Origin of the sequence: Patiriisocius marinus, from assembly GCF_008974325.1 — a bacterium.
In the GTDB taxonomy this organism is placed as follows: Bacteria; Bacteroidota; Bacteroidia; order Flavobacteriales; family Flavobacteriaceae; genus Patiriisocius; species Patiriisocius marinus.
In genome coordinates this window covers 576,717-692,059 of record NZ_BKCG01000001.1, presented here as the reverse complement: position 1 = coordinate 692,059, position 115,343 = coordinate 576,717, and the positions used below count along the sequence as shown (strand labels likewise).

Here is a 115,343-nt window from a genome sequence, read left to right as displayed (position 1 = left end):
TATATAGATTTTCGTTTGTAATTTCTGGAACGGCATAATTACCTGCATCATTACTATTTTCAATGGGGTCTAAAACACATAGAATAGTAGTTTTGCCTTTAATAAGTAAGGTCTTTTTTTCTTCGGAAATTTTAATGATCCATCGGTATTTTTCAAGCGGAATATCTAATTCGTATAAGGCCATAGCCATCTCATCTTGCTCACTAACGAAGTCCATTATGTCGTCACGGGTTTCAAGAGATGGTATTTCAGAAACATCTTCAAATGTAAATTCCCATTCAACAGGAACATTAAATCGATAAGAATATATTTCGGTAGCTGTAGTTTCTTTTCTAGTTGTTAAGGCTGTATTCCAATCAATAGTAACCTTAGGGTATATTGTTTTCATTTCTTCAGATAACGCAAGAGGTCCGGGAGAATGCCCTGTTGGGTATGAAACATAATAAGGTTTCGCAAGGTAATGCGGCACATAGTTTCCGCCAAAAACATTAAAATATGGCGATGCAATTAGTTGAGGTGAAACGGTGTTTGTAAATGCTTGCTTTAACAGTTGAGCGAGTTCGGTATTTTCGCCCAATCCACAAGAGTGAAAAATGATATTCGTGTGTTCGTCAACTCCATGTGTTACTATAGGAATGCTTTTTGAATTTAGCGCAGTATCTAAATTGTGCACAGTAATCCGGTTTCCGTCTTTACTTACTTTTAAAGAGATTCCGGCCCATGGATTACTGTGGCTAATAATGTGAATATTCTTGTAAGTTTTGGTTGACATATTTAAATAGGCGATAATTTCATCTAATGAATAAAGCTCTTCTACAACAGGAATTTGTTGGTTTTTAAAATATCTAGTTGCATTTGTATAATATGTATTTTCATCTTCATCGAAACCTGCGATAAAGGCAATACTATTTGTTTTTACATTGGATTCTAGCATAGTATCATTTGAGTTATATGCTACTTCTTCACCGTGTGGAACCTCGTATAAAGAAGCTTTTTCACAGGCTAAAAATGTGGTGAAAACAATAAGGAGTACGGTGAAAAATTTCATAGTATATCGGTTTTAAAAGTTGTGATAAATTGTTCTTATAGTTCTTCATAAAGTTGGCCAGACGCGCCATAGCTGTCGTCATTCCATATAAAACTATCCTCTTGTGTTGCTGCTTTTACAGTATTAGCTTCAACCATAATTTGCGAAGTGATTATTTGATTTTCTTTTCCAAATGCTTGTGATGGGAATAAGTAAACAAGCTGAGAAGGTTCGTCATTGCAATCCTCATTTGTGAGCATTGGTAATGAGATGAAATCTCCTTTCGTAGTTTCTAAAATGTAATTAGAAATGGTGTAGGTACAGTATTCAATATATTTTACGTCTACTTTAATAACACGTTGTACGCCATTTAAAACAGGGTTTTCAAGCGTACTTATTACTACTTCATTGATGTTTTCTCCACTTACTAATGGAAAGAAAGAAAGATTTTCTTCTGCATCATTTGTAGTTTTTAGTAGTGCTTTTATACTAACATCTTCGTTTTCACTAAGAGCGTTCTCAAGAGCAAGAATGTATTTATTGCTAGGTTCAAAATCTTGAGAAAAGCTTAATTGAGCTGTGAAGATTACTGCGATAATTAAAAGTATATTTTTCATAACTAAGGGTGTTTAAGGTTATTGATACCTCAAAGTTACGGGAGCACTTCGTTTAAATTTTGATCGCTTTAGTATTCGTTGTAGATGGTTTAGTATTCGTTATTGAATAAGGGTTTCTTCATTTCAAACAAATAAAAAAACCTTCCAGATCATAAAGACCTAGAAGGTTTACAATAATAACTCTTCAGGAATTTAACAACTACACCCTATGCTTTCATCAACTGCATAGGCAGTGAATTGGTTAGAAGTAGGGGCTTTTTTTACTACTAACTTTTGAAACTCTTTTAAAATTTCAGCATTGTGAATCCAGTTTGTTCCATCAAACGTTTGGACATTGAGTACTGCTCCATTTTCACCAAATTTTACGCGGAGTTCCATAAACTGGCTCATATACTTTTCAGCTAATTTACCGTAGTTTGCTTTAAACCACATATTCAATTTTCTAGCTTCGGCTTTAGGTAGTTCACCTGCATTAAATGTAAGTGTATACGTTTTTTTAGCGATTGATTTTCCTTTTACCTCTGCTGCAGCACCTACGGCACTATTGTTCACATTTGCTGGCATTGGTAAAGGTTGTTTTACGGTTTTCATTGTACCGTCTGGGTTTACTATTTTCTCATCAACGGCTACAAATGACGTATATTTTGTGGCAAGATTATACGCTAAACCTAGGTACGTTACTTCATCTTTTACATCCTCTCTAAAGTTGGTATTATAATCATCTAATCGGGCTATTTTTTTACGAGCCCATAAATATCGAAGCGCACTATTATCTGCACTAAGTGTTCCTTCGGAAACATCAAATTTTTGTTTTACTTTTTTTCGGCCTTGATATCCTGTTATGATGATGTCACCTTTTGCTTCGCCTTTATACTTTCCGAAGATAACCACAGGGCGTGCTGCAAATACATCTGGGATTGATTTAGGTTCCACATCGTAGGTTTCAAATCCTTTTGTTTTAAACGAAACTTGCGTCATTAATGGTGTTGCGATATAGTCCTTGAAATCTGCCGCTACATTGAACGCTTCTTCTTTTGTGGTTGCAATAAAGGATTGAGAGTTTGAAACTTTTGCCATCCCTTTGATTAAAAATCTATTTACAGAACTTCCAATCCCAAAGGTGAATACATTTGCTTGATCTAGATTTTGTTCAATTTTTTTGAAAGCTTCTTTTTCTACGTTTACATACCCATCAGTAATAACTACCATAGATCGTGCACTACCTTCGTTAGCTCTAGGCAATTTATACGCTACGTTTAATGCACTTAATAATTCAGTTCCGCCGCCACCTTGACCATTGCTTAAAAAACTAATGGCATTTTCAATGTTTTGTTCAGTTGCTTGTACAGGAATTTCGCTATATACTGTTGAGCTTGATGCGAAAAGTTGCACGTTAAAGGTGTCTTCATAATTAAGGTTACATAATAAATTACGCATTAAATCTTTGCTTACCTCAAGAGGGTAGCCGTTCATGGAGCCAGATACATCGACGATAAATAAGTATTCTCTAGGTGTGATCTGGTCGTGAGTTATTTTTTTAGGCGGCTCCATCATATAAGCGAAAAACTTTTCGTTATCGTGTTCGTACAGTAAAAGTCCGCTAGAAATAGCATCACCTCGCAAGTTATAATCAAGAATAAAATCGCGATTTGCTGGGTTGACATTACTTTTTGATAAGAAAATTTCAGCAGAATTTTTAGCAGGATACGTCACATTTACTTTGTGACTTTTACTTGAAACATTCTGAATTGTTATTCCGGCATTTATGCGTACTTGAACGTCATATTTAAAAGTATCTGCAATTCCTTTTCCTGTATAAGGTTGTGCGAAAGTGGTTTCCGTTTTAGAAGATTCGCCTGTAAACCGAGGGCCTACAACTCCAGGGGCAACAAATTGATATGAGCCATTTGTAGGTGTGAGCATTTCGGTATAATACATATCGATGGTAATTTGATCGCCAGGCATTACATTTCCTAATTTCATCTGGAAAACGTTAGGACGAGACTGGTCTAATTTAGCAGCACGTTTTCCTTCTTTTACTGCTTTTTGATATACTTGCTCTGCTTTTTGTTTTTCAAATATTTGTGCATTTACAACGCGTTCTCCAATTTTCATTTTCATATCGTGCACTGCAGCTTCAAGCGACATTGGGAAGACGTATTTTGCTTCGATGGCTGTTGTCCCTTCGTTATGGTACACTTGCGTTAGTTTAACATGGGCGATGGTTCCTGTAATGTGAACATCGGTTTTAGTTTCTAGCAGTGGAACATTTGCGTTTTCTGCTGAAATTTCTAAATACGGACTAGCAGTTTTTTGTGTTGTTTCTGAAACTTGCTGTCCGAAAGAGAGCACGGATATTAGAAGCGCGAAAGTGAAAAAAAGTGATTTCATACTATTTGGTTTAAGAGTTATTGTTTATTTCTTGAACCAAAAGTATGAGGGTAGTGGCGTTAAATTTATGCTACTTTAGTATTCGTAGTTGATGGTTTATTATTCGTTCTCTAATGGTGTTTACGAAGGCTTTTTTATAGCGTTTCTACTATTTTTAACTAAAAATGAGGCTGTTTTACCAAAGTAAGAAAGCCTCATTTTATATATACTTGGTGTGTGTTTAAACAATAACTCTTTTTAGTGCAGCGTAGATTCCTTTTTCTGCAGCGTCAAATTGACCATCTGCAGTAAGTAAGTTTTTTACTTCTTCAATAAGTTGTTTTTTCTCATCTGCGGTATAGCCTAAACGGGCTATTGCATCTTGAATTTTAGTGATGCTTTGATTGTCATTATCCTTTTCAAATTCGCGGTGTAATTTAGCAGAGGTTGCTGCATCAATTTTCTCACTAATTATTTCTCGTTCCTCATACGATTCTTGAAAATCTGCATTTGCAACGTAAATAAAGATGTAACCTTCAAGGACTTCTCTTGTCCATTCATTTGATGTATTCATGAGCTTTTTTTTTATCTAGTTAAAGGTAGTGATTTTTTAAAAATAATTAGCTTTTCTTGTTATTCTGAAACGTGAAAAATCTCATAAGCTATTATGATTTCTAATTAACGCTTAAGTAATTGGATAATTTTAAATATTAGACTACTTAGTTAAGTATTTGAAAATTAACTGTTAATAAGACAACAAATACTTACAAATAATTGCAAACGAAAGTAAGTAGTTAACAACCGAATGTAGCTTTTATCTCTCTATATGTTTGCAGTGTCGAAACGAAATAAGATTACAATAAGCTATTTTATTAGACAATACGATCTGCGGGATGAGCCCAAGGACATTTATCAAACTGTTATTAGATCTCATAAGAAACTTGAGATAGACATTAAAATTATTTATTATGAACGCACTTAGAAACAAAGTACAGTTAATTGGAAGATTAGGACAAGAACCAGAAATTAAAACGTTTGCAGATGGCAACAAAATTGCAAATTTCAGTATGGCTACAGATGATAGTTATAAAGACAAAAACGGTCAAAAAGTAGAGCGTGCTTACTGGCACAATATCCTAGTGCGAGGTGGTCTTGTTAACGTAGTTGAAAACTATGTAAAGAAAGGGCAGGAGATAGCCATTGAAGGTAAATTAACCAATCGCTCTTGGGATGATAAAGACGGCAATAAGCATTATGTAACTGAAGTGTATTGCACAGAGTTATTGATGTTGGGGAAGAGTTAGATTGAGTATATAAATCTAGATTATAAATAAAAAAAGCCACTATTTCTAGTGGCTTTTTTATTACTCTCCATTAACTAACTAAAATTATTTATCGCTTAATTATGTTTGTAAGTTGATAGAAAAAACGTTCTATCAATCTCAAATCTTCAGTGATGATTTCGGCAACACCTTTCATTTCTTGTTTTTCAAACTTTTAGATTTGTGTATTCTATTTATTAATCATAATCTTATGGACCTCAATACTTTTTCCATTATTGATAATTTCCATAAAATAAAGCCCTGTTTTTAAGTACTCTAATCTATAAGTGTTGACTAGACTAGCATCTACGTTTGCCTTCCTGAAAACAACCTTTCCAGAGAAATCTTTGATACTAATAGTTACCGTATTGTAGGTTTCATTAATCTTGGCTTTTTTAACTGAGATGTTTCCTGCAGATGGATTAGGAAATATCAAGAAACTATTAGGCACATCATTTACAAAATCAGTTTTATCTTCCTCTTGATTTCTAAAATAACCAATATTACCATAATCTTTAAAACGAGCGGTAAATATATTGTCATAATTTGCGGGTGATCCATACTCATAAATCGGTGATGGGTTTGATGGATTCCCTGGGTTTAATATTGTGTTATCACTATAATTACCAGTTATAAAATAATGGTTAAGTGGACCTAATGCTATAGCTTTAGGTTGTAAGTGTTCAACTTTTTTATTCCATACTCTTCCTTGCGGTGAAACCTTAGAAATTTCCGAATATCCGGACTTTACCCCAATTGAGAAGAGGTCTCCTGTTTCTTGATTTATAACCATGTCTTTTACATAAGAATCGTTTTCAAAAATGTTATCTATAAGTGTTCTTTGTCCAAAACCACTTATATTAGATTCGGAAAAAGGGATTTCGCATAATCTACCAGTGGCAGTAGTAATATAGATTTTATCAGAGCTATTTCTATATTCATTATATGGATATTTAGTATTGTATTGAATATATGCATTATGAGTCATGTCTAATGAATTTCCATTATCCTTTAAGGTTACTATAATCGATTTCCCATACGTATAGTTTGCCAATTGCCCATTTGGAAAAACTCTATTGCCCTTAGAGTAGCCTGTCAAGAATATCCTATCGGTATCTTCTGCATAAACTGCGTCATAAAAATTTATTGATGATTTACCCGAATTACCATTATGTGTGAATGTTTGGTGTGTAATATAATCGTGTAACGTATTGGCGCCAATGCCAGTAGCACCAAATTTTATGACTACGCCCGTCGGCCTATCGCTATTAGCGTTCACAGAGAAATCGGAATTATAAAAATTTGAATAATACGTTCCCGCAATAACAATATTCCCATTATTTGTATTCAATGATATTGCAGGTTTTTCCAAACGTGTTTCATAGGCAGATCCATTTATAAATGTGCCATCATCATTGTATTGCAAATAGAATCCTTTACTGGTAATCACATGTAACTTATTGTTATAGTATTTAATTAGGCCACCATCTTTAAGATGATGAAATTGGCTACTAATAGGTGTTATCCAAACAAGATTGCCAAAATAATCATGTTTCATAATGTAACCTTGTTCTCCGGAAACAAAATTACTGTCTTCGTAAGATCTATCCCCAACTGCAATATTACCTAATGTATATACATTTCCTTCTTCATCAGTGGCAACATCCTCAGAATATCTCCCCGTGTTAACAAAACTATCCCCTCCATACGTTCTTGGCCAAATAGATACTGGCTGTTCAATTTGTGTTGTTACGCAACTTTCATACATATTATTTCCAGTGTCGATACAATTTAAAGCTACACTAGCACAATTTTCAATACTTTCGGCAAGCGTGTCATCTAAAATTTCAAAATTGAAATAATATGTTTGAGATGCTCCAGAGACCAGTGAAATATTGTTTATTGACACAATATCTGTATTAACATTATACAATACATTAAAACTATTAGAGTTGAAAGTGTTCTCATCTAAGATTGTTGTATCTATATGATCGCTTACATCAAATGTAAAAGGACAGGTTGTTTCTGGCTCATTATTGGTTACCATAATGGAATAAATAATCGTATCTCCTGGTTCATATACATTGTTTCCTATTCCAATAGTAGGACTTACTACATTTTTATTAATCTCAATATCTGGACATGCCGCTTCTTCGCAACAAATCTCTACAATTATATCAAAACTTACAGTATCATAACAGCCGGCATTATTTAACCTTACATAAATGGTTTGCTGGTCTTGATCACTATTTTCATAGTTTCCTGGATTTGAAATTTCATTTACACCGTTATCAGCATCTGCTTGACTTACATAATAGGTAATTGTTCCGGCTTGACCGTTTAAAATAGCTGTTTCAACTGATGTCAAATCAAATAGTGCAAAACCATCATTAGGAGCTGCGTCACAAACGGTAATATCATCTGGAGTTTGTGCTACAGGAGTACTTGCTGTTGTTACTACTACGGTATCTGTATAAGTGCAACCATTTATGGTAACTGTTAATTGATAAGTACCAGCTACACTTGTTGAATATGTATTATTTGTTGCACCACTTATATTATTGAAATTTCCTGCATTGTTTTGCAAAGCCCATTGATAACTAGCTCCACTTATTGCTGAAATACCTAATTGAGTATTTTGACCATTACAAATTGTTACGTCATCATTTAAATCAATATCACTATTAAAAGAACCATTTTCAATTAAAACTGCTGCATCATAACTCTGATCAAGATAATCTGCAATTGCAAGAGTTATAGTATAACTTCTATTAGGTATTACCATAGCTTCAGCTGTTAATTCTATGGTCTGACCATCAAAAATTGTAGGAGATAAACCAGGAGAAACTGTATTAAATGGATTTGGACCTGGATTAAAAGGAGGATTCCAGTTATAATGAGAAAAAAATTGCGCATTAACAGCATTACAGTTGCCAGGACTATTGGCATTATTTACTTGAAAAATATTTGGGTGGACTGTTGTTACTTGCACAGGAGTATTAGTACCTGGTAATACAGCCATATTAACTGGTTCTACATTTGAGTCCTCATTATCTTCTAAAATAAATACGAATACATCTGCAATGTTACATTCATAATATTGGTTATATTCTTCTGATAAAAATATATAATCAAATGAAATATGATTAGTCTCAGGAGTTATATCAAACTTAATTGTAGTACCATTATGATAACCAGAGTTAAATTCTCCAAATTCAGTAATAAATGGATCGAAATAATTGTCCCAAGCACCAGATGCAGGTCCTCCATCAGAGAATTCGTTTCCAATTGGATTTAAGTTTGATCCATCTGCATTTTCAATAAAACCTGTTGATAAAATCATACCAGAGTTAAAAGGTATATATTGATTATTGGAATTTGTGAAACTACCTAGACTTTGTTGTGTTAGACCATTTGTTACACTAGACGAATACGTATCGTAATCAAACGTAATACCGCAGCTGTTTTCAAATAATTCACCAACTAAAATAGGAGCGGCAATTAGTGAATTTTCTAAAGGAAAAGTATTAAAGCCATTAACAATTTTACTAGTGTTGTTTTTTATACTAATATTATTTTGTGATTTATATGTATTTCTTAAGGATGATTTTATACCTGATATTTCTCTATCGGTCAATTTTTCTAAATCATAATCTTTCAAATTATTATCAATATATTCATTGAGTAACGTGTTATATTGTTGCGCACTATTATCTATTTGTGCTTGGCTATAAAAAATAGCACAAAAAAGTAGCATTAATAGGAGAGTGAGTTTTTGTTTCATATCATTAAATTTTAAAGATTAGTTCTTTAAATCTAGAGTAATAATAGATAACACAAAATAGCAACTGTGTGGATGTGTTTATGTTTTGTATAAGTGTGGGCAACTAATTTGATTTTGAATATTTATTTAATTCACAAAAAAGCCGTGGTTTTCACCACGGCTATATAATCTCCCTTTTTCTTTTTTTTTAGATATTTTACTAATTAATTATAACTTTTTTAGTCATAACTCCCTCATTAGATTCTATTTTTAATAGATAGATCCCTTTTGGTAAACCATTTTTATTAATTGTAAATGAGTTTGTGTTTTCTAAAGAATCACTTACAATAGTATTTCCACTAAAATCATAAAGACTATAATTAATGGTTTTTAAATCCTTATCAATTTTCACCTTAAACGCTCCTTGAGAAGGGTTAGGTGCTAGTGATACATTAAAGGAATTACCAAACTCACTTTTATTGGTGCTTGTATTATTTGTCGATGGAGCAAGCGTATTAGAACAACCTTCAATATAAGCTTCAAAAGTAGAGTTTTCTAAAGCTTCGAAACCTGGATTTAATATTACAGCAGTACCAGCATCATATTCTGCATGTGCAGTGTTGAATATTTTATTTGTTGCAGTAATAGTAACAGATGCATCTTGAATATCTGTTTGATTTGAAGTTACGTTAGCGGTAATATCTAAATCTGAAATGCAATTATCTTCATAAATAATTGTTACAGAATAGACGCTATTTCCCGAATATCCACAACTGTCAAACCATGAATAATTGAAATAATAAGTTTCTGTTTCTGGAACTGAATTTTGAAAGTTCATTGTCGCAATTCTTGTTTCATTGGACGATAAAATACTATTATTATAGTTGAGTGAGACAAAACCATTATTACTGCTAACGTAAGCTATATCACAATTAGCATAACAATTATTCCAAAGAGAATGATAATATACTGCAGCATATACTGTCACCAAACTATTGACTGGCGCGGTAATTGTTTGATTTTCAGGACTAATATTTAAATAATTTACCTGTTGTCTCGTGTTTTCCTGTGAATGCCCAGAATATCCATACAATAATAGAGATACCCCAGTTGCAATAATTAGTAGTTTTTTCATATTATTTAGATTTAAGATTATTAATTTCTTGAAATAATACGTTTAACTTTTTATCTTGTTCAATAGTGTATAATGTTAATTCTTCTATTTTTTGAAGCAACAATTTATTCATTTCACCAACATCAATTCCTTCAGTTGCTACAGTAGCGGCACTTGGAATATCTTTTAAATGTCCGTGTGTATTTATATGTTGTTCAACTTCATTTAAAGTAGGTAAATTATAGTTTTCTTCAAAAACAAAATCTGCCCATCCAGTATAAACTCTCACTGCTGTAGCTCTAATACGCCCATCAACAGATAATCTATAGTTACCAGTATTGTCATTAAAAAGATCAGTTCCAATACCTACGTTAGCATCTGTAAAAATGTTTCCTTCAATCATTGCGCTACCTTCTTTTACAACTAGTTTATGTCCCTCTGTCTCAAGGTAGCTTGCAAAATCACCTATAACAATTCTAGAATCTCGTTTTGGTAAATGAATGTATGAACTATTTACATCACCATGAACTTTAAAAATTTCGTTTCCATTTGAATCATTTGTTCCTAAGTAGGTAACTGTATTGTCTGTGTTTAGTGAACTTCTTAATTTGCCGTTAAGACCGTATACAGTATAGCCTGAATAGCTTGCTCCAGATGTATTATTAGACCCAAAATTAAATAGTCGAGTTCCATTTTTTTGATTAATCATTTTACCCATTTTCAAAAAATTTCCATCATAGATAGTTGGAGTGTTAATTTCAAGTAGTGTACTAGGGCCAGTAAGTCCAATACCTACGTTGTCTTGTGTATATACTTGTGTGCCGTTGCTAGAAGTTGACCATTGAGCAGACACGCTGTAAATGCTTAATAATGCGATTGATAATAGAATTGATTTTTTCATAATAGTATGTTTTAAGTTGGTTTATGATTTAAATGGAGTATTAATCAATTAGTAGCGTACTACTTATTTCAATCTTAAAACTAGTTTTTAAACAACTACTATAAAATAGGTTTTGAGTAGGTGTACGTGTTTATTGTGTAACTGTAATCAATCAATTTGGGAATGATTTTACGATATAAATAAAACTGCATTGTATAGAATACTACTAAGAGTTTATTGCATAAAAAATGCGCTTAGCTCCTAAATAGAAACTAAGCGCAAATACAATATTAAAATTTTTTAACTAGTACATAGTTAGAGTATAATTATACATTTTAGTTAAAAAATGTTGTAAAATCAATTCCCGAATAATCAGAATAAAGACATGTGGTTGAGTTACTTGAAAATGTTCTTACAGGTCTTGCAAGTATTATGTTATTACGCATCATACCCATTGAAGGGGCTAGATAATCAATGTTTTCAAATACAACAATGTCTACTCTTTCACGAGTAAGTTTTATTCCAGAACTAAAGTTGTCATTGTCTAGAGGGTGGCCAGTTGTATATATGATATTTTTAGTAAAAACTAAATTATATGGTATATATATTTCGATACAATTATTATTAAGTATGTAATCTAAATAATCTAAGGTTTGTTGTTGAGATGTTGAATCAGAATCACTTCCTCCTATAGGAAGTCTAGGCCTACCTTGTTGGCCTTCTGGGTGACCTACCCCTGAAATACTAGCTAATAAAGTATTCTCAAATGTATTTCTAAAACCTATACCTAGAAAACTAGAATCATTAAGAAGGCTATTTAAACTTACTGTTTTATTTCCGTTAATTTTACTGTTAAAATAACTTTCGAATTCTGTGTTTTTCAGAAGTACTTCAGCAACAGTATAAGACGCCCATTGAAGACTGTTTTCTAAAATTTCAGCATCAATTGTTCTGTTTTGATTTGTTATTGAGTTTTGTAAGTCTGCTATATTGTTATCAGGTGTATCAATTGTTTCTTGTTCGCAAGAAAATAAAGAGAAGACCATCATAATGATGCAGGGGTAGATTAATTTTTTCATACTTATTTGGTGTAAATTAGATTTAGTTAAGTTTTGAAGTTGAAAAATACACAAAATCGTTTCAATAAAAATCACTTTTGTATAAATGCATTGTTTAAATGTATAATTGTAAACTTTCATTTAGTAGGTGTTTTTTGGTTTAACCTCTAAACATAAAAGTAAAAAGTAATTATTTGAAAATTCGTTTTAGTAAACTATCTTTCTTTCGACTAGAGACTGGAATTTTTACACCATTAGTGGTAATCAATGTTCCGTTTGAAGTGTATTTTTCTATATAATCTTTATTAACTACAAAAGAGTTGTGACATCTTACAAATTTAACCTCTGTAAAAAGATCCTCTAGCTTTTTCAAAGTTTTGGATACTACTATTTTTTCTTTATCCTTTAAATACACGTGTGTATAATTACCATCTGCTTTACAGTAAACAATATCATCTTCTAGTATAGAATAAAGTGTATTCGCTGTTTTTAGAACAATTTTCTTTTTTTCTAAACCTTTAAATTGAATATATGAGGCCTCTATAAGTTCTTGTAATTGATTTTGTTTAGAGTCAACCTTAAGCGTTTTTTTAATAGCAGTTATAAAATCCTCATCATCAATAGGTTTTAAAACATAATCTAATGCACCAACTTTTATAGCTTTGATAGCTAAATGATCAAATCCAGTGATGAATATTAATTGGAACCCTGTGTGTGCAATTTTTGATAAAATGTCAAATCCAGTACCACCAGTTATATCAATATCTAAAAGCAGTAGATCTGGCTTAAGGGAGTCAATAATTTTTACACCATTTTCTACTGAAGAAGCTTCACCAATTACAATTACATCATCACTAAAGTAACGCTCTAGTTTCTCTCGTATCTGTATTCGTAAATATTCTTCATCATCTATTATTATAACTCTTTTCATATGTAATTATGTATTTGTTTTAAATGGAATGAGAAAAGAAATTCTCACACCAGATATTAATGGGTTCTCCTCTTTTTTTGATACTATAGAAACCTTTGAACGGGTAGTTTTTTCTATGAAATCTGAAATTAAACCAACCGAAACAGATTTGTGAATTGCACTTTCTTTATTTTGAAGTCCAACGCCATTGTCTTCAATAACACACTGAAGGTATTTATTTTTTTCTGAAATTGAGATATTAATTTTACCTAAATATTTGACTCCCTTAAAACCATGTAATATGGAATTTTCAATAAAAGGTTGCAATAGCATAGGAGGTATTGAATAACCAATATCCTGATTTAATTTTTTCAATGAAATGGTGTAATCAAATTTTTCTGGAAACCGAAGTAATTGTAGTTCTAAAAATTGCTCAATGGAGTCAATTTCATCTTCAAGAGGCACATAGTTTTCTAAAGAATTTTCTAAAACTAAACGCAATAGCTTAGAAAATTTAATAAGATAAGTTGCTGCACGTTCTGTATTAGTTGACATCACATTATGAATGGATGATAGGGTATTGAAAATAAAATGTGGACTCATTTGAGTTCTCAATAATCGCTGTTGTAAGTATAGCGCTTTCTTTTCTTGGCGATATTTCCGCAGAAAATAATACAATACCCCAACAATAAAAATAAGTAAGGAAGCGATAATTACAACAATAAGCCTTGACTCTAACTTGATCGATTTAATTTCAGCAGCTTGTTGTTGTGCTAAAATCTCTTCTTTCTTTTCTGTTTCAATATTTAGCGCTAGGAGTTCTTGATTGTATTTTTTTGTATATGATTTATCTTGATAACTAAAAATCGAATCAAGAAGCTTATTAACTTTTCTTTCGTTGGTTTTAGTTAATGACTCTAGTAATAGTTGATATTTTAAAATATTCCGTTGTGTTGTTACCCTAACTTTATCAAATCCAATACCGTAGACAGAATCTATATATTTTTGTGCTAAGTTATAGCTTCCTGTTTCGATATAAATCTCTGCAATGTTTGAATAAGCGATGGCTGTAGAAATATTTTTCTCTTCGGTCTTAATCTTACTGATTCTTATATTGTCCAACGTTTTTTGATTAAATAGCAAAGACTTATCAAATTGATTGTCATAAAAAGTGTAGACTGCGTAATCACCATAAAGTTGCCTTTTAGAGTCGTAGTCTAATTCAGATTCATATGAGATTAGCGTATCTAATATGGCATATGCTTTTTGTTTTTCATTTTGATAATAAAATATTTCAGCTCTAGAAATAAGGCTAGGAGCAATTATTTGTCTATCATTTAACCTTTCTAATAATGAAATTATTTTATTATTATGTTCAAGCGCTAAAGCATAGTTGTATTCGTTTAAAGCAATATTTTGACGAAAAAAGTTAGCGATTGAAACTAACTCGTAATCATCTTCAGATACTCTGTTTTCAAATTCCTCAGCAACTTGTAAGCAATCTCCATATCTCAATAGAGATGATAACTGATAATAAGTATTATAAAAATGATTTATCTCTTTATTATTAGTAATGCTATCAATTGATTGAATACCCTTAAAGTTATAATATACTGAGCTATCACTTTGAGCAGCTGATTGAAAATACTCTCCTAATGCAAAATAGTTTTCTGTTAATAGTGAGTCTCTTTGTGAAAATGAGTTTTTCAAAAGAAGTTTTTCAGCGTTTTTCAGATAATGATATGAAGAGTCACCAACTGCAGCTGTTGCCTTTTCCTGTAACTTTGATATACTATCAGCATTAACAAATTCTGTTTTTTTTGAAGTGCAGCTACATATAAAAACTATTATAAAAATGAGATAGGGGAAAGTTTTTAACATATTCAAATTTACAGATTAAAGAGAGAAATATACATTGATATTAAGTTGCACCCCTTCTATTTATAAAACAAGACTGAAATTTAATGGAATAACCAGTAAAAAGTAGGTTTGCGCCGCAATTCAAAATACGTAAAAAGGCTAGATAGCTATTTAGTTTTTTTCAATATCATCTAGTTTGATTTTGAAAATTCAGTCAAAGCACTAAAGCGAATTAGGCTATTATATTTAACTTTACAGCAATGCAAACTCAACAATCTTCCACCATTTTACCGTTATTAAAAAAACATTTTGGGTACGATTCTTTTCGTCCTAATCAGTTGGAAATCATAGACAACGTACTTGCTGGGAACGATACCTTGGCAATAATGCCAACAGGCGGAGGTAAATCATTGTGTTTTCAGTTACCATCTCTAGCTCTTGAAGGAACAACAATTGTAGTTTCTCCATTGATTGCATTAATGAAAGATCAAGTAGATGCCCTAAAATCTAACGGAATTGCAGCAGCATACTATAACAGTAGCCAGCCACAGGAAGAGCAAAATGACATTTTAGAACTTCTTATTACAGGGCAACTTAAATTAATTTATGTAGCTCCTGAAAGTATTTGGGGTATCACTAATTACTTTAGTAAACTACAAATCAACCTAATAGCAATTGATGAGGCTCATTGTATTTCGTCTTGGGGTCACGATTTTAGACCTGCTTATACACAACTCCGTAGGTTAAAAGATGAATTTCCCGGAACGCCAATAATTGCATTAACTGCAACCGCAGATAGGGCAACCCAAGATGATATTACTAAGCAGCTTGGAATTTCACAAGCACAACGGTTTATATCATCATTTGACAGACCTAACATTTATTTAGATGTTAGACCTGGACAACAACGAATACAACAGATCTTTAAATTTTTAGGAAGTAGAGGTTTGCAAAGCGGAATCATTTATTGTTTAAGCCGAAAGGGAACAGAAAATTTAGCATCAAAACTTAAGGCGAAAGGATACGATGCTGCGGCTTATCACGCCGGTCTTTCAGCCGATGTTAGAAATCAAATACAAGAAGATTTTATTAACGATCGCACCCCTATAATTGTTGCTACCATCGCTTTTGGTATGGGAATAGACAAGAGTAACGTTCGTTGGGTGATACATTATAATATGCCTAAAAATATTGAAGGCTATTATCAAGAAATTGGTCGTGGAGGTCGTGATGGATTAAAATCGCACGCCTTAATGTTTTATAGTTTTGCTGATGTAGTAATGCTTCGGAAATTTGCCGAAGGTGCAGATACTGCTGTTGTGCAATTAGCTAAGTTAGAGCGAATGCAACAATTTGCCGAAGCACTAAGTTGCAGAAGAAAAGCATTGCTTAACTATTTTGGGGAATACCAACCAGAAGATTGTGGCAACTGCGATATCTGTAAAAACCCGCCAACATATTTTGACGGTACACTTCTCGCTCAAAAAATATGTTCAGCAGTTGTTCGATTAAAACAACAAGAAGCTATAGGGATGGTCATTGATGTATTACGCGGATCTCAAAACGCTCAAGTTTTTGACAAAGGATACCAACATGTTAAAACATTTGGAGCTGCTAAGGATATTTCTTGGAAAGACCTTCAGCAATATGTAATACAATTACTTAATCAAGGAGTACTTGAAATTTGGTTTCATCAAAATGGTCGATTAGTTTTAACCCCCTTAGCAAAACAAATACTTTTTGAAGGCACCAATATTAGGCTCGCATCATTACAAAAAGAACAACTTGAAGCTACAACAGTAAGAAAGATTAAAAGAGAAAGTACGGCTCAAGGGTTATTCGAAAAACTTAAAGCCCTCCGTTCAAAGCTTGCAGCAGAAATGGGCGTACCGGCGTATGTTATATTTAGTGATGCTTCACTAACAGCAATGGAAAATGAAAAACCTGTTACACTTGAGCAATTTGCTACTATTAGTGGAGTAGGTCAAGCTAAATTAGATAAACACGGTGAAGTTTTTACAAAACTTATTGCAAAGCATTTAGACAAAGATGCCACAAAAGTAACAACGCATGAACGCAGTTTTAATTTATTTGAGTCAGGTTTGACTGTTTCTGAAATTGCTACTAAAAGAGGAATAACAAATAATACAGTACACAGTCATTTCTTGAAAATCCATGAAATGGGTGTGGACATAGATTTAAAACAGTTTATTTCAGACGAAGAAATTAAATTAATTAAGGGTGCTAAGAATAAATTAGATAACCCTGAAAGTATTAAAACGTACTTCACATATTTTAATGGTGAGATGCCTTATTGGAAAATAAAATACGGTCTTTACTTATAGACTTAAAAAAGATAAGCCGCCACATTTACATGTGACGGCCTCATTTTCATAGCAATTTTGAAAATCTATCTCTCAATAATCTAATTTAATTAAAACAAATAGTAATCTGAAAAATAATGTAAACCTCTATATTTACATTTCAAAGATACTACTCATATTTGTCTCACATACACCACATGAGAAAATTATGAGAGATGTTTAACCTAATAAAAAGCTTTGTAAGTAGGATGATTGTTCGTTATAACTTGTCACTTAACCTTTCTTTAATCCTCATTTTCTTTGTGTTATCATTTAATACAATTGCACAAGAAAATGTTGAGGATAATCAAGAAAAATATTTAGATTCTTTAAGAGAAATAGTTGTTTCATCAACAATTACAGGTCCTAAAAAAATTGATGCACTACTTGGATTAGGGTATGCGACCATAGGAGAAGAGGACGGAAGAGCATTAAATTATATAAATGAAGCACTAAATTTAAGTAAAAAACAAAATGATAGCTTTAATATTATTAGATCTTATAATAGGTTAGCACGGCTAGAAATTTATTATGAAGATGATAATAGAGCGATAGCTTATGCAGATAGCGCTCTAAGTTATTCAAATAAAAATAAGCTTAAACATTTTGCTGGAATTGGCTTTAGTTATCGTCTAAAAGGAATATCATACGGGTATTTGCAACGGAATGATTTGTCACTTGAAAGTTTTCTAAAGGCAAATAGCTTTTTGTTAAAAGAAGAACAAGGGCCAGAAATAAAATCATATCTCGCAGAAAACTATACAGATTTAGCGTCCATTTATCAATCTATAGAGAATGAACAAACGGCTTTAGTTTGTATTAATAAGGCACTTCAGCTAGCTAAGGATATTGATTCTTATTGGGAAATAGGAGAAGCATATGATTTCTTATCTAGTTTTTATTTTGAAGAAAAATCCTATGACCTTTCTAGAAAATATATTGATAGCGCCAAAGTTGCCTATGAAAAAGTAGATAATATAGATGGAATACATAGTCTTCAAAAAACAAATGCTGCGATTCATTTAAAAGAAAAAAATTTCGATAAAGCAATAGCGCTATATAAACAAAATTTAGATGTAGATCGGTTAGATTCTTTGGCGTATATATTAACTGACGATTATATCTTTTTGAGTAAAGCGTATATGGAGCAGGAAAAAATTGAAATGTCTAAAGTTTATTTAGATAGTGCAAGCTTTCAAGCTGAAATTTCAGAGAATCCAGTTAATTTGTTTGATGTTGCGAGTCAAAAAGCTAAAATATTTATCAAAGAAGGCAATTCTCGAAATGCTATAAGTATCTTAAAAAAGGTGCTTTCAGATCCTAATATTAATGATTATAAAGAATCTCAAAAAGAACTATATAAGCAATTATATGAAGTGCTTGAGCAAAACAATAATACTATTGATGCTTATACATACTTAAAAAAGCATTCTCATTTAAATGATAGTCTTCAAGATGTGATTAAACAAAACAAATTTAATGTACTTCAATCTGAATTTAATTATAATGAACTTTCTTCTAAACTAGAAGCACGAGATGCCCAACTTAAAGTTTCAGAAACAGAACAACAAAGAGCACAAGAACGCACCTATTTTTCAGTAGGATTATTACTCCTTTTAGTTGCTTTCTTTATCTATACATTATTTAGACAAAAGAAGCTTGAAAAAATTAAAAGAGAAGGGCTAATTGCAAAACAAGAGGTATTAGCTGTAAAACAGCAAGCTCTAGATAATGAAGTGAAGTTTAAAAATAAGCAGATTACAGATTTTGCTATTCATATTTCAGAAAAAAATGACCTTTTAGAAAATATTAAAAAGAAGTTGAAAAACGTAAAAGCTATTAATGAAACTCATAAAGGTATCGTAAATGAAACAATACATTACATAAATAGTGATATCGAGCACAATAAAGAAAAGATTCAATTGTATCAACAAGTAGATGCAACTAACGATTCTTTTAGAGCTAAATTAGATGAGCTTTATACTAATTTAAATGACAAGGAGAAAAAAGTAGCTACAATGCTGCGATTGGGCCAAACCTCTAAGCAGATTGCTTTACAGTTAGGTATTAGCGCTGCAAGTGTAGATAATTATAGATATAATCTTAGAAAGAAAATGGAGATACCTAAAGGAAACTCTTTAAAAGATTTCATAAAAAATTTATAATCAAAAAGGCCGCACATCTATATGTAGATATGCGGCTTTTCTTTAACTTAAAACTTGTTTATTTAACGATTAGAACATTATCTGTGCTCGTTTTATTCAATGGGCAAAAATAGATATAGGTTCCTGGAGTTAATGTTGTAGATTTTGTTTTCTCAACAGTTCCTTCTTTTACTACATTAGTAACATATGCCGTTTTAATGTGGTTTTCTGGTTTAGAAATATCTTTACCTTGTGGCACAAGTACAAACCCAACATCAGTTCCAGCATTGTTGTTTGATATTTCAAAAACATACTCACCTGGCGATACTGTAATTTGTTTTTGGGTGAATTCACCTTTAGTTTGCTCTAGCCTTACAGTTTTAAAATTTGTCATTGATTTACTTTGTGCAAATGAACTGACAGTTGTTGCTACTACTAATGCGATAATTGCGAATACGTTTTTCATTGATTTCATAATTTGATTTTTAAAATTTAATATTTATAGTTGTTATTTATTATTTAATAGGTCACAAGATCTATTCTGCATCACAGTAGTAATCGTGTAAACTTTTGTTTTCACAGTGTGTCATTTTATTAAATGTGTTCACCATTTTTTTCTTTCCATTTCTAAAAATTTCAATTAAATTGAATAAGGACTTTTGTTCATGTATCATAGTATTGTTTTTAATTGATTATAACCAAGAAAGATTAGAGCCTACAGCTTCTAATTTTCCATTAATTGTATTGCTTCTTGTAAAAGTGAATAATGCATTTGTGTCACCTGTATCTTGTAGTTCTGTAGATAATTCTGGTAATTCTTGTGAAAGAGTATTTACGAACCCATCAACAGTTTCATTTCTGTTTGCCGCTTTTCTAAGAATTCTTAAATAATCGGCTTTTTTGATGTTTAATGAAGCCTCGTCTGTGCTATTAAATAGTTCGTCATCCTCATCTTCAGCTTGACGAATCGCATTATTAAATCTGAAATTTTCAGTTGCAATTATTTCGTCATTAAATTTCATATACGATTTACTAATTATGCTAGATTCACTTTCCATTGATATAAAAATAGGATCTAATAATTGTAAATAGTCTTGCGCATTAACGGGATTACTTTGGGATATAATTCCCAAAATGGCAGTGATAAGTATTGTTTTTAAAGTTTTCATAAGTACTATATTTATGCTGAACAGCTGTAAAGCTGATTGCTGTTATTTTATAGTACAAAGATGCGAATGAAAAGAGGGTAGAATAATAGTGATATTTCCCAACTACATGTCAAAAGTTCCCTTTGCAACTGTTTTTGTGTTTTTGTGTGCCATTAGTTGACTTTTAAACACTGCTGGAGATACTCCTGTTTGCTTTTTAAATAATCTACTTAAGTGTGAAGGGTCATCAAAGCCTAAATCAAATGCAATTTCTTTAGCACTCAAGTTAGAATATGTTAGCATTCGTTTAGCTTCAAGTACAATGCGGTCATGAATAATTTGCAATGGGCTTTTCTTATATTTCGAAAAATTGTTTGCAAGTGTTTTTGGAGATTTATATAATTTGTCTGCATAGAAAGCGACGTTTCGTGCTTCTCTAAAATGAGTTTCTACCATAAAGTTAAAATCTCTTAATAGGTCAATACTTCCTTCTTGTGGTAGTGATACTTTTACTTCATTCTTGAGAATTCGCGTAGTTTTAATGATGAAGCGGGCTAATAACATTCGTAGCATTTCGGCTTGAATAGTATCAGTTGTATTTATTTCTTCAATAAATGTTTCATGAAGCAAAGCATAACGATGTTGTTCTTTAGAATTTAACGGAATAATAGGAGTTGTATCATTACCAAAAAACAACAATCCTAAGCAACTAACTTCTTTATCGTGATCTTTAACGCAATAGAACTCTCTATTAAATTGATAAACAATACCATCTTCCCCCTCAATATTAGTAATGCTGTGCATAGGTGTAAATGCAGCTATGCTGTGCGGTGGAATTGTAACAGGCTCTAAATCTACATTTAAATGTATGGCAGTATCCTTAGCCCAAACAAACGAATAAAGCTCGGGTAATTTAGTTTCAGCATCTTCAAATATTGAAAGATCACCTATTTGAAGTGCGGCATTTGTTGTAAATTCTTTAAAAACTTGAACCATGATATGGTAGTCTGTTTTTTAAATAAAAAATTACAAGATGAAGTGTTAACCATTAAAATATATTTTTTGAGCTGCTTTATAAGTATTGGAATGCGCTTCAATAATTATGTCAATTTTAGGAGAATACCCACCGCCCATACTAACCTGAACAGGAATGCTATGTTTTTTACACGTTTCAAAAACAAATAGATCTCTTTCCATACAGCCTTCTATGCTGCAACCAAGTCTACCTAGTTTGTCTCCTTCTAAAATATCGACACCACTTAAATAAAAAATGAAATCTGGTTGCACTTTAGTAAGCAATTTAGGCAATGTACTTTTTAGAATTTCGAGATATTCTACATCTGATGTTTTATCATCTAACCCAATATCTAAGTCACTTCGTTCTTTTTTGAAGGGATAGTTTTTTGCTCCATGCATAGAGAAAGTAAACACGCGTTCTTCATTTTCAAAAATAGAAGCTGTCCCATTTCCTTGATGGACATCAAGATCTACAATTAATATTTTAGTAGCCTGCTTTGTATCTAAAAGATGCATTGCAGCTACAGCTTGATCATTTAATAAACAAAACGCTTCACCGTGACTAGAATAAGCGTGGTGCGTTCCCCCAGCAATATTCATTGCAATGCCATTTTGCAATGCAAACTCACAACCTTTTATTGTACCGTCAATAATATAATGTGCTCGTTCTACTAATTCATTCCGAAGTGGAAATCCCATTTTCCGAATTTCTTTTCTATCTAATGAAACTTCAAGTAAGCTATTGTAATAGATTTCATCGTGAATCCTTAATATAGTTTTAGCCGAAACTTTAGAGGGTTCAAAAAAGTTAGTTTTAGTACATATTCCGTCTTTCAAAAGTTTTTGAGGAAGCAAATCGTATTTAGCCATTGGGAACCTGTGTCCCTCAGGTAATTGATATTTGTATATAGGATGATAAGCTATTTTAAGCATCCTATTTCTCTAGTTTTAATTGAATTCGTTTTCTAGCAATATCAACTTCAAGCACCTTTACCGTAATTTGTTGTTGTAATTGTACGTACTCATTAACATCTTTCACAAAGGTATCAGACAAGTTAGAAACGTGAATTAAACCACTCTCTTTTACGCCAATATCTACAAAGCATCCAAAGGCAGTTATATTATTTACAATACCTGGTAATAGCATTCCAGATTTTAAATCTTCAATAGTTTTAATACTCTGGTTAAAGCTAAACACCTTTGCTTTTTCACGAATATCAAGCCCAGGTTTTTGAAGTTCAGCAATAATATCGACTAAAGTAGGCATCCCAACTTCGCTAGTGCAATAGTTATTAAGCGGTACATTTTTTAAGGCTTTAATATTTCCGAGTAACTCCGAAATTTTAATTCCTTGATCTTTTGCCATTTGTTTAACAAGCGCATATCGCTCCGGATGAACAGAAGAATTGTCTAAAGGATTTTTTCCATTTCTAATCTTTAAAAAGCCAGCACCTTGCTCAAAAGCTTTTGCTCCCAATCGTGGTACTTTTTTAATATCGTTTCTAGAAGTAAAGGCGCCATTTTCGTCACGATAGGTTACAATGTTTTCAGCAAGTTTTGGCCCAATACCCGATACATAACTTAACAATGGCACACTAGCGGTGTTGATATTTACTCCCACAGCATTTACACAATTTTCAACGACACGATCAAGCGAATTTTTTAATTGTGATTGATCCACATCGTGTTGATATTGACCAACGCCAATAGATTTTGCGTCAATTTTCACTAATTCGGCAAGTGGATCTGCAAGACGGCGACCTATGGAAACAGCTCCTCTAACAGTTACATCGTGATTAGGAAATTCCTCTCTAGCAATTTTACTTGCAGAATAAATTGAAGCACCGGCTTCGCTTACAATAAAAATAGCAATGTCGTTTTTAAAAGGTATTTTTTTAATAAAAGCTTCAGTTTCCCTAGAGGCAGTTCCATTTCCTATGGCAATCGCTTCAATATTGTGTTTTTCGGTGAGGGCACTTATTTTGTTTATAGCTCCTGTTAAGTCACTTTTAGGAGGGTGTGGGAATATCGTATCATTATGCAATAAAGCGCCTTGTTTGTCAAGACAAACCACCTTGCAACCTGTTCTAAAACCTGGGTCAATAGCAAGAATTCGCTTTTCACCCAGAGGTGATCCTAATAATAATTGTTTTAAGTTTTTAGCAAAAATTGTAATGGCAGTTTCATCAGCTTTCTTCTTTGCTGCAACAAGTGTTTCGTTTGATAAAGCTGGGAATAGCAGTCGTTTATAAGCATCGGAAATCGCTAATTCAATTTGCTCTGCACAATCACCTTTAGAGCGTATGAGTTTAGAAGCTATTCGTTCTAAAGTGCGCTCATTGTCAATTTCAATTTTAATTCTAATAAATCCTTCATTTTCGGCTCTTAAAATTGCTAGTAATCTATGCGACGGGCAGCGATGTAATGACTCATCCCAAGAAAAGTAGTCTCTAAATTTTTGAGCTTTTTCATCGTCCTTTTTGGCTTTGACTACTTTAGTGCTAATCACTGCAAAACGGTCTAGCTGTTTTCTAATGAGTGTTCTAATATCAGTGCGCTCATTTACCCACTCTGCAATAATATGTCTTGCACCTTCTAGAGCACTTTCCTGGGTTGGCACTTCTTTATTAGTATATCTGTGCGCTACGCTTTCAATGTCACGTTCATTTTGCGACATGATAATTTTAGCCAATGGTTCTAAACCATTTTTACGAGCAGTTTCGGCTTTGGTTTTTCGTTTCTTTTTAAAAGGTAAATAAAGATCTTCAAGGTCTGTTAAGTTTGTGGTACGTTCAATTTTAGCCGAAATATCACTTGTTAATTCCCCTTGTTCTTTTATAGCTTTTATGATGCTTTTTTTACGCTTTTCAAGTGTTTCAAATTGTTCTTTTAATGCGACAATTTGTTCTATTTGAACTTCATCAAGGTTTCCTGTTCGTTCTTTTCTATAACGTGCTATAAATGGAATAGTACAGTCTTCTGCCAACAAAGCTAGTGTGTTTTTTACACTTGTTTCTGGAAGATTTGCTTGTTTTAGTATGAAGTTGAGCATAGCAGAAAAAAGAAGTCCTCTCAAGTATATTAAACCAGAGAGGACTTCATATTATTTTTAATTAATTGATAGTCTCGCCATTAGCAACGCCTTCGACATCAGGGTTTACAAAAACCAATTTTCCATCAGGAGTTTCAGTCATTAAAATCATTCCTTCACTGTTAACACCTCTCAATGCACGAGGTGCAAGGTTGACTAAAACGGTTACTTGTTTTCCTATAATTTCTTCAGGAGTAAAACTCTCAGCGATACCAGATACAATAGTTCTAACATCAATACCTGTATCCACTTTTAAAACTAAAAGCTTTTTTGCTTTTGGCATTTTCTCCGCTTCAATGATAGTTCCAACACGCATATCTAGTTTTGTGAAATCGTCAAAAGTACTTGTCTCTTTTTGAGGTGTTACTACTTTATTTGCAATCTCGTTTGCTACTTTACTTGCTGCTAGTTTGTCCAATTGTGCTTGTATTTGAGTGTCTTCAATTTTACTAAAAAGAAGTTCGCTTTTGTTAGTTGTGTGCCCTTCAGAAATTAATACATTTTTAGTTGAAACATCATGCCATTTTATACTACTCTCAACATGAAGTATGTTTTTAAGTTTAGTTGATGTAAAAGGTAAAAATGGTTCGCTTAAAACAGCAAGTGCCGTTGCAATTTGTAAGGCAACAAACATTACAGTTTTTGTTCGTTCTTCATCTGTTTTAATACTTTTCCAAGGCTCTTCGTCTGCTAGGTATTTATTCCCCAATCTAGCGACATTCATTAACTCTTGTTGTGCTTCTCTAAAACGGTAACGTTCTAAGCTGCTTTCAATAACTGCAGGATAAGCTTTTAATTCGGTTAAAGTTTGTTGATCAATTTCCGAAAATGCTGCTGGTGATGGTACTACGCCATCATAATATTTATGTGTTAGCACAGTAACTCGGTTTATAAAGTTTCCGAAGATTGCTACTAACTCATTATTGTTTCGGGCTTGAAAATCTGCCCAAGTAAAATCGTTATCTTTTGTTTCGGGAGCATTAGCTGTTAAAGCGTAACGTAAAACATCTTGCTGATTTGGAAAATCTTCAAGGTATTCGTGTAACCAAACAGCCCAGTTTTTAGAAGTTGATATTTTGCTTCCTTCAAGGTTTAAAAACTCATTTGCAGGAACGTTGTCAGGCATAATATACGTGCCGTCTGCCTTCAACATACTTGGGAAAATAATACAGTGAAATACAATATTATCTTTCCCTATAAAATGCAGTAATTTAGTATCGTCAGACTTCCAGTAAGGTTCCCAATCTTTCCCTTCTCTTTCTGCCCATTCCTTTGTTGCTGATATGTACCCAATAGGGGCATCGAACCAAACATACAGTACTTTCCCTTCTGCGCCTTCCACAGGAACAGGAATACCCCAATCTAAATCGCGAGTTACAGCACGAGGACGAAGACCGTCATCAATCCAAGATTTACATTGACCGTACACATTGTTTTTCCAATCCTTTGCGTGACCTTTTAAAATCCATTCTTTTAAAAATGGTTCGTATTGATCTAGTGGTAGAAACCAGTGTTTTGTTTCTTTTAGAGTAGGGATAGCACCTGTAATGGCACTTTTTGGGTTTATTAAATCGGTTGCATTGTGGCTTGTTCCGCAGTTTTCACATTGATCGCCGTAGCTTTCTTCATTTCCACATTTCGGACAAGTACCAATTACAAAACGGTCTGCTAAAAACTGATCTGCTTCAGCATCATATAATTGCTCTGTTACTTCTTCAATAAACTTACCGTCATTGTATAATTTTTTAAAAAAATCACTAGCGGTATCATGGTGTATTTTAGCTGAAGTACGAGAATAGTTATCAAACGTAATCCCGAAATCTTCAAACGATTTTTTAATAATCGCGTGATATTTATCTACAACTTGTTGCGGAGTAACACCTTCTTTTTTTGCTTTTATGGTAATTGGCACTCCGTGCTCATCACTACCACAAACAAATGCTACATCTTTTCCTTGCAGGCGTTGAAAACGTGCATAAATATCTGCAGGAACATATACACCGGCTAAATGTCCAATATGGACAGGTCCGTTTGTGTAAGGTAATGCTGCGGTAATGGTATATCTTTTTGGATCTTGAGTCATGGTGATGTGTGCTTGAATAAAGCTGCAAAAATAACGATTTTATCTTCGGAAATGTAATAGAATAAAGACCGCTATCGCTGAAAAATTTAAACATCATTCAATGGACTCTTTGAATAAATAAAGAGGGATAAAAATTTAATAAAAAGAAACATTTCAATCATTAAAATTTCCGAAGAAATTACCAATGCTATTTAATTAATATTGACTTGCTATAAAACTGTCCTCCTGTGTGTATGCGATAAATGTATTGTCCATAGGCTAAGTTTTGGTTAGCTTTTAATTTTACATCAACCACGTGGGTTCCTGGATAAAATATCTCGTTGCTTAATGTGGCAATTTCTTTTCCTAAAATATTGTACAATTTAATGTCAACACGGGCACTGTTAGTCATTGTTATTTCAATGAAAGTGCTATTGTTGCGATATGTGGGTATATGAAAAAGGGTAGATATGTTATTGAAATCCTGTGTTCCTAGCGCTTCGCAGTTGAAACCTAAGTCTAGATTATCATATGTTTCATTTAGTAAAATGGTGTTTACAACGGAAGGGTCCAAGCAAAACCAATCTGTCAAAACTGTTGAGTACACATCTCTAAAGTCTGTTGATGGAACAAGGTTGTCATTATTATCCCAAGCGCTACTATTGATATTAGGATGGTCGCCTACAAAACCGCTTCCATTTAAACCAGCGCCAAAAAGCATGGTAGGTGAAGCTGCTCCGTGATCTGTTCCATTAGATCCATTTTCGTAGGGTCTTCTCCCAAATTCGGAAATAGTCATCGAGAGTACTTTATCATCGTAACCAGCAGTTGCTAAATCTGTATAGAAATTTTTAATTGATAGGGCAAGATCAGCGAGTAAGGTTTCGTGATTTTCAACTTGGTTTGCGTGTGTATCAAATGTTTCTAATGATACCATATATACTTTAGTACCTAGTCCTCCTTTAATCATTCTAGCGATAATCGCTAATTGGTCGGAAAGAGGTTGAGTTGTATAAGGTGCATTATTGGTAGATGCCATATAAGCATCATTAATTACACCAGCATAAGTAAATGTTGTATTAGCTGTAGCTCTCATAAAAAGCAGTTTATCTCCATAGACACAATCTGGAATGTTTATGACATCGTGCAAAGACCCATTTTCAGCTACGTTGGCTAATTGATTAGGATTTGCAACTGAAAAAGCGTAGTTGTTATCCGTTCCTTCAAAAATTAAATTTCCAATACTTCCTATTTGTATTGCTGGAGGCACAGCGGGTGGATTTATTAAATAATCTGGATATAAATCTTCAAAATAACGACCCCACCATCCTGTAGGTTCAAAACTATCAGCTTGTGTTGAAGCCCATATTTCCGAAGATCTAAAATGTGATAGATTTTGTTCTGGATAACCTACACCATGGATTATTTTCATACTACCTTCTCCCCAAACGGATTCTAAAGGATTCATGTAATTAGGAATTCCAAAATCGTCATTGAGCATTAACAAGTCACTTTGTTGGTGTTTAATAGTAGGGCGAAGGTTTGCATAAGTATCATAATTATAGACAGGTACAATAGTATTCAAACCATCGTTTCCACCTTTAAGTCTAATAATAACAAGAATATTATCATTTTCGGCTTGAGACAATGCTACTGATAAAGGGGAAGGTGCCGTTGCGCTAACATTACTCCCTCCAAGGACCATACTTCCGGCTCCTGCTAAACCTAATGCTTGTATAAACGAGCGCCTATTCCAAGTAGCGTGCTCTTGATCGTGTGCTGTTTTATTAGTAGAGTCAGTTTTTTTATTTGATGAGTGTTCAGTACACATAAGGCAATTTATTTAAGTTGGAATTCAGGCATACGCATCATATGGATGAGTAACAAATAGACTTGGTAAGGAGCAGAGTCCCAATTCAAATTCCAGAGTCCATCATCATAGTAGTTTTGTGGTACTTCCCATTTTAAAACAGATGTTGCAATATCATAATCTGTCGTTGTAAAAAGTTCTTTCGCATTGAAAAAATCTACAATTGCCGTAGTGATTACAAATGGATCGTTACTATCACTAGAAAGATCTCTTGCGATGTCAATAAATGAAGCTTCTAAACCTTGATCATATAAATAGTTGTGTAGAAATTCCATCATTTGCCAGCGACCTGTTAGTGTAGAGGAGTTGATCCAAGTTTCGTCACGTTGCCATCCACTTACATCTGGTGGATCATACAGTTCTTGACCAATTAATCCTGCATAATAATTTATGGCTCCCATCATGGTATCATCATAAAAAAAGTTACTTTCATTGAGATAGGTAAAAACCACATCAAAAGGACTTTTAATGATTACGCCAATTGCTCTATCGTCAAAAAAATGTTCGCTTTTAAAGAGCTGTTTAAACATTGGAGCCATCTCAAAGTTATTGTCAATTAACGTTTGAGCAAGTACATTTATAACATCTTCTTGGATTAAAGTGTCTACTTCATTACTTACAAAATAGCGGTATAGCTTGCCACAAATATGTTGTGCAATTTCAGTTTCTTTTTGTTCAAATAAATGATCAATTAATCCATCATAAGTGAAGCTATCTGTAATGCCAAAAACTGTTTTAGGACCATCGTCAAAGGTGCTAGCATCAAAAGTGATTTCAGCACCGGGTGATGTCCAATGGTTATAACCTGTTAATGCTCGTGATGTTTCAGTAATATCTTGTTGAGTATAACCATTATTTTCTCCTAATGTGAATAGTTCAAATAGCTCGCGAGCATAATTTTCGTTAGGATTTCCACTAGTATTTTCAAAACCATTTAAGTATAATAGCATAGTAGAATTGATTCCCACAGCACGAACAAACTCTTTATAATTTCCTAATGCAAATTGTTGCATTAAATTGTAATATTTGTATTGATAAGGCGCGTAAAAATAGACTTCAAGTTCTGTTACAAAATGATTCATCCAGAACATTGTGAGCCTCGACCTTAAACCTTGATTTATGGTATCATTAGATGTTTGTAAAAGCCATTCTTGAATATAAGTTTGATTCTCTGTGTCAAAATCTGTAAAATCATTAACGGTATATTCAGCCCAAAAGGGTGGAGGAGTTACAGGTAAAGCCGCTGCATTATTCACTAAATTTTCAATAAAATCTAGTGGTGTTTCTGTAAGTACAGCGTCAATATCTGTTTGATTTGCTCCATAAGCTAGCCTTCTATATACGTGTTTTATTCGCTGTGTAGACCAAGGTGTTTCACTACTAGGGATATAAGGAGCGAGTGTTGCGGTATTACAAGGAGGACTAGTAATGGTTGCCATAATAAAGATGTGTTTTATTCAATGATTGCCTAAAAGTTAGCTATTTTTAGCTACGAAAAGCTATTGAAATAGAACTCAAATTATTCATAATTAGTACTTTAAAAATACAAAATTCTTGATTAAACCACCATTTTTAGAAAAAGGAGCGCTCGTAGCCATTGTAGCAACAGCAAGAAAAATCACTAAAGAAGAATTAATGCCAGCAATCAATTTGCTTGAAAGTTGGGGTTTAAAACATATTTTAGGTGATAGTATTGGTGTTGAAGAGCATCAATTTGCAGGTAGCGATGCGTTGCGAGCTAAAGATTTTCAGCAGCAATTAGACAACTCAAATGTAAATGCTATTTGGTGTGCTAGAGGTGGTTACGGGACTGTTAGAATGATTGATTTAGTAGATTTCTCAAATTTTAAAAATAATCCAAAATGGATTATTGGTTATAGTGATGTTACCGTTTTGCACACACACATTAACGCTTTAGGGTTTGCCACAATACATGGGCAAATGTGTTTGGAAATTGAAAAACGCACTGAGGAATCTAGAGCTACTTTAAAGGAACTTCTCTTCGGAAATTTTAAAGAAATAACAATTGCTAGTACTTCTAAACACAATCGCGAAGGGAAAGTAAATGGCAAGTTAATAGGGGGTAATTTATCTGTGCTTATGTCTATTTTGGGGAGCATTTCCGAAGTAGAATTAAAAGGTGCTATTCTATTTATTGAAGACCTTGATGAAATGTTATATCACATTGATCGAATGCTTCAAACATTGAAAAGAGCGGGTTATTTAAAAAATATTTCTGGATTAATTGTAGGGGGAATGAGTAGTATGCGAGATAATGCAATTCCTTTTGGTGAAACTGCAATTGAGATAATAGCTACTTCTGTAGCGGAATATGAGTATCCAGTTTGCTTTAATTTTCCTGCAGGGCACATCGAGGATAATCGTGCATTAGTTATGGGTGCTGAAATTGATTTTGAAGTGCATAACACTAGCGCAACCATCAAATACAAACAATAAATAATTGTGTACTATGGCAGACCATAATGAACTAGGAAAAGAAGGTGAAGAGATTGCTTGTGCGCATTTAATTAGCGAAGGGTATAAAATACTAGAGCGAAATTTCCGATTTCAAAAAGCTGAGATAGACATTATAGCTTCTTATAAAAAGGAAATAATAATTGTTGAGGTTAAAACAAGAAACAGTGACTTTTTTGGAAATCCTCAAGAATTTATTACTCCTAAAAAAATCAAATTACTTGTAAAAGCGGCTAATGAATATGTGGTATCAAATAGCATTTCATTTGAAGCTCGCTTTGATGTTATTGCAGTATTAAAGAACAAAAAAGAACAAAAAGTAACTCATTTCAAGAATGCATTTTATCACTTTTAATAAATACAAAAAGGGCTTGTAAATTATCTTACAAGCCCTTTTTGTATTGTTTTTAAAATGTTATTACTCAATAGCATCAATTATTATAAATAACTCTTCAAGTGTTTCTGGTTTTACTTTTATCTTTTTCTCTCCATCTAAAAAGAAATATGTAGGAGTTCCGCTAACGTCGTAAAGATTACCAATTTGGTTTTCCCATCTGCCTAATCCTAAAACATTAATAAACTCTGGAAATAACTTCGCTTTAGGTGCCCATTCTTGTTCAAAATCTTCAAGACCAACAGCGATAACTTTTAGTTTTCCTTCATCTAAAGTTTTTATCTTATTGTGTAAAATTGGGATTTCCTTTAAACAATGTGAACATAAACTACTCCAGAAAACGACAATGTAATTTTCATAACCTTCTAGTTGATGAAGCGTGTTGATAGTCTCCACGTCACCATCATATTCTGGCCATCCAAAGTTTGGTGCTTTTGCTCCTATTGAAAGGCTCATATATAATTTCAATCTGTTCGAAAGTTCTGTTTTATTGTTTGCGTCAGCAAGAGGAATTAAATGTTTTCCCGCTAAATAATTAGCTTCTGCTACTTCTTCTTGGGCTACAAGAAAGTTGTAAACGTTTTCAAGAAGGTTCATTTGGTAGCCTGCGCTTGCTGTTTTTACGCTTTTAGCAATGTCGTCAATGTTTTCTTCTCTAGACACCGTTAAATTCTCTTGATTTACAAAATTGAAAATGTATTTTAATGATTGTTCTAAAGGTATAGCTGAGTTTTGAATCATTGTATTTGAAAAATCTAAATTTTTCAAATATGCTTTTTTAGCATTTGAATTATAAGTGCTTTTATTTTCAAATTGTTCAGTAACATAAGGTTGTGTGTTGTTTATAAAAAGTTCAGCGAAAGTTCCTTTTGAAGTCTCTTGTACATCTTCAAACCACTTTTTCTTACGTTTTAGAACCTTTTTCATATCTTTCGAATTAACTTCAGTTCCTGTCATTAAACCAGCAATTTCGTTCTCAAAAGTGTTAAGCTGCTTTCGATACTCTGACCATAGTTTATTTTCGTCAGAGTTTACATATGTAATAACTTTATCGCTTGAAAAATTGAATTCGATATTTTCTTTTCCATTATATAAAAAGTCGAAAAAGTGTTGGTCTTGAGGAAGGTTGTACACTAAACGGTACATTCCTGGAGTGACTTCAGCACTTAAAGGAAGTTCAAGTATCCCTTCTGCATTCATGTTAGAATCTGTTACGTAGAAAACATTGTCTGGAGCAATACGGTATAGAATTGCAAATTGATATCCGTTTTCAACGGCAAAATTTCCTTTTAATGTGTGTTGTCCAAAAAGTGTGATTGGAAGTAATAATAGAAAAAGTAATTTTTTCATCATTTAGTGTTTTTTTAAAGATACAAATATAGAATACAACTCTTATGCCGAAAATTTTTCGAGCACTTCAAGTGCAGTTCGGACATCATAAATTTTCTCCATTGTTAATAATAATCGTAAACCATTTCTGGTTTTCTTCTCTTTCATTTTTAAATATGGAGTATGCGTTTGTACAAATTTAAGCACTCTTGTAAAAGTATCCGTTTGATAAAAATCGCTTTGTTGATCGCTTATAAAGTAGCCAATAAAACGGCCTTGTTTCATTACTACTCGCTCAAGCCCAATATTTATGGCAATCCATTTTATACGAACGCTGTTAAATAAGTCGTCCACTTCCTCTGGTAATTCGCCAAAGCGGTCTTCTAATTCTTTCTGAAATTTTAATAATTCAGCCTCATCTTTAATCTCATTTAACTTGGTGTAAAGATTTAATCTTTCGGTTATATTATTTACATAATCGTCTGGAAACAATAATGAAAAGTCTGTATCAATAACAACCTCTTTTACAAATACGCGCTCTTTTTTATCTCCGTCAACATCATCATAAAGATCTTTAAATTCCTTTTCTTTTAATTCGTCAATGGCTTCAGCGAGTATTTTTTGGTAAGTTTCAAAACCTATTTCATTAATGAAACCACTTTGTTCACCACCTAATAAATCTCCTGCACCACGAATTTCAAGATCCTTCATGGCAATATTAATACCGCTTCCCAAATCACTAAACTGCTCAAGTGCTGTTATACGTTTACGGGCATCATCAGTCATTACAGAATAGGGTGGAGTTATAAAATAACAGAAGGCTTTTTTATTGCTTCGACCTACACGACCACGCATTTGATGGAGATCACTTAATCCAAAATTATTTGCGTTATTTATGAATATTGTATTCGCATTACTAACATCTAATCCACTTTCAATAATGGTTGTAGCAACAAGTACATCAAACTCATTATTCATAAAAGCGAGCATTAATGATTCTAGCTTTTTACCATCCATTTGTCCGTGACCAATACCAATTTTAGCGTCTGGTACTAATCGCTGAATTAATCCAGCTACTTCCTTTATGTTTTCAATGCGGTTGTGTACAAAGAAGGTTTGCCCTCCTCGTGAAATCTCGTATCTAATTGCATCGCGAATTACTTCTTCGCCAAAACGAATTACGTGTGTTTCTACAGGATGTCTATTAGGCGGTGGCGTTGTAATAACACTTAAGTCACGGGCAGCCATTAATGAAAATTGTAGTGTCCTTGGTATAGGAGTTGCTGTTAGTGTAAGTGTGTCCACATTCTCCTTAATAGTTTTTAGTTTGTCTTTTACAGCAACACCAAATTTTTGTTCTTCATCAATAATTAATAAGCCTAAATCTTTAAATTCTACAGCTTTACTTACTAATTGGTGTGTGCCTATTACAACATCAACTTTCCCATCTTTTAAACCATCTAAAACGGTGCGACGTTCCTTGGCAGTTCTAAATCTATTAAGATAATCTACCGTTACAGGCATATCAGAAAGTCGTTCACTAAATGTTTTAAAATGCTGAAATGCTAATATGGTTGTTGGTACTAAAATAGCCACTTGTTTACCATTATCTACTGCTTTAAATGCAGCACGTACAGCGACTTCAGTTTTCCCAAAACCTACATCTCCACAAACTAGACGATCCATAGGTCGCTCACTCTCCATATCTGCCTTTACATCTGCAGTTGCAGTTGATTGGTCAGGGGTGTCTTCAAACATAAAACTAGATTCTAGCTCGTGTTGTAGATAACTATCTGGATCGTATTGAAACCCTTTTTGAGTTCTTCGTTTTGCGTATAATTCGATTAAATTAAAAGCGATATGTTTAACACGCGCCTTTGTTTTTTGTTTTAGTTTTTTCCAAGCGGCACTTCCTAATTTGTAAATTTTAGGGGCAGAACCATCTTTTCCATTAAACTTTGAAATTTTATGAAGCGAATGTATGCTAAGATATAAGATATCTCGTTCGCCATAAACTAACTTAATGGCTTCCTGCATTTTTCCTTCCACTTCAATTTTCTGAAGTCCACCAAACTTCCCAATTCCGTGATCAATATGTGTTACATAATCGCCCACTTCGAGGTTGGTAAGTTCCTTTAAAGTGATGGCTTGTTTTTTTGCATAGCCATTTTTTAAACTGAACTTATGATAACGTTCAAAAACTTGATGGTCTGTATAGCAAACGTTTCGGTTTTCATAATCAATAAACCCTTGGTATAAAGGGAATACAATCATTTCCACTTGATCTACATGACCTTTAGCATCAGCAAAAATATCTTTAAAACGTTTTGCTTGCTGGTCGCTACTGCAAAAAATATAATTGGTATAACCGTCCTTTGTATTTTGATTTAAATTTTCAATTAATAAATTGAACTGTTTGTTAAACGAAGGTTGAGGCTTTGTGTTAAACTCAATTAAGGAAGAATTTATATTTGTTGCAGTTCCTGCTAGTGTTATCGTTTTAAATTCTTTTAACTGTTTTTGTAATAATCTTGAAGTGCAAAACAGTTGGCTAGGGGCACCCATTTTTACTTCACCTTCAGCTTTGTTAAAAGCTTCCGTAGCTTTTTCAAACAGTTTGTCTAATGCACTATTTAAAAGCTCTTGGTTTTTTAAACAGATGACTGTTTTATTAGATACATATTTTAAAAAACTCTCTCTGTTTTCATCAAGCATTTTATTCTCCACATTGGGAATAACAGAGATTTTTTTTAATTGTTCTAAAGACAATTGTGTTTCTACATCGAAGGTGCGAATACTGTCTACGTCATCGCCAAAAAACTCGATACGATAAGGCTCATCATTACTGAATGAAAATACATCAAGTATTCCACCTCGCACTGAGAATTCGCCAGGTTCAGTTACGAAATCTGTGCGTTTAAACTTATATTCAAATAGAATTTCGTTTACAAAATCAATCGATACGTGTTCTCCTACCGAAATTTTAAGGGTGTTTTTCTCGAGCTCTTTTTTTGTCACTACTTTCTCAAATAACGCTTCGGGATAGGTGACAATTAAAGAAGGTTTTTTACGAGAATTTATTCGATTTAAAACTTCGCTTCTTAGTAATACATTTGCGTTATCTGTCTCTTCAATTTGGTAGGGTCTTCGGTAGCTTCCCGGGTAAAAAAGCACATTGTCATCACCTAATAAATTTTCTAAATCATTGAGATGATAAGCAGCTTCTTCCTTGTCATTAAGTATTAATAGGAAGGGCATTTCCGAAGTCTTAAAAGTTTCAGCAATTACAAGCGAAACAGCACTTCCAAGAAGTCCAGATACGGTGTAATTATCCCTGCCATCTTGAGATAGCTGAGATTTTAAATTTTTCAAAGCAGCTGACTTTGAAAATAATGATCTAACGAGGGTTTTGCTCATCGGACTGCAAATATAAGTTGTTTAATAAGCTTGAATGAAAGAATTAATCAATTTTAGTAATATGATAACATTTCTGAAACAATTATGATTGATTTACAATTAGTAATTGATGAATATTTCCGAAAGAAGAAATTTTATCATTTTGATAACGCAAGAACTTTTTTTGAATTTTTAACTTGTATTATTAATTATTAAATACCCTTTTAATTGGGCAGTAGATATGAAAATAAAACACTACGATGTATTTGTAATAGGAACTGGAACTGCTGGTAAAACAGTAGCGAAAGATTGTGCTGCTGCAGGATTAAATGTAGCTATTGCTGATAATAGAGAATACGGAGGTACTTGTCCTAACAGAGGCTGTGATCCTAAAAAAGTGCTTGTGGGAGCTACCGAAGTTGTTCAAATGGCTAGTAATTTAAAGGGAAAAGGGATTACTTCTGTTCCTGAAATAAGTTGGAAAGATCTTCAACATTTTAAAGAAAATTTTACAGTTGCAATTCCTGCTGCTACAGAAAAGGAATTAGACAAATTGGGGATAGTTATGTACCATCAATCGCCCAAGTTTATTGACGAAAAAACGCTTTCAGTAGAGGGTAAAACTGTCACTGCAGATAAAATTGTCATTGCTACGGGAATGAAGCCATTAGAATTAAAAATAGCTGGTAGAGAACATTTGTTGAAAAGTGAAGATTTTCTTCATCAACCAGAACTTCAGGATGAAATTGTATTTATAGGTGGAGGATATATAGGGATGGAGTTTGCTCATATTGCTGCTCGATGTGGAAGTAAAGTGACAATTGTTGAAAGAGGAAGTAGGCCGTTAAAACCTTTTGAAAAAGATATTGTGGAACACCTTACTGAAGTTTCAAAAGACTTGGGAATTACTTTTATTTTTAATGCTGATGTAACCGAAGTCGAGTTACTTAGAACAAACTACCGAGTTTTATATAAGAAAAACGGAAAAATTGAATCTGTAAAAGCAAAGGCGGTGTTTAATACAACGGGCCGTATTCCTGCAATAGCGGAATTAGAATTAGAAAAAGGGAATGTAGCTTTTGAAAAGGAGGGCGTTTCAGTAAATAGATACTTGCAAAATACAACGAACCCTAATATATATGCTTGCGGAGATGTATCGGCAAGTGGTACTTTACCATTAACGCCAGTTTCGTCCTACGAGTCTAAGTTAGTTGCTAAAAATATTATTAAGGGTAACGAGGAGAAATTAGACTGTCCTCCAATACCTTCAGTAGTGTTTACTATTCCTCAATTAGCAGCTATTGGGTTAACAGAGAAAGAGGCTAGACAACAGGATTATTCAATTAAAGTTGAATATAAAAGTGTTCCCAATTGGTTTAATGCGAAACGTTTAAATGAAGACGTATATGCCTATAAAACGATTGTAGATACAGATAGAAATTTGATTCTTGGGGCACATATAATAGGAGGTAATGCTGGTGAGATGGTCAATCTATTTGTTCTTGCCATGTGCGGAAAACTAACCACTGATCAGCTTAAAGAAATGGTATTTGCTTATCCTACTTGGAGTAAAGATATTAAAGGAATGGTGTAGTTTTTACTTCATTTACTTTTTGAAATACTCTATACATTTTTTGGCAGGATTTGTTTCGTGATTTTTAAAAGCGTGAAACATACTACTTGCTATTAAAACGCCTGCTGCTATATATGCCGAAATTTTAATGGTTTCATAAGTACCAGCATTTGCAGCAGCAATTGCTATTAAAGCCCAAGCACCAACTAATGCAAATTCGCGCATATTGCGTGTCCAGGTTATTATTAGATTTACAATTGTAGCAACACCAATCATAATAATCGTCCATATTTTTGGTGAAAGACCAAAACCATCCCAACCTATTTTTGTTAGATAGAGCGTAACATTTGCTATGCTAGCAACGGTTAACCAACCGCTGTAAATAACGAAAGGCCACCATAGAAATACAATGACAGAAATAGGTTCATCTTTTAATTCCATATCGTTTTTAATCACAATTTGGATTAAACAAAACAGCATAAAGAAGATTACAAATGTAGAAGCTAATATAGCATCACTAACAAATAAGTAGCACCAAGCGCTATTAGCAATACAACTTAATATAAACCACCATCCTGTTCGTTCTACAAAGGCATCATCTCTAACTTTCACAAACAAACTTCGTGATTGATAGATTACAAATCCAAAAAGCAATAGATAAATCAATCCCCAAATTGAAAATGCATAAGCTGCGGGAGTAAATAAAGTACTATATCTTCCGCTCATCATTGCTTGTGTAGTATCATTAAAAACTCCTGCTGCAGAAGCATAGTTAAAGTAGATAGAAATAGCAAAAAAGACAATGTTGAGTATTTGGAGAAGTTTTTTCATAATTTATAACTTAATTAGTTTTGTTACATATATCCTAAGTAAATAGCTTTCTTTATTAATCCCGCCGCATTATTGACCTTAAGTTTTAAAAAGATGTTTTTTTTATGTGTTTCGACGGTGTGTTTGCTTAAAAATAATTTTGTAGCAATTTCATCTGTGGTTAATTCATTTGCAATTAAAACTACAATTTCTTTTTCACGTTTAGTTAATATAGTTTTATTGAATTCGAAATCGGTTTCATTTTCAGGATTTACTTTTTTAAAATACTTTTCATTTTTTAGCACAATATTTTTTATGGCAATCAATAGTTCGTCATACCCTGTTTCTTTTAGTAAATATCCATCTATATTATTGAACGATTGAATTCTATCAAACATACTAACAGCTAAAATTTTTACTTGAGGATAAATTTCTTTAGCTTTTTTAATAAATTCAATTCCGTTCATTTCGGGCATGGAGATATCAGTAATTATTAAATCGGGAATATGTTTTGATAAAAGATTTAACGCAGAAACTCCATTATTAGCTGTGCCTATAATCTCTATATCTTCTTCTTTAGAAAGAATAGCGATGAGACCATCTAAAAACATTTTATGATCATCTACAATTAGAAGTGTTATTTTATTCATTAGTAATTTTATTCTTTTTGACTGGAATTTCAACTAATATCGTAGTCCCTACATTGATCACTGAGTCAACTTTAATAGCGCCATTAATTACTTTTATTCGTTCTTCAATGTTTTTTATTCCTATTCCTAATTTTGCTTTATTTATATCAAAACCAATACCGTCATCTTCGATTAATATTATTAATATATCATCGTGACTTGTAAACGAAAGACTAACGTGATTTGCTTTTGCGTGTTTAGAAATATTAGCAAATGCTTCTTGCAAAATTCTATATAAATTATGTTTTGTATTTGTGTCAATATCTTTTAGGCAGTCTTGAGGGAATATAGCTATTTCGACTTCAAATTGTTTAGGATTCTCATATTGTTTCTGTAGTTCGTTTAATAATACCTCAAAACTTTTTCCTTTGTAGTTGTTTGAACTAAGGTTATGGGAAATTAATCTTAGTTCTTTGAAAGTGTTTTTTAAATTATTACCTAATGTTGTTATTTTTTCATTTTGTAATGTATCATTAATGTGAGACAAACCTAAGTTTACACTAGCTATTTGCCCTCCAATACCATCGTGTAATTCCTTTGCAATACGATTTCTCTCTTTGTCTTGACCATCGATAAGCGCTTTAATTTCAACTAATTCTTGCTCTTTTTGAAGTTTTTCTTTTTCTTTTAGATGAATTTCCTTTTCTTGATTTCTAATTTTTAGTTGTGTTTTAGCTCTATGGCGATAAAATAGAAATAATAAAGCTAATGGAAATATTAGCATTAAACCGCTTATAATTAACCACTTTTGTTTAGTTTTTTCTATTTCTTGTTCTTTCTCTAGTACGAGTATTTGTGAGTTTATTTCTGTTACTTCATATTTTGTTCTTATCTCATCAAACTCCTTTGCTTTTTCTACTTCGGTTAATTCTTTATTTAATTTTATGTATTTGGTTTGATAGTCATATGCTTTTTTAAAATCTCCAGAATGTTCATACGTGCCGGCTAATAGCCAATAGGCATTACGTAAATAATGTTTAGAGATACTTGACCCATACTCGTTTACTGCTTTGTCATAATAATAAAAAGCATTTGTGTAATATTTAGGGTTGTTTTCAATATCTATTTTAAATTCATAATACCTTCCTAAATAAAAATTAGAATAATACAAAGCTTCTTTATTACCAACTTCTTGTGCTAAGTTATTGCCTTGTGTTAAGTTTTTTAAAGCCTCAGGTAGATTTTCTAAATCTAGATAGTAGTTCCCTAAGTTGTTTTTTATTTGTGCTTCTAAATACTTGTTGTTACTAAGTTCTGCGTGTTCAATAGCCTTTTTGTAATAATAGATAACACTGTCATTGTTTTTATGGGAAAATGAATATCCTTTAGAATTGTAAATTTTTGAATAAAAGTAGGAACTGTTGAGTTGTTTGTTAAGTTCTAAAGCTTTGTTTAAGAAGTAGATTGATTTTTTAGTGTCGCCTCTGTAATGATATAGGTTATACCTGCTTAAGTATGCACTAATTTTATTTGAAATATTAGTTGATTTTTCTGCATACTCAAGTGCTTTTTCATTTAGAATTAATGCTTCGGGTATTTGTTCATTTATCACTTCTAAATTTGATAACTGATCATATATTTTAGATTTTATTGAATTGTTATTATTTAGATGTGCTAATGCTTTATTTGCATAGGTTTTTGATTCGTTAAAATTTCGGAGTAAAAAATGAATATTGCTAAGGTTTAACTCAGCTATTACATTTTGGTAGTTTTCTTGGTTTGCAAGTGAGTCTGTTTTTTGAGCAAGTTGAAGCGACTTGTCTAAGTTTGAATACTTGTTTTTTTCGAAAGCATCTATTAAGCTATCGATCTCTTTCTTATTTTGAGATAGGCCTATTGTACCTACAAAAAGTAAGAGAAGTAACAAGATGAGTTTATAATGTCCCATATTCATAAATATGCTCTTTAAAAATACCATAAATATGGTATTTTTAAAATTATTGAATTAACCTAATTTTACCTCTATGAAAACAAGATATCCCTCGCTTGCTAAAGTACTGTTTTTAGCAATTATTGTAAGTAGTTCATTTAAAACTTATGGACAAGATGTTACTGAATTAAGTGATTGCCCCACAAATGCAATATCAGGAAATATACATGTACATTTAAGTGACTGTGTGGATGGAGTAGTTATAAAGGGTAATACCGGAGCTACTACATATGTCTCAGGTTATATTAAAAACACGAACTCTATTAAAATATTACCTGGTGAAAGTAGCACTAGAATTTTGTATGCAAGTCATGTACATCAATCTGGAGATGCAGCTTATAGACATAGGTCTAAAGGTACAGATATGGGGGGTAATGGTGATACGGATGATAAAACTGAAGCTAGAGAGTATGATTATAATTCTATAGTGATGTATCCTAACCCTACTAGAGAACATATTAACTTTTCTACTTTTAAAAATGATATTATTGGATATCAAATTGTAAGTGCTCAAGGTGTAGTGCTTTATGATGGACAGTTTAGGAGTAATGCAACTACGTATAGCATTTCTGTTTCGGACTTAAGTCCAGGTTATTATGTAGTAAATATTATGCTAAAAACAGGAGAAACCCTAACTAAGTTATTGGTAAAAGAATAAATATACCATGTTTATGGTATGTATTAAGGAGATAATCATTTAAACCTTTGTACTGTCAAAAATTAATCACATTAAACAATCTTTTTAAACCTCATATTATGAAAAAATTAATCCCAATAGTATCTATACTAATTTCAACAATCTGTTTTTCTCAAGTAGTTGAGCATGATGATGTTTTAGTAGGAAAAGACAGCCCTGCATACGGAGTAAAAATTAAAGTTGATTATACTAACACAGGTGGTTGGGCAAGAGGTTATCATATTGCAAATAATAATAACACTGAGAACTTTATTAGTTTTGCTGCGGTGGGAGCTATTTCAGGCGGGACTTCAAGTTTTTCTCGAGGTTATATTGGTAGGGCTTATAATGATACTTTTATGTCTTTTTTACCAAACGGTAATGTTGGTATTGGTACAAATGCTCCTAGTGCTGGATTATCTGTAATGAATGATGATGGTATTAATGTTAGGTCCAAAACTAATGCTAGTGGAGTAGGAACAATTAAAATGGTAGATGGTTTTGTTAATAGTACTTCTAGAGATGATATGTATTTTGGTGCTCTAGGAGGATTCTTGTTCAAAATGGACGAGGGAGGTAATGGAATATCTGACAACCAAGGTTTTACAGTGTATAACAAAGATAATGTAAGTGTTTTTCGTATAGTAGGGCATCACGGTAACTCAAATTATGGTAATGTTGGTATTGGAACAACAAACCCAACAGAGTTGTTAACCGTTAACGGCAAAATTTTATGTGAAGAGGTGGAGGTGATTCAAGATGTAGCTCCAGATTACGTTTTTCAAAAATATTATACAGGGTCGTCTGTTTTAAAAGAGGACTACACTATGCCAACACTTGAAGAGGTGGAAGCATTTACAAAAGCAAATCATCACTTACCTGAAGTACCTAGTGCAGCAGCGCAAAAAGTAGATGGAATGCAATTAAAAGAAATGACTAACTTACTTCTTCAAAAAGTGGAAGAGCTTACATTATATACTATTGAGCAAGAAAAACGTATTAATACGTTAGAAGCAAAACTTGCTGAGAAAGAGTAATACTTTTATTCTACATATTACTTAAGGCTGGTTAATATTAATTAGTCAGCCTTTTTTCATTAACTACATTTTATAGTGCTTTTTAAGCTTTGGCAATTTAGCCAAGGACAAGGGCTTCTTATGCCTAATATTTAAGCTATAAACCTCTCAAAATTACATATTATGAAGGCTCAAAAATATTTATTATCGTTCGTTTTTACGTTCACTATTTTCTTCTTCTCCGCAGCTCAGTCTATTGATATAGATGGTTGTGGGACAGATTATTTACATATTAAGGAATATGAAAACAATGCTGTGTATAAAAGATCTTTTGACAAATTAAATGTGGATGCTTTTAATTTTCTGAAAGATAACAAATCTACCAATCGAATATCAGCTACTCCATCTAAGTTAACTGTTATTATTCACGATTTAATTACTCCAGGTCAAGATCCTGTACAGAATTACTTACCTGTAACTTCAATGGATGATTATAGTGATATTATTATTAATTTAAATCAACATTTTTCAAGCACAAATATTGAGTTTTGTTTAGCGAAAAAAGATGCTTTAAATGAAACAATAGCAATTGAAGATACTAGATATGAAACTGATATAGTTCTGTTTGATATGGATATTGAAGTACATCAAACTGGAATTATTGATGAGACTGAAAGTCAAGTAGAAACATCTAGTACTAGAAAATACTTTCCAGTTGAAAACTATATAAATATTTATGTGGTAACACAAATAAAAGGACCTGTAGCGGGTTTTTCTACTTTACCGGGAAGTGTAAATAATCCTTATGATGGTATTTTTATTGAAAGAAATCAAATGTACGGTAGTAGTAAAACACTAGTTCATGAAATGGGTCATTACCTTGGTCTTTTACATACGTTTGGATTATGTGATTATAACGCAGAAGATGATTGCTTTTGTGAGAACACAGATGACAATGATTATTTCTATGGAGATATGATTCCTGATACACCTGCTCATTTGCCTGCAACAGGAATAACTGGAGCTTTTTGTAATCAAACGGAACTATTAAATTCTTTATGTTCTGGTGAAGACGATTCTCAAATTGAAAATATCACTCGTAATTATATGAATTATTATAATGGTTCGTGTCGCGATTTATTTACTCCAGATCAAATTTCAAGAATGCAATGGGTTATTGATCCTTTTGAAGGCCCAAGAAAAGAGCTTCTCAATACAAACTCTTGTGTTACGTGTGACGACATAAATGATTGTGAAATTTCAATAATTGCTGTTGATAATAGTGCTATTGAAATTGAAGGATTTAATTCTATTCAAATCAACGATTTAGATGCAGTTTCATTTTTAATAAATACTGACTGTAATACAACTGATAGTAATTATAATTGGGAATTAATTAATCTAGAGTCAAGTACAATTATTTCTTCTAGTTCAAATACGATATTCACAATACCTAATAATGTTACAATTGGAAATTACAATTTACAGCTTACTTTAAATTCAAACGCACCTGAAGAATGTTTACGTATTGTAAATTATAATTTTCAAATCACAACAGTTAGTGCAACTAGTTGTAAAACAATAATAGATAACCACGGATGGACAATAAATGGAAATAGTACAACGCCAGAGTATGTAGAGATTATTCCTGCAGATACTTTTAATCACGATTACATTATTGAAAATATCCCTGTGGGATTAGATATTCTAAGAGTTGGTCCAGATATTAGTAACGTAGATGATTTAGGTTCAAACGAAACAACTTATGTGAGTTATACATTTAAACCTACTGAAGCAAGTGCAAGGTATAGGGTTTATTTCGCTGGAATGACAGAACAAACGCAGTCTTTTACTTACAGGGAACCAAATGAACTTTTTTCAGACTACTACCCTGCAACTTTTGGGTGGTTTTGTTCATATGATTTTAACAATCCTTTGGTTTCAGATACAGAACCTAATACTGTTTTGAATGAAATAAGTATTGGTGATGGTAGTGTTGGTACTAGCAGTTTAAATGAGGAGTCTATTTATACATACAATGATTTAGTAGTTAACAATACAGATGCTGAATATCAAAATCAGCACGAAATATTAAACACGCAAACAATAGATTTAACACCTTATGATATTACTAGGTCTTGGGAGTTTATAGATATTGATTTTAGTGAATTTATTAATAGTTCAACGTCTACTATTGATGACAGTTTAGATAGTACAGAAATTACGATTACTTTTTTTGCACGTTCAGGTGCGGGTCACATTTCTCAAATTAGCAATAATTCTGTAGGCTTTTTTGCAATAGATTGTTTAGGTGCAGGGTTGCCACAACATGTTACTGTTGAACAAAATGACATTTATATGGCTTGTTCTATTGGAGAAAGTAGTTGTTTTAGTACGACGGCACAAGAGTATCCATTTACTGGAATAGACACGGATAATAATTTAGCAAACGTAGAATTATCTTCTGTTGATTACCCTGAGTTTAATAGTCCCCCTCTTAATCCTATATCAAACCCAACTAATACTGATTTGACTGAACTTTCAAGTTGTATTACTAATTTTGATGAGGACACTCAAACGTATAACAATAATATAACACAAACGTATAATTATGTGCTGACGCTTAATACGATGCATCAAACTATTAGTGAAGCTTTTCAAGTTTCTCCAGGGTATTATTATGACGACCCTGTACTGCCTCCAACAGCATGCGATGATCAAAATTTTGTAGGTGGAGATGTTATAGAAGACAAATACTTTTTAGCCTGTTCAGATGACGAAACAACATACAGTTTAGCATTAACAAGCCCTTGTTTTCCTGAGCCCCATTCTGGTTATTCATATAGGTGGAATGTTAGTTTTACGGATGGTCCACAGTATTATGGGGAAAAATGGGAGGATTTTAAACCAAACCAATACCTAAATAGTACCTATTGCTCAATTAAGGTAACAAGAGAAGTAAGATATCAGGATGATTTATGTTACTCAGAATGGATTCCCGGAGAGTCGTTTATTTTTTACAATAAAAATAATTATCGTTCTAATGTGTCTTTAGATATAGAGCCGTCTGAAGTGTGTTATACTCAAGAAACGGCGATAGCTAAAGTTGTAACAAATATTTTTAGACCTAGCTGTTATTATGATTTAAGTGAAGAAGATCAAGTTATATATCAAGCATTATTAGATGAGGAAGATTTAGATGAAAGTGGTGAAATTAATTATTCTGCGATCATATCAGGTAACGGAGTCTTTTTTACACTAGCAACTCATACGGTAGAATATACAGATGGGTATAATGAAGACCAATTTGATTTCAGCTTCAACATTCCTAATGTAGAACCAGACGGAACGCCCTTATTTCCAGGAAATTATTCTGTTTTTATAAGAGCAAACTCAACTTTTAATGACTGTCTTGATAGTAGTGTGGCAACTCCCGGTAATATTTTCGATATTAGTTTAGATAGTCACCTTTTTAAAATAAGAGCTATTCCGGTGGCAGGAGGAATAACTAATACTACAGCTGCTTGTAATGTGTTTTCAGTATCAGACAATGGGGATTATAGTTACTCAGGACTAGGAGGTAGTATATATCAATGGCAATTTGATACTAACAGTAGTTTTAGTTCTCCAACAATAATAGTAGGAGAAACAAGTGCAGATTTAAATAGTACAAATACTTTTTTAACTGGGCTTACTGAAATTGATTTTGTAGGCGGTGCAGAAATATGGATTCGTAGGGTTTCATTAGATATTCCAGATGGTGGTTTAAATGATATTTGCCCTGAGTTAAATCAAGTTGCTTTTACTTCTCCAGTACAATTGTTGTGGACTGAGATAGCACCAGTTTTGTTTTCAGAATTTGATTCCATTTGTCTTGGAGACACGACATTTGAATTGCCAACTACCGATGCTAATGGTAATACTGGTACTTGGAATACAAATCCAAATATAACTGATTTAGGAGTACATAATTATTATTTTAATCCTACAAATGAATGTTTAGAAACTACGTTAGTTCAAATTGAAACTATTGATTGCTGTTTAGATTGTGAAGAAACTACAGCTGCAATTACAATAGAACCAAGTGGTGATGAATGTGGAGTTTTTATTATTAATCATAATTATGCTACAGGGTGTTATATTATAAGTGCTAACTACGTAAATATTAGTACAAATCCTGTTCAAGTTTCTCCAGCAGTAACAAGTGCAATTGATGAGAGTCAGACCATAATTCAAATTGATGAGAATGGAACATTTAATATAAATGTCACGTTACAATTTATTGACGATGATGGTATTAAAGGAAAGTGTAGAGAGTCTAAAACCATAACAGTAGATGTAAGTTGTTTTAGTACTGTTTGTGAAGATTGTGACGAAGCTTCAGACAGTATTACTTTCAATAAAACAGCTTGTGATGAATACACAATATTTTGCCCACAAGAAATAATTGATTGCTACGCAGTGTATTATTCTTATTATAATTCAGTCGGTATTTTTGTAGAAGAAATACTACTTGTTGATGAAGAAACAATCACAACGTATCCTGATGGTTTTGTAAGTAATAATGCATTTTTCTATCTTGTAAATAACGAAACTGGTGAAACTTGTGAGTCTACTATTTATAATATAAATATTGATTGTAGTAATCCTTGTGATGATCTATTGCCAGACCCTTTCTTAGAAGCTCCTGTTGATAATATTAGTGCTGCAACTGCAGAACCAAATTATATTGATTATGTGAACATCACTGCCACTAATAAAATATTAAGCGGAGCAACATCCACATATAAAGCAAGTGAATCAATCCACTTATTACCAGGGTTTCATGCGCAAAATGGTTCAATTTTTCATGCATATATAGAAGCGTGTATTAGTCCAAGTCCGTCTAGAGATTCAAATGCTGAAATTTCAGAAGAAGAAATTATACTTAATGGAGGTTTAGAAAGCGAACTTAGTGTTTATCCTAACCCAGCTAAAGATGTTGTAAATATTACTCATCCTAAACTAGATATTGTGTCATACCAATTGTATAACGCACAAGGTAGGCTCATTAAAACTAGCGCGAATATTAACTCTAACAATCATTCATTTAATTCGGGAGTGTTATCTAGAGGCCTATACTTTTTAAGGGTTACTCTAGAAGAAGGAGCAGTAGTACATAAGAAAATCATATTTGAATAATCATTCAGACAAAGGCACTTTGGTAATCAAGGTGCCTTTAATAAAACGTACTTTCATGAAAAATAAAATAGTTACAATACTCCTATGTTTCTTTTCTACTACAATATTTGCCCAACTAGAAAACTCAAATTGGTACTTTGGGAACGGTGCAGGATTAAACTTTAATGGTGCAACATCAGTTCTAAATAATGGACAAACAAACCTAGATTTTCATCACTCTGCCGTAGCAAGTGATGCCAGTGGGAATTTATTGTTTTATAGTGATGGAGTTTCCGTATGGAATGAGAATTCCTATTTTACTAATGGTGACAATACTTTAACTGGTGGCGGTAAAACAATTGTTATCGTCCCTTTTCCAGATAACACAGACAAATATTATCTTTTTACTAGTAAATTGAATGCATATCTAGTTATAGATTATCAATATTCAATTGTTAATGTTACAACTAATACGGTCGAGATTCTAAACCAACAATTAAATCTTTTTGAGTCTGTAAACGATTTTAATGACCCTGATTTTGATAATATTGTTAGAACTAGGGCTTATAGAGATCATATGACAGTAGCAAAACATGCAGATGAAGAGTCCTATTGGTTACTAATTAATCCATTTGACAAATTTTTTGCATTAAAAATAGATTCAAGTGGAATATCAGACCCAATTATTAGTGAAGCTGAAGGGCATTATAGTGAACAACAGTATTTAGAATTAGTAGATACTGGAGGTTCAGGAATGAGTATTTCTCAAGACATGAGTAAAATTGCCTATTTTACCAACTATTCATATCCAGGAAGTGGTTATCATTCTGAAATTCATTTGTATGACTTTAATACCACTACTGGAGCTATTAGTTATACAAATGCAATTAAAGACTCTGATTATAGTGGCTTCTTTTTTGGGTATGGTTTTTCAGTAGCATTTTCTCCTAATGGAGACTATTTATACGCAAACTCAAATGCAATAAGTACTACCTCAGATAAGTTGTTTCAATTTGATTTAAATAACATTTTAAATGCTCCCTTTGTAACGAATCTTTCAGGTTCTGATGGCTTAGGATATAAGCATTATACATTGCGATTAGCAATTGATGGCAAAATCTATTTACCAAATTCTTTAAATAGTACAACCTTAAATGTAATAAATAACCCAAATAATTTTGGGGCAGCAGCGGGTTTTGTTGAAAGCCAAATTAATCTTGGACACAATAAAAACACTAAGCTTTTACCACAGTTAATTCCATTTCAAACGCAAGCGCTAGGGTGTCAAGAAAATGTTCCTATTAGTCAAGACGTACAACAAGGACAAACAGATAGTCAACAAGCATCAAGCACTATTATAGCTACAAATTCTATTCATAATAATGCTGTAGCTGCATATAATGCTGGTTTAAAGATAACTTTAAGTCCTGACTTCCATGCTGAAGCTGGATCTAGTTTTAGGGCTTTTATAGAAGATTGTTCTGCAGGGAGGTTTCATCCAAATAAGGCAACTCCCTCTAAAAATGAATTATCAATACTTAACGAAAAGGAACAAATTGTCGCTTTTCCCAACCCAACAAACGGTCTAATAAAAATAAAAAGCAACCGAAATGTTCACTCATGGAACTTATCAAATCATGATGGAAGAACTGTATCTGAAAGCAATTCAAATTCCATAATTCAAAATGAGTTTAGTTTAAATCTCGAAACATTAAAAGAAGGTATTTACTATCTAAAAATTATGTTAGTAAACGGGAATGTGGTTCTAAAAAAGTTAGTTAGAAAGTAGTTAGTTAAATTAGGTTGAAAGGGGGTGATCTTTAATAGTTGGGGAACTATTAATTTCGCACTCCCTTTATTGATGATAATAATTTAGCCGAAATATTAAGTATCGAAAAGAGTTCTATTTTACTAACTAACAGCAATCACTTCGTCATCTACAAGAACAAAAACTTCATCTTCTTTTGTTGGTTCTAAAATGTATTTTCCTGTAAAATTTCCGAAGGCAGGAAAGATCATTTGATTTTTAGTTTTGAAGAAACAAGCAAGTCGCATCACTTGTCTTCCAATTCCACGCATTTTTACTCCTGGATGAATATGACCGCAAAAGTTAAATAATGTGTCGTGTTCCGTTGGGTGATGTGTAAAATAGAAATTATTGATTTTAAGTTCTTCTAATACTTTCACATCGATATCTTCAAATAAATACTGTGGTATAATATCGTGGTTACCGCTAATTAATATCACATTAGACTTAATATATTCTACCCATTTTGTGAAATCCTCCCATTCACTGTTAAGGACACTATGAAACAAATCGCCTAAAAAGCAAACTGTTTTTGGTTGAAAATAATTTACAACTTCAGTGAGTTTTTCGAGATTTTCATATGCCGCAATTAAAGGTATTGCAGCGCCGTGTTTTCTAAAGTGTGTGACTTTTCCTAAATGTACATCTGCTATTAAAAGCATAGACTGATTCTTCCAGAAAATTGCTCCAGAAGCGTGTAGGATAAAATCTTGTTTTCTTATTTGTATTAAATGTGTCAAGACATCAAAGATACATGAGCTATTTAGTTAATAGCAATGTCATTTTTTTAATTCGGTCTTTTAACTTTTCTGAAGATAGTTTTTCTCTCAATCTATCTGTAATAATTGGAAAGCTAAACGGCGTGGCTTTGTCACATTGTTTCCAAATAATATTTTGTGTAGCGATTCTTTCTAAAGCAGTGCGTAAACGACCTTCTTCCATTTCGTGTTCAAAAGTTTCTCTAAAAGCTTGTATGTAAAGAAGGTTATTATTTTCGTAATCTCTAAAAACATCAAATAATAGTTGAGAGTTACTCTGTAGATGTTTTGTTTTAATTTGTTTACTAGGATAGCCCGTAAATACCATACCGCTAATTACAGCAATATCTCTAAATTTTCTTCGAGCAAGCTCAGTACTGTTTAAGCTTTTTTGAAGGTCGTCAAATAAATAGTCAGTGCTAAATAGGTTGTTGTCAAGCACTTCCTGTACATCTAATGGTTGATCGCTCAATAGTTCAAACCCATAATCATTGTACGCAAGTGAAAAAGTGATAGGCAGTAGTAAACTAATTCTATATGCAAGTAGTCCACTCATCGCCATATGTACAAATCTTCCTTCAAATGGATAAAAAACAGTATGATACCCTTCACGAGTTTTAAATGTTTCAATCAAAAATTCATTTTCTCCAGGGACAATACTTTCTAATTCCTGACGGTCAAAAATTCCGCTAAGTGCTTTTAGTTCTGGCGTGTTTCGTTTATGATCCGCCTCACTTTGTAATTCGCGTCTTAATATTTCAGACATTTGAGATGAGAGCGCCATTCGACCACCCATAAAACTAACGATATTCCTAGTTCTTTTTGTACTTCGTCTAACTTGTGCAATCATATTTCTAACACGTACTAATTCTAATGTTCTACCTGCAAAAACAAACACATCTCCAGGTTTCATTTTTCCTATAAAAAACTCTTCAATGGTTCCTATAAAACCACCGCTCACATATTTTACTTGTACCATCGCGTCACTTACAATAGTCCCAATTGAAAGCCGATGCATCATTGCGGTTTGTCTACTTTCAACTTTATAGATTCCATTTTCATCAATAATTACCCGTTTGTACTCATCATAAGCTTGTAAACTTTGACTTCCCATTGTAATGAAATTGAGACACCATAGCCATTCTTCGTCAGTGATGCCCTGAAAACAGAAAGTGTTTTTAATTTCAGGGAATATTTCTGAAGGAATAAAACCATCACTCACCGCAAGTGTAACAAGGTATTGAATGAGCACGTCATAACTCATTAAATATGGAATGCGGTCTTCCATTACATCTTCTTTCACAGCTCTTTTTAGGGCTGATGCCTCTATTAATTCCATCGCATGAGTAGGTAGAAAATGTATAACAGAAGCTTCACCTGGACGGTGATTACTTCGTCCTGCACGTTGAAGAAATTTAGCGATTCCTTTTGGCCCTCCTATTTGGATAATAGTTTCAACTGGTGCAAAATCGACTCCTAAATCTAGACTTGAAGTTGCGACTACTGCTTTCAGACTTTCATTTCTAATTGCCTGTTCTACCCAAAGGCGTGTTTCTTTATTGATACTTCCATGGTGCATTGCAATTTCGCCAGCAAACTCAGGATATTTTTCAAGTATTTTCTGAAACCAAATTTCGCACTGACTTCGAGTATTTGTAAAAATCAATGTTGTTTTACTAGCCTTAATAATTGGAATAACTTGGTCGAGCACATGTAGTCCAATATGTCCTCTCCAAGGAAAGGTTTCCATCTTTTTAGGGATGATAGATTTGACTACTATTTTCTTATTAAGATTTGCCTTTATTAAAACCGAATGCTCTTTTATAGATTGGTTCATTCCTAAAAGAACATCTTGCGCCTGTTCTAAGTTACCTATCGTTGCAGAAATACCCCAAATTCGGAGTTGAGGTGATACCGTTTTTAATCTTGAAAGTGCAAGCTCCATTTGTACACCACGCTTGCTCCCAAGTAGCTCGTGCCATTCATCTACAACAACTGCAGTAAGTGTTTTAAACATTTTCTCATACCCTTTGCTCGCAAGTAAAAGCATTAAACTTTCTGGCGTAGTAATTAGCAAATCTGGCATACTTCTTTTTTGCTTCGCTCGTACACTTTGAGGGGTGTCTCCTGTTCTAATTCCTACAGTTAAACCAGTGCCTAATTCATCAGCAAAACGTTGGGCAGATTGTTGTATTTCGACCGATAAGGCTCTTAATGGAGTAATCCAAATGGCTTTTATTCCTTTAGTGTGTTTCTCTTTATAATTAGGGTTGTCTTTTATGTATTGCAATACAATAGGAACCCAAAGAGCATAAGTTTTCCCGCTCCCAGTTGGTGCGTTTAACAATCCGTGCTTACCATCTAAAAAAGCTTTCCAAGTTTTTTTCTGAAATGGGAATGGTTTCCAGTTTTTTTCTTGAAACCAATTTGAAGCTATTTTTATGAGTTCGGTTTGTTTCATTTGGGGATGAGTGCTTTTAAATCGTCTAAGGTGTTCGCTTCTTCCATTGGTTTATCTTTTCGCCACCTTAAAATTCTTGGAAACCTTGTAGCAATTCCGCTTTTATGTCTGCTGCTTTCTGCAATTCCTTCAAAAGCAATTTCAAACACATGATGTGGTGTAACACTTCTAACTGGGCCAAAACGCTCTAAAGTGTTTCTCTTTATCCAAGCATCAACTTGTCTAAATTCGGCATCTGTTAATCCTGAATATGCTTTTGCAAATGTGACTAATTTGCCTTCATTCCATAGGCCGAAAGTGTAATCAGTATATAAGTTTGCACGTCTACCATGACCACGCATAGCATAGGTTAAAACAGCATCAATAGTAAACGGGTCTGTTTTCCATTTCCACCAATCGCCTTTTTTTCTTCCCACTAAATAAGGGGAGTCTTTACGTTTTAGCATTAACCCTTCACTTCGTTTTTCTCTAGATAGTTCGCGTTCATTAGCGGCATCGTCCCAGTTGTTAAAACGCATTGTCTCGCTAAGATAGAGGCCAATTTCTTCACTGTTTATATTTCCAATTAATGTATCGAGAATTTTTCTTCTTTCTGAAAAAGGTTTTTGACGAATATCCTCTCCTTCCCATTCAAGAAGATCATAAGCATTTAATATCACTGGTGTTTTTTCCAATAATGCTTTTGAAATATTCTTTCTACCAATTCTAGTTTGAAGGTCATTAAAATTTCCGATTTGGTTATTTCCGAAAGGTAAAATCTCTCCGTCAAGTACTGTTCCATTGGGTATATTAGTAAGGAATTTCTGAAATTCGGGATATTTGTCTGTTACGAGTTCTTCTCCTCGAGACCAAACAAAAACTTCATCATTTCTAATAATGACTTGACTTCTAATTCCATCCCATTTATGCTCAAAACTCCATTCGTTAATGTTGCCTAAATCTTCTTGAAAATTATTTTCTACTGCATAAGCTAAATAAAATGGGTATGGTTTACTCAGGTAATCCTCTTCATTAGTTTCAAGAATTAGTTTTTGATATGTTGTTGTTTCAGGTGTCCAATTTCCCATTAACTTATACGCTAATATATCCTCATCAATTTCAGTGGCTCTAGATAAAGCTCGGGTCATTAATTTTTGACTTACACCTATTCTAAATCCTCCGGTAATAATTTTATTAAACACAAAACGCTCAAAATAGTTAAGGTTGAGCCAGGTACTTTGTAAGTATTCTTTTTTTTGCTTTTCTTCAAGCGTTTTAAGCTTTATGATCTCTTCAATATATTCTGTGAGTGACTTATCTACAGATGTCTCACAGGAAGTTTCTGAAAGTGAATTTTTAGTGGGTAATATGAGTGCTATGGTTTCGGCTAAATCTCCAACAATATGGTAACTTTCTTCAAAAAGCCATAAGGGTACGTTGCTAATTTCGGTAGCCCAATGCCTTAGAAGGGTTGTGTTTACTGGACGTTTTGGGCGGCGGTGTGAGAGTATGGCTATTGTCCATAGCTTATCGTCTTCATTTGCTTGATTAAAATAAGCGGTGAGTGCAGCTACTTTTTCATTTGTTTTATTAGTGCTATCTAGTTTTTTTATGAGTGTTGCAAATGCTTTCATTCGGCTACCTCTCCTTCTTTTTTAGCTGATTCTCCGCTTTCTTCCTCGTATTGTGTTTTTTCGGTTCTAGCATCAAGTCCCATTTCCTCTCTTAAATATTTTGAGAAAATTTCGGTATAACCGTGAGTAGCAATAACTTTTTCGGCACCAGTTTCTTTTACTGTTTTTAGTAATCCGTCCCAATCTGCGTGATCACTCAGTACAAATCCTTTGTCTATTGCGCGACGTCTTCTTGCGCCTCTAAAAGTCATCCATCCACTAGCATTAGCTGTAACGTAAGGTACCATTTTTCTAATCCAAGTACCGCCATGTGCGCTAGGTGGCGCAATAACGATATTGCCTAAAAGTTCTTTTTTTGTAGTATCTCGAGTAATTCTGGTTGTTTCGTGAAAATTATAATTTTCCCGCAGGACGTTAGTCATATTTTCAATAGCACCGTGCGTATAAATTTTACCAATACTTGTGTCCAGATGTTTTAAGATTCGTTGTGCTTTACCTAAACTATACCCAAAAATTATAGAAGTTTTGTTTTCGGTTTTATTAGTTGCCCACCAGTTATTGATGTCTGTAAAGACTTCAGCTTGTGGCGTCCATTTAAAGGCGGGTAACCCAAAAGTGCATTCCGTTATAAAGGTATTGCATTTAACGAGTTCAAATGGCTCTGCTATGCCGTCGTTTTCGGTTTTAAAGTCTCCTGTAAATACCCAAACTTCACCTTTGTATTCAACTCTTACTTGGCTAGATGCCACAATGTGTCCTGCTGGATGCAAGCTAAATGTTACACTATTTATTGTGAAAGTTTCTCCCCAGTCTTTTCCAGTTACATTAATTTCACCTAATCGATGTTTTATTATAGGTACATTTTTGGTGTGTGTGATATAGTTTTTATGTCCCCATCGACTATGATCTGCGTGACCATGAGTAATGATACATTTATCCACTGGTTTCCAAGCATCAATATAAACTTCTGCTTGACTGCAGTAGATACCGTTGTCATTAAATATAAGTAGTGGTGTTTCTTGCATAAACTATTTCGTATCGTATTATTTAATTAAAAAAGACCTATAATTTCGCGGTGTTTTTCTGAAATGTTCTTTAAAATTACCTAATAAACCCCTTAGTTATTTAGTAATTAAGAAAAGTTTAATGGTTTTAATATTTCCGAAGTAGTAATTAATTAGGTTGTTTTAAGCAGAATTATTTTTGTATAAATAATGATAAAAGATTCTTTCTCTTTGCGCTGAAATATTTTGTGCTTGTTTTATATTTGCAGGATAAAATTTATACTATGTCATTTACAGATTTATTTGAGAGTGGAGAACACAAACGTAACTTAGGCCATTTTGCATCGATTGCAAATATTGCTTCAGTTGATGGGGCACTTAATGCTGAAGAGGAAAAATTACTTCGTCGTTTTGCTAGAAAACTTGATATTGATGAGTCTGAGTATGAAGAGGTATTGAAAAATCCTAACAAATACCCAATCAACCCACCCAACGATGCAGATCGCCGTTTAGAGCGTATGCATGATTTATTTGAGATGATTTTTGCAGATCATGAAATTGATGAGCAAGAGCGTCATTTAATTGAAAAATACGCTACAGGTTTAGGGTATACTGATAAGCTTGCTGCAGAATTAATTAAGCGCTCAATAGAGATTTATCAAGGTGGACTTGATATTGAGGATTACCGTTACCTACTTAACAAAAAGTAATAGTAATTACAGCTTTTCAAGCAACTTAAATAGTTCCTTTTGAGTGTATGGTTTCTTTAAGAAAGCAGATGCTCCGGCAGCTAATGCTTCTTCTTGTTCTTCGATCATTGCCATTCCCGTTGCAACAATTATTGGAATTTCAGAAATTTTAGGATTAGGGTGATTACGAATATATTCAATCAACTCTAGTCCAGAGATATCTTTAATTTTTCGCTTTAGAATGATGGCACTGTATTGTTTTTTCTCTAAGAGATCTTTAGTTTGAGCACCATCAGCTGCTATTTCAAGGTAGCAACTACTATCGTCAGATAGAAATTGTTTCATTAAAAGCATTTGACTTATTTGATCATCTTCAACGGCAAGTATTCGTTTGCTCAATAAAAGCCCAGATCCTTTTGCTACAGTTTTTTTCTTTGAAGCTTTTTCTCTGGTTTTAAAAGGAATTTCAACGCAAAACTCACTTCCTTCGTTTAGTTCGCTTTTTACGCTTACTTCTCCACCCATTAATTGTGCAAGGTCTTGAACTATTTTCAATCCTAATCCTTGTCCTAAGGGTTTTATTTTTTCTACTTCTAATTGAACGTATGAGTCGAAGAGTTTATCTAGATTTTTACTAGATATGCCTTTTCCTGTATCTTTAATTATAAAGTTTAATAATGCAGTAGACTCTCCTGGGGTTTTGTTAACTACTTTAACAACAATGGTTCCTTCTTCGGTATTATGGTAAGCGTTATGTAATAGATTATATAAAATTTGGTTTAGTCTTGTCGGGTCTCCAAAAAGCTTAGCAGGCACCTTTTTACCAATTTCATAACTTAGTTCAATATTTGAATCTTTTTGTTTAATCTGGAAGTGCTTAACAATATTGACTACAATATTGTTAAGGTTAAAAGGAATATTTTTTATAGTTAAAATTCCAGTTTCAATATTAGAGATATCTAAAAGATCATCCATTAAAACTTTTATGTGTGTTCCAGTTTTAGTGATTACATTAACAGTTTCTTTTTGCTGAAATGTTAAGTTTGTTTTAGATAAAACCTCTGTAAATCCTAATAGACTATTAAGAGGGTTTCTAATTTCGTGGTTTAAATGCGCTAGAAAACTATTTTTAAAATCTTCTTTAGCAAACAATAACTCTCTCTCAAAAGCTAGTTTGTTTTTAGCTATAGAAGCTTCATTTTTTTCTTGAACTAGTGGGTGCGAGTCTTGGTAGTGCTGGGTGAAATCAATAATTGTTATAAAGATTTCAGTATCTATTTTTTTAACTTCAATGTCAATTATTTTCTCTTCTTTACCAATTTCAACATTAACACAAGGATAGCTAATTGCCTTTTCTAAGTTTTCAAGTTCTGGGGTTATGGTATAGAAAAATGGATGTAAATCTACAATAGAAGTGCCGTTATCAACTACAAATAAACTATTGTCACTTTCAAGAATTGTTCCTTCAGTATCAATTTGTAATACTTGTATTTTGTTCTTTAAAAAGTTAGATTTTATATTGCTTAAACTCATTATTCTATAATTTTTTTAGTGAGTTTAACAAAAGCATTATCAACATTTTCTCCCGTTAATGCACTAGTAAATAGGCAATCTTCAAATTCCTTTGTGCTAAAATATTCTTTAGAAACTGTTGTGCCAAATTGATCTGCCTTGTTGCCAAGTACTACAACAGGTACGTTAGCATATTCTTCTTTTAAATAATGAAGCTGATCTTTAAGATTAGCATAAGTTTCTGGTCTAGTTAAATCAAAAACGTAAATAAAACCGTGCGATCCTAATAGGTACGATTTTCTTGCTTTGTCAATAGAAGTGTTCCCTTCAATATCCCAAATTACTAATGTAATTTCATTGTTATCTATTGTAACAGATTTTTTCTTTACATGAACTCCTACTGTAACTAGGTAGTCTTCACTAAACTGTGAATCAACAAATTGGCGTATTAAACTTGTTTTTCCAACACCGAAATGTCCGAGAATTACAATTTTTTTTGGGTGTGACATTGTTTTTTAAATTTAAAAATATAAATATACTCTTAAAATAGAATTCTGTATTTAATTATTCAATACAATTGAATAATTTCTCAAAAGGCCATTTTACTCGTATAGCTTATTTTAATGATGGTTTATGGTACTAAAAGTGGTTTTATAGTCGCTTTATCTCAAAAACCTTTACATTAGTTAGATTGCCAACTTTTGAAAAGGGATTCTAAAATACTATCTACCTCAGATCTTGATAATGTATTAATTTTTGATGATAATTTTTCTGATACCTTGAAAAGGCTATTTTCTAAATCGCTTTCAAAAGCTCTAGTATAACTTCCTGAAATTACAACGGCAATATAGTATGTGTGAAAATTTTGAATATGAATACTATAGAGTTCATATTCTATAGATTCTAAATTTTGAGCTCCGCCTTCAAATGCATCTTCTACAAAACTTTTAATGGCAGTAAGCATTCCGCTTACCATATCCTTATCAACTTTACTACTTAAACTATAGTTTCCTAATAAAATTCCAGACCCTTTTTGAATAGCGAAAACTTCATTGATTTTAGGAGCATCTAGTTCGCTCAACATAATTTCACTTTCTTTAACACCCGAAAATTTAGATTTCATTTTTCGTTTGAAAGATGCCATTGAAAAGGTATTATTCACTTTTTGATTGATGGATTCAGAAAGTTTTGCAATTTCATTTGCAATATATCTTTTAATCATTTTACCCAAAATAGGGTACAACGCTTCAACAACTTCGTCTTTACTAAATTGAATCTGTGTTTTAAGTGTTTGTGTGATAACGGGTCCCAAAGAAGCGGGAATTTGAGTCACAAACTCTTTAAGACGAGCCTCAATTATAGGGTTTATTTTTTCAGAAAGTTTTGCTTGTGTTTCAATAGTAGAAGCTATCTCCTCAAGTTTTTCGTTCACAGCACTTGCAACTTCCCTGTCATCAACTAACAGGAGATCTCTAAGGAGTTGTAGTTTTTCCTCTTCTTGTTGCAGCATATTTAGATTTTCAATAAACTAATTAAATTGAGCCGAAATTTTAAGCACCTATTTTTTCGCCAAGTGAAATGAGCATTTTGCTTAATTCCTTTTTGTCTACTTTTTGTTTTGTAAGTGTTTCTGTTTTTTCGTTCATTGAGTCTTCTAGATCAGTAATACGAATATTTACATCTGTACTTAATGAATCAATAGCTTGCATAAGTTCGCCTCTTATTTCTTCGATATACGTTTCGAGAGCGGCCTTTTGCTTATCAATAACCTTTTTTAAATCTTCAAACTCGGAACCATACTGTTGTATGTTTTCACCAAAGATGAGGTTTTTGATTGCTTCAATCTTTGAACTTGAATCTTGTATCGATTCTTGGTCTTGTGTGTTAGTCTTTTTACTCATAGAGATTTTTATTCAATAGGATAAACTTAATAAAATTAGCTGTAATTGAGGCTATTAAAAATGTAATTATGCGTTTTTCATAAAATGTTCAGCTTTTTCTACCATATTTTTACTTCCACAGTAAAAAGGAACTCTTTGATGAAGTTCTGTAGGGGTTATATCTAAAATTCGCATATGACCATCGCTAGCCAAACCTCCAGCTTGCTCTGCTAAGTAAGCCATAGGGTTACATTCATATAATAATCGCAACTTCCCTTTAGGGTCTTTGCTTGTATTTGGATACATGTAAATACCACCTTTAATCATATTTCTATGAAAGTCTGACACAAGTGAACCAATATACCTAGATGTATAAGGGCGATCACCTTCTTCTTGTTGGCAATATTTAATATAGTCTTTCACTCCTTGTGGGAAATGAACATAATTACCTTCATTTACAGAATATATATTTCCATCTAATGGAAATTGCATATTTGGGTGAGATAAATAATAAGTACCAATTGCAGGGTTCAATGTAAATCCATTAACACCATGACCAGTGGAATAAACAATCATAGTAGATGTTCCGTAAACAATATATCCAGCTGCAACTTGTTTGTTTCCTGGTTGAAGAAAATCTTCTAAAGTAACCGGAGTTCCTTCTGGTGTAATACGGCGATAGATAGAAAATATAGTACCTACCGAAACGTTAACATCGATATTACTAGAGCCATCAAGGGGATCCATTAGCACAACATATTTATTGTCGTTTTTTTTGTTTCTTCCTATGATGGTAATAAAATCATCTTCTTCCTCACTAGCTATACCACAAACAATTTCACGATTTGTCAATGTTTTTATAAAAACATCGTTTGCATATACGTCTAGTTTCTGTTGGTCCTCACCTTGAATATTGGTGTCACCAGCGGCTCCCAGAATATCAACTAACCCAGCCTTATTGACCTCATGATTAACAACTTTAGCTGCTAATCTTATTGAATTTATTAAACGTGAAAGTTCGCCAGAAGAGTATTTAAACTCAGTTTGGTTTTCAATAATAAATTCTCCTAGTGTTTGATTTTTGTTTGCCATTATGGTTGGTTGTCGTGAATTTATAGCAAATATCGCTATTTTTAAGAAATTGAACCGATATTTGCTACTCAAAACCACTTTTAATGAAATTAAATATACGTAAAGCATCAGTTCAAGATATGCCTGCAGTTCTTGATTTAATCAAAGAGCTTGCCATTTTTGAAAAGGAACCTAACGCTGTTGCTATCACCACAGACGATTTGATTGCAAATGGTTTTGGAAATAATCCATTGTTCTATTGCTATATTGCGATTTTGGATGACGAGATTGTTGGTATGGCAATTTGTTATTTCAGATTTTCAACTTGGAAAGGTAAAACGGTTCATTTAGAAGATTTAATTGTAAAGGAAAATAAACGTGGTTTAGGTGTAGGTAAGGCTTTGTATACACAGGTTATGAAATTTGCAAACGATCACGGTGTAAAAAGAGTGGAATGGGTAGTTTTAGATTGGAATAAGCCAGCCGTTAATTTTTATGAAAGCACCGGAGCCAATTTATTAAAAGATTGGTATTTAGTACAAATGGATGAAGAAGGATTGTCAAACTTTTTAGAAAAAGAATAGTGAAAATTTTCAAATTTGGAGGAGCTTCAGTTAAAGACGCTGAAGGAGTTAAGAATGTAGCAACAGTCATCACTAAATGTGATGAAAAAGATCTTGTTATCGTTATTTCAGCAATGGGTAAAATGACAAACGCACTTGAAAAGGTGGTTGATTCATATTTTAAATCGCCAGATGCTCTAGAATTAGCAATTAATGAAGTTTTACAATTTCATATAAATATATCTATTGATATTTTTAAAAATAAACAGCATTTAATTTTTAGTGATATCAAAGAAATATTAGATGGATTACGCGGTTTTTTAAAAACTAATAAATCGACTAATCATGCCTTTGTTTATGATCAAGTAGTGGGATATGGCGAAATGCTTTCAACGTTAATAGTTTCAACATTTTTAAATGAGCAACATATTTCAAATACACTATTAGATGTAAGAGAGTGTATTGTAACTGATGATTCATTTAGAGATGCAAATGTAGATTGGCAGGCTTCACAAATTAAAATTCTGACTGCAGTATCTAAGACTGGAATTACCATTACTCAAGGATTTTTAGGTACTGAAGCTAAAAATAATTTTACAACTACTTTAGGTAGGGAAGGGAGTGATTATACTGCAGCAATTTTTGCATATTGTTTAAATGCAGATAGTGTTACTATTTGGAAAGATGTTCCTGGAGTTTTAAATGCAGATCCTCGATACTTTAGCACAACAACATTACTAAATCACATTTCGTATAGAGAAGCTATTGAATTAGCATTTTATGGGGCTTCAGTTATTCACCCTAAAACATTGCAACCACTGCAAAGAAAAGAAATTCCACTATTTGTAAAATCATTTTATGAGCCAGAAAATGCTGGAACTTGTGTGGGAAAAGGAACGACACTCGATCCTGCAGTTTCTTGTTTTATTTTGAAACGAAATCAAGTACTTATTTCATTATCATCATTAGATTTTAGTTTTATGATGGAAGACCGTATTGGCGATGTTTTCAAATGGTTACATTTCTATAAAATGAAAGTAGAATTGATACAGAATAGTGCTATTAGTTTTTCGGTAGTTGTAGATAATAAGTATGCTAACTTAGAGCCATTATTGTCTAAACTTCGTTCTAAATTTAAAGTAAGCTGGAACGAAAATGTAACACTTTACACTGTAAGACATTCAGAACCAAAGGAAATTAAACAATTAGAAAAAAATAAAATTGTACTACTTAAACAAGAAAGTAGAGAAACAGTGCAATTAGTAATTAAAGACTAGGCTCAAAGGTTTTTTGGTATCTTTGTTTTTAAGCTTGATTAAACAACCGCTAACTTAATGGGATTAGTAAATACTAAAGAATTTGCAAAAGCAATCAAAGTCGATAAACTTGGGTTTATTGGAACTGGTATAAGCATGGCATTGATGCGAATCCTTAAAATTACTACTCTCAATAAAGTGTATGATAGTAATAAGCATCTTTCTGAAGAAATATTTATTGAAAAATTACTTAAGGATTTTGATGTAAAATTTGAAATACCGGAGGAAGATTTAAGAAGAATTCCTAAAAAAGGAGCATTTATTACTATTTCAAATCATCCACTTGGTGGTATTGACGGTATTATTTTATTGAAGTTGTTATTGCAACATCGATCAGATTATAAAATAATTGCTAATTTTTTACTCCATCGTATTGAGCCTTTGAAGGAATATATAATGCCAGTAAATCCTTTTGAAACACGAAAGGAAATAAAATCTAGCGTTTTAGGGATTAAACAAGCTCTTTTTCATTTAAAAGAAGAACATCCATTAGGTATTTTTCCAGCCGGAGAGGTTTCTACTGCTCGAGATGAGAATAATAAAATTGTAGATAAAGAATGGGAGCCAAGTGCGATAAAAATTATTAAGAAAGCAAATGTACCAGTACTTCCCATTTATTTTCATGCAAGAAATAGCAAGACATTTTACAGCTTAGCTTCAATGAGCGATTTACTTCGCACAGCTAAGTTACCTTCAGAGTTACTAACGCAAGGGGAACGAACAATAAAAATAAGAATTGGAAACCCTATAAGTGTTGCTAATCAATCTGAGTATGAATCAATCGAAGATTTTTCAGCATTTTTAAGAAAGAAAACTTATATGCTCTCAAATCCGTTTGAGAAAAAGAAATTACTTGAAAATATTCCTTCAAAATTAAAAATTCCTAAAGCACCTAAAAAGATTGCTGGAGAAATTTCTAAAGTTACAATTGAGAAAGAAGTTGATAAGTTGCGCTCTGACGAAAAAAGACTTTTAGAAAGTAAAAATTACGAGGTATTTCTAGCTACGGCGGCTTCAATGCCCAATATATTGCAGGAAATAGGTCGTTTACGTGAAATTACTTTTAGAGAAATTGGCGAAGGAACCAACAAGGCGATTGATCTAGATAGATTTGATTCTTATTATCATCATATGTTTTTATGGGATAATCAAGCTAAAAAAATAGCCGGTGCCTATAGAATGGGATTAGGGGCTAAAATATTTAAACAGTTTGGTATTGATGGGTTTTACCTTCAAGATCTGTTTAGGTTTGAACCCGAATTATATGATATGATGAGTAAGTCTATTGAAATGGGACGTGCCTTTATCATCAAGGAATATCAACAAAAGCCAATGCCACTATTTTTACTTTGGAAAGGTATTGTACACACGACATTACGCTATCCAGAACACCGTTTTCTTATTGGTGGAGTAAGTATCAGTAATAAGTTTTCTGAGTTCTCTAAATCATTAATGATTGAATTTATGAAGTCAAATTACTACGACCCATATATTGCTCAATATATCAACCCTAAAAAAGAATATAAAGTTAAATTAAAAGATGCAGATAAAGACTTTGTATTTGATGCAAGTGCTGCAGATCTTAATAAATTTGATAAAATTATAGACGAGGTTGAACCAGGAAGTTTACGGATGCCTGTACTTATCAAAAAGTACATAAAGCAAAACGCAAAAGTTGTAGCATTTAATGTTGATCCATTATTTAATAATGCAATAGACGGATTGATGTACATTCGTATTGCAGATTTGCCAGAAAGTACGGTAAAACCTGTTATGGAAGAATTTCAAGCAGAGTTAGAAAAAAACTATGCTAATGGTTCTAATAAATCTCCAACAAAGTAATAATTCTATCTGTATTCAGGATTCTCAAAATTCCATCTAGATCCATCATCCCAGTCTCCTCTAGAGTTTCCATATGCTGGATAACCACCTTGGTCTTTTAGCATTTTAGATAGATGAAGTAGATTATACGTCATAAACGTCGTATTTCTATTTGTAAAGTCATTTTGTTTTGCACCACTTTCTTCGTCATTATAACTTGGTCCAGGACCAGCTTCACCAATCCATCCGCAATCTGCTTGCGGAGGAATACTGTAGCCTATATGTTGCATTGCATAAAGTGTTCCCATAGCCACATGCTTAATTCCATCTTCATTACCTGTAATTATGCAACCGCCTACTTTTCCATAAAAATAGTACTGTCCTTTTTCATTTCTGTTACCACTTTCTCCGTAAAGTCTTTCAATAAGTTTTGTAGCTACAGACGATTTTTCACCTAACCATATAGGAGTTCCAATAACTAAAATATCTGCATCTTCTACTTTCTTAAATATTTCTGGCCATTCATCAGTCTCAACACCATGTTCTTTCATGTCGTGATAGACACCGTAAGCCACATCGTGATTTACTAAACGCAAGTATTCAACAGTAACACCCTCATCACGCATAATGTTTATAGAAACATCCATGAGTGATTTGGTATGACTCATTTGTGGCGACTTCTTGAGAGTACAATTAATATATAATGCTTTAAGGTTGCTGAAATCTGGTTTTGCCTGGGACATAGTCTAGAGTTTAATTTTATAATAAGCTTAAAGATAGGTCACTAAGGTAAAGTTGTCTCATAACAAAATCTTAAGGTTTTATAGCAAAGCTGAAATTTTACGATATAAATCCCTTTGAAGCACACTGTATGTACAATGGAAGACTTTTGTTAAACTATTATTAAAGACTTAGTTATTAATTAACATCTATCTAGGATTGTCTTTTGAAAACGAATTTTTTTTATAGAAAAACCCGCATTGCTATTTAAAAACAATGCGGGTTTTAATTTTCAAAATGGCTTGATTACTACAAATGAATTAATACTAATGCGATAATTGCAGGAATTGCCTGAACATAAAGAATTTTTTTACTAACTGTTAAAGCACCATAAACACCTGCGATAATTACACAACTAAGAAAAAATACAGAGATGTATAAACGCCAAATGTCATTATCAATAAAAAATGTCCATATTAATCCTGCTGCTAAAAATCCATTATATAAACCTTGGTTTGCAGCCATAGATTTAGTTGGTTTAAAAAGGTCTTTAGGAAAGTTTTTAAAGATTTTTCTTCCTAAAGTTTCCCAAGCGAACATTTCAAAATAAAGAAAATAGAGGTGAAGGAATGCGATACATCCTATTAATATTTTAACGATAATTTCCATAATAAGAGGTTGGTTTAGTTATAATTGTGTTACCCACATTTAGCTTCCGTAGTTTCAAAAAACTCTTGAAATAAACCTTTTAGCTTATTTAGTTTTTCAATATTGATACGGTAGTATTGACTTTTGCCTTCAAATTTACTTTTAAGCAATCCCGCTTTTTTAATTATTTGTAAATGTTGCGATGTAGTAGGTTGAGAAAGTTTAATAGTTTCTGAAATATCCTTACATAAACAACCATCGCAATCACCAACATAATTTAAAATTGAAATACGTGCAGGATGTGAAAGCACCTTTGCCATATCTGCTAATTGATTCACACTCATTGTGTGAAGATGTCTTTTTGAAACGCCCATTGTTTTTAGTGTTAATGGATTAACGTAATTATCTATATTGCAATATCACGATAATAAATAACTTTAACTCAAAATTTCTTGAATTTTTCTTTAAATAAAGGTTAATTATTTTTTTCGAAAACTTTATCAATTGGTTCCCATAATTCAATTTTGTTACCATCATTATCCATAATGTAACCAAATTTCCCATATTCAAATTCCTGAATTTCTCCAATAATAGTAACACCTTCTTCTTTCAATAGTTTAAGAAGCCCTACTAGGTTTTCAACTCTGTAATTAAACATAAAAGGCTTGTCTGATGGTTTGTAATAATCAGTTTCCCGAGGCATTGGGCTCCATTGTGTTGAACATTTGTTGCCATTTTCATCTTTCCACCAGAAGGTACATCCCCAATCGTCTGTGTCAAAACCTAGGTGTTTTTTATACCAATCCTTTGTTGCTTTTGGGTCTGTGGTTTTAAAAAACAAACCGCCTATTCCTGTAACTCTTTTCATAAAATATGTTTTAGTATAAAGATTAAATTCAATCTTTATGATGCGAATTCTGCAATAATCTTATCAACAATAACTTGTGCTAATTTTTGTTTGCTCTCAACAGTCCATCCTGCCACATGCGGACTCAGGATTACATTATCCATTTCAAGTAGCTCTTTAAATTCTTGTGGCATTTCCGAAGAAAAAAGTGACTCAAAACTTAACTTTTCATACTCAAGTACATCAAGACCTGCGCCTACTATTTTTGTCGATTTTAATGCTTTTACTAAATCTTTAGTGACTACACTTTTGCCTCTAGCAGTATTTAAAAGCCAAAATGGTTTTGCAAATCCATCAATAAAATGAGTGTCTATCATCTTGTTTGTAAGTGGAGTCCACGGGGTGTGTAAGCTAACAACATCAACGTCATTTTTAAACTGGTCTAAGGATACTTGTTCTGCATTTTCATCGCCTACATTTTCTTTAATATCATAACAAAGTACTGTGCAGTCAAAACCTCTAAGTTTTTTCGCGAACGCTTTACCCATGTTTCCGTAACCTATAATACCAATGGTTTTACCATCTACTTCAATACCTCGATTATCCTCTCTTAACCAATTTCCAGCTTTCACTTGTCGATCTGCTTTGTTTAGGTTGTTGAATAGTGAAAGTAGCATCCCTAAAGTGTGTTCTCCCACGGCATTTCTATTTCCTTCAGGAGATGAAATTAAGCTAATTCCTTTTTTAGCAGCGTACGCTTCATCAATACTTTCTAGTCCTGCTCCTACTCGAGCTATAAATTTTAGATTTGTAGCCTTATCCATAAAAGCTTTATCAATATTAAATCTGCTTCTTATAACAATGCCTTGATAATGTTCAATTACTTGCTCAATAGCTTCACGAGACGACGTGTAATCTTCTGCATTTTCAAAACCAGCTTCTGCTAATTGTTTTAATAATAATGGATGGTTTTGATCTAGGTGAAGTATTTTCATAAGTGTAATTGATAAAAAGTTTTGAAACTTAATAACTAGTTTGGTTGTATTTCTGAAAGTATCTTAATATTTAATTGTTCGTATAAATATAATAAAACAAAAACCTTGGGTTTAGAAAAGACCATAATAAAACACATGTGAACAGCCATTGTTAAACTAACATTTCAGTTTGTATTTAAATACGTGGATATTCTGTTTGTGTTTTTTCGTGTCTGATATCGCCTGTGTGTTTCGTATTTAATTGTTCAAATAATAACACGTGTACCTCTTCATCACCATGACTTTTTGGGCAATGTTCAACTCCTTTTGGCACAACTATTAATTCGCCCGTTTTTACAATTTCTACACGATCTCTAAAATGCATTTCAAGGGTTCCCTTTTGTATAAAAAACAATTCATCTTCATTATCGTGTTTGTGCCAGACAAATTCGCCTTGAATTTTAGCAAGAATTACCTGCATATTATCTACGGTTGCAATTTGATGTGGATGCCATTGTTTGCTGAATTTAGCAAACTTTTCTTTAACATTAATCGGTTTCATAATTGTAGGTATTATAGCTAATGAGTAGTTTTAGCTTAAGCAAACAAGTTACGAATTTCATCAGGTACTTGGGTAGCACGAACGGTTTTTGCGTCTAACAAGCACCAGAGTGTAGAAGCTTCAACAAGAACTTTATTATCACTTAGGCGTACAATTTTATAATTTCGAGTGCTTTTTACACCTTCTATAGATTCTACCCACGTATGTACTTCGAGTGTTTCTCCTTTAAATGCAGATGCTCTATAGTTGATATTGTGGTTAAGTACATACCAAACATAGTTTTCTCTTATCTCTTCTGAAGCATATTTATCCCAATGTCCCTGTGCTACATCGAGGCACCATTGTAGGTATACCAAGTTGTTTACGTGATTATAATCATCAATGTGTTCTGAAGTTACTTCAATTGTTTGGGAGAAATTATTATTGGACATTTTATACTTATTTTTAGAATATAAAATTACCTAATAAATGTTGATTTTTGGGATTCAAAAAACATAAACAAATATGTTATTATATTAATTTATTCGTTCCCTTTCTCACAATTAACTTAGACGATGTTTCCAACAGGCAGCGAATTTTTGATACTTTATAGCGCTTATTTCGCTATACTAGTGTTTTTAATTTACGGACTTTTATCTTCTAAAAACAAAGCTTTTTACAAATGGAATATGCTTTTATATATTGTGTATTTAATCATAATGATTAACGTGTTTTCGGATTCAGAAAATTTCAGATATGGAAATTCTCTTGGAGTTTTGTTTTATGGTGGTTTGTTAGTGGTTTCACACGCTGCATTAATAGTTTTAATTAAACTCTATCAACTATTTACTAAAAAAAGTTAATTGTGTATTTTTTGTTTTAGCATCTAATTAATAAAGCGCTTCAATTTTAAATATTGGATTAGTTTCCTCTAGTTTTGCAAAAAAGTAGTTTTCTAAATGCAGAATTTAAAAACCCATTACCATCCTGATATAGACACTTTAGAAAACAAGTCGGTTTTCACGAGGTTGTCCACCAGAAGCATAGCAATACAAGGCAACGCAATTTTGTTGCTTTATACAGAGCGTTATGAAGATTACAGCCTTCCTGGCGGTGGCTTAGATGAGGGTGAAGATTTAATTGAAGGAATGATACGTGAGCTTAATGAAGAAACTGGTGCTGAAGATATAAAGAATATTAAGCCATTTGGAATTTATGAAGAATACAGGCCTTGGTATAAATCAAATTTTGATATTCAGCATATGATATCTTATTGCTATACCTGTGAGGTGAATAAAGAATTAGGTGAATCAAATCTTGAGCATTACGAAACCAATAATGGTATGAAAGCTAAATGGGTTAATATTCATGAAGCTATAGAACATAATAAATTGACGATGGCAACTAGTGAAAAAATGGGAATGTCAATAGAACGAGAAACATTTCTACTATCACTAATTGCTGAACGTATTCTCTAAACTATGAAAGCTGTTTACGATAAATGGACAATGTGTGATGAGTGCAAAGGACGCGGCAAAAGGAGTCGAAGAATTCGTAAAAAAGCCCGACTTCAATATTTAAGAGAACTTGATCAATTTGAAAAATCTAATGGTGAAAGCAATGAACCTATTCGACCTAAAGGGCATCAATATCCGTGTACTAATTGTTCAGGTTCTGGCTTGGTTTCAACGTCTAATTTTCCAATTCCTGACAAAGAAAATTACCCACATGTTGCTATTATAGGTGGCGGAATTGGTGGTATTGCTCTTGCAGTTGCGTGTTTGCATCGTGGAATACCATTTACACTTTATGAACGTGATACTACCTTTGATGCTCGCTCTCAAGGATACGGACTAACCTTGCAACAAGCAAGTAAGGCAATTGATGGTTTCGGTATTTTTTCATTGAAAGAAGGTGTAGTTTCAACACGACATATAGTTCATACTACTGAAGGAAAAGTAATTGGCGAATGGGGAATGAGAAAGTGGATGGCATCTGATGCTGAAAAATCACCTAAAAACACAAATGTGCACATTGCTCGACAATCCCTTAGATTGGCTTTATTAGAGCAGCTAGGAGGAATTGAAAAAGTACAGTGGGGACATCAACTATTAAGTTATAAGAAATCTGAAAACGGTAAAATTAGCTTAGATTTTGAAGTAAATGGCGAGCTAATGATAGAAAAAGCAGATCTTGTAGTTGGAGCAGATGGAATTAGAAGTACACTACGAAAATTGGTCATTGGCGAAAATATAAGCCCTTTACATTACTTAGGGTGTATGGTAATTTTAGGGATTTGCCCTTTAGCTGATATTGATGATAATGATGATTCTCTGTTAGATTCGGCTACAGTATTTCAAACAGCAAATGGTCATGAGCGAATTTATATGATGCCTTTTACAAATGATGCTATTATGTGGCAACTTAGCTTTCCTTTTTCTGAAGATGAAGCGATTTCTTTAAATAAAAAAGGAGTTAAATCAATTAAGGAGGAAGCAACTCAAAGAACTCAATGGCATAGTCCTATTCCACAAATAATAGCAGCAACTTTAGAAAGTCAAATTTCGGGATACCCCGTTTATGATCGTGAAATTTTAACACCAGCTTTATTACAAAACGAAGAGCAAATAACACTAATAGGTGATGCGGCCCACCCTATGAGCCCTTTTAAAGGTCAGGGAGCAAACCAAGCGTTATTAGATGCATTAGCCTTGGCTCGCGGCATTACAAGCGGATGCAAGCCTTCATCTCAATGGAGAGAAGTTGGTATTAGAAAATATGTGTTAAACGATTTTGAAGCTGAAATGTTAAAGCGAAGTACGCCCAAGGTAAAGGATTCAGCTGCTGCCGCAAGGTTTCTGCATTCTGAAGCTGTACTCTTTGAAGCAGATGAGCCTAGAGGGCGCTGTTTAAAAAGTAGGGATTTGTAGCTTATTTACCGAAGCCAATATCAGTTTTTCTAGGATTTACCGTAGCTTTCAGTTCTAAATATTTTTCTTCAAATTCTATTTTTGATATAGCTCCTATTGATTTTAACCATTTAAAATTTGATAATTGACTTTGGTAGTCAAGATTCTCATCAATAATTAAATAGTTTTCTTTTAAATATTCATTTCTTTTAGATATTAAACTATTAATAAAATTTTCAGGTATTTCTTTATTAGGGATATTTTTATGAATGTATAGGTAATTGTTGTCTGTAAGTTTTATTTTCCAAAAGTCGTCTCTATTGAACCAATAAAAGGCAAGGATTATCGTAGCAATAACGGCCCAAAATAAAGACACAGACTGATCATCTCCTCCATTATTAATTTTACTAATAAAAAGGGCTATTGCAACTATATAAACTAACACAGAGAAAAACAATGTATTGTTATTCGATATTTTGTGACTTACTTTTTCTCCTTCTATGTTTTCAAAGGGAATATCTATTTCATTACTATTTCCGAACTTAGAGTGGTTGTAAAAAAGTTTATTTTCACTTAATCGATAATCACGTTTTGTAAAGTTTTTAGTTTGCCTTAATTCTTCCATACTATTAAAAAGGTTATTTAGCTTAGAACTAAAGCAATAGTTATATTCCAAGTATTAATTTAGCAATATATAGATAAATTAAAATACCGAAAATATCATTACTTGTAGTAATAAAGGGGCCTGTTGCTATAGCTGGATCAATACCTCGTTTGTGTAAAAATAAAGGAATAAATGTTCCAATGATTCCTGCCACAATTATAACAACAAATAATGAAACCGATATTGAAAGACCATAATCAATAGTTCCTTTCCAACCCCAAATAAAGAAAAATAATACTGTGGCAAGTGCTGCACCGTTAAGTGCTGCAAGCAACATTTCTTTAATTAATCTGTTTCCAATACTTCCTTTAACATCATCATTAGCGAGACCTTGCACGATAATAGCGCTAGATTGCACACCAACATTTCCTGCCATTGCTGCGATAAGCGGTGTGAATAATAATAGTATTGCGTGGTTGTTTAAAACCTCTTCAAAACCACCCATAATTGCTGCTGCACCCACACCTCCTAAAAGGCCTAAAAATAACCATGGGAGTCTTGCACGAGTAAGGGCAATTATACTATCATCTGCCTCTACATCCTGCGAAATACCAGCGGCCATTTGGTAATCTTTTTCCGCTTCTTCTTTAATGAAATCTACTATATCATCAATAGTAATGCGTCCCACTAGAACGCCGTTTTCGTCCACCACAGGAATAGCTTCTAAATCATATTTTTGCATGATTCTAGCGACTTCTTCATTATCTGTATGTACTGTAACGTAGTCAACTTTTGGAATAAATATTTCGCTAATTTTCGTTTTTTCACTAGCTGTAAGTAGATCTTTTAATGAAAGTCTACCTGTAAGTTTTCCTTCTCTGTTAGTTACATAAATAGAATGAACGCGGGTAACATTTTCTGCTTGTCTGCGCATTTCTCTAACACATCCTGCAACTGTCCAAGTTTCTTTTACTTGTACTAATTCCTTTGCCATTAAGGCTCCAGCTGTATCTTCGTCATAATTTAACAGTTCAACAATATCTGCAGCGTGCTCTTCATCAATAATTTTATCAATTACCTCTTTCTGAGTTTTGTCATCTAATTCAGCAATTATATCTGCAGCATCATCGGTGTCTAGTTCTTCTAATTCCTGTGCAATTTCAGTAGGAGTTAGATTTTCAAGAATACGTTCTCTTAAATCCTCATCAAGCTCCATTAGAGCTTCAGAAGTAATTTTACTTTTAAGTAGCTTAATTAAGTAGGTTGCTTCATCACTGTTAAGTTCTTCCAGTAATTCTGCTACATCAGCAAAGTGATATTCTTTTAAAAGCTCACGAAGTGCATGCCCATCTTTATTAGCGATAAGCTGCTCAATTGTGGCTATAAAATCAGTCGTTAGTTGAAACTGCATCTGCTTCCAATTTTGTGGTGAGTGCGATAAACTGTGCTACTGATAGCTGTTCTGGTCGCTGGCCAAATATAACATCTTCTTTAAGTTTATCCGAAATATCAAACGTTTTTAAACTGTTACGCAATGTTTTTCTTCGCTGCTGAAATGCAGTTTTCACAACTTTGTATAAAAATGGCTCTGAACAAGTAAGTTCAAGCGAGGGTTTTCTAGTAAGTCTCAACACTCCGCTATCCACTTTAGGTGGCGGGTTAAATACAGTGGGAGGAACGGTAAAAAGATATTCAGCATCATAAAATGCCTGTGTTAAAACTGACATAATACCATACGTTTTAGAACCGTGATCTGCACAAATGCGCATAGCCACTTCCTTTTGAAACATTCCAGTAAATTCTGGAACTTGCTCTTTATTTTCTAAAGTTTTAAAAACAATTTGAGTAGAAATATTATAAGGGAAATTACCCGTTACAGCATATTGTTCTGTGCCAAAATAATCCTGCATATCCTCTCTTAGAAAATCTGCTTCTAATATTTGTAAATTTTCGTTTGGGTAGTGGTTTTCTAAGTAAATAATAGATTCTTTGTCAAGATCCATTGCTACTAGATTGATGTCCTTTTCAACAAGATATTTTGTTAGAACTCCAGTTCCTGGACCTATTTCTAATACATTTTTATAACCTTTATGTGTTAGTGTTTCAGCAATGTTTTTAGCTACAGTTTCGTCTGTCAAAAAATGTTGACCTAAATGCTTTTTTGCTCTAACTTCGTTTGAGTCACGAGAAAAATTAGAACTGTATTTCTTCTTTTTATTTTTAGCCATTTGAGGTCTTTATTGACGATTGCTGTAAATGTAAAATATTGTTTATTGTGAGATTATTGCTCACAGATAATTTCAAGTTCAGTTCTAAAGGCAACAAACTTTCCTTCAAATTGTTTGCCTTGTGATCTTAACTTAGGAGCATCTTCCTCATAGTATTTTTCTAAGGTCTCTTTGCTGTCTGTGTGGTATTGAACGGAATAGGTTGTACCTCCCATTTCTTCTTCAATTTGTACTTTAGTCATTAACGCTTTAGAAAATTTTCGAGTGTCTAACATAGCAGGAATATGAGTGTTTTTCATCCACTCTAACCAATTGTCGTGTGCACTGTTTTCTATATTTATAGTTACGTTGTATATGTACATGGGTAAATTTAATTTTTGCTGGTATTAAAATGGTTTGATGTCTATTCGATAGCATCTCCTCGTAGCATTCTATACTTTTTTCGTGCTTCGATAAAGTAAATACTGTCTTCAAAATTAAAAATAATTTGTTCGTAGTATTCTTTAGCTTTTATAGGGTCCTGTAATTCATACTCATATAAATTAGCAAGTCTAAAATAAGCGTCATCTGCTAAAATATCTTCTTTAAAAAGATCTATTAGTTTTAAGTAATTAGCTTCTGCTTTTTTTGTATCACCTATTTTTTCATATAAACCTCCTTGTTTTAAAAGGGCTTCATCTTCAATTTTTTCACCTTTATGGTTGGTTAAAATTTCGGATAGAACATCAATAGCTTGTTTGTCTTTATTTTGTAGAGCAAGCAGATCTGCAGTTGCGTATTTTTTTAACGCTGTGTGCAGTGAGTCTTCTTGAGTATTATCGTGTATCATCAAAGATAACTCGATGGCGTCATTTGCGATAAGTTGAGAAGCAGATTTTCTAAGTACATCAAGTTGTGTTTTCGCCCAAACAAAATCGCCTTTAAAATAGCTTGTTCTAGCTACTTTGAAACGTGCTTCTTGTGCAAGAACATCACTTTGTATTTTCTTTTGTATTTGTGTGTAATAAATTAAAGCACGATTAAATTTTTCTTCAAAAACAAGAATATCGGCAAGCTCCATTTTCACCCTTGCTTCTTGATATGCACTTAATTTTTCATTAGCAAGTGCTTTTAGGTTTTCAATTGCAGTTTCAGATTTCTTTGCTTGAAACGCTAAAAAATGATTGTAATCAATTTGTAATAAATACGTTTTAGAGCCACTTCCGTATTGGGTTAATAACTGTTGAAATTGCGATTCTATTTCTGGATAGTCTTCTTCTTTTGCAGTTGCAAGTTTTATCTTCATTAGGTATTGATAGCCTTGTAATTGTGCTTCGGGAGTAGCGCTATTTTCTATAACAAAATTAATTATTGCTGCAGCGTTTTCATAGTCTCTATCCGCAAGAGCAATAAGTGCTAAGTCTGAAATTCCACCTAAATCTTCTTCTGTTCGCTTATAAATAGCTTTCTCTTGTGTGAATGCTTTTTTGAAATCTTTTTGCTGTATAAACAACCAGCTTAATAGTTCGTTATAAAGCACATCTGGATTCTCTTGCAGTTTTTTTAGAAGAATTCTTCTTAAGATTCCGTTCGCCTCGTTTTGTGGGTCTTCTGTTACGTACAGACTAAAATTGCGTTGAGCAATACTTTTATAGTTGGGTCTTGTTTCTATTAAGTCTATATATTTAGTAAACATAAGCTCTATCTTCCCTTGCTCTCCATAAATACGTGCTAATTGCATATTTGCATTAAGGTTGGGGTTTAGTTCCATTCCTTTTTCGAAAGCTAGGATTGCTTCGTCTAGTAAGCTATAATCTTCAAATCGTTTTGCAATTATAGTAGCGTAGTTTGGTTTAATATTAATTTCTTCTAAGGCTTGTTTGTAATTAATTTGCGCAAGTGAATCTTGATTTTGTAATGCGTAGTTGTAACCTAGATTAATATAGTATTGTGGTTGGAACCTTCTACCTTCAAGCTTTTCAATTAGTGCTTTTTCAGCTTTGTCAAACTGTTCAAGTTGTTGGTACGATTCAACTAAGTTGTCTAAGAATGCTGTTTTGTGTGGAGATTCCTTATAAAGTTTTTCGTACAGTGAAATGGCTTTTTCATACGCACCTTTATCGAAATAGTTTTTCGCTAAAAGTTCGCTTTGAGCAACGCTTGTAGTTCCTACAAACAGCAATAGTAAAAGAATGAAATTGCGCATAACGTAAAGATAGTGTTTTATAGATTGTGTAAAAACAAAAATCGTGCCTAGGGTATGGATTTACTAACTATGGCAAGTGTGTAAAACTAAAATATCCATCGTTTTAAAGATGGATATTTTATACTAATTCTCAGTATAACTAAACTTGTAATACGGGTATTTAATTTTTATTACGAAATGATATCAAAACCACAGTATGGAACAAGTACATCAGGAATTTTAATTCCTTCTGGTGTTTGATAATTTTCTAAAATACCTGCTAAAACCCTTGGTAATGCTAATGAGCTACCATTAAGAGTATGTGCAAATGAGTTTTTACCATCGGCATTTTTAAAACGTAACTTTAACCTATTAGCTTGAAAAGCTTCAAAGTTTGAGACTGAAGAAATTTCCAGCCATCTATCTTGGGCTGTTGAAAATACTTCAAAGTCATATGTTAATGCAGAAGTAAAACCTAAATCCCCACCGCATAATCTTAATATTCTAAACGGAAGTTTTAATTCTCTTAAAATTTCGGTTACGTGATCTACCATACCGTCTAAAGCTTTATAACTATTATCCGGATGTTCAATACGTACTATTTCAACCTTGTCAAACTGGTGTAATCTATTTAAACCTCTTACGTGTGCTCCATAACTTCCTGCTTCTCTCCTAAAACAAGGAGTGAATCCTGTACAGGTAATTGGTAAATCTGCTTCTTGAACTAAATCGTTTCTAAACATATTAGTTACAGGAACTTCAGCCGTTGGTATTAAATAAAGATCATCTACACCTACATGGTACATTTGTCCTTCTTTATCTGGAAGTTGTCCAGTTCCAAAACCAGATGCTTCATTCACTAAAAGCGGCACTTGGTATTCAGTATAACCAGCATCAGTATTTTTATCTAAAAAGTATGAGATAAGTGCGCGTTGTAGTCTTGCACCTTTTCCTTTATACACTGGAAAACCTGCACCCGTGATTTTTACTCCAAGTTCAAAATCTATTAAATCGTATTTTTTTGCTAATTCCCAGTGAGGCATAGAACCCTCTGCAAGCACAGGAATATCACCTTCTCTAAAAGTTTCCTCATTATCATCTTCTGTCAGGCCCGCAGGAACCAAATCATTAGGAATGTTAGGAATCGTCCACAGAAGTTTTTGAAGTTCTTCTGAAATGCTATCAAGTTGACTACTTAGTTCTTTTGATGATTCCTTTAGTGCAACTGTTTTTTCCTTTAGTACATTCGCTTCTTTCGCATTTCCAGATTTATAAAGATCTCCAATTTCTTTAGAAACGCTATTAGATTCGGCTAGGGTTTCGTCAAGTTTTGTCTGTGTAGCTTTTCTGTTTTCGTCTGCATCTAAAACTTTTTTGAATACTTCAGCAGCATCAATTCCTCTTTTAGTGAGTGCTTTAATGTAGCGGTCTTTATTATCACGAATGTCTTGTACTTGTAGCATAATGTGTTGATTTTAACAAGGCGCAAAGTTACATAGTCAAGTAGCGTTTGCAAAAAGTTAATTGATTTTATTTAGGAGTAATCTAAGGGTAGAAAAGTGATGTTCAAATTAAATAGCTAATCAAATTAGTTTTTAGTTGAAAAACTATAAATGGAGCCTTCAACAGGCATGTGTTCAATAGTTAACATTTTAGGGTCATTTTCTTGCTTTGGATTACTAATTACTCTAGGATTCTTAGCGTTACCGTAGGCTATAACTCGTTTTTCATATACGGTAGGGCCATAACTAATTACTTTGCTAACACCTGAATGAGGTCCATTTTGAAATGCTTTAGAAAAGTTTGAAATGGTATTTGGACCCATATGTAGTTCAAAAACACCATTTTTTTCGTGTAATTTAATTTGAAATGTAACTCTAGACAAGGTGTCGGAAGCAAAAGAGGCATTCTCAAATTCTATAATTAGAACATTATTGTTTTCTGAAATTTGATTTTTATACCGAATTGGCGACATAGATATATCATTATTAAATCCAGCATCTTGCATGGAGATTTCGGAAAACGCATCGGCAAAATATTGATGTTCCACGTCGAATACTATTCTGCCTGTAGTTTCTAAATGAAGACTGTCAAATGTTTTGTCAAAAAAGGTAAAAGGAAATCCTATTGCGATATCATATGTAGTATTAAACGCTCCCCAAGGGATTGAATCGTTTAGAATTTCAGCTTTGTCTAGCGGTAAAAAAGGGCTTGTTTTACTGTGGAAACTTTCCGAAGATTGTTTACAAGATACAAGGCTGATTACAAGTACTAGGAGTAGCTTTTTTAGGAGTAACATTTTGATTTTATAAGCCAAATTTATTTCTTAAAACAGAAATGATTACAATTGCTAAGATCAAGAAAATGATAATAGATTGTACTTCTCGTTGTTTTTCTCTTTTGGTTTTTCTACTAAGCATTTTTAAATGGAATAAGTATGAAAAGATACTAATTTTAATTGTTATTCAACTCCAAGTTAGGATTCTTGAGTATGTTCTCTCTTGTTGGGCGTTCCTCTTTTTTATGATAATCAACAGGTGAGGGTAAAATCCAAGGGTTGTGAGTAAATATTTTCCACGGTACGCTTGCAAGATCTACTTCTTGGTCAATTAAACGGTGATATGGACTACCGTTAATTTTAATTTTTACATCCATATACACTTCAACATCGTTTCCTTTTTTAGCCTCAACCGCTTTAATTCGTTGTGCTAATTGCCAGATTATATCTGGTTTAGACTTCACGTTTCGACGTTGTTTTTTAGAGAGCATACTCAGGTAATCGTATTTAACACGTTTCCCTGTTGCCTTGTCTACTGTGTAAACGTTTAAGATGCCTCCTTTAGAACGCAGCATCATTCTCCAGCTTAAGCGGTGGCCTTCTTCATTCCATAATACATCGTCAGGTATAGCCCAATGGCGTAGTGGCAATCCTATTTGAAAAATAAAATAGATGGTAAAACAACTAATTAAAAGTGTTTTTTGTTTTGGCACAATGACTTCGCTAGCGTTGTATAATTCTTTATTAGGAAGAAATAATCGCTGTAAAGTTTCCGAAGAAAAAAAGAAAAAAGCAAAAGCAATTGACATATATGGAAAGATGCCTATTTGAAACACAATGGAATTGAATAGGTGAAAAAACACGGATACTGCAAACCCAATAACTCGAGTTTTTCGCCATAAAAGTAGGGGGACGATAAGCAAATCGAATAAAATTCCTACATATGCAATTGTGTAATGTACCCATTCTTGTTGTAGAATATCACCCACTAACCAATAGTCTTTTTTACCTGCCATTAATAACTTGGTGGTAGTTCCATCTAACCAATCTGGGTATAATTTTGCAACTGAAGCATAGGTGTAAACTATCCAAACTTGTAATATTAAAACCAATATTACCCACCTGGGCATAGAGGGTGATTTGAGTAGAGGATTTTGTTTGGCGTCTAATGAGAGCCATTTATTTGCTGGTAAAAACACCATTAACCAACATAACAACATCATTAAATAGTAATGATTGTTGTAGCTAGATTTTTGCATTAAATATACACAAGTCCACATCAATGCATAAAAAAACATGCTCCAGCGATATTTGTAACCGAGCATTACCCCAATCCCAAAAATTCCCATAATAGCAAAATATACATACATCCAATTGCCTGGCAACGGTTGTAGAAAGTCAAAACCTATAAAATTAAAGGTGAATTCTGGGTCGATAAAATTTCGTTTAACAGAACCTAATAGTATTTCGCCAAAAGCTTGAATTGTAATCAATAGCCCAAATACTACCCTCCAGAGTACTAAACCAGTGTTGTCTATATGTTTAAATAAAAACTTATTCAATGTTTTCGATGAATTTACGAGCAGCTATCTCGTCTTGCTGAATTGCTTGTTTTAATATTTCAATAGTGCTAAACGTTTCTTCGTTTCTAATGTGAGACAAGAATATAATGGTTAATTCTGTATTGTATAAATTTCCATCAAAATCTAAGAAATAGGTTTCAATAGTTTTTTCAGTTCCTCCTACAGTTGGGTTTGTTCCTATACTAGTTATGCCATATTGCAATGTGCCATTAATAGTAGCACTTGTAACGTAAACACCATTTTTTGGTACAAGTTTGAAGGATTGTTTTATCTGTAAGTTAGCAGTAGGGTAGTTGATAGTTCTACCTAAAGCTTTACCTGTTACAACAGTTCCTGTAATATTAAAGTTGTATCCTAAATATTGATTTGCTGTTGCTATATCACCGTCTAAAAGTGCATTTCTAATTTTTGTAGAGCTAATTGCTACGTGATCTAATTCTTGTGCGCTAATTTGTTCTACAGTAAAATTGTACTCTTTCCCAAAGGCAATTAAATCGTTGATATCTGCATTTCTATTACGTCCAAACCGATGGTCATAACCTATAATAATCTTTTTAGCTTTTAGTTTACCAACTAACAAATCACGAACATATTCTTCTGCGGTCATTCGGGAAAACTCATAAGTAAAAGGTTCAACAACAAAGTGATCAACACCCGCATTGTCAAGTAATTGTTTTTTTTCTCCTATGGTATTGATAAGTTTAATGTCACTATTTTTTTGTAGTACCATACGTGGGTGTGGGAAAAAAGTAAGCACCACTGAACTTAAGTTTTCAATAGCTGCAGCTTGGGTAAGCCTTTTAATTATTTCCTTATGTCCAAGGTGAACACCATCAAAAGTTCCAATGGTAATTACACTTCCTTTGGTTGATGTAAACTGCGAGGCGTTTAGGTATTCCTCCATATTAGTTTCCGTTAAAAGTGTTCATTGTGTTGTTTATACCTGCCATCCCAAACGATTTTATTGCTTCCATTGCTTTAGGAACTCTTTCAATCATTACGCTTTCTTCTTCAGCTGTCCATTCGCCTAGAACATAATCAACTTGACGTCCTTTAGAAAAGGCATCACTAATACCAAATCTAAAACGAGGAAATGCTCCACTACTAAAAGTGTCTTGAATATTTTGTAGACCATTATGGCCTCCGCTAGATCCTTTAGGTTTAATTCTAAATGTTCCAAAAGGTAGGTTAAGATCATCCGTTACAATAAGAATATTTTCTTTATCAACCTTTTCTTTTTCCATCCAGTACTTAACGGCCTTTCCACTTAGATTCATATATGTGTTAGGTTTAAGCAATATAAAACTACGACCTTTAAATTTGTATGTAGTAATATCGCCAAGTTTAGCGGTTTCCCAGTCTAAGTTCTCTTCTTTAGCGATATAATCTAATACTTTAAAGCCAATGTTGTGGCGTGTATTTTCGTATTTTGGTCCTATATTTCCTAATCCTACAATTAAAAATTTTTTCATAATGGGCGCTCCATCATTGTTGGAGTTGTTTTCTTTTTGAGAAGATTCTATGTTCTCTTTTTTTACTTTTTCATCGGAAATATTACTCTGTGAGGTACGTACCTTTTCATTAACCAAGCTTTCATTTGGTTGATTGGTGTACAGTCCTAAAAGTTTCCGAAGAAATGCTAGCATACATTTGTTTAAATAGTAAAAATAAAAAAAGCATCCCGAATTAACGGAATGCTTTGTATATAATTAAATGGACAGTGATTATTCTGCAGCAGCTTCTTCAGTTGCTGCTTCAGCACCATCTTCACCTTCTTCATCGTCATCATCAGCATCTGCAACAGCAGTACGAGATGTTCTAATTTGGCAAATTACAGTGTTGTCAGTGTGTAAGATTGAATATGCTTCGTTCTTTACAGCAGTAACATACATTTTAGCACCAATTTTCATATCAGTGATATCAGCTTCGATAAAATCAGGTAAGTTAGCTGGAACAGCTTTTACTCTTAATTTACGAGAAACGATACGTAAAACACCACCATTTCTAACTCCACGAGAGTTACCAACAATGTGTACTGGAATTTCCATCATTACTTCTTTATCATCAAAAATTTGATAGAAGTCAATATGTAAAATACGGTCAGTTACAGGGTGAAATTGGATATCCTGTAAAATTGCGTTAACTTTTGTTCCGTCTTCTAGCGAAACTACAACCGTATGCACATCTGGCGTGTATACTAGTTTGTTGAAGGCGAGTTCTGGTGCCTGAAAGTGAATAGGCTCGTCTCCTCCGTATACTACGCAAGGAACCATACCAGCATTACGTAAGGTAGCAGTTGCTTTTTTACCTACGCTTTCTCTTTTTGATCCGTCGATTGTAATTGATTTCATTTTGAAATTTTAAATTATAATTGTTTTCTTTTCCCTTTTAAAGGGCTGCAAAGATACTGTATTATATTTATTTAGCTAATTAAACAAAAGGTTTTGTTTAAGCTTGCTTTTTAGTCAATTACATTAGAAACTTAGAGCTAATACTTTGGTTTACGTGTACGCTTTTCATAACATCAGCGAAAAGATCAGCACAAGTAAGTACTCTTAGTTTAGGGCTTGTTTGACGCAATGGTATAGAGTCAGTTACAATAAGCTCTTCTAGTTTAGATGCTTCAAGACGTTCGTAAGCTTTACCAGATAGAATAGGGTGTGTACAAATAGCTCTAACTGACAATGCACCACGCTCCATCATTAAATCTGCAGCTTTTGTTAGTGTCCCAGCAGTATCAACCATATCATCTACAAGCACAACATTTTTACCTTTAACATCGCCAATAAGTTCCATGTGGCTTATGATGTTAGCTTTTTCACGTTGCTTATAGCAAATTACAACATCACTTTCCATTGCTTTAGAATATGCATAAGCTCTTTTAGAACCACCCATATCTGGTGAAGCTATGGTAAGGTTAGGAAGATTTAAACTTTTTAAATAGGGTAAGAAAATTGTTGAAGCAAATAAGTGATCTACTGGTTTTTCAAAAAAGCCTTGAATTTGATCAGCATGTAAATCCATAGTGATAATACGTGTTGCTCCAGCTGTTTCAAGCATTTTAGCAATTAGTTTAGCTGCAATTGGTACACGAGGCTTGTCTTTACGATCCTGACGTGCCCACCCAAAGTAAGGCATAACGGCAGTTATATGTCTTGCGCTTGCGCGTTTTGCAGCATCGCACATTAATAATAGTTCCATTAAGTGATCGCTGCTTGGGTGAGTAGACCCTATTAGGAATACACGACAACCTCTAACAGATTCTTCAAACGAAGGCTGAAATTCGCCATCGCTATAAGTTGAGGTAATAATATTTCCTAATGGAATGCCGTATTTATCAGCAATATCTTTAGCGAGCGCTTGAGATTGTTTACAAGCAAAAATCTTTGGAGTTGGTTCGAAAGCCATGGTGTTGTGTTGTTTATTTTTGACAAAAGTAACCCAATACTTAAAGCCTCAAAAAAAATGTTGTTTTGATTTACTAACATTTTTTTTAAGTTTAGGAGTTTGAATATTTAGTTGTCGAAAGTTAATCGTTCCGGCTTGTAGTTTTAATTAAATGATTATTTTTGCAGTCCGTTTTTTACAACGGTACTACCATTATCTAAAAGATAAAAAGCTCGAGTGGCGGAATTGGTAGACGCGCTGGATTCAAAATCCAGTGACTTCGGTCGTGCGGGTTCGATTCCCGCCTCGAGTACCAAGCCTTCAATTATTTGAAGGCTTTTTTTATACCCCTACTTTAATTATCATCAACAGAAAGATGATTTTTGTCACTTTTTTCATAGCAACCTTAATTTATAATGAACTTAGTAAATATTTGATTAATAGTATTTTATAAGTTTTTTTATTTAGAATAAGTCTTAATAATATTATTTTAGCAGCACTATTCTTATTTAGAACAAATAAAAATAAGTAATTTTGCCCGCTCATAATAATTCAATTTATGCGCTTATTGCTTACTATATTATTGTTAAGTTGTTTACATCTTTCAGCACAAACTGAGCAGGAAAGAGACAGTCTTACTTCTGAAAAGTTAGATGAGGTTGTAATCACAGGACAATTAAACCCACAATCGGTTTCTAAATCTGTTGTTGAGGTTAAAGTAATTTCTAGAAAAGATATTGAGCGGCAAGCAGGAAATACATTAGCCGACGTTTTAAATACAACGCTCAATTTAAACATAACACCTAATACTTCAACAGGTAAAAGTGGTGTGAGTTTATTTGGATTAGATAGTCAGTATTTCAAAGTATTGATTGATAATGTACCCATTATTAATGAAGAAGGAGTTGGTAACAATACAGATTTAACACTTATTAATTTAGATGATATAGAACGTATCGAAATTGTGGAAGGAGCAATGGGTGTTCAATACGGATCGAATGCTGTTTCTGGAATTATCAACATAATAACTAAAAAGTCCTCCCGCAACGATTGGGAAATCACAGCCTATTCTCAAGAAGAGACTATAGGTGATGAATATGAATGGTTTGATAAAGGTCGTCATATCCAATCGTTGAAGGTGGGGCACAATTTCAATGATAATATATATGGTAATGTAATTTATACTCGTAATGATTTTGGAGGTTTCTATAATGAAAAGCAAGGAGAAAATTATGAAGCTAATGATGGTTTAAGAGGTCACGAATGGTTACCAAAACTTCAGCAAAATGCAAAAGGACTTGTCTCATATAAAAAGAATAATATAAATATATTTTATCGATTCGATTACTTAAATGAACGTATTGAAAAGTATGCTGAGAATGTAGATTTAAACGAAAATCCAGCAACTGGAACAACAAATCCTTCGGCTTTAGACGAAATTTATAGAAACAATAGATTTTACCATCATTTAAATGGAACAGGGACTATTTTCAATAAAATTGGATATAACGTTTCGGTTTCATACCAAAAGCAGACTAAAGATTTAGAGCGATACACCTACCGTATTCGCAATCAAGAAAAGGTGAATCTAGAAGAAGGCGAATACCAAAGCAGAAGCGCTTTTTTCTCACGTGGAACTTTTAGTAATATCATAAATACAACCACTGCTAATTTGCAATTGGGCTATGAGTTGACAAATGAAAAAGGTTCAGGTTCATCATTAGCCATTGTAATTGGACCTGAAAGTGATGAGATAAATCAAGAGTTAAATAACTACGACTTTTTCGCAGCTTCGGAAATTCAATTAACGGAACAATTTTCACTCCGTCCAGGATTTAGAGCATCATTTAGCAACTTATTTGATACTCAGTTTATAGGGTCATTAAGTGCTAAACAAACCCTTGGCGAAGATTGGGAACTTCGTGCCATTTTAGGTTCGGCAAATAGAACGCCTAACTATAATGAGCTTTATACATTTTTTGTTGATGTAAATCACAACGTGCAGGGAAATCCAGATTTAAATCCTGAAAAGGGAGTTTCGGCTTTTCTACATTTAAAAAAGAAGAGTTCATTTTCCGAAGGAGTATTTCGGTTAAAAAATAAATTGAGTTTTAATTATTTAAATCTTAAAGATCGTATTGAATTAATAGTGGTTAATCAAAATCCTCTGGCGTATCAATATAATAATATCGATAGCTTTAAGGCGATTGGGGTATTTTCTGAAAATGAAATTTATTATGAAAATTTTAAAGGTCAAATAGGTGCTTCGTTTCAAGGGGTTTCAAAAGTTTTAGACAGCAGAACTCAACGTAACGACGATTATTTATTTAATCTTCAGTTAAACTCTAATCTCTCTTATACTGCTCCAAAATGGCAGACAACATTTTCATTATTCTATAAATTTATTGGAGAACAACAGCAATTTGTTGAGCAAACAAACGAGGCTGGGAATCAAGAATATGTTACAGGTAAAACTGATGCCTATAGCTGGATGGATGCCACAATAAATAAATCATTTTTTGATGGTGCTTTCACGACTACTCTAGGTTGTCGAAATCTTTTCGATGTAACGCAAGTTAATACTACTGCTGTTGAAGGAGGTACTCATAATGGTCCTCCAGCCCAAATTCCACTTGGTTATGGCCGCTCTTATTTTTTAAAACTAACGTATAATTTATCTTTTTAAATATGAAATTTTACAAATCAATATTATGTTTCGCAATTGCTACTCTCGCATTAGTTTCGTGTAGTGATGATGAGAGTTCAACGGTAAGTTCAAATCCTTTTGTTGTTGCTTTTGAAAATTTGTCAACTAATTTGAGCGAAATTGAAACTTCTGAAAATATTCCATTGGTTTATTCTGAAACGACCACTGAAGAAGGAAGTATTACCGTTTTAATAGAAGCTACTAATGCTGTTTATGGAACTGATTTTATAACTAATCCTGCAGTTATAAATAACAATTTAGTAGTTCCAATTTCTCTTGGAGAAAATGGAACTACAATTGAATTCAAAAAGTTAAACCCTGCTCTAGATGAAACAGTAGAAATTAAGTTTATCATTATTGCAACAGATTATTCTAATGCGGTTATTCAAGGTAATTCGACATTTACGCTTAACAGTACAGCGTCATTAGGTAGGGGTTTTGCACCTGAAGTTGGAGGTCCAAATCAACCAAACCAAGTGTATATTGATTTGAGTTCTGAAGAACAAATTAGTGTACAAAGAGATGCTTGGGATTTAGGTTTTTATGGTGGGTCAGAATTTAAAGTGGGTATTAATAGCTCCATTTATATGGCAGTTGCACAACTAGAAAGCACAAATATAGATGCCGTTACTGAAGCCGATGTTGCTAGTATTAAAGATCAAGTTGCTGTAGGAACTTTTGATCCCACGAATGAAGCTTATATAGACAATCCAGATGGCGATATTAGTAAAACAGCTATTTCAACTATTAATGCAACTGAATCTGATAATAATGTTTACTTAGTTAATCTTGGTTATGAAGTGGGTGTTGAAACTCCAGCTCCGGGAAGTGTTGCAGTAGCGGGTGAAAGCAGAGGTTGGAAAAAAATAAGAGTATTACGTCAAAATGATGGTTATTTATTGCAATATGCCAATATTGATGATGCAATTCATCAAGAATTATTCATATCAAAGGATGCAAATTACAACTTCACTTTTTTCAGTTTTGACACGGAAACAACATTATTAATAGAGCCTAAAGCTGAAAAGTGGGATATTAATTTCACGGTATTTACAAATATTTTAGAAGGTGCTGGATCGTATGGTTTTTCAGATGGAGTACTTCATAATCGTAAAGGCGGTGTTATTGCTTATTCTGTAAATACAGAGGATATTGCTTACGATGATTTTCAACTTGAAAATATAGAAAATTCAAATTTTGAACAAGACCAGCGCACTATTGGGAGCTCTTGGCGAAATGTAATAAATGATGACAAAGTACTTGTAGATAATATATACTACATCATTAAAGATCCTAACGGAAATAACTATAAACTAAAGTTCACGGCATTGCTTGATGATAGCGGTGCACGTGGTTTCCCTGAGTTTAAATACAAACTTTTATAAAAAATAAACTTTCAAACTAAACTATAAAAAAGACTAAAATGAAAAGAATATTACTTTCGGCTATACTAGTAGCCACGTCAATCATTAATGCTCAAGAAACGGTCCAAGTTTCAATGGGAGCTGGGTATGTGAATGAAGTTTACATGGACCTTTCAGACCAAACAGAAAATAGCTACACAGCTGAAAGTTGGGATGTTGCATTTTTACGTGATAATCCTCAAAACATTGGTATTAGAGTAAATGACGGTGTAGGTATAACAGTTTTTGAAGCTGCAAATAATGCTGCTGCCTTTGATGCAATTGATGTTGCAAATGAAGGAGCATGGACACCGCTTTACAACGACGATACCAATTGGGATAATGGTGCTTTTATGCAAGGTTCAGCGACATATGGCTGGGGGGAATATAATCCGGTATCTCACGTGGTAGAAGGCACAATTGTATTTGTTCTGAAATATGCTGACGGAACATACATTAAGTTCATTAATGAATCTTATTTGGGAGCTTACACTTTTAAATTTGCTACTTGGGATGGATCAACTTGGATTAATGAAACTACTCAAACAGTAGAAAACACTTCTAATCCTGAAACTAGATACAATTATTTCTCATTAAAAAATAATGAAGTAGTAATAGCAGAACCAGCAATTGATGCTTGGGACTTTGTTTTCAGAAAGTATACAACATTTTTAAATCCTCCAGGTGAATATTATACAGTAACAGGAGTTTTGCATAATCCAAATGTTACAGTTGCTCAAAATGATGAAACAACTGGTGGTGGAAACCCTAACGGTTTAGATTATTTAGAAGAAATTAATACGATAGGTTACGACTGGAAATCATTTAATGGATCTGGATATACCGTAAATAGTGATATGGCATTTTATGTAAAAAGAAATGACAACACTGTGTATAGAGTTGTTTTTACTGAATTTGAAGGGTCATCAAGCGGGAATATCGCCTATACAGTTGAGGATGTATCGAGTATTTTAGATGTTGAAACTGTAACAAATGTTGTTTCTTTTGGAATGTATCCTAATCCATCTTCTAATGGACAAGTAACTATTGTTTATGAAAACGGAGCATTAGTTTCAGAAAATAGTGTTGTAACAATCCACGCTATTACTGGAGCAAAAGTTTATACTTCAGCAGTTAAAAGCACTTCAGGATTTTTTAATAAAACAATTGATGTTTCAGCATTTAAAAGTGGCGTTTACCTTGTGACTTTCAAATCTGGAGCGGCATCAATTTCTAAAAAACTAATTTTAAATTAATACAGTTATGAAAAACATAGCACTTACAATTTTTGCTTTAGGGTTCGTGTTTACGGCAACAGCTCAAAATAAAAAACAAAAACAAGACGCAGAAGCCATCAAGAAAATGTGCGGCTGTTACGAAGTAACTTTCAATTTTGCTGAAACTTTTAATTATAGTAATGACTCGCTGTATCAGCCTTCTAAAACTAAAATTGCATCTGGTTTAGAGTGGGCGCAATTGGTAGGAGATGAAACAGATGCAGATAAAATTCAGATTCAACATTTATTGCAAGTTGGAAATCCTTCCGACCCAATGATTATAAAACACTGGCGTCAAGATTGGTTATTTGAAAACAGAGATTTATACACTTATAATGCAGATAATGAGTGGTCGTTTGTTCAAAAATCAAAAAAAGAGGTTAAAGGACAGTGGACACAAAAAGTATTTCAAGTGGATGATAGCCCTCGTTATGAAGGTACTTCTTCATGGGTACACGTGGATGGTAGAAGTTATTGGGAAAACACAACACCAGCACCGCTTCCTAGACGTGAATACACACAGCGTAGTGACTATAACTTAACAATGCGTACCAACCGCCAAGAAATTACAGATTTTGGTTGGATACACGATCAAGACAATGAAAAGTTGATACGTGAAAAAGGAATGGTAGATGTTCTTGTAGCTAAAGAAAAAGGATATAATACGTATGTTAAAGTCGATGATAGTCGTTGTACAGCAGCAGCAAACTGGTGGAAAGAGCAAAATGATAAATGGGTGGCTGTTAGAGCTAAATGGGATGAGGTATATGCAAGAAATCAAGATTTAAACCTTGAGGAAAAAGTAGATAATAAAGTGCTTTACAAACACTTATTTGATGATAATGTAACTGAAGTATCACAAATTAATCCTTTGATTGAATCTTTTGTGAAAAAGCCATAATATGAAAAAGAGTATAATTTTAAGTGTCCTTCTTGTGCTATGTATTTCTTCGGAAATACTAGCGCAAGATAATGTGTTTTTATCAAGAGGATTTTGGAAATCTAACCCAACTGTTGACCAGATAATTTCAGCAATAGATAAGGGAAATGATCCAGTGGCATTAAATAAAAATGCTTTTGATGCTGTTGTATATGCCTTATTAGAAAATGTAAACAATGATGCAATTAAGTATCTATTATCACTTGAAGGGAATGATGTAAAAAAACGAACGCATGATAGTCGCACGTATATTTTTTGGGCAGCTTACAAAGGTAACGTAGCAATAATGAAACACTTATTAGACAAAGGTGCAGCAATTAATATTACAGATAGTAAAGGCAATACACCTGTAACTTTTGCAGCAAGTTCTGGGCAAAAAAATCCGGAAGTTTATAATTTATTTGAAAAGCAAGGAGCCATTTTATCTGCTGAAGCAAACAAAAGCGGTGTAAAAGTGTTATTTCTTGTTGCACCTTATCTTGATAATGAAGAAGAACTTAGTTATTTTTTAGACAAAGGGGCTAGTTTAACTGAGCTTGATCCTATAGGAAATACAGTATTTAATCACGCAGCTAAAAATGGTAATATTGAGTTTTTACAGTTGCTTGTGGATAAAGGTGTGCATCCTAAAAAAGAGAATGAATACGGCGGAAATGCTATGTTATATGCGAGTCAAGGTACTCGAAGTAGACAAAGCTCTTTAGAAACATATAAGTATTTAGAGTCCTTAGGGGTTAAAGTTAATGTGGTTGGTGATAATGGTAGAAACCCACTACATACAATAGCAAATAGAACTAAGGATATTTCCGTCTTTAAATATTTTTTAGAGAAAGATGTGGCTGTAAATTTAAAAGATGACCAAGGGAATTTTCCTTTCGGGAATGCAGTTAAATCAAATGATTTAAAAGTAATTAAACTTCTTTTTAATAAGGTAAATGATGTTAACCAAAAAGATGGGAAAGGACGATCAGCACTTGCACTTTCAGTTTTAGGTAATTCAGTTGAAGTTGTTGATTTTCTTCTATCAAAAGGAGCTGATGTTCAAACAAAAGATGCAGAAGGAAATTCCCTTTTGTATTATTTGTTAAACTCGTTTGAAGCTAAAAACCCAACAGTGTTTGATGCTAAATTACAGTTGCTAAAAACACAAGGACTAAAATTAAATGAAACGCAGGGTGGAGCAAACACCTTACTACATATTGCAGCTCAACAAAACGACTTAACATTGCTTAAAAGGGTTTCGGATTTTGGTATTGATGTAAATGCAAAAAATATTGACGGGTATACAGCCTTGCATATTTCGGCTATGAAATCTCAGGATGATGCTTTGCTTAAACACTTAGTTAGTATAGGAGCAAACACCACTATTAAAACCGAATTTGAGGAAACAGCTTTCGATCTTTCAAGTGAAAACGAAATGCTTAAAAAACAACATATTCAATTAAACTTTCTTAAATAATATGAAACGATTTTTTAAAATTAGTTCTATCGCTTTTGTAGCTTTTTTAATGTTAGTAGCTTTTTCAAAACCTATTGAAACTACGAATGTGAAATGTATGATTCAAATGACAAACTATGCTGGAGAAGGCGCTTACGTGGTTGTATCATTAATTAACCCCAAAGGGGAATATGAAAAAACACTTTATATACAAGGAAAGGATAGCGAGTGGTTTAGTGAAATATCTGAATGGTGGAAATTTTATGGGAAACGTCGTTCCAATATAGATGCTATTGCTGGTGAAACTATAGCTGGAGGAGAACGAACAATTAGTGTAGTTAAAATACCATCAGAGAAAATAGATAAAGGATATAGTATCCGTTTTGAAACTGCCGTTGAGGATAAAGAATATTTTATAGATGATGTTCAGTTTGAATTAACAACTGCCAACTTAAAAAGTAAAAAAGAAGGCAAAGGTTTTATACGATACGTGCGTATGATACCCCAATAATTAAATGAAATGATAGGGTCTGTCTGGAGATATAGCCATTTTTTGCTTGCAATATTATCGTCGTTGTTTCTATTGGTAGCAGCAGTTACTGGAGCAATATTAGCTGTTGAGCCAGTTGCTAATACAATACAACCTTATAATGTTGTGCCATTAGATAAAGTGCCACTTTCTCAAACGGTTGCTGCACTAAAAGAAAACTTTACCGAAGTATTAGACTTGGAAATCACATCAGAGAACTTTGTGAAGGTATCTGTCTTTACAAATGAAGGTGAGAGTCAAACCATTTATGTTAATCCTTTAACGGCAGAGCGCCTTGGAGAGGCAGCTTCACAATCTGCATTTTTTAGTTTTATAACTAACGTGCATAGATCGTTATTCTTAAAAAGTATAGGGCGTGCATTTATTGGGGTAGCTTCACTATTACTTTGTTTTATAGCTGTTACAGGTGTTTTTTTATTGGCACAGAGACAAGGTGGTTTTAAAAATTGGTTTGTAAAAGTTAAAGAAAGCAATTTTGGACAGCGATATCATATCATTTTTGGAAGGTGGTTTTTACTTCCATTAATTATTGTTGGGGCAACTGGAGTTTTTCTTTCGGCTGAAAAGTTTTCTTTATTACCTAACACTTCAGTTGAACACAAATTGGCATCGATTTCTTCGGAAATTTTAAAGGAAGAACAAAATGGTAAAGATGTATTATTTCAGAATATAACATTAGACCAAGTTAGAAAAATAACCTTCCCTTTTTCTGAAGACCCCGATGATTTCTATCTATTAGAACTTCGGAAAAATGAATTAATAGTACACCAATACACTGGCAAAGTATTGAGCGAAGTGACTTATCCCTTTGTTCAATTAGCTTCAAGATGGAGCACAAAATGGCACACAGGACAGGGAAATGTTTTGTGGTCTATTATTTTATTCCTAGCGAGTTTAAGTTTGTTGTTTTTTATAATATCTGGATTTAATATGAGTATTAAAAAACGTAAAAAAGCATCGCAATTTGTTCAAAAATGGACCAAAGACGAAGCTGAGTATATTGTGCTTGTTGGTTCAGAAACAGGAAGTACTTTAATTTTCGCTAATGCTTTTGCAGCAGCTTTATCGCAACGTGACTTAAGTGTCTTTGTTTGTAATATAAACGAATATAGCACATTCCGTAAAGCAATACATTTAATTGTTTTTACTGCGACTTATGGTGATGGTGATGCACCAACAAATGCACGTAAGTTTGAAACACTAATACATGCTATAAAACCAAATCAAAACTTGAAATTTTCGGTGGTAGGCTTTGGTTCGCTTTTGTATCCAAACTATTGTCATTTTGCAGTTAAAGTAGACGCAATGCTTCATACCCATGAGTGTTTTTTTCCTCTTTTACCTTTAGTTAAAATCAATAATCAATCTGAAGTTGCTTTTCAAGATTGGGTTAAAAAATGGAATGAAATCACAGGACTTGGACTTAAAGTAACATTGCCCTTTAAAGAAAAGAAGCATGCTGAAGAATTCAATTTCGAAGTAATCGAGCGTACTTTTTTGAATATTGACAATACCTTTTTACTGCAACTGAAACCTGAAAAAGCATTAGAATTTCAATCTGGAGATTTACTTGCAATTGTTCCTCCTAACAGTGATACAGCGAGACATTATTCTATCGCAGAAATTAAAGGTGAACTATTGTTAAGTATTAGGGCACATGAAAAAGGGCTATGTTCAGAATATCTGGCTACTTTAAAAACAGGAGATACTATTTTAGCGAGTATTGAAAAAAATAAAAGCTTTCATTTACCTGAAAATACTTATTCTGTTTTTTGTATAGCTAATGGGACTGGAATTGCACCGTTTTTGGGGATGTTTTCTAAAAATCAACAGCAATCGTTTCATTTACTTTGGGGAGGTCGTGGTAAGGATTCTTTCAATTTGTATAAAAAGTCTTTAGGACGAAATGTTCTTTTAATTAATGAAATGGCCAAATCTGATAGTGCATTGAAAACGTATCAATTAGCTTTTTCTCAGAACAGGAAAAAGACATATGTACAAGATATCCTTTTGAAAGAGCAGGTTGAGGTTGCTAAAAAATTTAAGGATGGATGTGTTTTTATGATTTGTGGTTCTATGGCTATGCAACAATCAGTTTTAGATACTTTAGAAACTATTACAATAACCCAATTACAACAACCATTAAGCGATTTCGAAAGCAATGGTCAATTATTAATGGATTGCTATTAAATCTTTTTATCAATGTGTCATCAAATTAAAATAATAGCGAAAAACACAAATGGGGAACTTAGCATTTGTGAGAATTGTAAAGTATATCATTTGACTTTCAATAATTTATATATTGAATTTGATTTTGAAGAAATGCTATCGTTTAAAAATTTTGTAATTGGAATTGAAGTTGATTATTGGGAAACTAAATATAATTGTATGTCGATGAAACGTAAGATCCCAATACAAACCCAACAAAGTAATTTAGTGATGATTTTCAATAGACAAGAGTTAGCATCTCTTCGCGACTTGCTTACACAAACTACAAAAAAGCCTTATGGTAATCTTTCAGTAGTGGAGATTGATTATACTTTGTTTTTAAATTAGGGATTTTTTTATTTAACACGTTCAACCCTACCGCCAGCACTTTCATACCAGTTATCACGTTCTGTATCACCTTTTAGAAATCGTTGTAAAACATTTTGAACACGCCCGTTGTTAAGAAAAAATGCGTGCCAATCTGGACCTGTCATTCGGGAATCTGCCCAACTTTCTAATGTCTTTTTCCCAACTTTTAATGTTACCACGCTATCTTTAAAAACACTCGCACTTGCGTGTGGTACAGTACCATCCCCTTCTTCATCTTCTTTGATTGCTTCGTAGTCAAAAAAGTTTTTAAAATGATCTTTACGATCGTGAACTACAATGTGACTTTTTGTGTCTTCATTACCACCACAAACTACAATACATTTTTTTCTGAACTCCTCCGTACAATTGCCTAAATCAAAGATGAGGTTGTTTTGATTTCGAATCTCTTTAACTTTACTAAGCCTATATGCCATAAATTCGTGTTTGTCGATAGTATCTTCTCTATCTGCATTTGCAACTTGCTGCCAATAACTGTAGAAGTCGAAAGGATTATAATTAGCTGAAGTTATCGGGTTTTCAAATTTATAAGCATTTTCGTAAACAGGTAATAACTCATATACTGCCGGGAATGTTCGGGCAATTTTTCTAAAGTCGTCACTACTGTTAAAAAGTCTAGATTTTCCAATAACAAGATTAAAGCTAGCCTCAATACTTCCTAGAAAAGGAGGTACGGTAAAAATAGCTTTGCTTACAATCTTGTTGCGCTCCTTATCACTCAATATTTTTAAATAAGCAGATAGTACAAGTCCACCCATACTGTGTGTGATAAAATTGAACTCGCCAATATTGAGTTTGTCACGTAAGCGTTCAACGTAGAGTTGTAAACTTTTAGCAGATTCGGCATTTGATTTTCGCCAGTCGTATCCAAAAATAAATACGCGATATCCTTTTGCTTTAAGGTAGTTTATAATTTCGGAATATGCCATGTTTTCAACATCAGCACGTTCAATAATAGTTTCTACACCAATATCATTTAAGCCGTCTTTTTGAAGTTTAAGCTTATGGATATTAGTGTAGAATTTTTTAATTCCAGACCAATGTGTGCTAAAATCATCGAGGTTAACATTATATAATTTAGTCCCTTGAATGCCAGGAATAAGTATAACGGGTAACTTTCTTTGATTAGGCATTATAATTAATTTTTACACTATTGATGGTGTGTGGTTAGTTAAGAGCTATGTGTTTTTTAATTTTAGTATAGACTAAAATTAAAGTGGGGAAGAAATGAGTTACTAAGATACAATTAATTAATAAAGTACCGTATCCGAATTTTTGCGGAAACCGAAATGTTAATGAAAAATAACAGGAATCAAACTATTAAAATTTCAGAAACACTAATACTAAAATCACATAAATGGAATATGAAGTTATATTATTCTTTAATGAATTGCTTTATGCTTTGCGAACCGTTAGCGGTAACTTTTAAAAAGTAGCTACCTTTAGCTAACTGTGAAGTATTTATTGTGTTTGTATTATTAGACGCTACTATCTGTCCAGACATCGTTAATATTGTTGCATTCTCGATGTTGAGGTCTGTATTGATAGTTAGTAAATTACTCACAGGATTTGGATGGATTTTAAAGCTATTCACAGAAATACCTTCTAATCCAAAAAAGCTATTGTCATATTCTGCAAAATCACCATTGGGAGCTTGGATAGTGAGTAATCCTGCATCACTTAAATAAATAATATCAAAGCTAAATGGCGTGGTTTGGTTATCATAAAAGAAATCGAAATATACTTGCTCAAAAGCTGAATTTTCAGCCATATCGCAGGAGATAAGTGTTTGTGTTAATTGAGGTAACGTAAATTGATAATCATTGATGTAATTTACTGTTCCATTTTCTGTTGTAAGTGAATTACAAACACTAGTACTAAAATCTTGGGTTGCAGCGTCACCATCATCAAGCATTGTTAAAACAATCATGTCAACTTCATTGTTTTCTGGCGGAAAATAATTTTGCGAGTCAATACTCAAACGCAAAAGATTCCAAGGACTTTCTGTGAGCTGGTCAACCTGAGCATTTGTGTTAAAATAAATTGCAAGCATAATAAAAAAGGTGATCTTTTTCATAGCGGTGAGTTTGATTAGTTTTACTAAAGTTATAGTAAAAGGTTTATTTCTAAAGCTTTTTTGAGAAAATAATGAGTTTTGGCTACTGCTAAAGCGGTATTTTTAATAGAAATATAAACTATCGTATTGTTAAGCAGTAACGAAATGCTAATTTTACCGTCTTATAAAAACCTATGAAAGCAGACAAGCAAAAAACGTACGATATTGCATATTTACGAATGGCATTAGAGTGGAGTAAATTGTCCTATTGTAATCGTAAGCAAGTGGGAGCTTTAATTGTAAAAGATAAAATGATTATTAGCGATGGCTATAATGGAACTCCATCAGGATTTGAAAATGTATGTGAAGATGACGAGGGTAATACTCAATGGTATGTATTACATGCAGAGGCAAATGCTATTTTAAAGGTAGCGGGAAGCACACAATCTTGTCAAGGAGCTACCTTATATATTACAATGTCGCCTTGCAAAGATTGTAGTAAATTAATACACCAATCTGGGATTACGCGATTGGTTTATTTTCAAGGCTATAAAGATGATAGCGGTATAAAATTTTTAGAAAAAGCCGGCGTTAGTATTACACATATTAGTGAACTTTAATAATAATTTTGAAGCAATAAATAGCTTTAAAAATCTCTAAAACAAAGAATTTGAATTTTAATAATAAATACATTCCATTAATTGTTGGCGTAGCTATTGCTGCGGGTATTTTTATTGGTTCAAAGCTAAATTTCGCTCACACGAGCGATACACTTTTCGCTACAAATTCAAAAAAAGATAAACTTAACAAGCTCATTGATTACATTGATTATGAGTATGTTGATTCAGTAAATACTGATAGTATTGTTGATGTTACAGTTAATGGTATATTAGAAAATTTAGATCCGCATTCAGTTTATATTCCTGTAGATGAATATCAAGCTAATGTGGATGATATGCGCGGAAATTTTACGGGAATTGGAATATCGTTCTATGTGCATCAAGATAGTTTAGCGGTTATACGAACTATCCCAGGAGGCCCAGCTGAGCGTGCTGGCATTATTTCTGGAGACCGAATTATCGCAGCAGATGGAATTGAATTAGCAGGGCAGTCATTAGATCGTGATTCTATTTCGGCTTATTTAAAAGGTACTCGCGGCAGTAAAGTAAATTTGAAAGTTCAACGTAGAGGAGTAGCTGAAATATTAGACGTTGCTATTGAGCGAAAAACTGTTCCTTTAGTAAGTGTTGATGCTTCATACAAGCTTAATAATACTTTGGGGTATATTAAAATTAATCGTTTTGCCGAAACTACTTTTGACGAGTTTAAAGATGCTTTGAAACAGTTGAAGAAAGATGGTGCTACAAAACTAGTTTTAGATTTAAGAGACAACCCAGGAGGCTATATTACAACGGCTGAGAGTATTGTGGATGAGTTTTTAGAGGATGACAAGTTAATTCTTGTAACTAAAAATAAAAACGGCGAAGAAGAGGAAAGCTTTTCAACTTCTAAAGGAGATTTTGAAGATGGTAAATTATACGTTTTAATTAATGAAAATTCAGCATCAGCTAGCGAAATAGTTGCTGGGGCTTTACAGGATAATGACAAGGGGACAATAGTAGGTCGCCGATCATTTGGTAAAGGACTTGTGCAGCGTGAAATGTCATTGGGTGATGGAAGTGCTGTTAGGTTAACAATTGCTCGCTATTACACACCTACGGGTCGTTCTATTCAAAAACCTTACGGCGATAATAACGACGATTATTATAACGAATATGAAAAACGCTACAAAAATGGAGAGTTACAAAGTAGGGACAGTATTGCTGTGGATGATTCTTTAAAATATGTTACTCCTAAAGGAAAGATAGTTTACGGAGGTGGAGGAATAATACCAGATGTGTTTGTTCCAAAAGATACTAGTATGCAAAGTGAGACTATTGAGTATGTTTCTCGAAATGGATTTATGAGTTACTTTGCTTTTGAGTATCTAGATGCCCACAGAGAGGAGTTTAATGATGTTTCCGAAGCACAATTTGTTTATGACTACATCATTGACGATAGTCTTGTTGATGAGTTCTCTGAGTATGCTAAGCTTAATAAAAATAGATCTTTCTTTAAAGACTATGATAAAGCATTGAAAACGGCAATCAAAGCAAATTTAGCACAACAACTTTACGGAATGAATGCTTATGAAATGATTCTAAACCAAGAAGATCCAGTCCTTAAAAAGGTGCTAGAGTTAGAGGGACGTTCTAACCTAACTCAAATTAAAGACTAGCGTTTTGCTAATCCCGAAATTTTACGAGAAACTAAAAGTATTATTAATAATAATATAACGCACGCTGCGGCTGCAGTACAGATTAATGCAATAGTACTATCTCCCTGAAACGGAGCTTCTAAGTTGACATTCGTAATGTTAAATACAAGTAATCCTAAAGCAGCTGCAATAAGTATGTAAATAAAGTATTTCATAATTTATTATTTAGTAATCAACTAATTGTTAAATAGTTCTTGAATATTTGATGTGAATAGTTTTACAGCAATTGCTAATAAAATAACACCAAATACTTTTTCAATAATAGCAATTCCATTTTTACCTAAAAAACGTTGTAGTTTTCCAGATGTTTTTAATACAATAAACACAATTAAAGTATTTATCAAAATTGCGACAATAATATTTTCAATAGAATATTCTGCTCTTAATGATAGAAGTGAAGTCAAACTTCCAGGCCCTGCAACTATAGGGAACGCAATTGGGAAAACGGTTGCCATTTCTAGGTTTTCGTCACTTTGTTTGAAAAGTTTAATTCCTAAAATCATTTCTAAAGCTATAAAGAATAATATAAACGAACCTGCCACTGCAAACTCATAAACATTAATCCCAATTAAGCCTAGAATTTTTTCTCCAATAAATAGGAAGACAATTAAAACTACTGCTGCAATAATTGAAGCTCTACCACTTTTAATCGTTCCAGACTTTTCTTTAAGCGAAATAATAATAGGGATACTGCCTATTATATCGATAACAGCAAAAAGGACCATTGTAGCTGTAGCTATTTCTTTAAAGTTGAAGTTCATGGTAAAGATTGTTTTATAGACTGCAAAACTACGCTATTTGTTTAATAGCCTAAAGTTTATAATGGGTAAAATAGACTTGTGGTAGAAAACACTAATTATCATCCAAATTTCAATTTAGATATCAAAAAGTGTAAATTCGCGATATGTTTCAACTAGGAAAAACCATTGTATCTGAAAATATAATCGAAAAAGAGTTCGTTTGTAATCTAGGTGCTTGTAAAGGAGAATGCTGTATTGCTGGAGAAGCCGGAGCACCTGTTACTGCTGAAGAGGTAGAAATTTTAAAAGAAATTTATCCAAAGGTTAAACCTTTTCTACGTCCTGAAGGTATTGCTGGTATTGAAGCACAAGGAACTCACGTGGTTAGTGATCTAGATGAATTAGAAACTCCTTTAGTAAATGGAGCGGAGTGTGTTTATGTTACATTTACTGACCAAGGAATAGCTAGTTGTGGTATTGAAGATGCTTACAATGCTGGTGAAATATCTTGGAAAAAACCTATCTCTTGTCACTTGTATCCAGTGCGTGTTCAGGATTATGCAGAGTTTGCTGCGGTTAACTATCACAAATGGCCTATTTGTGATGATGCTTGTACATTGGGGCAAGAACTTAAAGTTCCTGTTTATAAATTTGTAAAAGAAGCTTTAATACGTAAGTTTGGCGAACATTGGTACGCTGAGCTTGAAAAAGTAGCAGAAAATCTAAACAAATAATATTATTTCGTTTTTGAGATGTTGCTTTTAGTAAATTCAGCAATATCTAATTCTCAAATATTCCTTAATTTATTTTTTTAAATGGACTCCCTGTATAATTGAAGGAGAATATTTTTATTTAATAATATTTCAGCAAATACCAATCCCTACTAACATTTAATTGTTAATAGGGATTGTTAATTATTCTTATTGCTTAATTATGCTTCACAAGCTGCGCAGTCTTTCTTTTGTTTGAATTTTTGCGCTGCATTCATACTATGCTGGTAATACAAAGATTTTAATCCTAATTCCCAAGCTGTAATGTGAATTTTGTTTATTTCTTTTGTTGGTGTTTCTGGATGTACAATAATATTTACTGACTGGCCTTGGTCTATATGGTTTTGACGATTAGCCGCTTGGTAAATAATATCCATTTGATCAATCTCAGAATATGTTTTAAACACATCTTTTTCATTTTCAGTTAAGAAATCAAGGTGTTGTACAGATCCATCTCTATCACGTATGTCTAACCAAACTTCTCTTGTATCCATACCTTTTTCTTGTAGTAATTCTACTAAATATGGGTTTTTGATAGTAGTTTTTATTTTTGCAATATCTTTTACATAAATGTTAGACCAGATAGGTTCAATTCCTTGAGAAACTTGTCCTAAAATAAATGCAGAAGATGTAGTAGGTGCAACAGCATTAAGTGTTGCGTTTCTTCTACCGTATCCTTTTAGTACTTCAGGTTCACCAAATACCTCTGCAAGTTCTCCAGATGCTTTGTACGAACGTTCTTTAATTTCTCTAAAGATTTCACTGTTTAAATTGAAAGCTTCTTGACTGTTAAACGCGTATCTTTTAGATTGTAGTAACGAGTGCCACCCTAATACTCCAAGACCTAGTGCTCTGTTTTCTTTAGCAAAGTTGTATGCACGCTCCATAAATAAGAACGTTTGACGATCTTCTCTGTCTTCAGAATTTTTATATGTTTCTAATTTCTCTAAGAATTCGCTAATTACGGCATCCAAGAAATAAACCATTGTTTCTACTGCATCTGTATCTTTCCATTTATCATAGTGTAATACGTTTATACTAGAAAGTACACATACAAATGACCAGTTATGGTCTGATGGAAGCATAATTTCTGTACATAAGTTACTAGCGTGAATTTTATGACCTTTATCTTGGTACACATCCGCAGCATTGTTGTTTGCATTGTCTGTGAAGAAGATATAAGGGTATCCCATCTCTCCACGGCTTTGTAATACTTTAGCCCAAGTGGTTCTTTTATCTACATCTCCAGCAATCATTTCTTCCATCCACTTATTCGTCACAGTTACACCGTGTGTAAGTTCTTGGATTGGGTTTCCTTCGCTACCTATTTCTAGGAATTCCTTAATGTCTGCGTGGTCTATTGGTAAGTACGGTGAAAAACGACCGCGACGAACAGAACCTTGGCTTACTACATCTACCATAGATTCAAATAAACGCATGATATGTACTGCTCCAGAGGCTTCTCCATTATTTTTAATAGCAGCACCACGGGGACGTATTTTTCCAAAAAATCCAGAGGTACCTCCGCCTAATTTAGACATCATTCCCACTTCACTTTGTGTATAAAGTATATTTCCTATATCATCATCAATATGTGACCCAAAGCAGCTAATAGGCAAACCTCTTTTTTTACCGAAATTAGACCATACTGGTGATGCTAGTGAGTAGTAACCTTCAGACATGTAGTGATAAAACTTATCTGCATATCCAGGCATTTTTAAAATTTCTTCTGCACGCTCTGCAACTTCTCTAATGCGTTGCTCAGGGCTTACACCTTCAGTAAGGTATCCAGCTTCTAGAAAATTACGACTGTTTTCATTTAACCATGAAAATCCTTCGTTATTAGTTTCACTTGCTTTTGCAATTGCTTCTTTTCTTGCTGCAAGTAAATCGTTGTTGTTATTTGTAGCTTTTTGAGCTTCTTTTGAGGTATTTTGTTCTTGTTGGATCATATTAAAAAAGGTCGTCGCTAGTTATACTTTGTGTTCTTTTGCTGTAGTTTACAGATCTTTTTACAAAAAAGTCTCCGTGTTTTGTTCCTATTATTTCGTCATCAAACCATTCGGTTTCTCTAACCAGTGCTTCATCAACTTCAAATACTTTTTCAACACCAATGCTTACTAATGATTTATTAAAACGATCTTTTAGGAATTCACTAATTACATTTTTAGGTAAAAAGTCTAATTCTCCGTCTTCAAAGATCCAGTTTACTAAATCAACTTCTGCTTCAAATGCTACTCTACAAAGCTCTTGAATGTTTGAATGGTATTCTGGTGTAAACCATTCTGGATGTTCATTTTTCAAAATTAGAATAAGTTCAATACCAAAATCTCCGTGTATCTGCTCTTCTTTTGATGTTGCTTCTACTACATTAGAAATACCTTTTAGCATGTTTTTATGCTTATTAAAGGCCATAATGATTAAGAACTGAGAGAATAATGATACGTGTTCTATAAATAAGGAGAATAGTAAGACTGATTCTGCATATTCTTTATTGTCTTCACTTTTTGAATTCCGAAGTGCTGTTTCTAAATACTGCACACGTTTCATAATTACAGGTTTCTTTTTAAGAGCTTTAAACTCTTTGTTTAAACCTAAAATCTCTAAAAGGTGAGAGTAAGCATCTGCATGACGAACTTCACTTTCTGCGAATGTTGAACCCACTGCACCAATTTCTGGTTTTGGCATTCTTTGGTATAAATCACCCCAAAAAGACTTTACTGCTACTTCAATTTGTGAAATGGCAAGCATTGTATTTTTGATTGCTGAACGCTCTACAGAATTCAATCTTGTTTTAAAATCTTGAATATCACTAGTAAAATTGAACTCAGTATGGATCCAATAAGAATGACGTATAGCAGGAACGTATTCGTAAAGTTGAGGGTACTCATAAGGCTTCAAGCTTATGCGTTTCTCGAAAATATCTGTTTTGCGTTCTTGTGCTCTTTTATCACGATATAGAATGTACGCTTTAGCTACTTCTGGAAAACCACATTCCATTAATTTAGTTTCAACAATATCTTGTACTTGTTCAATTGTTGGAATGTAACTTTCGTCACTTTCTTTTCTCTCTAAGAGAGCTTTATAAACTGATATAGCAACGTTTTGTGCTTCACCTTCAGATCCGGTATTAACAACATTCATTGCTTTGAGTACAGCTGCTGTTATTTTATCTAAGTGAAAAGATTTTGTGGTAAAATCTCTTTTTCTAATGTGTGTGATTTCCATAAATAATGAGAGGCTATGTGTTCTATAATGATAGGTAAATATCATACTAATTTTGACACAAAATGGAGAAAATAAAATAGGTTTCTCAACACGGTTATTAACAAATCGTTAAGGATTCAATAAAGATAGGAGTTCGCGCCAAAATGAAAAATATCAACACATATTTGTTAAGAAGTATTGTGTCAAATCTAATAACTAAGAAATATCATTCGTATGAAAAATACATATTTCACCTAAAATATTGCCTATTTTTAGCATATAACATTGCATTAATACAATGAGATAAATATTAGAAAAAATATTTTATAAAAATCTAAAAATCAATACATTGATAAATATGTGGTTTAAAATATTTATAGTTATAACTGCCGCTTTTTTTACTAGTTTATAAAAGATTTTGCTAATTGTTTTTTTTAAATGGAATAGTGTTTTTGAAGTGTTTATAATTAAATTTACTTTTTTAGTAAAGGCTGATACACAGCCTTGTAAAAAGTACATTTTTAGTATGTTTATAAAAATTCTAGTAGTTTTTAGTCCACTTTGAAACTGTTGACAGGCGTCTAAGTTTATTAAAATAAATTGCAGATAATAGGATGAAAGTTATCCTAATTTATCAGTTCCTAAATACGTATTATCTTTGTTATAATACCATTCTCTAGCTTGAGGAAATTGAATATTATTTATGGTTTTTAAATCCTTTAATAATATGTATTCTCCTGTGTTTTTTCCTTTTCCTTCAGGATCACCTTTGAAAAATTGATAAACTTCCATTGCATACGTTTTAGGGTCAAAATAAAACTGCCATACGTCTGTACCTACCGCTTCATCATATTTAACACTTATTTTAAGATACTCTTTTCCTTTGAAATTAACACGTTCAGCTATAGGGTTTACTATGGTTCCTGGATCTTTTAACTTCATTGGCAAGCCATATAGGTATGTGTAATAATCTTTAAAAAAGACTGCCATTTCACAAGGAGTCCTTTTACCTACAAGACTATCGGTTACCGTTGTCGTACATTCTCCTTTTTCTAAATAATACCTTGTTTCAACACTATCGCGAGATTGTTTCAATTGAAATTTTTCGCTAGGAAGGTCAATGTTTACAACGCTTAAACGAGGACTTCTCTTAGGAGTAACCATAGTAACTTGTAATTCACCATTAAAAGTTGGCCAATTTCCTTGAGGGTCATGAAAGGCAATACTTTTGTTTAGTACTTCGGAAGCCGAAATATTCTGGGCATTACTACTAGTTAATACAAATAAAAATAGCACAGCTGTTACAAGAGACTTCATAATTAGATTTTTTTTGAAAGCCTAAATTATAAAAGAAATAGCGCATAAAAAAATGATAAGAATATTTCGGCTAAAACGTTATTAAACTTAGAATATAGCCTAAAACTGAACCTGTGACAATCACCCAAATAACCGAAACCTTTTTAGGTCCAAAAATCATTAAACCTGCTACAATCATTATAAAAAGAGATTGCCAATTTACTAATGTTGCAAAACTCATTGTTATAAGTACTGCAAGCATTACGGCAACAGCAGCAATATTAACGGAATCTAAAAAATAACCTAAAACTTTAGATTTTCGCATTTTTGGTATAAATGGGTTTAATAGTAAAACGAATAAAAACGAAGGTAAAAACATACCAGTTGTTGCTGCAATTGATCCCCAAAAACCTCCTAATTGAAAACCGATAAAGGTAGCTGTCGATAAAACTGGTCCTGGTGTAAATTGTCCTATACCTATGGCATCGAGTAAATGTGCATTAGTCATTAATCCTTTTGCGACGAATTCTGCATCTAAATATGCAAATAACACGTAACCACTACCGTATAGAATACTTCCTACCTTTAAAAAGGTAAGAAATATTTTTGTGATACTTATTGAAGGTAATGAGTTGACTATAAAACTAGGTAGTAAGAATGGAATGATTACAGAAAGGGTTTTATTTTTTGTATTATTCTTAAAATAGAAGTAGAAACCTCCTATAATACCTCCCATTAAAAGAGCTATGACTTCATGTAAGCCAAGGAAGCTTGAGAGTAATACAATACCTCCAATGATTGCTAATTCCCAGGTTTTAAGAGCTTTTTTACCAAGTTTAAATATAGCTGAAGTAATAATTACTAATACTGCGGGTTGTATGCCTTTGATAAATGGAGCTACTTGTGGTAATGTGCCATAGGTTACATAAAAATAGGCTAAGATTCCTGTAATGAAGATGGCTGGAAAAATAAATGATATTCCAGCAACGAACAGTCCTGCTTTACCAGCTCGTTCGTGACCACAATGCATTGTCATTTCGGTGCTATTAGGTCCAGGAATTAAATTTGTTGCACCTATTAAGTCTAAATAGTGATCTCTTGTCATCCACTTTCGTTTAGTTACAATTTCATCTTCCATCATAGCAATATGAGCTGCTGGACCACCAAATGCAAAGCAGCCAAGCTTAAAAAAAACAGTTGCAACCTCTTTTAAATTTTGGTTTTGAGACATAATTAAAAATACTAAAAAACCCCATATTTCAATTGAGATATGGGGTTATACTTTTATGTTTAACAATGATTATTCTTTTTTATAACTTGTATAATATTCATCCATTAAATTCATAATACTCGTTACTAAATCTTTTGTTTCTAACAAGATGTTGAAGTATAAAGAAGTGTTTTTAGGACTCTCTTCTTCAGTTCTTGTTCTTTCAATTTGTTTAGTAATTTTATTAGTAATAAGCGTAATTATTTCTTCTTTTCTAGATAGAACATAGCTTATTCTTTCAAATTTACGACTATTGAAAACTTCTTCAATTTCGTTTAAAAGTGCTTCTAATGAATCATCGATTTCCTGAAGATCTTTGATTTGATTGAATTTTAACTTTCTGTGATTGTTGTTTATGTGCTTGTAACTTTTCTTAGAAATAAACTCTAGGGACTGTGTCATATCAGTCAAGTAAGCTAAAATTGTAATGTAGAAACTGCTTCCACGTACACTTGTTTCGTCTAGATTTTTAATTAAGTAGAAAATATTATCTCTAAGGTCTTCTACTTCCTCATCTAGCTTTTCAACTCCTTTTCTTGTCTTTTTAAGTTTCTTAGAATCTTCTTTTGCAAGACCTTTAAGTACATCTGTGTATATCTTGTTTGTTCTAGATACTACGTTAGAGATATTATCTGCACTTTCAGTAATAATACCTTGAACCGTACTGCTTTCAGATTTTTTTAAGCTTTTAGGGTCTACATTTGTGTTGCTTTTTTTCTTGTGAGAAAGATAATTTCTTACCAATAATATGATAGTTATAAGTAGTAGGATAGGGATCATTACAGTTTTATTCCAGCTAATTAGGAATACAACAGTACCCGCAGCTATCAATGCTCCAAAAGCTGTGAAGAACCAACCTCCAATTACATTTAAAACACCAGCAACACGGTAAACAGCGCTTTCTCTCCCCCAAGCTCTATCAGCAAGTGAAGTACCCATTGCAACCATAAATGTTACATATGTAGTTGATAATGGTAATTTCATGGAAGTTGCAATAGAAATAAGGACACCTGCAACCATTAAGTTGACAGAAGCTCTAATCATATCAAATGCAGGAGCATCTATACTTTGATCTTTAGTAAGATGTTTTGTGTCTGGTTTTGTAAAACTAGCGTTAATTCTGTTTTGTGTAGCTGTTGGTATTACAGAGCTAATTGCGTTAGATAACCACGTTGTTCCTTTTACAATTCCTCTCGAAAGCATATTAGGCTCAAACTTTTCGTGAGTATCATTTTGACGTGATAAGCTCAATTCGGTCTCAGCAACTGTTTTGGCTTTTTTAGAAAACCAAAGGGTAGCTACCATTATACCACCAGCAATAAATAATAAGAAAGGTTCTGCAGGCATTTTCTTATCTAAAATTTCCATCGTAAATTCTGTAGCAGGAACACCTGATACAGACCACGCTTCGTAAGAGTGGAAGGCTGCCATTGGTACACCAATAAAGTTTACTAAATCATTTCCAGAGAATGCTAATGCTAAACCAAATGTTCCAACAGCAATTACCACTAGAAGAATACTTTTCTTAGTTATTTTTTGAAATGCGTAAGAGAAAAGTGTGAAAACTACTAAGCTGATAGCAATAACAAGGTATTCGTTACCGTCAAGGTATCCTTTTAAGTCTTTGTAAAAAGGAGATCCTTTAAGCCCCTTCATAAAAATGAAATATAAAATAGCTGAAAGAGCGATACCACCAAATATTGCTCCGAAATGTTTCATTTTTTTATCAAAATGAAATGTGAAAATTCTACGTGAAACCCACTGTACTAGAGCTCCAACACTGAATGCTATAACTACTGACATTAGTATACCACTAATAATTTCAATAGCTTTAGCTGTGTTTATATACTCTCCTATATCTGCAATTGACTTACCATCTGTAGCACCTATTTTAATAAGTGAAATTACAATGGCAGCACCTAATAGATTAAATACAATAGACACCGTTGTAGATGTTGGTAAACCTAGGGTGTTGAAGAAATCAAGTAATAATATATCTGTAATCATTACAGCCATAAATATCATCATTATTTCATCGAAGGTGAACATGGCGGGTACAAAAATACCTTTACGTGCAACTTCCATCATTCCGCTAGAGTAAACAGCACCAATAAAGATACCTAAACTAGCAACAATCATTATTGTTCTAAGCGAGATTGCTTTAGAGCCAATCGCTGAGTTTAAAAAATTAATAGCATCATTACTTACTCCAACAACAATATCTGCTATCGCTAGAATTGTCAATGCTACCAACATTAATAAATAAATATTATCCATTATATTCTGTATTATCATGGTGCAAATGTCTTGTTTTTTTAAAGCGCATTTGTTACCAAATTGTTATTAATTAATTATCTAAAAGTGTAGATCAAAACCTGTTCTAAGCATAATATTATCAGCTTCACCACCTAAAGTACTGTAGCTAACATCAGCTTGTATTTTTAATTTATGTCCAACAATGTATCTAGAGGCACCTAAGGTATATTGATTTTGTGCTTCTCTTCCTGTAATATTATCAAACTTTAGGGATGTATATCTTGTTGTGAGTTCATAATTACTTTGAAAAAGGTAACTAATTTGTGTATTGAAAGCATCACCAACTCTTACAATATCACCTGTTTCTGTACCGTCAGCATTAATTGCTACTGGAGCATCTGCATCTCTATTTGCATATTCTCCCATAAAAGCGAAACCTTTATATTTAAACATTGCATCTGCAAAAAATGTTGTTATGTTAGTTTCATAAAGTGAACCATCTTCAAGTTCCATATATGAGCCTAGATTACTTCTAGTTTTAACAGCATCTTGATTGTAATCATATGTTAATCCTACCATTAGTTTAGGTGTGTCTTCTCTTTTTAAATCTCCTTGAGAATAATCTCCTTTAGATTTAAAGTTTCCGAAGGGTAAAAATTCTAATCGTCCTGTATATTGAAGTCCTCCTTCATTTCCCTCAGTTACGTTTCTACCTTCACCTTGCGAAATGGCTAATTTCTCTTTCATAATAAAATCGCCACCTAAATGTGTGAAATGTCGAAGTTGAACACCCACATCTCTATCAATATTAAAACTACTGTTTAATAGTGATCGATCTATTAACTGTAAGTTAGCTGAAGAAACAACACGCTCAACGTTTCCAGGAAGTTTTGTTTGCCCTGCCCATAATTCGAAATTTTCATAAAAATTCCACATGATAACAGCATCTAGAATGTATCGTGGTGTATTTCGATTGAAATCGTTTGCTCCAGAAACGTCTCTATTTGATAATCCAAGTTCGATTTTGTACTTCAATTTTGGTGAATATGCAAATCCACTAAATTTTAAACGAGCTCTTCTAATTAGAAAGTTCAATTCGGCATCGTCATAGTCTTCTCCGTTGTAATCCCAATTTGAATTGAATCTTGCTTGGATACGTGGAGCAAATTTTACACTAAAAGTACTGTCTTTAGCTGTGTAATTTATAAGTCCTTTACCAAAAGAGGTGTCACTTATTTCTTGCGAAGTCATTGTGTAACAATATAATATCGTTACAAGTCCTAGAATAATTCTAGTTTTCATAAATCAAGTTTTAGTTTTTGTCGCTGCAAAGGACTAAAATAAAAAGTGATGTAATGTTTCCAAATGGTTAACTTTTGGGATTAAAACACAAAAAAAAGCCGCCTTTTTATAGGCGGCTTATTGTACTATTAAATCTAGTCGACAAAAACTAAAGTGATTTATAAATGTAGTACAATTGTCATTTGACTTCACAAAGTACGCTACAAAAGGCTTTTCTATTGTAAACTAAAGATTACGAAATCATTAATAAAAGACTATGTTATAATTGGTATTATAGTAATTTTGATACATATAATTAATTGATAATAAGAATTTTACAAGCTTAATGTAAATTTAATGTTAACTAAACCTTTTCTAATTGTTACTAAATGTGTAAATTTGGTACTGTAGTAATAAAAAAAAGAAAATGTTATGAAAAAATATATATTAATACTAGCAGTTATTTTATCAGCATCATCTATGTATGCTCAAGATTGTAAAAAGACTTGTGAAGGTAAGCAAGACAAATTTGTACTTGAGAACGGATTAATAAATGCTACTTTGTATCACGATAATGGAGTTGTTGCTCAAAAAGGTTTTTATACTCAGGATAACAAGTTACAAGGAGAGTGGACAAGCTTTGATGAAGAAGGGAATAAAACTGCTGTTGCTCAGTATGAAAATGGTGAGAAAACAGGAACTTGGTTGTTTTACCAAGGTGATAATATGAAAGAAGTAAGATATACCGATTCGAGAATTTCAGAAGTTAATACTTGGAAAATTAGTGATACTAGAGTTGTGTCGAATAGACCATAATTCGAACTTTATATAATAGAAAAGAGTCCCAATAAATAGGGACTCTTTTTATTTTGGGCTAATTCAAAATATTATAAACGTGCAGTAATCCACGCCCATCCAGAAATATCTACAGCAGTACCATTAAATACATCATCGGTAGCAGTAGTTAATGGAGTACCATCAATAATTACATTTGATACTGGACCATCATCTTTCATATCTACATTCGTGTCATAACCTGATAATAAAACGTTTGTCATAGTAGCTCCAGACATTTTTTTGAACTGTAAAGCTGTACCAGGACTTGTTGTAATTGCAGTGAAATTATTAAGAGTAGGGTTTCCGTTATCTCCATCTGCTTCTAATGCTGTTGAGAAATTTCCATTAGTATGAGTAACAAAAGTATTTGTCAAAGCCCCATTCCATCCTTCTGTCCAGTCAACTGCATCATCTTCATTGTTTTCTAAGTATATATTAGTAGCATTAACTGCACCTCCAAAAAATTCAACTCCATCATCTGCACCATTAATAATTGCAACATTGTTTACTTCAGTTTCAGAACCAACTGCGTAAAATGAAATTCCGTTGTATTGAGATTCAGAGTTAATTTGAGCTCCTGTACCTAACATTACTAAGTAGTTAATTGATCCAGAATCATCAGCAGCATTATTACCACCGTAAATAAATCCGCCTATTTCTGCAGTTGCGTCTGTTCCTTCAGTTGTAGGAGCATCACCACATATAGTTAATCCACCCCAGTCTCCAGGAGTTGCAGTTGCAGATGACATAATTACTGGATTGTCTGCAGTACCGTTAATTTCGATTTGACCACCTTTTAATACAGCGATATACACAGATGTTCCAGAAGCATTAGCAGTAATTTTGGTTCCTGCAGGAATGATTAGTTTCCCACCATCTTGAACAATGTAAGAAGATGTTAATGTGTAAGCAACGTTAGCATCTAGCGTTACAGTTCCGTTAACAACACCTTGTAATAATGATGCGTTTCCTGTTTGGTTAGAGTTTACCCAGTCAAAAATAGACACATCTACTGAACTTGAAGTTGTGTAACCGTTAAATGGATCTGCAGATGCTCCTTCGATAATTACGTTTGCTAAAGGTCCGTCATCTTTCATGTCGATTGAAGTTTCATAACCAGTTAATGACAACCCATTAATTGTAGCACCACTCATTTTTTTAAACTGTAAAGCAGTTCCACCTACAGTAGATACCGCAGTAAAGTTTGTAATTGTAGGATTTCCGTTATCTCCATCTGCTTCAATTGCAGTTGAGAAACCATCGTTATTATGAACAACGTAAGTGTTAGTGATAGAACCATTCCATCCTTCAGTCCAGTCGATAGAATCATCTTGGTTGTTTTCAGCATAAAGATTTGTTACAGATACTGAACCTCCAAAAAATTCCACACCATCATCAGCACCATCCATAAGGGCTACGTTATTGATTGATGTTCCGTTCCCTACAGCGTAAAGTGTAAGTCCATTATATTGAGACTCAGAGTTAATTTGAGCTCCTGCATTTTTAATGATTAAATAATTAATACTTCCTGAATTATCTGCAGAATTTGTACCTCCATAGATAAAACCACCTACCTCAGCAATAGCATCTACTCCTTCAGTAGTAACAGCATCTCCAAGAATTACTAATCCACCCCAATCACCTTGGTTACCAGATGTACTTCTCATAATAACTGGTAAGCTAGCAGTACCTTGAACATCAATTTGTGCTCCTTTTTCAATAGCAATATAGTTGTTAGTTGCTACTTGAGAAACTATTTCAGTTCCTGCAGGAATAGTTAATTTAGCACCAGATTTTACTAGGTAAGAACCTGTTACTGTATACGTTTGAGTTGGATCTAAAATTCTGTCGCTATCTAAAATACCGTTTAATTCTAAATTAACTTCTCCATCTTCACCACTATCAACTGGTGAGAAATCGTCATCATTACCACAAGATGATAAAAATAACATTGCAGCTGCTGCTACATATGCCGATAAATTTTTAAATGTTTTCATTTCTTTAATGTTTAATTTGAGATTAGTGTTTAATTAATTAAAATGTATATTTTAAGTTTAATCCTAGTTGACTACCTCTAGAATAGGATAATACTGTTTCATTAGTTTCAATACCTGAGTTAGGATTTCTTACTAATTGAGTTCTCTTAATTTCAGGGTTAAATAAGTTTTTCCCTACGAAACCAACCGTTAGTTTTTCTGATAATTCTTTAGTTACTGTTAGGTCAAGCATAACAAAGCCGTTTTCTATAATCGCATCGTTATAATTAATATCTCCAGAATCTCTAATGGTAGCATTTCCTAAGGCAAAAATTCTATCTGAAGCATAGTTTCCAGCAATAGTTGCTACAAGTGGCTTTTCTGTATTAGTGTCATAGCTAATCGAAGTATTTACAATCCAATCAGACGCACCTTGTAATCCTACTTCAGTAATTCCTTTGTATCTAAAGGTGTTTACAAAGTTTCCTTCTGCATCATATATTTCGCGAAGATCTTGCTTGTGCCACATTCTGGAAGCGTTTACATTTAAATCTACATTTACAGTTTCGCTTTCGCTACCATCAATAAGTTTTACACGTCCTTCTATTTCGATACCATAAATTCTAGCATTGTCTGAGGTGTTGAAATATGAAAAAGCTCCAGAAGCCCCTCTATCTTGAACCTTGTTAATTGGGTCCTCAATATCCTTATAGAAACCTGTTATTGAAAGTAGTTGTCCAGATGATGGGAAGTATTCAAACTTTAAATCGTAATTAGCATTTAAAGAAGCTTCAACTGAGGTGTTACCTCTAGTTACTTGACCAACTTGCGATACATATTCGAAAGGAGCTATTTCTTTAAATTCTGGTAGCGTAGTAGTATAGCTATTTGCAAAACGAACATTAAATTTATTTGAAGCAGCATATTTTAAATTGACAGAAGGGTATACTCTTCGGTAAGATTTATTAACCTCACCTAGTCTACCAGGAATATTACCTACATCATAGGTAACATCAATTTGATCATCTTGGTAACGCAGTCCTCCTTGTACTGTAAATTTCCCAGTAACTCCGGTAGCTTCAAAATAACCACCTATAGATTCGAGGTTTCCTCTGTATCTATCTGCGGGTAATGTATTTACTTTTAGTAATCCGTTAGCTATATTTTGTTCAGTAAATATTTCTGATATATGATCTATTGAAGTAGGGTTAACAGCATTTAGTACTGTTTCTTCAATTCCAAAAAACTGTGATCCAAAATTACGCTCTTTGTTTCTATAAGTTCCACCAAAATCAATCTTGAAACTATTATCTCCTTCAACAATATAAAACTCATCGTTAATACGACCGTTGTATTCAATATCTTCAATTTTTTGAATACTCTTGCGTTGTTGAAAACCACCATTTCTTCCTAGTTGTACTAAGTCTGGATCTTCAGCAAAATTAAAGTTAACTTCATTTCTAATACGATTAGGCTCGTCTGCAGAAAGGTAGTTGTACCCAATACCCCAGTCTAAAGTATTGCGTTCTGTAAATTTGTTTTTCCCAATTAATTGAGTGATTGAAGTAAGTGTATTTTTTACGTTTTGGTCTCTAATAAATTGAAAAGCTTCTCCTTCATTTGTTTCTTCAAAAATTGTTGCAGTTCCTGCACGGCCTCCTTCAAAAACTTGATCTTCAACCTTATTAATTAACAAGGTTGTAAATTCAAAAGAGTGATTATCATTAGCTCTAAATTTTCCATTTAATAATCCAGATGTTGCAACAGTTTTCTTCCAAGTAATTGCATCAGGAATACTATCATCAATAAAGTTTCCTCTAAATTCTCTAAAAACGCCTTCTCTATAATCGAATTTTGAAGATTGGCCAATTGTTGCTAATACTTTTAATTTCTCTCCTATTTTAGTTCCAGCACTTATTGAAACCGATCTGTTAATTGGAGCGCTTATAGTATTAGGGTTCCAAGATTCATTTGTTAATGCTTCCCTTGTGCCTAGGTCTTTAGAATAAAAACCAGCGGTCACATTATCATTATTAGGTGACACTTTAAAATTTCCGAAGACACCATTACTAATCACATTAGTATTTGTACCACCACTAACGCCTATCGAAAGTAGTTTACTTCCGCTAAGAGATTTAGAACTAATATCAATATTTCCAGAAGCTTGATCTGCAGATAAACGTGCAGATGTTGTTTTGCTAACATCAATACTTTCAATTAATCTAGTAGTAAATAAGCCAAGATCAATGTTTTTACGCTCAATATCGTCAGATGGAATAGGTAAACCGTTAAGTGTAGTGTATAAATATCGATCTCCAAGACCACGAACAAATACATCACCCGTTCCGTCTGTTTTAGATATACCAGAAATTTTAGTAGTCGCAGCAGCAGCATCGCTAACACCTAGTTTAGCTAATTGCTCACTACCTATACTTTCTTTAATAGTAGTAGCTTTTTTCTGTTCAAGAAGCAAAGCAACTTGGCTTTCTCTTCTAATTGAAGTTGTAATTACAACCTCGTCAAGCGCAGCTGCACTAGCTCCCATTGGGATATTTACTGTTGTAACTTTGTCTGCAATAACTGTAGCAGGAACTTCAATAGTTTCATAACCTACAAAGCTTACTTCAATAACATAATCTCCAGCTACTAAATTTTCAATTGCGTATAATCCATCAAAGTCTGATGTTGTTCCTGTCGATGTACCTTTAATAATTACGTTAGCAAATGGCAAAGGTTCATCATTTGCATCTTTATCAGTTAACTTACCTACAATAGACCCAGCATCTTGAGCATACATAGCAATAGATAAAAAGGTAATGGCAAGGGTAATATAATTTTTCATTTATGGGTATTTTATTATAATGCAAAGAAACCACAGCAACGTAAAGTTCGTGTTACCTAGCTGTTATGCTTTGTTTATAGAAAGGTTATCTTAATGTTAACAGCTTCGGAAATTTTCTCCATTGAAAAATTGCCATCAAATAG

General features: G+C 33.1%; 92 protein-coding genes, 1 tRNA gene and 1 pseudogene (1 of these 94 only partly in view). 29 read left to right on the top strand and 65 right to left on the bottom strand.

What is annotated here, in order from left to right; genetic code table 11:
* From GBH57_RS03005 to GBH57_RS02990, 4 genes are all read right to left on the bottom strand, one after another.
* Positions 1 to 1,048, bottom strand: partial view of a hypothetical protein gene (locus tag GBH57_RS03005; protein WP_151672565.1) — the 5' portion only. It extends 11 nt beyond the left edge of the window; 1,048 of the gene's 1,059 nt are visible here — the first part of the coding sequence; its start codon is at positions 1,046 to 1,048; its stop codon lies beyond the left edge, outside the window.
* 35 nt (positions 1,049 to 1,083) lie between these two features.
* Positions 1,084 to 1,644: a hypothetical protein gene (locus tag GBH57_RS03000; RefSeq protein ID WP_151672564.1), complete on the bottom strand. Its 561-nt coding sequence runs from the start codon at positions 1,642 to 1,644 to the stop codon at positions 1,084 to 1,086.
* A 192-nt stretch (positions 1,645 to 1,836) separates the two neighbouring features.
* Positions 1,837 to 4,035: a VIT and vWA domain-containing protein gene (locus GBH57_RS02995; protein ID WP_151672563.1), complete on the bottom strand. Its 2,199-nt coding sequence runs from the start codon at positions 4,033 to 4,035 to the stop codon at positions 1,837 to 1,839.
* 220 nt (positions 4,036 to 4,255) lie between these two features.
* Positions 4,256 to 4,588 (bottom strand): hypothetical protein, encoded by a 333-nt coding sequence (locus tag GBH57_RS02990; protein ID WP_151672562.1) that lies wholly within the window; start codon positions 4,586 to 4,588, stop codon positions 4,256 to 4,258.
* 394 nt (positions 4,589 to 4,982) lie between these two features.
* Between GBH57_RS02990 and GBH57_RS02985 the strand changes: the two genes are divergently transcribed.
* Positions 4,983 to 5,318, top strand: coding sequence for a single-stranded DNA-binding protein (locus tag GBH57_RS02985; RefSeq protein WP_151672561.1), 336 nt, complete (start codon positions 4,983 to 4,985; stop codon positions 5,316 to 5,318).
* An 88-nt stretch (positions 5,319 to 5,406) separates the two neighbouring features.
* Here the strand turns inward: GBH57_RS02985 and GBH57_RS16195 are convergent.
* The 7 genes and pseudogenes from GBH57_RS16195 to GBH57_RS02950 all read right to left on the bottom strand — a co-directional run.
* Positions 5,407 to 5,502: pseudogene (locus GBH57_RS16195) on the bottom strand (HlyD family secretion protein); the annotation flags it as partial.
* Between the two features lie 24 nt (positions 5,503 to 5,526).
* Positions 5,527 to 9,120 (bottom strand): choice-of-anchor L domain-containing protein, encoded by a 3,594-nt coding sequence (locus tag GBH57_RS02975; RefSeq protein WP_151672560.1) that lies wholly within the window; start codon positions 9,118 to 9,120, stop codon positions 5,527 to 5,529.
* Between the two features lie 199 nt (positions 9,121 to 9,319).
* Positions 9,320 to 10,234 (bottom strand): 3-coathanger stack domain-containing protein, encoded by a 915-nt coding sequence (locus tag GBH57_RS02970; RefSeq protein ID WP_151672559.1) that lies wholly within the window; start codon positions 10,232 to 10,234, stop codon positions 9,320 to 9,322.
* A gap of 1 nt (position 10,235) precedes the next feature.
* Positions 10,236 to 11,114 carry a hypothetical protein gene (locus GBH57_RS02965; RefSeq protein ID WP_151672558.1) on the bottom strand — a complete coding sequence of 293 codons (879 nt, stop codon included), beginning with the start codon at positions 11,112 to 11,114 and terminating at the stop codon, positions 10,236 to 10,238.
* 314 nt (positions 11,115 to 11,428) lie between these two features.
* The gene (locus GBH57_RS02960; RefSeq protein ID WP_151672557.1) at positions 11,429 to 12,172 is read right to left on the bottom strand and encodes a hypothetical protein; all 744 of its coding nucleotides are present in this window, start codon (positions 12,170 to 12,172) and stop codon (positions 11,429 to 11,431) included.
* A 169-nt stretch (positions 12,173 to 12,341) separates the two neighbouring features.
* Positions 12,342 to 13,082 (bottom strand): LytR/AlgR family response regulator transcription factor, encoded by a 741-nt coding sequence (locus GBH57_RS02955; RefSeq protein WP_151672556.1) that lies wholly within the window; start codon positions 13,080 to 13,082, stop codon positions 12,342 to 12,344.
* Between the two features lie 6 nt (positions 13,083 to 13,088).
* Positions 13,089 to 14,942: a sensor histidine kinase gene (locus GBH57_RS02950; protein ID WP_151672555.1), complete on the bottom strand. Its 1,854-nt coding sequence runs from the start codon at positions 14,940 to 14,942 to the stop codon at positions 13,089 to 13,091.
* A 239-nt stretch (positions 14,943 to 15,181) separates the two neighbouring features.
* Between GBH57_RS02950 and recQ the strand changes: the two genes are divergently transcribed.
* A complete protein-coding gene (recQ, locus tag GBH57_RS02945) occupies positions 15,182 to 17,266 on the top strand; it encodes a DNA helicase RecQ (RefSeq protein ID WP_151672554.1) in 2,085 nt (694 codons plus the stop codon).
* A gap of 194 nt (positions 17,267 to 17,460) precedes the next feature.
* Positions 17,461 to 19,449, top strand: coding sequence for a tetratricopeptide repeat protein (locus GBH57_RS02940; protein ID WP_151672553.1), 1,989 nt, complete (start codon positions 17,461 to 17,463; stop codon positions 19,447 to 19,449).
* A gap of 58 nt (positions 19,450 to 19,507) precedes the next feature.
* Here the strand turns inward: GBH57_RS02940 and GBH57_RS02935 are convergent, their stop codons facing one another.
* The 9 genes from GBH57_RS02935 to GBH57_RS02900 form a co-directional block, all read right to left on the bottom strand.
* Positions 19,508 to 19,903 (bottom strand): cupredoxin domain-containing protein, encoded by a 396-nt coding sequence (locus tag GBH57_RS02935; RefSeq protein ID WP_308640212.1) that lies wholly within the window; start codon positions 19,901 to 19,903, stop codon positions 19,508 to 19,510.
* Between the two features lie 61 nt (positions 19,904 to 19,964).
* The gene (locus GBH57_RS15960; protein WP_161596056.1) at positions 19,965 to 20,102 is read right to left on the bottom strand and encodes a hypothetical protein; all 138 of its coding nucleotides are present in this window, start codon (positions 20,100 to 20,102) and stop codon (positions 19,965 to 19,967) included.
* 18 nt (positions 20,103 to 20,120) lie between these two features.
* Positions 20,121 to 20,597: a hypothetical protein gene (locus tag GBH57_RS02930; RefSeq protein WP_151672552.1), complete on the bottom strand. Its 477-nt coding sequence runs from the start codon at positions 20,595 to 20,597 to the stop codon at positions 20,121 to 20,123.
* Positions 20,598 to 20,699: 102 nt separating this feature from the next.
* Positions 20,700 to 21,572, bottom strand: coding sequence for a helix-turn-helix domain-containing protein (locus tag GBH57_RS02925; protein ID WP_151672551.1), 873 nt, complete (start codon positions 21,570 to 21,572; stop codon positions 20,700 to 20,702).
* Between the two features lie 45 nt (positions 21,573 to 21,617).
* On the bottom strand, positions 21,618 to 22,526 hold the full coding sequence (locus GBH57_RS02920) for a histone deacetylase family protein (RefSeq protein ID WP_151672550.1): 909 nt from the start codon (positions 22,524 to 22,526) through the stop codon (positions 21,618 to 21,620).
* 1 nt (position 22,527) lies between these two features.
* Positions 22,528 to 24,645: a Tex family protein gene (locus GBH57_RS02915; protein ID WP_151672549.1), complete on the bottom strand. Its 2,118-nt coding sequence runs from the start codon at positions 24,643 to 24,645 to the stop codon at positions 22,528 to 22,530.
* A 61-nt stretch (positions 24,646 to 24,706) separates the two neighbouring features.
* Entirely contained in the window at positions 24,707 to 26,767 is a 2,061-nt protein-coding gene (gene metG, locus GBH57_RS02910; protein ID WP_151672548.1) for a methionine--tRNA ligase, read from the bottom strand.
* Between the two features lie 187 nt (positions 26,768 to 26,954).
* On the bottom strand, positions 26,955 to 28,577 hold the full coding sequence (locus GBH57_RS02905; RefSeq protein WP_151672547.1) for a DUF1501 domain-containing protein: 1,623 nt from the start codon (positions 28,575 to 28,577) through the stop codon (positions 26,955 to 26,957).
* 8 nt (positions 28,578 to 28,585) lie between these two features.
* Positions 28,586 to 30,055, bottom strand: a complete 1,470-nt coding sequence (locus tag GBH57_RS02900) for a DUF1800 domain-containing protein (protein ID WP_151672546.1) — start codon at positions 30,053 to 30,055, stop codon at positions 28,586 to 28,588.
* Positions 30,056 to 30,170: 115 nt separating this feature from the next.
* On the opposite strand from GBH57_RS02900, the gene GBH57_RS02895 reads away from it, so the two are divergent.
* The gene (locus GBH57_RS02895; protein ID WP_151672545.1) at positions 30,171 to 31,073 is read left to right on the top strand and encodes a S66 peptidase family protein; all 903 of its coding nucleotides are present in this window, start codon (positions 30,171 to 30,173) and stop codon (positions 31,071 to 31,073) included.
* A 13-nt stretch (positions 31,074 to 31,086) separates the two neighbouring features.
* Positions 31,087 to 31,446: a YraN family protein gene (locus GBH57_RS02890; protein WP_151672544.1), complete on the top strand. Its 360-nt coding sequence runs from the start codon at positions 31,087 to 31,089 to the stop codon at positions 31,444 to 31,446.
* 63 nt (positions 31,447 to 31,509) lie between these two features.
* Here the strand turns inward: GBH57_RS02890 and GBH57_RS02885 are convergent, their stop codons facing one another.
* Both GBH57_RS02885 and mfd read right to left on the bottom strand, forming a co-directional pair.
* On the bottom strand, positions 31,510 to 32,835 hold the full coding sequence (locus tag GBH57_RS02885; RefSeq protein WP_161596055.1) for a TlpA family protein disulfide reductase: 1,326 nt from the start codon (positions 32,833 to 32,835) through the stop codon (positions 31,510 to 31,512).
* Between the two features lie 42 nt (positions 32,836 to 32,877).
* A complete protein-coding gene (gene mfd / locus GBH57_RS02880; RefSeq protein WP_151672542.1) occupies positions 32,878 to 36,231 on the bottom strand; it encodes a transcription-repair coupling factor in 3,354 nt (1,117 codons plus the stop codon).
* Positions 36,232 to 36,451: 220 nt separating this feature from the next.
* Between mfd and GBH57_RS02875 the strand changes: the two genes are divergently transcribed.
* Positions 36,452 to 37,804, top strand: coding sequence for a dihydrolipoyl dehydrogenase family protein (locus GBH57_RS02875; RefSeq protein ID WP_151672541.1), 1,353 nt, complete (start codon positions 36,452 to 36,454; stop codon positions 37,802 to 37,804).
* A gap of 12 nt (positions 37,805 to 37,816) precedes the next feature.
* Here the strand turns inward: GBH57_RS02875 and GBH57_RS02870 are convergent, their stop codons facing one another.
* Genes GBH57_RS02870 through GBH57_RS02860 form a run of 3 tightly spaced genes read right to left on the bottom strand, consistent with a single transcriptional unit; the run spans position 37,817 to position 41,200 of the window.
* Positions 37,817 to 38,614 carry a TspO-related membrane protein gene (locus GBH57_RS02870; RefSeq protein ID WP_151672540.1) on the bottom strand — a complete coding sequence of 266 codons (798 nt, stop codon included), beginning with the start codon at positions 38,612 to 38,614 and terminating at the stop codon, positions 37,817 to 37,819.
* Between the two features lie 23 nt (positions 38,615 to 38,637).
* Complete coding sequence (locus GBH57_RS02865) at positions 38,638 to 39,243, bottom strand: response regulator transcription factor (RefSeq protein ID WP_151672539.1); 606 nt, start codon at positions 39,241 to 39,243, stop codon at positions 38,638 to 38,640.
* On the bottom strand, positions 39,236 to 41,200 hold the full coding sequence (locus GBH57_RS02860; protein WP_151672538.1) for a tetratricopeptide repeat-containing sensor histidine kinase: 1,965 nt from the start codon (positions 41,198 to 41,200) through the stop codon (positions 39,236 to 39,238). The genes GBH57_RS02865 and GBH57_RS02860 overlap by 8 nt, the downstream gene beginning before the upstream one ends.
* Before the next feature lie 46 nt (positions 41,201 to 41,246).
* Here GBH57_RS02860 and GBH57_RS02855 point away from each other — a divergent pair, with 46 nt between their 5' ends.
* From GBH57_RS02855 to GBH57_RS02840, 4 genes are all read left to right on the top strand, one after another.
* Positions 41,247 to 41,870: a T9SS type A sorting domain-containing protein gene (locus tag GBH57_RS02855; RefSeq protein ID WP_151672537.1), complete on the top strand. Its 624-nt coding sequence runs from the start codon at positions 41,247 to 41,249 to the stop codon at positions 41,868 to 41,870.
* Positions 41,871 to 41,968: 98 nt separating this feature from the next.
* Positions 41,969 to 42,925, top strand: coding sequence for a hypothetical protein (locus GBH57_RS02850; RefSeq protein ID WP_151672536.1), 957 nt, complete (start codon positions 41,969 to 41,971; stop codon positions 42,923 to 42,925).
* A 162-nt stretch (positions 42,926 to 43,087) separates the two neighbouring features.
* Positions 43,088 to 48,085 (top strand): zinc-dependent metalloprotease, encoded by a 4,998-nt coding sequence (locus GBH57_RS02845; protein ID WP_151672535.1) that lies wholly within the window; start codon positions 43,088 to 43,090, stop codon positions 48,083 to 48,085.
* Between the two features lie 55 nt (positions 48,086 to 48,140).
* Entirely contained in the window at positions 48,141 to 49,853 is a 1,713-nt protein-coding gene (locus tag GBH57_RS02840) for a 3-coathanger stack domain-containing protein (protein WP_151672534.1), read from the top strand.
* A gap of 122 nt (positions 49,854 to 49,975) precedes the next feature.
* Here GBH57_RS02840 and pdeM read toward each other — a convergent pair whose 3' ends face one another.
* The 4 genes from pdeM to GBH57_RS02820 are packed head-to-tail and all read right to left on the bottom strand — an operon-like array spanning position 49,976 to position 55,728.
* Positions 49,976 to 50,611, bottom strand: coding sequence for a ligase-associated DNA damage response endonuclease PdeM (gene pdeM, locus GBH57_RS02835; protein WP_151672533.1), 636 nt, complete (start codon positions 50,609 to 50,611; stop codon positions 49,976 to 49,978).
* Between the two features lie 19 nt (positions 50,612 to 50,630).
* Positions 50,631 to 53,090, bottom strand: a complete 2,460-nt coding sequence (locus GBH57_RS02830) for a ligase-associated DNA damage response DEXH box helicase (RefSeq protein WP_151672532.1) — start codon at positions 53,088 to 53,090, stop codon at positions 50,631 to 50,633.
* Positions 53,087 to 54,703 (bottom strand): ATP-dependent DNA ligase, encoded by a 1,617-nt coding sequence (locus tag GBH57_RS02825; protein ID WP_151672531.1) that lies wholly within the window; start codon positions 54,701 to 54,703, stop codon positions 53,087 to 53,089. Before GBH57_RS02825 ends, GBH57_RS02830 begins: the two co-directional genes overlap by 4 nt.
* Positions 54,700 to 55,728, bottom strand: coding sequence for a ligase-associated DNA damage response exonuclease (locus GBH57_RS02820; protein WP_151672530.1), 1,029 nt, complete (start codon positions 55,726 to 55,728; stop codon positions 54,700 to 54,702). Before GBH57_RS02820 ends, GBH57_RS02825 begins: the two co-directional genes overlap by 4 nt.
* 263 nt (positions 55,729 to 55,991) lie before the next feature.
* Here GBH57_RS02820 and GBH57_RS02815 point away from each other — a divergent pair, with 263 nt between their 5' ends.
* A complete protein-coding gene (locus GBH57_RS02815; protein WP_151672529.1) occupies positions 55,992 to 56,417 on the top strand; it encodes a TerB family tellurite resistance protein in 426 nt (141 codons plus the stop codon).
* 6 nt (positions 56,418 to 56,423) lie between these two features.
* Here GBH57_RS02815 and GBH57_RS02810 read toward each other — a convergent pair whose 3' ends face one another.
* The 5 genes from GBH57_RS02810 to fbp form a co-directional block, all read right to left on the bottom strand.
* On the bottom strand, positions 56,424 to 57,929 hold the full coding sequence (locus GBH57_RS02810) for an ATP-binding response regulator (protein ID WP_151672528.1): 1,506 nt from the start codon (positions 57,927 to 57,929) through the stop codon (positions 56,424 to 56,426).
* On the bottom strand, positions 57,929 to 58,417 hold the full coding sequence (locus GBH57_RS02805; protein ID WP_151672527.1) for a Rab family GTPase: 489 nt from the start codon (positions 58,415 to 58,417) through the stop codon (positions 57,929 to 57,931). The genes GBH57_RS02810 and GBH57_RS02805 overlap by 1 nt, the downstream gene beginning before the upstream one ends.
* A gap of 173 nt (positions 58,418 to 58,590) precedes the next feature.
* Entirely contained in the window at positions 58,591 to 59,418 is an 828-nt protein-coding gene (locus GBH57_RS02800; protein ID WP_151672526.1) for a cell envelope biogenesis protein OmpA, read from the bottom strand.
* Positions 59,419 to 59,458: 40 nt separating this feature from the next.
* On the bottom strand, positions 59,459 to 59,809 hold the full coding sequence (locus tag GBH57_RS02795; protein WP_151672525.1) for a fructose 1,6-bisphosphatase: 351 nt from the start codon (positions 59,807 to 59,809) through the stop codon (positions 59,459 to 59,461).
* A gap of 66 nt (positions 59,810 to 59,875) precedes the next feature.
* Positions 59,876 to 60,880: a class 1 fructose-bisphosphatase gene (fbp, locus tag GBH57_RS02790; RefSeq protein ID WP_151672524.1), complete on the bottom strand. Its 1,005-nt coding sequence runs from the start codon at positions 60,878 to 60,880 to the stop codon at positions 59,876 to 59,878.
* Positions 60,881 to 60,963: 83 nt separating this feature from the next.
* On the opposite strand from fbp, the gene GBH57_RS02785 reads away from it, so the two are divergent.
* From GBH57_RS02785 to GBH57_RS02775, 3 genes are read left to right on the top strand one after another with little or no spacing between them, the layout of a single operon-like run.
* Positions 60,964 to 61,443 (top strand): GNAT family N-acetyltransferase, encoded by a 480-nt coding sequence (locus GBH57_RS02785; RefSeq protein ID WP_151672523.1) that lies wholly within the window; start codon positions 60,964 to 60,966, stop codon positions 61,441 to 61,443.
* A complete protein-coding gene (locus GBH57_RS02780; protein ID WP_151672522.1) occupies positions 61,443 to 62,699 on the top strand; it encodes an aspartate kinase in 1,257 nt (418 codons plus the stop codon). The genes GBH57_RS02785 and GBH57_RS02780 overlap by 1 nt, the downstream gene beginning before the upstream one ends.
* Positions 62,700 to 62,756: 57 nt before the next feature.
* Positions 62,757 to 64,580, top strand: coding sequence for a GNAT family N-acyltransferase (locus GBH57_RS02775; protein ID WP_151672521.1), 1,824 nt, complete (start codon positions 62,757 to 62,759; stop codon positions 64,578 to 64,580).
* Positions 64,581 to 64,585: 5 nt separating this feature from the next.
* On the opposite strand, the gene GBH57_RS02770 is transcribed toward GBH57_RS02775, so the two are convergent.
* The 7 genes from GBH57_RS02770 to GBH57_RS02740 all read right to left on the bottom strand — a co-directional run bounded on the left by GBH57_RS02770 (position 64,586) and on the right by GBH57_RS02740 (position 68,741).
* Entirely contained in the window at positions 64,586 to 65,302 is a 717-nt protein-coding gene (locus GBH57_RS02770) for a flavodoxin family protein (RefSeq protein WP_151672520.1), read from the bottom strand.
* Positions 65,303 to 65,588: 286 nt separating this feature from the next.
* Positions 65,589 to 65,948, bottom strand: a complete 360-nt coding sequence (locus tag GBH57_RS02765; RefSeq protein ID WP_151672519.1) for a DUF1304 domain-containing protein — start codon at positions 65,946 to 65,948, stop codon at positions 65,589 to 65,591.
* Positions 65,949 to 65,977: 29 nt separating this feature from the next.
* On the bottom strand, positions 65,978 to 66,301 hold the full coding sequence (locus tag GBH57_RS02760) for an ArsR/SmtB family transcription factor (protein ID WP_151672518.1): 324 nt from the start codon (positions 66,299 to 66,301) through the stop codon (positions 65,978 to 65,980).
* 101 nt (positions 66,302 to 66,402) lie between these two features.
* Positions 66,403 to 66,795, bottom strand: coding sequence for a VOC family protein (locus GBH57_RS02755; protein ID WP_151672517.1), 393 nt, complete (start codon positions 66,793 to 66,795; stop codon positions 66,403 to 66,405).
* A 35-nt stretch (positions 66,796 to 66,830) separates the two neighbouring features.
* On the bottom strand, positions 66,831 to 67,769 hold the full coding sequence (locus GBH57_RS02750; RefSeq protein WP_151672516.1) for a 2-hydroxyacid dehydrogenase: 939 nt from the start codon (positions 67,767 to 67,769) through the stop codon (positions 66,831 to 66,833).
* 175 nt (positions 67,770 to 67,944) lie between these two features.
* Complete coding sequence (locus GBH57_RS02745) at positions 67,945 to 68,310, bottom strand: cupin domain-containing protein (protein ID WP_151672515.1); 366 nt, start codon at positions 68,308 to 68,310, stop codon at positions 67,945 to 67,947.
* Positions 68,311 to 68,345: 35 nt separating this feature from the next.
* The gene (locus tag GBH57_RS02740; protein ID WP_151672514.1) at positions 68,346 to 68,741 is read right to left on the bottom strand and encodes an acyl-CoA thioesterase; all 396 of its coding nucleotides are present in this window, start codon (positions 68,739 to 68,741) and stop codon (positions 68,346 to 68,348) included.
* Positions 68,742 to 69,248: 507 nt separating this feature from the next.
* Here GBH57_RS02740 and GBH57_RS02735 point away from each other — a divergent pair.
* Positions 69,249 to 69,767, top strand: a complete 519-nt coding sequence (locus GBH57_RS02735) for an NUDIX hydrolase (RefSeq protein ID WP_151672513.1) — start codon at positions 69,249 to 69,251, stop codon at positions 69,765 to 69,767.
* Between the two features lie 3 nt (positions 69,768 to 69,770).
* Entirely contained in the window at positions 69,771 to 71,219 is a 1,449-nt protein-coding gene (locus GBH57_RS02730) for an FAD-dependent oxidoreductase (RefSeq protein ID WP_151672512.1), read from the top strand.
* Position 71,220: 1 nt separating this feature from the next.
* Here the strand turns inward: GBH57_RS02730 and GBH57_RS02725 are convergent, their stop codons facing one another.
* From GBH57_RS02725 to GBH57_RS02670, 12 genes are all read right to left on the bottom strand, one after another.
* Positions 71,221 to 71,823: a hypothetical protein gene (locus GBH57_RS02725; protein ID WP_151672511.1), complete on the bottom strand. Its 603-nt coding sequence runs from the start codon at positions 71,821 to 71,823 to the stop codon at positions 71,221 to 71,223.
* A 40-nt stretch (positions 71,824 to 71,863) separates the two neighbouring features.
* Entirely contained in the window at positions 71,864 to 73,213 is a 1,350-nt protein-coding gene (mgtE, locus tag GBH57_RS02720) for a magnesium transporter (protein WP_151672510.1), read from the bottom strand.
* Complete coding sequence (gene rsmA / locus GBH57_RS02715; RefSeq protein WP_151672509.1) at positions 73,191 to 74,030, bottom strand: 16S rRNA (adenine(1518)-N(6)/adenine(1519)-N(6))-dimethyltransferase RsmA; 840 nt, start codon at positions 74,028 to 74,030, stop codon at positions 73,191 to 73,193. Before rsmA ends, mgtE begins: the two co-directional genes overlap by 23 nt.
* Before the next feature lie 53 nt (positions 74,031 to 74,083).
* Positions 74,084 to 74,392 (bottom strand): DUF4286 family protein, encoded by a 309-nt coding sequence (locus GBH57_RS02710; RefSeq protein ID WP_151672508.1) that lies wholly within the window; start codon positions 74,390 to 74,392, stop codon positions 74,084 to 74,086.
* A gap of 41 nt (positions 74,393 to 74,433) precedes the next feature.
* Positions 74,434 to 76,215, bottom strand: a complete 1,782-nt coding sequence (locus tag GBH57_RS02705) for a tetratricopeptide repeat protein (RefSeq protein WP_151672507.1) — start codon at positions 76,213 to 76,215, stop codon at positions 74,434 to 74,436.
* 170 nt (positions 76,216 to 76,385) lie between these two features.
* Positions 76,386 to 77,657: a serine--tRNA ligase gene (serS, locus tag GBH57_RS02700; protein ID WP_151672506.1), complete on the bottom strand. Its 1,272-nt coding sequence runs from the start codon at positions 77,655 to 77,657 to the stop codon at positions 76,386 to 76,388.
* Between the two features lie 125 nt (positions 77,658 to 77,782).
* On the bottom strand, positions 77,783 to 78,493 hold the full coding sequence (locus GBH57_RS02695; RefSeq protein WP_151672505.1) for an NIDO-like domain-containing protein: 711 nt from the start codon (positions 78,491 to 78,493) through the stop codon (positions 77,783 to 77,785).
* A 155-nt stretch (positions 78,494 to 78,648) separates the two neighbouring features.
* Positions 78,649 to 80,034 carry an HTTM domain-containing protein gene (locus GBH57_RS02690; RefSeq protein WP_151672504.1) on the bottom strand — a complete coding sequence of 462 codons (1,386 nt, stop codon included), beginning with the start codon at positions 80,032 to 80,034 and terminating at the stop codon, positions 78,649 to 78,651.
* Positions 80,027 to 80,959 carry a bifunctional riboflavin kinase/FAD synthetase gene (locus tag GBH57_RS02685; RefSeq protein WP_151672503.1) on the bottom strand — a complete coding sequence of 311 codons (933 nt, stop codon included), beginning with the start codon at positions 80,957 to 80,959 and terminating at the stop codon, positions 80,027 to 80,029. The genes GBH57_RS02690 and GBH57_RS02685 overlap by 8 nt, the downstream gene beginning before the upstream one ends.
* A 1-nt stretch (position 80,960) precedes the next feature.
* Entirely contained in the window at positions 80,961 to 81,527 is a 567-nt protein-coding gene (pth, locus tag GBH57_RS02680; RefSeq protein ID WP_151672965.1) for an aminoacyl-tRNA hydrolase, read from the bottom strand.
* Between the two features lie 252 nt (positions 81,528 to 81,779).
* Positions 81,780 to 82,406 (bottom strand): 50S ribosomal protein L25/general stress protein Ctc, encoded by a 627-nt coding sequence (locus GBH57_RS02675; RefSeq protein ID WP_151672502.1) that lies wholly within the window; start codon positions 82,404 to 82,406, stop codon positions 81,780 to 81,782.
* 118 nt (positions 82,407 to 82,524) lie between these two features.
* Positions 82,525 to 83,463 carry a ribose-phosphate pyrophosphokinase gene (locus GBH57_RS02670; RefSeq protein WP_151672501.1) on the bottom strand — a complete coding sequence of 313 codons (939 nt, stop codon included), beginning with the start codon at positions 83,461 to 83,463 and terminating at the stop codon, positions 82,525 to 82,527.
* 210 nt (positions 83,464 to 83,673) lie between these two features.
* Here GBH57_RS02670 and GBH57_RS02665 point away from each other — a divergent pair.
* From GBH57_RS02665 to GBH57_RS02625, 9 genes are all read left to right on the top strand, one after another.
* Positions 83,674 to 83,758, top strand: a tRNA-Leu gene (locus GBH57_RS02665).
* A 243-nt stretch (positions 83,759 to 84,001) separates the two neighbouring features.
* On the top strand, positions 84,002 to 86,128 hold the full coding sequence (locus tag GBH57_RS02660; protein ID WP_151672500.1) for a TonB-dependent receptor plug domain-containing protein: 2,127 nt from the start codon (positions 84,002 to 84,004) through the stop codon (positions 86,126 to 86,128).
* Positions 86,129 to 86,130: 2 nt separating this feature from the next.
* Positions 86,131 to 87,534: an HmuY family protein gene (locus tag GBH57_RS02655; RefSeq protein ID WP_151672499.1), complete on the top strand. Its 1,404-nt coding sequence runs from the start codon at positions 86,131 to 86,133 to the stop codon at positions 87,532 to 87,534.
* A 38-nt stretch (positions 87,535 to 87,572) separates the two neighbouring features.
* A complete protein-coding gene (locus tag GBH57_RS02650) occupies positions 87,573 to 88,808 on the top strand; it encodes a T9SS type A sorting domain-containing protein (protein ID WP_151672498.1) in 1,236 nt (411 codons plus the stop codon).
* A 7-nt stretch (positions 88,809 to 88,815) separates the two neighbouring features.
* Positions 88,816 to 89,730 (top strand): DUF6607 family protein, encoded by a 915-nt coding sequence (locus GBH57_RS02645; RefSeq protein WP_151672497.1) that lies wholly within the window; start codon positions 88,816 to 88,818, stop codon positions 89,728 to 89,730.
* 1 nt (position 89,731) lies between these two features.
* Entirely contained in the window at positions 89,732 to 91,228 is a 1,497-nt protein-coding gene (locus GBH57_RS02640) for an ankyrin repeat domain-containing protein (RefSeq protein ID WP_151672496.1), read from the top strand.
* Between the two features lies 1 nt (position 91,229).
* On the top strand, positions 91,230 to 91,718 hold the full coding sequence (locus GBH57_RS02635) for a DUF2271 domain-containing protein (RefSeq protein ID WP_151672495.1): 489 nt from the start codon (positions 91,230 to 91,232) through the stop codon (positions 91,716 to 91,718).
* A gap of 9 nt (positions 91,719 to 91,727) precedes the next feature.
* On the top strand, positions 91,728 to 93,947 hold the full coding sequence (locus GBH57_RS02630; protein WP_151672494.1) for a PepSY domain-containing protein: 2,220 nt from the start codon (positions 91,728 to 91,730) through the stop codon (positions 93,945 to 93,947).
* Between the two features lie 12 nt (positions 93,948 to 93,959).
* A complete protein-coding gene (locus GBH57_RS02625) occupies positions 93,960 to 94,313 on the top strand; it encodes a DUF6686 family protein (RefSeq protein WP_151672493.1) in 354 nt (117 codons plus the stop codon).
* Positions 94,314 to 94,321: 8 nt separating this feature from the next.
* Here GBH57_RS02625 and GBH57_RS02620 read toward each other — a convergent pair whose 3' ends face one another.
* Complete coding sequence (locus GBH57_RS02620; RefSeq protein ID WP_151672492.1) at positions 94,322 to 95,485, bottom strand: lipase family alpha/beta hydrolase; 1,164 nt, start codon at positions 95,483 to 95,485, stop codon at positions 94,322 to 94,324.
* Between the two features lie 242 nt (positions 95,486 to 95,727).
* On the bottom strand, positions 95,728 to 96,429 hold the full coding sequence (locus GBH57_RS02615) for a T9SS type A sorting domain-containing protein (RefSeq protein WP_151672491.1): 702 nt from the start codon (positions 96,427 to 96,429) through the stop codon (positions 95,728 to 95,730).
* 173 nt (positions 96,430 to 96,602) lie between these two features.
* Between GBH57_RS02615 and GBH57_RS02610 the strand changes: the two genes are divergently transcribed.
* Together GBH57_RS02610 and GBH57_RS02605 are read left to right on the top strand one after the other, a co-directional pair.
* Positions 96,603 to 97,028 carry a deoxycytidylate deaminase gene (locus GBH57_RS02610; protein WP_151672490.1) on the top strand — a complete coding sequence of 142 codons (426 nt, stop codon included), beginning with the start codon at positions 96,603 to 96,605 and terminating at the stop codon, positions 97,026 to 97,028.
* A 50-nt stretch (positions 97,029 to 97,078) separates the two neighbouring features.
* Positions 97,079 to 98,686, top strand: coding sequence for a S41 family peptidase (locus tag GBH57_RS02605; RefSeq protein WP_151672489.1), 1,608 nt, complete (start codon positions 97,079 to 97,081; stop codon positions 98,684 to 98,686).
* Here GBH57_RS02605 and GBH57_RS02600 read toward each other — a convergent pair.
* Positions 98,683 to 98,880 (bottom strand): hypothetical protein, encoded by a 198-nt coding sequence (locus GBH57_RS02600; protein WP_151672488.1) that lies wholly within the window; start codon positions 98,878 to 98,880, stop codon positions 98,683 to 98,685. The genes GBH57_RS02605 and GBH57_RS02600 overlap by 4 nt on opposite strands.
* Before the next feature lie 21 nt (positions 98,881 to 98,901).
* Positions 98,902 to 99,486 carry a MarC family protein gene (locus tag GBH57_RS02595; RefSeq protein ID WP_151672487.1) on the bottom strand — a complete coding sequence of 195 codons (585 nt, stop codon included), beginning with the start codon at positions 99,484 to 99,486 and terminating at the stop codon, positions 98,902 to 98,904.
* 143 nt (positions 99,487 to 99,629) lie between these two features.
* On the opposite strand from GBH57_RS02595, the gene GBH57_RS02590 reads away from it, so the two are divergent.
* Positions 99,630 to 100,199: a DUF3109 family protein gene (locus GBH57_RS02590; RefSeq protein WP_151672486.1), complete on the top strand. Its 570-nt coding sequence runs from the start codon at positions 99,630 to 99,632 to the stop codon at positions 100,197 to 100,199.
* A 197-nt stretch (positions 100,200 to 100,396) separates the two neighbouring features.
* On the opposite strand, the gene GBH57_RS02585 is transcribed toward GBH57_RS02590, so the two are convergent.
* The 6 genes from GBH57_RS02585 to GBH57_RS02560 all read right to left on the bottom strand — a co-directional run bounded on the left by GBH57_RS02585 (position 100,397) and on the right by GBH57_RS02560 (position 109,566).
* On the bottom strand, positions 100,397 to 102,187 hold the full coding sequence (locus GBH57_RS02585; RefSeq protein WP_151672485.1) for a ribonucleoside-diphosphate reductase subunit alpha: 1,791 nt from the start codon (positions 102,185 to 102,187) through the stop codon (positions 100,397 to 100,399).
* 1 nt (position 102,188) lies between these two features.
* Positions 102,189 to 103,463 (bottom strand): ribonucleotide-diphosphate reductase subunit beta, encoded by a 1,275-nt coding sequence (locus GBH57_RS02580; RefSeq protein WP_151672964.1) that lies wholly within the window; start codon positions 103,461 to 103,463, stop codon positions 102,189 to 102,191.
* 600 nt (positions 103,464 to 104,063) lie between these two features.
* Positions 104,064 to 104,759 carry a DUF6503 family protein gene (locus tag GBH57_RS02575; RefSeq protein WP_151672484.1) on the bottom strand — a complete coding sequence of 232 codons (696 nt, stop codon included), beginning with the start codon at positions 104,757 to 104,759 and terminating at the stop codon, positions 104,064 to 104,066.
* Between the two features lie 70 nt (positions 104,760 to 104,829).
* Complete coding sequence (gene chrA / locus GBH57_RS02570; RefSeq protein ID WP_151672483.1) at positions 104,830 to 105,969, bottom strand: chromate efflux transporter; 1,140 nt, start codon at positions 105,967 to 105,969, stop codon at positions 104,830 to 104,832.
* Between the two features lie 69 nt (positions 105,970 to 106,038).
* A complete protein-coding gene (locus GBH57_RS02565; protein ID WP_151672482.1) occupies positions 106,039 to 108,285 on the bottom strand; it encodes an inorganic phosphate transporter in 2,247 nt (748 codons plus the stop codon).
* Between the two features lie 78 nt (positions 108,286 to 108,363).
* Positions 108,364 to 109,566: a porin gene (locus GBH57_RS02560; RefSeq protein ID WP_151672481.1), complete on the bottom strand. Its 1,203-nt coding sequence runs from the start codon at positions 109,564 to 109,566 to the stop codon at positions 108,364 to 108,366.
* Positions 109,567 to 109,977: 411 nt separating this feature from the next.
* On the opposite strand from GBH57_RS02560, the gene GBH57_RS02555 reads away from it, so the two are divergent.
* A complete protein-coding gene (locus tag GBH57_RS02555) occupies positions 109,978 to 110,361 on the top strand; it encodes a toxin-antitoxin system YwqK family antitoxin (RefSeq protein WP_235904632.1) in 384 nt (127 codons plus the stop codon).
* A 71-nt stretch (positions 110,362 to 110,432) separates the two neighbouring features.
* On the opposite strand, the gene GBH57_RS02550 is transcribed toward GBH57_RS02555, so the two are convergent.
* Both GBH57_RS02550 and GBH57_RS02545 read right to left on the bottom strand, forming a co-directional pair.
* Positions 110,433 to 112,379: a beta-helix domain-containing protein gene (locus tag GBH57_RS02550; protein ID WP_151672480.1), complete on the bottom strand. Its 1,947-nt coding sequence runs from the start codon at positions 112,377 to 112,379 to the stop codon at positions 110,433 to 110,435.
* A gap of 37 nt (positions 112,380 to 112,416) precedes the next feature.
* The gene (locus GBH57_RS02545; protein WP_151672479.1) at positions 112,417 to 115,200 is read right to left on the bottom strand and encodes a TonB-dependent receptor; all 2,784 of its coding nucleotides are present in this window, start codon (positions 115,198 to 115,200) and stop codon (positions 112,417 to 112,419) included.
* Between the last annotated feature and the right edge of the window lie 143 nt (positions 115,201 to 115,343).

What these genes read in the sequence shown, in the direction of transcription:
- GBH57_RS02585 (WP_151672485.1), bottom strand. Translation starts at nt 102,187, where the DNA reads ATGATCCAACAAGAACAAAATACCTCAAAAGAAGCTCAAAAAGCTACA.
- GBH57_RS02625 (WP_151672493.1), top strand. Translation starts at nt 93,960, where the DNA reads ATGTGTCATCAAATTAAAATAATAGCGAAAAACACAAATGGGGAACTT.
- GBH57_RS02710 (WP_151672508.1), bottom strand. Translation starts at nt 74,392, where the DNA reads ATGTACATATACAACGTAACTATAAATATAGAAAACAGTGCACACGAC.
- GBH57_RS02825 (WP_151672531.1), bottom strand. Translation starts at nt 54,703, where the DNA reads ATGAAAGCATTTGCAACACTCATAAAAAAACTAGATAGCACTAATAAA.
- GBH57_RS02860 (WP_151672538.1), bottom strand. Translation starts at nt 41,200, where the DNA reads ATGGTATTTTTAAAGAGCATATTTATGAATATGGGACATTATAAACTC.
- GBH57_RS02575 (WP_151672484.1), bottom strand. Translation starts at nt 104,759, where the DNA reads ATGAAGTCTCTTGTAACAGCTGTGCTATTTTTATTTGTATTAACTAGT.
- GBH57_RS02770 (WP_151672520.1), bottom strand. Translation starts at nt 65,302, where the DNA reads ATGTCCCAGGCAAAACCAGATTTCAGCAACCTTAAAGCATTATATATT.
- GBH57_RS02785 (WP_151672523.1), top strand. Translation starts at nt 60,964, where the DNA reads ATGAAATTAAATATACGTAAAGCATCAGTTCAAGATATGCCTGCAGTT.
- GBH57_RS02950 (WP_151672555.1), bottom strand. Translation starts at nt 14,942, where the DNA reads ATGTTAAAAACTTTCCCCTATCTCATTTTTATAATAGTTTTTATATGT.
- GBH57_RS02555 (WP_235904632.1), top strand. Translation starts at nt 109,978, where the DNA reads ATGAAAAAATATATATTAATACTAGCAGTTATTTTATCAGCATCATCT.
- GBH57_RS02960 (WP_151672557.1), bottom strand. Translation starts at nt 12,172, where the DNA reads ATGAAAAAATTAATCTACCCCTGCATCATTATGATGGTCTTCTCTTTA.
- GBH57_RS02800 (WP_151672526.1), bottom strand. Translation starts at nt 59,418, where the DNA reads ATGCTGCAACAAGAAGAGGAAAAACTACAACTCCTTAGAGATCTCCTG.
- GBH57_RS02815 (WP_151672529.1), top strand. Translation starts at nt 55,992, where the DNA reads ATGTCATTTACAGATTTATTTGAGAGTGGAGAACACAAACGTAACTTA.
- GBH57_RS02685 (WP_151672503.1), bottom strand. Translation starts at nt 80,959, where the DNA reads ATGGAGGAATACCTAAACGCCTCGCAGTTTACATCAACCAAAGGAAGT.
- GBH57_RS02580 (WP_151672964.1), bottom strand. Translation starts at nt 103,463, where the DNA reads ATGGAAATCACACACATTAGAAAAAGAGATTTTACCACAAAATCTTTT.
- GBH57_RS02705 (WP_151672507.1), bottom strand. Translation starts at nt 76,215, where the DNA reads ATGCGCAATTTCATTCTTTTACTATTGCTGTTTGTAGGAACTACAAGC.
- GBH57_RS02870 (WP_151672540.1), bottom strand. Translation starts at nt 38,614, where the DNA reads ATGAAAAAACTTCTCCAAATACTCAACATTGTCTTTTTTGCTATTTCT.
- mfd (WP_151672542.1), bottom strand. Translation starts at nt 36,231, where the DNA reads ATGAGCAAAACCCTCGTTAGATCATTATTTTCAAAGTCAGCTGCTTTG.
- chrA (WP_151672483.1), bottom strand. Translation starts at nt 105,969, where the DNA reads ATGTCTCAAAACCAAAATTTAAAAGAGGTTGCAACTGTTTTTTTTAAG.
- GBH57_RS02760 (WP_151672518.1), bottom strand. Translation starts at nt 66,301, where the DNA reads ATGGGCGTTTCAAAAAGACATCTTCACACAATGAGTGTGAATCAATTA.
- GBH57_RS02745 (WP_151672515.1), bottom strand. Translation starts at nt 68,310, where the DNA reads ATGAAACCGATTAATGTTAAAGAAAAGTTTGCTAAATTCAGCAAACAA.
- GBH57_RS02820 (WP_151672530.1), bottom strand. Translation starts at nt 55,728, where the DNA reads ATGCAAGAAACACCACTACTTATATTTAATGACAACGGTATCTACTGC.
- GBH57_RS02660 (WP_151672500.1), top strand. Translation starts at nt 84,002, where the DNA reads ATGCGCTTATTGCTTACTATATTATTGTTAAGTTGTTTACATCTTTCA.
- GBH57_RS02935 (WP_308640212.1), bottom strand. Translation starts at nt 19,903, where the DNA reads ATGAAATCAATGAAAAACGTATTCGCAATTATCGCATTAGTAGTAGCA.
- metG (WP_151672548.1), bottom strand. Translation starts at nt 26,767, where the DNA reads ATGACTCAAGATCCAAAAAGATATACCATTACCGCAGCATTACCTTAC.
- fbp (WP_151672524.1), bottom strand. Translation starts at nt 60,880, where the DNA reads ATGGCAAACAAAAATCAAACACTAGGAGAATTTATTATTGAAAACCAA.
- GBH57_RS02545 (WP_151672479.1), bottom strand. Translation starts at nt 115,200, where the DNA reads ATGAAAAATTATATTACCCTTGCCATTACCTTTTTATCTATTGCTATG.
- GBH57_RS02655 (WP_151672499.1), top strand. Translation starts at nt 86,131, where the DNA reads ATGAAATTTTACAAATCAATATTATGTTTCGCAATTGCTACTCTCGCA.
- GBH57_RS02635 (WP_151672495.1), top strand. Translation starts at nt 91,230, where the DNA reads ATGAAACGATTTTTTAAAATTAGTTCTATCGCTTTTGTAGCTTTTTTA.
- GBH57_RS02610 (WP_151672490.1), top strand. Translation starts at nt 96,603, where the DNA reads ATGAAAGCAGACAAGCAAAAAACGTACGATATTGCATATTTACGAATG.
- GBH57_RS02695 (WP_151672505.1), bottom strand. Translation starts at nt 78,493, where the DNA reads ATGTTACTCCTAAAAAAGCTACTCCTAGTACTTGTAATCAGCCTTGTA.
- GBH57_RS02920 (WP_151672550.1), bottom strand. Translation starts at nt 22,526, where the DNA reads ATGCTTAAAATAGCTTATCATCCTATATACAAATATCAATTACCTGAG.
- GBH57_RS02985 (WP_151672561.1), top strand. Translation starts at nt 4,983, where the DNA reads ATGAACGCACTTAGAAACAAAGTACAGTTAATTGGAAGATTAGGACAA.
- GBH57_RS03000 (WP_151672564.1), bottom strand. Translation starts at nt 1,644, where the DNA reads ATGAAAAATATACTTTTAATTATCGCAGTAATCTTCACAGCTCAATTA.
- GBH57_RS02735 (WP_151672513.1), top strand. Translation starts at nt 69,249, where the DNA reads ATGCAGAATTTAAAAACCCATTACCATCCTGATATAGACACTTTAGAA.
- GBH57_RS02995 (WP_151672563.1), bottom strand. Translation starts at nt 4,035, where the DNA reads ATGAAATCACTTTTTTTCACTTTCGCGCTTCTAATATCCGTGCTCTCT.
- GBH57_RS02670 (WP_151672501.1), bottom strand. Translation starts at nt 83,463, where the DNA reads ATGGCTTTCGAACCAACTCCAAAGATTTTTGCTTGTAAACAATCTCAA.
- GBH57_RS02640 (WP_151672496.1), top strand. Translation starts at nt 89,732, where the DNA reads ATGAAAAAGAGTATAATTTTAAGTGTCCTTCTTGTGCTATGTATTTCT.
- GBH57_RS02775 (WP_151672521.1), top strand. Translation starts at nt 62,757, where the DNA reads ATGGGATTAGTAAATACTAAAGAATTTGCAAAAGCAATCAAAGTCGAT.
- GBH57_RS02965 (WP_151672558.1), bottom strand. Translation starts at nt 11,114, where the DNA reads ATGAAAAAATCAATTCTATTATCAATCGCATTATTAAGCATTTACAGC.
- GBH57_RS02730 (WP_151672512.1), top strand. Translation starts at nt 69,771, where the DNA reads ATGAAAGCTGTTTACGATAAATGGACAATGTGTGATGAGTGCAAAGGA.
- recQ (WP_151672554.1), top strand. Translation starts at nt 15,182, where the DNA reads ATGCAAACTCAACAATCTTCCACCATTTTACCGTTATTAAAAAAACAT.
- GBH57_RS02620 (WP_151672492.1), bottom strand. Translation starts at nt 95,485, where the DNA reads ATGCCTAATCAAAGAAAGTTACCCGTTATACTTATTCCTGGCATTCAA.
- GBH57_RS02990 (WP_151672562.1), bottom strand. Translation starts at nt 4,588, where the DNA reads ATGAATACATCAAATGAATGGACAAGAGAAGTCCTTGAAGGTTACATC.
- GBH57_RS02905 (WP_151672547.1), bottom strand. Translation starts at nt 28,577, where the DNA reads ATGTGTACTGAACACTCATCAAATAAAAAAACTGACTCTACTAATAAA.
- rsmA (WP_151672509.1), bottom strand. Translation starts at nt 74,030, where the DNA reads ATGGCTAAAAATAAAAAGAAGAAATACAGTTCTAATTTTTCTCGTGAC.
- GBH57_RS02560 (WP_151672481.1), bottom strand. Translation starts at nt 109,566, where the DNA reads ATGAAAACTAGAATTATTCTAGGACTTGTAACGATATTATATTGTTAC.
- serS (WP_151672506.1), bottom strand. Translation starts at nt 77,657, where the DNA reads ATGCTACAAGTACAAGACATTCGTGATAATAAAGACCGCTACATTAAA.
- GBH57_RS02805 (WP_151672527.1), bottom strand. Translation starts at nt 58,417, where the DNA reads ATGTCACACCCAAAAAAAATTGTAATTCTCGGACATTTCGGTGTTGGA.
- GBH57_RS02940 (WP_151672553.1), top strand. Translation starts at nt 17,461, where the DNA reads ATGTTTAACCTAATAAAAAGCTTTGTAAGTAGGATGATTGTTCGTTAT.
- GBH57_RS02955 (WP_151672556.1), bottom strand. Translation starts at nt 13,082, where the DNA reads ATGAAAAGAGTTATAATAATAGATGATGAAGAATATTTACGAATACAG.
- GBH57_RS02795 (WP_151672525.1), bottom strand. Translation starts at nt 59,809, where the DNA reads ATGAGTAAAAAGACTAACACACAAGACCAAGAATCGATACAAGATTCA.
- GBH57_RS02970 (WP_151672559.1), bottom strand. Translation starts at nt 10,234, where the DNA reads ATGAAAAAACTACTAATTATTGCAACTGGGGTATCTCTATTATTGTAT.
- GBH57_RS02725 (WP_151672511.1), bottom strand. Translation starts at nt 71,823, where the DNA reads ATGGAAGAATTAAGGCAAACTAAAAACTTTACAAAACGTGATTATCGA.
- GBH57_RS02865 (WP_151672539.1), bottom strand. Translation starts at nt 39,243, where the DNA reads ATGAATAAAATAACACTTCTAATTGTAGATGATCATAAAATGTTTTTA.
- GBH57_RS02740 (WP_151672514.1), bottom strand. Translation starts at nt 68,741, where the DNA reads ATGTCCAATAATAATTTCTCCCAAACAATTGAAGTAACTTCAGAACAC.
- GBH57_RS02755 (WP_151672517.1), bottom strand. Translation starts at nt 66,795, where the DNA reads ATGAAAAGAGTTACAGGAATAGGCGGTTTGTTTTTTAAAACCACAGAC.
- GBH57_RS02675 (WP_151672502.1), bottom strand. Translation starts at nt 82,406, where the DNA reads ATGAAATCAATTACAATCGACGGATCAAAAAGAGAAAGCGTAGGTAAA.
- GBH57_RS02975 (WP_151672560.1), bottom strand. Translation starts at nt 9,120, where the DNA reads ATGAAACAAAAACTCACTCTCCTATTAATGCTACTTTTTTGTGCTATT.
- GBH57_RS02650 (WP_151672498.1), top strand. Translation starts at nt 87,573, where the DNA reads ATGAAAAGAATATTACTTTCGGCTATACTAGTAGCCACGTCAATCATT.
- GBH57_RS02900 (WP_151672546.1), bottom strand. Translation starts at nt 30,055, where the DNA reads ATGGCAACCATTACTAGTCCTCCTTGTAATACCGCAACACTCGCTCCT.
- GBH57_RS02765 (WP_151672519.1), bottom strand. Translation starts at nt 65,948, where the DNA reads ATGGAAATTATCGTTAAAATATTAATAGGATGTATCGCATTCCTTCAC.
- GBH57_RS02830 (WP_151672532.1), bottom strand. Translation starts at nt 53,090, where the DNA reads ATGAAACAAACCGAACTCATAAAAATAGCTTCAAATTGGTTTCAAGAA.
- GBH57_RS02850 (WP_151672536.1), top strand. Translation starts at nt 41,969, where the DNA reads ATGAAAAAATTAATCCCAATAGTATCTATACTAATTTCAACAATCTGT.
- GBH57_RS02930 (WP_151672552.1), bottom strand. Translation starts at nt 20,597, where the DNA reads ATGAAAACTTTAAAAACAATACTTATCACTGCCATTTTGGGAATTATA.
- GBH57_RS02645 (WP_151672497.1), top strand. Translation starts at nt 88,816, where the DNA reads ATGAAAAACATAGCACTTACAATTTTTGCTTTAGGGTTCGTGTTTACG.
- GBH57_RS02565 (WP_151672482.1), bottom strand. Translation starts at nt 108,285, where the DNA reads ATGGATAATATTTATTTATTAATGTTGGTAGCATTGACAATTCTAGCG.
- GBH57_RS02840 (WP_151672534.1), top strand. Translation starts at nt 48,141, where the DNA reads ATGAAAAATAAAATAGTTACAATACTCCTATGTTTCTTTTCTACTACA.
- GBH57_RS02615 (WP_151672491.1), bottom strand. Translation starts at nt 96,429, where the DNA reads ATGAAAAAGATCACCTTTTTTATTATGCTTGCAATTTATTTTAACACA.
- GBH57_RS02915 (WP_151672549.1), bottom strand. Translation starts at nt 24,645, where the DNA reads ATGCTCAACTTCATACTAAAACAAGCAAATCTTCCAGAAACAAGTGTA.
- GBH57_RS02595 (WP_151672487.1), bottom strand. Translation starts at nt 99,486, where the DNA reads ATGAACTTCAACTTTAAAGAAATAGCTACAGCTACAATGGTCCTTTTT.
- pth (WP_151672965.1), bottom strand. Translation starts at nt 81,527, where the DNA reads ATGAAAAAATTTTTAATTGTAGGATTAGGAAATATAGGACCAAAATAC.
- GBH57_RS02855 (WP_151672537.1), top strand. Translation starts at nt 41,247, where the DNA reads ATGAAAACAAGATATCCCTCGCTTGCTAAAGTACTGTTTTTAGCAATT.
- GBH57_RS15960 (WP_161596056.1), bottom strand. Translation starts at nt 20,102, where the DNA reads ATGATACATGAACAAAAGTCCTTATTCAATTTAATTGAAATTTTTAGA.
- GBH57_RS02630 (WP_151672494.1), top strand. Translation starts at nt 91,728, where the DNA reads ATGATAGGGTCTGTCTGGAGATATAGCCATTTTTTGCTTGCAATATTA.
- GBH57_RS02845 (WP_151672535.1), top strand. Translation starts at nt 43,088, where the DNA reads ATGAAGGCTCAAAAATATTTATTATCGTTCGTTTTTACGTTCACTATT.
- GBH57_RS02925 (WP_151672551.1), bottom strand. Translation starts at nt 21,572, where the DNA reads ATGGTTCAAGTTTTTAAAGAATTTACAACAAATGCCGCACTTCAAATA.
- mgtE (WP_151672510.1), bottom strand. Translation starts at nt 73,213, where the DNA reads ATGCAGTTTCAACTAACGACTGATTTTATAGCCACAATTGAGCAGCTT.
- GBH57_RS02750 (WP_151672516.1), bottom strand. Translation starts at nt 67,769, where the DNA reads ATGAAAATACTTCACCTAGATCAAAACCATCCATTATTATTAAAACAA.
- GBH57_RS02550 (WP_151672480.1), bottom strand. Translation starts at nt 112,379, where the DNA reads ATGAAAACATTTAAAAATTTATCGGCATATGTAGCAGCAGCTGCAATG.
- GBH57_RS02875 (WP_151672541.1), top strand. Translation starts at nt 36,452, where the DNA reads ATGAAAATAAAACACTACGATGTATTTGTAATAGGAACTGGAACTGCT.
- GBH57_RS02590 (WP_151672486.1), top strand. Translation starts at nt 99,630, where the DNA reads ATGTTTCAACTAGGAAAAACCATTGTATCTGAAAATATAATCGAAAAA.
- GBH57_RS02885 (WP_161596055.1), bottom strand. Translation starts at nt 32,835, where the DNA reads ATGAAAAAATTACTTTTTCTATTATTACTTCCAATCACACTTTTTGGA.
- GBH57_RS02890 (WP_151672544.1), top strand. Translation starts at nt 31,087, where the DNA reads ATGGCAGACCATAATGAACTAGGAAAAGAAGGTGAAGAGATTGCTTGT.
- GBH57_RS02810 (WP_151672528.1), bottom strand. Translation starts at nt 57,929, where the DNA reads ATGAGTTTAAGCAATATAAAATCTAACTTTTTAAAGAACAAAATACAA.
- GBH57_RS02600 (WP_151672488.1), bottom strand. Translation starts at nt 98,880, where the DNA reads ATGAAATACTTTATTTACATACTTATTGCAGCTGCTTTAGGATTACTT.